The organism is Paraburkholderia sp. SIMBA_030 (assembly GCF_046535245.1).
In the GTDB taxonomy this organism is placed as follows: Bacteria; Pseudomonadota; Gammaproteobacteria; order Burkholderiales; family Burkholderiaceae; genus Paraburkholderia.
Window position 1 is genome coordinate 111,351 of the sequence record NZ_JAWRXB010000016.1, and the last position, 98,536, is coordinate 209,886.

Annotated in this window: 82 protein-coding genes, 3 tRNA genes and 2 pseudogenes; 54 read left to right on the forward strand and 33 right to left on the reverse strand. The window is 63.0% G+C overall.

The features are described from left to right. Positions 1-287: 287 nt before the first annotated feature. From SB772_RS26200 to SB772_RS26210, 3 genes are all read right to left on the reverse strand, one after another. Positions 288-614, reverse strand: a complete 327-nt coding sequence (locus tag SB772_RS26200) for a hypothetical protein (protein WP_410836087.1) — start codon at positions 612-614, stop codon at positions 288-290. Positions 615-800: 186 nt separating this feature from the next. Further along, positions 801-1,520, reverse strand: a complete 720-nt coding sequence (locus SB772_RS26205; RefSeq protein ID WP_410836088.1) for a peptidoglycan DD-metalloendopeptidase family protein — start codon at positions 1,518-1,520, stop codon at positions 801-803. A gap of 129 nt (positions 1,521-1,649) precedes the next feature. Then, positions 1,650-2,558 (reverse strand): aldose epimerase, encoded by a 909-nt coding sequence (locus SB772_RS26210; protein ID WP_410836089.1) that lies wholly within the window; start codon positions 2,556-2,558, stop codon positions 1,650-1,652. Between the two features lie 664 nt (positions 2,559-3,222). Here SB772_RS26210 and SB772_RS26215 point away from each other — a divergent pair. Both SB772_RS26215 and SB772_RS26220 read left to right on the forward strand, forming a co-directional pair. Further along, entirely contained in the window at positions 3,223-4,053 is an 831-nt protein-coding gene (locus SB772_RS26215) for an undecaprenyl-diphosphate phosphatase (RefSeq protein ID WP_410836090.1), read from the forward strand. Between the two features lie 304 nt (positions 4,054-4,357). Further along, positions 4,358-4,434, forward strand: a tRNA-Arg gene (locus tag SB772_RS26220). A gap of 72 nt (positions 4,435-4,506) precedes the next feature. Here SB772_RS26220 and SB772_RS26225 read toward each other — a convergent pair. Together SB772_RS26225 and SB772_RS26230 are read right to left on the reverse strand one after the other, a co-directional pair. Further along, positions 4,507-4,890: a DUF427 domain-containing protein gene (locus tag SB772_RS26225; protein WP_410836091.1), complete on the reverse strand. Its 384-nt coding sequence runs from the start codon at positions 4,888-4,890 to the stop codon at positions 4,507-4,509. Positions 4,891-5,155: 265 nt separating this feature from the next. Next, positions 5,156-6,733, reverse strand: a complete 1,578-nt coding sequence (locus SB772_RS26230) for an acid phosphatase (RefSeq protein ID WP_410836092.1) — start codon at positions 6,731-6,733, stop codon at positions 5,156-5,158. A 329-nt stretch (positions 6,734-7,062) separates the two neighbouring features. Here SB772_RS26230 and SB772_RS26235 point away from each other — a divergent pair, with 329 nt between their 5' ends. Both SB772_RS26235 and SB772_RS26240 read left to right on the forward strand, forming a co-directional pair. Continuing rightward, positions 7,063-8,376 carry a cytochrome-c peroxidase gene (locus tag SB772_RS26235; RefSeq protein WP_410836093.1) on the forward strand — a complete coding sequence of 438 codons (1,314 nt, stop codon included), beginning with the start codon at positions 7,063-7,065 and terminating at the stop codon, positions 8,374-8,376. 410 nt (positions 8,377-8,786) lie between these two features. After that, on the forward strand, positions 8,787-9,236 hold the full coding sequence (locus SB772_RS26240; RefSeq protein WP_410836094.1) for an NUDIX hydrolase: 450 nt from the start codon (positions 8,787-8,789) through the stop codon (positions 9,234-9,236). A gap of 53 nt (positions 9,237-9,289) precedes the next feature. Here SB772_RS26240 and SB772_RS26245 read toward each other — a convergent pair whose 3' ends face one another. Both SB772_RS26245 and SB772_RS26250 read right to left on the reverse strand, forming a co-directional pair. Then, positions 9,290-10,195 (reverse strand): transporter substrate-binding domain-containing protein, encoded by a 906-nt coding sequence (locus tag SB772_RS26245; RefSeq protein WP_410836169.1) that lies wholly within the window; start codon positions 10,193-10,195, stop codon positions 9,290-9,292. A 222-nt stretch (positions 10,196-10,417) separates the two neighbouring features. After that, on the reverse strand, positions 10,418-12,127 hold the full coding sequence (locus SB772_RS26250; RefSeq protein WP_410836095.1) for a glutamine--tRNA ligase/YqeY domain fusion protein: 1,710 nt from the start codon (positions 12,125-12,127) through the stop codon (positions 10,418-10,420). Positions 12,128-12,382: 255 nt separating this feature from the next. On the opposite strand from SB772_RS26250, the gene ggt reads away from it, so the two are divergent. Continuing rightward, positions 12,383-14,137, forward strand: a complete 1,755-nt coding sequence (ggt, locus tag SB772_RS26255) for a gamma-glutamyltransferase (RefSeq protein ID WP_410836096.1) — start codon at positions 12,383-12,385, stop codon at positions 14,135-14,137. 45 nt (positions 14,138-14,182) lie between these two features. Next, positions 14,183-14,755: an RBBP9/YdeN family alpha/beta hydrolase gene (locus SB772_RS26260; protein WP_410836097.1), complete on the forward strand. Its 573-nt coding sequence runs from the start codon at positions 14,183-14,185 to the stop codon at positions 14,753-14,755. Between the two features lie 120 nt (positions 14,756-14,875). On the opposite strand, the gene SB772_RS26265 is transcribed toward SB772_RS26260, so the two are convergent. After that, the gene (locus tag SB772_RS26265; protein WP_410836098.1) at positions 14,876-16,096 is read right to left on the reverse strand and encodes a CaiB/BaiF CoA transferase family protein; all 1,221 of its coding nucleotides are present in this window, start codon (positions 16,094-16,096) and stop codon (positions 14,876-14,878) included. 296 nt (positions 16,097-16,392) lie between these two features. Between SB772_RS26265 and alaS the strand changes: the two genes are divergently transcribed. Next, a complete protein-coding gene (gene alaS / locus SB772_RS26270) occupies positions 16,393-19,017 on the forward strand; it encodes an alanine--tRNA ligase (protein ID WP_410836099.1) in 2,625 nt (874 codons plus the stop codon). Here alaS and SB772_RS26275 read toward each other — a convergent pair. Continuing rightward, positions 19,014-19,970 (reverse strand): LysR family transcriptional regulator, encoded by a 957-nt coding sequence (locus tag SB772_RS26275; protein ID WP_410836100.1) that lies wholly within the window; start codon positions 19,968-19,970, stop codon positions 19,014-19,016. The genes alaS and SB772_RS26275 overlap by 4 nt on opposite strands. A gap of 116 nt (positions 19,971-20,086) precedes the next feature. On the opposite strand from SB772_RS26275, the gene SB772_RS26280 reads away from it, so the two are divergent. The 9 genes and pseudogenes from SB772_RS26280 to SB772_RS26320 all read left to right on the forward strand — a co-directional run bounded on the left by SB772_RS26280 (position 20,087) and on the right by SB772_RS26320 (position 27,994). Continuing rightward, on the forward strand, positions 20,087-21,361 hold the full coding sequence (locus SB772_RS26280; protein WP_410836101.1) for a YbfB/YjiJ family MFS transporter: 1,275 nt from the start codon (positions 20,087-20,089) through the stop codon (positions 21,359-21,361). 301 nt (positions 21,362-21,662) lie between these two features. Continuing rightward, positions 21,663-22,040, forward strand: a pseudogene (locus tag SB772_RS26285) (threonine aldolase); the annotation flags it as partial. A 72-nt stretch (positions 22,041-22,112) separates the two neighbouring features. Next, complete coding sequence (locus SB772_RS26290; RefSeq protein ID WP_410836102.1) at positions 22,113-22,643, forward strand: NUDIX domain-containing protein; 531 nt, start codon at positions 22,113-22,115, stop codon at positions 22,641-22,643. A gap of 23 nt (positions 22,644-22,666) precedes the next feature. Then, positions 22,667-23,815: an iron-containing alcohol dehydrogenase gene (locus SB772_RS26295; protein WP_410836103.1), complete on the forward strand. Its 1,149-nt coding sequence runs from the start codon at positions 22,667-22,669 to the stop codon at positions 23,813-23,815. A gap of 48 nt (positions 23,816-23,863) precedes the next feature. Continuing rightward, a complete protein-coding gene (locus SB772_RS26300; RefSeq protein WP_410836104.1) occupies positions 23,864-24,313 on the forward strand; it encodes an acyl-CoA thioesterase in 450 nt (149 codons plus the stop codon). A 4-nt stretch (positions 24,314-24,317) separates the two neighbouring features. After that, positions 24,318-25,256 (forward strand): branched-chain amino acid ABC transporter permease, encoded by a 939-nt coding sequence (locus SB772_RS26305; protein WP_410836105.1) that lies wholly within the window; start codon positions 24,318-24,320, stop codon positions 25,254-25,256. Then, the gene (locus SB772_RS26310) at positions 25,249-26,535 is read left to right on the forward strand and encodes a branched-chain amino acid ABC transporter permease (RefSeq protein WP_410836106.1); all 1,287 of its coding nucleotides are present in this window, start codon (positions 25,249-25,251) and stop codon (positions 26,533-26,535) included. The genes SB772_RS26305 and SB772_RS26310 overlap by 8 nt, the downstream gene beginning before the upstream one ends. Continuing rightward, complete coding sequence (locus tag SB772_RS26315) at positions 26,532-27,284, forward strand: ABC transporter ATP-binding protein (RefSeq protein WP_410836107.1); 753 nt, start codon at positions 26,532-26,534, stop codon at positions 27,282-27,284. Before SB772_RS26310 ends, SB772_RS26315 begins: the two co-directional genes overlap by 4 nt. Beyond that, on the forward strand, positions 27,281-27,994 hold the full coding sequence (locus SB772_RS26320) for an ABC transporter ATP-binding protein (RefSeq protein ID WP_410836108.1): 714 nt from the start codon (positions 27,281-27,283) through the stop codon (positions 27,992-27,994). The genes SB772_RS26315 and SB772_RS26320 overlap by 4 nt, the downstream gene beginning before the upstream one ends. Positions 27,995-29,005: 1,011 nt before the next feature. Here SB772_RS26320 and iolB read toward each other — a convergent pair. The 7 genes from iolB to SB772_RS26355 all read right to left on the reverse strand — a co-directional run bounded on the left by iolB (position 29,006) and on the right by SB772_RS26355 (position 38,041). After that, on the reverse strand, positions 29,006-29,806 hold the full coding sequence (iolB, locus tag SB772_RS26325) for a 5-deoxy-glucuronate isomerase (protein WP_410836109.1): 801 nt from the start codon (positions 29,804-29,806) through the stop codon (positions 29,006-29,008). Then, a complete protein-coding gene (iolE, locus tag SB772_RS26330) occupies positions 29,803-30,729 on the reverse strand; it encodes a myo-inosose-2 dehydratase (protein ID WP_410836110.1) in 927 nt (308 codons plus the stop codon). Before iolE ends, iolB begins: the two co-directional genes overlap by 4 nt. Positions 30,730-30,739: 10 nt before the next feature. Then, on the reverse strand, positions 30,740-32,713 hold the full coding sequence (gene iolD, locus SB772_RS26335) for a 3D-(3,5/4)-trihydroxycyclohexane-1,2-dione acylhydrolase (decyclizing) (protein WP_410836111.1): 1,974 nt from the start codon (positions 32,711-32,713) through the stop codon (positions 30,740-30,742). Then, on the reverse strand, positions 32,710-34,749 hold the full coding sequence (locus SB772_RS26340) for a bifunctional 5-dehydro-2-deoxygluconokinase/5-dehydro-2-deoxyphosphogluconate aldolase (protein ID WP_410836112.1): 2,040 nt from the start codon (positions 34,747-34,749) through the stop codon (positions 32,710-32,712). The genes iolD and SB772_RS26340 overlap by 4 nt, the downstream gene beginning before the upstream one ends. Before the next feature lie 65 nt (positions 34,750-34,814). Further along, positions 34,815-35,639: an ATP-binding cassette domain-containing protein gene (locus SB772_RS26345; RefSeq protein WP_410836113.1), complete on the reverse strand. Its 825-nt coding sequence runs from the start codon at positions 35,637-35,639 to the stop codon at positions 34,815-34,817. A 13-nt stretch (positions 35,640-35,652) separates the two neighbouring features. Beyond that, positions 35,653-36,807, reverse strand: a complete 1,155-nt coding sequence (locus SB772_RS26350; RefSeq protein WP_410836114.1) for an ABC transporter permease — start codon at positions 36,805-36,807, stop codon at positions 35,653-35,655. A gap of 187 nt (positions 36,808-36,994) precedes the next feature. After that, positions 36,995-38,041 carry a sugar ABC transporter substrate-binding protein gene (locus SB772_RS26355; RefSeq protein WP_410836115.1) on the reverse strand — a complete coding sequence of 349 codons (1,047 nt, stop codon included), beginning with the start codon at positions 38,039-38,041 and terminating at the stop codon, positions 36,995-36,997. 273 nt (positions 38,042-38,314) lie between these two features. Here SB772_RS26355 and SB772_RS26360 point away from each other — a divergent pair, with 273 nt between their 5' ends. From SB772_RS26360 to SB772_RS26375, 4 genes are all read left to right on the forward strand, one after another. Beyond that, on the forward strand, positions 38,315-39,196 hold the full coding sequence (locus SB772_RS26360; protein WP_410836116.1) for a MurR/RpiR family transcriptional regulator: 882 nt from the start codon (positions 38,315-38,317) through the stop codon (positions 39,194-39,196). Continuing rightward, positions 39,189-40,214 (forward strand): inositol 2-dehydrogenase, encoded by a 1,026-nt coding sequence (gene iolG / locus SB772_RS26365; protein WP_410836117.1) that lies wholly within the window; start codon positions 39,189-39,191, stop codon positions 40,212-40,214. Before SB772_RS26360 ends, iolG begins: the two co-directional genes overlap by 8 nt. Continuing rightward, complete coding sequence (locus SB772_RS26370; RefSeq protein WP_410836118.1) at positions 40,211-41,263, forward strand: Gfo/Idh/MocA family oxidoreductase; 1,053 nt, start codon at positions 40,211-40,213, stop codon at positions 41,261-41,263. The genes iolG and SB772_RS26370 overlap by 4 nt, the downstream gene beginning before the upstream one ends. A gap of 157 nt (positions 41,264-41,420) precedes the next feature. Further along, a complete protein-coding gene (locus tag SB772_RS26375) occupies positions 41,421-41,648 on the forward strand; it encodes a sulfurtransferase TusA family protein (protein ID WP_115102597.1) in 228 nt (75 codons plus the stop codon). Between the two features lie 142 nt (positions 41,649-41,790). On the opposite strand, the gene galU is transcribed toward SB772_RS26375, so the two are convergent. Beyond that, positions 41,791-42,672, reverse strand: a complete 882-nt coding sequence (gene galU, locus SB772_RS26380) for a UTP--glucose-1-phosphate uridylyltransferase GalU (RefSeq protein WP_410836119.1) — start codon at positions 42,670-42,672, stop codon at positions 41,791-41,793. A gap of 73 nt (positions 42,673-42,745) precedes the next feature. Continuing rightward, positions 42,746-45,625: a valine--tRNA ligase gene (locus SB772_RS26385; RefSeq protein ID WP_410836120.1), complete on the reverse strand. Its 2,880-nt coding sequence runs from the start codon at positions 45,623-45,625 to the stop codon at positions 42,746-42,748. A gap of 257 nt (positions 45,626-45,882) precedes the next feature. Between SB772_RS26385 and SB772_RS26390 the strand changes: the two genes are divergently transcribed. Both SB772_RS26390 and SB772_RS26395 read left to right on the forward strand, forming a co-directional pair. Then, positions 45,883-48,234, forward strand: coding sequence for a UvrD-helicase domain-containing protein (locus SB772_RS26390; RefSeq protein WP_410836121.1), 2,352 nt, complete (start codon positions 45,883-45,885; stop codon positions 48,232-48,234). After that, positions 48,231-49,037, forward strand: coding sequence for a 5'-methylthioadenosine/adenosylhomocysteine nucleosidase (locus SB772_RS26395; protein ID WP_410836122.1), 807 nt, complete (start codon positions 48,231-48,233; stop codon positions 49,035-49,037). Before SB772_RS26390 ends, SB772_RS26395 begins: the two co-directional genes overlap by 4 nt. Positions 49,038-49,075: 38 nt before the next feature. Here the strand turns inward: SB772_RS26395 and SB772_RS26400 are convergent, their stop codons facing one another. Together SB772_RS26400 and SB772_RS26405 are read right to left on the reverse strand one after the other, a co-directional pair. Further along, complete coding sequence (locus tag SB772_RS26400; protein ID WP_410836123.1) at positions 49,076-50,980, reverse strand: propionate--CoA ligase; 1,905 nt, start codon at positions 50,978-50,980, stop codon at positions 49,076-49,078. 228 nt (positions 50,981-51,208) lie between these two features. Next, entirely contained in the window at positions 51,209-52,477 is a 1,269-nt protein-coding gene (locus SB772_RS26405) for an MFS transporter (protein WP_410836124.1), read from the reverse strand. A 506-nt stretch (positions 52,478-52,983) separates the two neighbouring features. On the opposite strand from SB772_RS26405, the gene SB772_RS26410 reads away from it, so the two are divergent. Then, positions 52,984-54,660, forward strand: coding sequence for a methyl-accepting chemotaxis protein (locus SB772_RS26410; protein WP_410836125.1), 1,677 nt, complete (start codon positions 52,984-52,986; stop codon positions 54,658-54,660). A gap of 1,081 nt (positions 54,661-55,741) precedes the next feature. Here the strand turns inward: SB772_RS26410 and SB772_RS26415 are convergent. Genes SB772_RS26415 through SB772_RS26430 form a run of 4 tightly spaced genes read right to left on the reverse strand, consistent with a single transcriptional unit; the run spans position 55,742 to position 60,641 of the window. Further along, positions 55,742-56,602: an efflux RND transporter periplasmic adaptor subunit gene (locus SB772_RS26415; RefSeq protein WP_410836126.1), complete on the reverse strand. Its 861-nt coding sequence runs from the start codon at positions 56,600-56,602 to the stop codon at positions 55,742-55,744. A 13-nt stretch (positions 56,603-56,615) separates the two neighbouring features. Continuing rightward, a complete protein-coding gene (locus SB772_RS26420; protein WP_063496755.1) occupies positions 56,616-56,816 on the reverse strand; it encodes a DUF1656 domain-containing protein in 201 nt (66 codons plus the stop codon). Then, entirely contained in the window at positions 56,806-59,016 is a 2,211-nt protein-coding gene (locus SB772_RS26425; RefSeq protein WP_410836127.1) for an FUSC family protein, read from the reverse strand. The genes SB772_RS26420 and SB772_RS26425 overlap by 11 nt, the downstream gene beginning before the upstream one ends. Positions 59,017-59,027: 11 nt before the next feature. Then, positions 59,028-60,641, reverse strand: a complete 1,614-nt coding sequence (locus SB772_RS26430; protein ID WP_410836128.1) for an efflux transporter outer membrane subunit — start codon at positions 60,639-60,641, stop codon at positions 59,028-59,030. 155 nt (positions 60,642-60,796) lie between these two features. Between SB772_RS26430 and SB772_RS26435 the strand changes: the two genes are divergently transcribed. Together SB772_RS26435 and SB772_RS26440 are read left to right on the forward strand one after the other, a co-directional pair. Continuing rightward, positions 60,797-61,735 carry a LysR family transcriptional regulator gene (locus tag SB772_RS26435; RefSeq protein WP_410836129.1) on the forward strand — a complete coding sequence of 313 codons (939 nt, stop codon included), beginning with the start codon at positions 60,797-60,799 and terminating at the stop codon, positions 61,733-61,735. A 210-nt stretch (positions 61,736-61,945) separates the two neighbouring features. Further along, positions 61,946-62,107, forward strand: coding sequence for a hypothetical protein (locus SB772_RS26440; protein WP_410836130.1), 162 nt, complete (start codon positions 61,946-61,948; stop codon positions 62,105-62,107). Positions 62,108-62,166: 59 nt separating this feature from the next. Here SB772_RS26440 and SB772_RS26445 read toward each other — a convergent pair whose 3' ends face one another. Genes SB772_RS26445 through wrbA form a run of 4 tightly spaced genes read right to left on the reverse strand, consistent with a single transcriptional unit; the run spans position 62,167 to position 65,551 of the window. After that, positions 62,167-62,973: a metallophosphoesterase gene (locus SB772_RS26445; protein ID WP_410836131.1), complete on the reverse strand. Its 807-nt coding sequence runs from the start codon at positions 62,971-62,973 to the stop codon at positions 62,167-62,169. Between the two features lie 42 nt (positions 62,974-63,015). Next, the gene (locus SB772_RS26450; RefSeq protein ID WP_410836132.1) at positions 63,016-64,434 is read right to left on the reverse strand and encodes an FAD-binding oxidoreductase; all 1,419 of its coding nucleotides are present in this window, start codon (positions 64,432-64,434) and stop codon (positions 63,016-63,018) included. Between the two features lie 50 nt (positions 64,435-64,484). Further along, the gene (locus SB772_RS26455) at positions 64,485-64,952 is read right to left on the reverse strand and encodes a DUF2069 domain-containing protein (protein ID WP_410836133.1); all 468 of its coding nucleotides are present in this window, start codon (positions 64,950-64,952) and stop codon (positions 64,485-64,487) included. Continuing rightward, positions 64,949-65,551 carry an NAD(P)H:quinone oxidoreductase gene (gene wrbA, locus SB772_RS26460; protein WP_410836134.1) on the reverse strand — a complete coding sequence of 201 codons (603 nt, stop codon included), beginning with the start codon at positions 65,549-65,551 and terminating at the stop codon, positions 64,949-64,951. The genes SB772_RS26455 and wrbA overlap by 4 nt, the downstream gene beginning before the upstream one ends. Positions 65,552-65,672: 121 nt before the next feature. Between wrbA and SB772_RS26465 the strand changes: the two genes are divergently transcribed. Further along, positions 65,673-66,989: a YihY family inner membrane protein gene (locus SB772_RS26465; RefSeq protein WP_410836135.1), complete on the forward strand. Its 1,317-nt coding sequence runs from the start codon at positions 65,673-65,675 to the stop codon at positions 66,987-66,989. Between the two features lie 24 nt (positions 66,990-67,013). Here the strand turns inward: SB772_RS26465 and SB772_RS26470 are convergent, their stop codons facing one another. The 3 genes from SB772_RS26470 to SB772_RS26480 form a co-directional block, all read right to left on the reverse strand. Beyond that, positions 67,014-67,334, reverse strand: coding sequence for an Mpo1-like protein (locus SB772_RS26470; protein WP_410836136.1), 321 nt, complete (start codon positions 67,332-67,334; stop codon positions 67,014-67,016). Positions 67,335-67,543: 209 nt separating this feature from the next. Continuing rightward, complete coding sequence (locus SB772_RS26475) at positions 67,544-68,377, reverse strand: alpha/beta fold hydrolase (protein ID WP_410836137.1); 834 nt, start codon at positions 68,375-68,377, stop codon at positions 67,544-67,546. Then, positions 68,374-69,744, reverse strand: a complete 1,371-nt coding sequence (locus tag SB772_RS26480) for an O-acetylhomoserine aminocarboxypropyltransferase (protein WP_410836138.1) — start codon at positions 69,742-69,744, stop codon at positions 68,374-68,376. Before SB772_RS26480 ends, SB772_RS26475 begins: the two co-directional genes overlap by 4 nt. Positions 69,745-69,983: 239 nt before the next feature. On the opposite strand from SB772_RS26480, the gene SB772_RS26485 reads away from it, so the two are divergent. The 4 genes and pseudogenes from SB772_RS26485 to SB772_RS26500 form a co-directional block, all read left to right on the forward strand. Next, positions 69,984-70,445 (forward strand): CBS domain-containing protein, encoded by a 462-nt coding sequence (locus tag SB772_RS26485; RefSeq protein ID WP_410836139.1) that lies wholly within the window; start codon positions 69,984-69,986, stop codon positions 70,443-70,445. 182 nt (positions 70,446-70,627) lie between these two features. Beyond that, a complete protein-coding gene (locus SB772_RS26490; RefSeq protein WP_410836140.1) occupies positions 70,628-72,565 on the forward strand; it encodes an MFS transporter in 1,938 nt (645 codons plus the stop codon). A gap of 96 nt (positions 72,566-72,661) precedes the next feature. Then, positions 72,662-73,762 (forward strand): chorismate synthase, encoded by a 1,101-nt coding sequence (gene aroC, locus SB772_RS26495; protein WP_410836141.1) that lies wholly within the window; start codon positions 72,662-72,664, stop codon positions 73,760-73,762. Positions 73,763-73,809: 47 nt separating this feature from the next. After that, positions 73,810-74,176: pseudogene (locus SB772_RS26500) on the forward strand (ADP-heptose--LPS heptosyltransferase); the annotation flags it as partial. A gap of 37 nt (positions 74,177-74,213) precedes the next feature. Here SB772_RS26500 and SB772_RS26505 read toward each other — a convergent pair. Further along, positions 74,214-75,887: an electron transfer flavoprotein-ubiquinone oxidoreductase gene (locus tag SB772_RS26505; protein WP_410836142.1), complete on the reverse strand. Its 1,674-nt coding sequence runs from the start codon at positions 75,885-75,887 to the stop codon at positions 74,214-74,216. A gap of 188 nt (positions 75,888-76,075) precedes the next feature. Between SB772_RS26505 and SB772_RS26510 the strand changes: the two genes are divergently transcribed. Further along, entirely contained in the window at positions 76,076-76,852 is a 777-nt protein-coding gene (locus tag SB772_RS26510) for an SDR family oxidoreductase (protein WP_330872019.1), read from the forward strand. A 169-nt stretch (positions 76,853-77,021) separates the two neighbouring features. Then, a complete protein-coding gene (locus SB772_RS26515) occupies positions 77,022-77,453 on the forward strand; it encodes an acyl-CoA thioesterase (protein ID WP_410836143.1) in 432 nt (143 codons plus the stop codon). A gap of 79 nt (positions 77,454-77,532) precedes the next feature. Here the strand turns inward: SB772_RS26515 and SB772_RS26520 are convergent, their stop codons facing one another. Beyond that, the gene (locus SB772_RS26520) at positions 77,533-78,078 is read right to left on the reverse strand and encodes a LuxR C-terminal-related transcriptional regulator (RefSeq protein ID WP_410836144.1); all 546 of its coding nucleotides are present in this window, start codon (positions 78,076-78,078) and stop codon (positions 77,533-77,535) included. Positions 78,079-78,345: 267 nt separating this feature from the next. Between SB772_RS26520 and SB772_RS26525 the strand changes: the two genes are divergently transcribed. From SB772_RS26525 to SB772_RS26630, 22 genes are all read left to right on the forward strand, one after another. Next, the gene (locus tag SB772_RS26525; protein WP_410836145.1) at positions 78,346-79,050 is read left to right on the forward strand and encodes a CoA transferase subunit A; all 705 of its coding nucleotides are present in this window, start codon (positions 78,346-78,348) and stop codon (positions 79,048-79,050) included. Between the two features lie 2 nt (positions 79,051-79,052). Beyond that, the gene (locus SB772_RS26530; RefSeq protein WP_410836146.1) at positions 79,053-79,694 is read left to right on the forward strand and encodes a CoA transferase subunit B; all 642 of its coding nucleotides are present in this window, start codon (positions 79,053-79,055) and stop codon (positions 79,692-79,694) included. 252 nt (positions 79,695-79,946) lie between these two features. Further along, on the forward strand, positions 79,947-80,858 hold the full coding sequence (locus SB772_RS26535; RefSeq protein WP_410836147.1) for an alpha/beta fold hydrolase: 912 nt from the start codon (positions 79,947-79,949) through the stop codon (positions 80,856-80,858). A gap of 96 nt (positions 80,859-80,954) precedes the next feature. Then, complete coding sequence (locus tag SB772_RS26540; RefSeq protein ID WP_410836148.1) at positions 80,955-81,308, forward strand: RidA family protein; 354 nt, start codon at positions 80,955-80,957, stop codon at positions 81,306-81,308. A 62-nt stretch (positions 81,309-81,370) separates the two neighbouring features. Then, positions 81,371-83,617: a RelA/SpoT family protein gene (locus SB772_RS26545; RefSeq protein WP_410836149.1), complete on the forward strand. Its 2,247-nt coding sequence runs from the start codon at positions 81,371-81,373 to the stop codon at positions 83,615-83,617. A gap of 136 nt (positions 83,618-83,753) precedes the next feature. Then, positions 83,754-83,830: transfer RNA gene (locus SB772_RS26550), tRNA-Val, on the forward strand. A gap of 251 nt (positions 83,831-84,081) precedes the next feature. Then, positions 84,082-85,989 (forward strand): threonine--tRNA ligase, encoded by a 1,908-nt coding sequence (thrS, locus tag SB772_RS26555; protein WP_410836150.1) that lies wholly within the window; start codon positions 84,082-84,084, stop codon positions 85,987-85,989. Positions 85,990-86,038: 49 nt separating this feature from the next. Next, positions 86,039-86,563, forward strand: coding sequence for a translation initiation factor IF-3 (infC, locus tag SB772_RS26560; protein ID WP_075643546.1), 525 nt, complete (start codon positions 86,039-86,041; stop codon positions 86,561-86,563). Between the two features lie 237 nt (positions 86,564-86,800). Beyond that, a complete protein-coding gene (rpmI, locus tag SB772_RS26565) occupies positions 86,801-86,998 on the forward strand; it encodes a 50S ribosomal protein L35 (protein ID WP_012433738.1) in 198 nt (65 codons plus the stop codon). Between the two features lie 29 nt (positions 86,999-87,027). After that, entirely contained in the window at positions 87,028-87,387 is a 360-nt protein-coding gene (gene rplT / locus SB772_RS26570) for a 50S ribosomal protein L20 (RefSeq protein WP_006052502.1), read from the forward strand. A 158-nt stretch (positions 87,388-87,545) separates the two neighbouring features. Continuing rightward, the gene (gene pheS, locus SB772_RS26575; protein ID WP_410836151.1) at positions 87,546-88,559 is read left to right on the forward strand and encodes a phenylalanine--tRNA ligase subunit alpha; all 1,014 of its coding nucleotides are present in this window, start codon (positions 87,546-87,548) and stop codon (positions 88,557-88,559) included. A 152-nt stretch (positions 88,560-88,711) separates the two neighbouring features. Further along, positions 88,712-91,147 carry a phenylalanine--tRNA ligase subunit beta gene (pheT, locus tag SB772_RS26580; protein ID WP_410836152.1) on the forward strand — a complete coding sequence of 812 codons (2,436 nt, stop codon included), beginning with the start codon at positions 88,712-88,714 and terminating at the stop codon, positions 91,145-91,147. Between the two features lie 69 nt (positions 91,148-91,216). Further along, positions 91,217-91,627, forward strand: a complete 411-nt coding sequence (locus tag SB772_RS26585; protein ID WP_410836153.1) for an integration host factor subunit alpha — start codon at positions 91,217-91,219, stop codon at positions 91,625-91,627. 46 nt (positions 91,628-91,673) lie between these two features. After that, positions 91,674-92,081 carry a MerR family transcriptional regulator gene (locus SB772_RS26590; RefSeq protein ID WP_410836154.1) on the forward strand — a complete coding sequence of 136 codons (408 nt, stop codon included), beginning with the start codon at positions 91,674-91,676 and terminating at the stop codon, positions 92,079-92,081. 64 nt (positions 92,082-92,145) lie between these two features. Then, a tRNA-Pro gene (locus SB772_RS26595) sits at positions 92,146-92,222 on the forward strand. A gap of 653 nt (positions 92,223-92,875) precedes the next feature. Further along, on the forward strand, positions 92,876-93,220 hold the full coding sequence (locus SB772_RS26600; RefSeq protein ID WP_410836155.1) for a hypothetical protein: 345 nt from the start codon (positions 92,876-92,878) through the stop codon (positions 93,218-93,220). Further along, on the forward strand, positions 93,217-94,104 hold the full coding sequence (locus SB772_RS26605; RefSeq protein ID WP_410836156.1) for a hypothetical protein: 888 nt from the start codon (positions 93,217-93,219) through the stop codon (positions 94,102-94,104). Before SB772_RS26600 ends, SB772_RS26605 begins: the two co-directional genes overlap by 4 nt. A 175-nt stretch (positions 94,105-94,279) precedes the next feature. Further along, positions 94,280-94,984: a hypothetical protein gene (locus SB772_RS26610; RefSeq protein WP_410836157.1), complete on the forward strand. Its 705-nt coding sequence runs from the start codon at positions 94,280-94,282 to the stop codon at positions 94,982-94,984. A 710-nt stretch (positions 94,985-95,694) separates the two neighbouring features. Next, positions 95,695-96,696, forward strand: a complete 1,002-nt coding sequence (locus SB772_RS26615; RefSeq protein WP_410836158.1) for a hypothetical protein — start codon at positions 95,695-95,697, stop codon at positions 96,694-96,696. A gap of 8 nt (positions 96,697-96,704) precedes the next feature. After that, positions 96,705-97,214: a hypothetical protein gene (locus SB772_RS26620; protein ID WP_410836159.1), complete on the forward strand. Its 510-nt coding sequence runs from the start codon at positions 96,705-96,707 to the stop codon at positions 97,212-97,214. Between the two features lie 48 nt (positions 97,215-97,262). Continuing rightward, the gene (locus tag SB772_RS26625) at positions 97,263-97,454 is read left to right on the forward strand and encodes a helix-turn-helix transcriptional regulator (RefSeq protein ID WP_410836160.1); all 192 of its coding nucleotides are present in this window, start codon (positions 97,263-97,265) and stop codon (positions 97,452-97,454) included. Between the two features lie 201 nt (positions 97,455-97,655). Continuing rightward, entirely contained in the window at positions 97,656-98,513 is an 858-nt protein-coding gene (locus SB772_RS26630) for a hypothetical protein (RefSeq protein WP_410836161.1), read from the forward strand. Positions 98,514-98,536 lie beyond the last annotated feature (23 nt).

Below are 98,536 nucleotides of genomic sequence, written 5' to 3' on the forward strand. Positions count from 1 at the left end.
CTTGTCTGCTGATTTTATGGCGTTTTGTATAGCGACATTTGACACATTTATTCTTCTTATTTTATTGATTTCGGCATCGCATAATCCGGGCTCCGTGCGCCGCATCACATTGCATGCGAAATTAATAGATTGCACGAGTATAGGCGGATTGTTAGATTTCCTACTGGCGCATGGTGAACCGGTCCTTTGCCGATATGCGCCAAACCCCCGTTAGCCCGGCCTCGTGCCGGGCTTTTTTTGTCCGCGCGTCACGATCGATTCGCATGCGGTGCGCGGCCGGCTTGCTGTCACTGTTTGCAGCGCACCACCATCGACCGGTTCTTCACGTTCGCACCGAAGATCCCGCCGATCGAGCCGCCTGAGGTGGCACCGTTGTCGACGTCCTTCGAAACGACGTCGTAGCCATAGTTGCCGCAGACTTCGCCGGCGCGCTTGTAGCACTCGGCCCAGCTCGAGCTCGCGTCGCTGCCGCTGCAGTTGATCGCGAAGCCGGTGTCGCCGCTGGGCAGATAAGTCATCGTGGTGGTGCTGGAGCAGCCGCTGAGGTTGCCGAGCGTCAGCACGCCGAGGCCAACCGCTGCGGCCATGGTAATCGACGCAAATGCGCTCTTCATTGCAAATTCCTTACAAAAACAAGGACGACGTGGCGGTCGGCCACGTCGCGTATCAGATTGAGCGTTTTATAGCATGCCGGGTTCCCCGGGGCCTCGGTTGCAGTCCGCTGTCCCCGGCGCCGCTAACGCATGGATAAACGGGCCGCGAACGACCCGCTAATGCCGTTAATGGCCCGTTAAGGCCCGCTAGCGAGCAGGCAGCGCGCGCGACGGATCGATCGAGCGGCCCTGATAGCGCAATTCGAAGTGCAGCATCACGCGGTCGGTGTCGGTGTCGCCCATCTCGGCAATCTTCTCACCGCGCGCGACCGTCTGACCTTCCTTTACCAGCAGCACGCGGTTATGCGCATAGGCCGTCAGATAGTCGGCGTTGTGTTTGAGAATCAGCAGGTTGCCGTAGCCGCGCAGGCCGTTGCCGGCATAAACGACGGCGCCGGCCGCCGCGGCCATCACGGGGGTGCCCGACGCAGCCGAAATATCGATGCCCTTCGAATTGGCGCCGTCGAAGCGCCGTATCACCGTGCCGTCGGCCGGCCATATCAGCGAGATCGACGAAGCCGGCGCGGACGACGGCGAACTGTCGGCGGGCGCTGCGCGTGGCGTGGCCGAAGCGCTTGCGCTCCCGCCACCGCTGCTGCGTACCGCGCCGCTCGTCGATGCCGCGTTGCCCGGCGGCGCCACGCGCAACACCTGACCGACCTCGATGCTGTCCGGGTTCGTCAGATTGTTCCAGCGCACGATGCTTTGCACCGATTGCCGGTTGCCGCGTGCGATCTTCGAGAGCGTGTCGCCCCGTTCCACGCGGTAGAACCCCGGACCCACCGGTGCAGACCCGCAGGCGGCGAGCACTGCCGCCAGTAAGGACGCGCAGGCAAGCCGCTTCATCATTCTTGTTGTGTCAAACATTGGACCTCGCAAAGCGCTGCCACGCGCCGATCCCGATCACGTGGCAGGTAGACGAAAAAGCTTTCGATTCTAACGGTTTTGCGTTGCGGCATCCGAAAAACGGGTTGCAGCGCGTGGATGGGGCCGCAATCAGCGAAGCACGCTGACGCCGATGCGCAACGCAGCCGTCTCGCTTTGACCCGGTTCCAGCCAGCGCAAGCCCATGCCGTTGTGAATCGCATCCGGCAGCCCCAGCCATGGCTCGACGCAGTAGAAATCCGACCCGGGGGCTTCGGTCCATGTCGTTACGGCGTACCAGGGCGTCGAGTCCGGGCGTTGCAGGTCGATCGTGATGACCCATTTCAGGCCGGGCGCGACGAGGCGCACGGGCCGATCAGGCGCGCCGTCGAAACAATGGAAGCGGTCGAGAATGCGCGCCTCGTCGAGCGTATAGCGTGTCTTGCCCGCCTCGGCCGCGCTGATCGAGCCATCGTCCTGCTGATAGCACCGTTCGGTGCGCGGCAGTTCCAGTGAGGTCTCGCCGCGCTGGGTGTGCGGCAGCGTGAAGTAGAAATGGTGACCGGCGTAATAGGGCAGCGGCGCGTTGCCGGTATTGACTGTGGTCAGTGTGACTTCGAGCGTGCGCCTATCGACCAGGCTGTATGCGGCTTCAAAACGGAAGCTGAACGGATAGCCGCTGCGGGTCGCGTCGCTGTCGGTCAGGATCATGCGCAGGCCGGCACCGTGCACGTCCGCGTGAGCTTCGAATGGCAGATCGCGTGCAAAGCCGTGCATCGGCAACGCGCGCACCGTGCCTTCGGCGTCGCGCCAAGAGCCGATCTTGCCGTCGACGCGATGCCGTCCGAGAAACGGAAACAGCAACGGATTACCGCCGCGGATCCTGGCGGGCTGGCTCCAGTCGGCGTGCTCGGGCCAATGGATCACCGATTCGCCGTCAATGGTCCACGACAGCAGCCGGCCGCCGGCTTGTGGCGCGAAACGGAGCACAGAGGCGTCCTGGGCGATCTCGATAATGTCCTGTTGCGGGGAGAGGGGCATGGTCGATGGGGCCTGGTTGGTAACAGTTAATAAGCGGGTTGATAGCAGGTTAATTTCGGGCCGATACGCTGGAACGCGCGAACACAACGCGGGCGCGACGGCGAATCCAACGCGGCTGGACCCGGTGGCAAGCGCCACGCGAGACGAAGATTCTGCGCTGCTTTGCGCTACGGGGAAACCCTTCTCGGGAAATTGCGGGTGTCGCTGACGCGCCATCCTTGCCGATAATCCGTCTGACTGCCCGGGTGTCATCGACTGCCGGCCGAGACCGGCTCAGGAGGCGTTATGGATCTCGCAATGGCAATGGCTGTGACTTTGTTCGGCATGTTCGCAGCAAGCACGGTCTACTTTTTCTACCAGCTCGAACGCTGATCCAACTGTCCTGTTTCGCCGTCCCACCGGTCCGTTCACTGCGAGCCGGGCGCTTGAGCGCACCGGACTCCGCATGAATCACAGGACCGCCGCGACGACGGCCCTGTTTGTTTATCTGCCGCGTAACGACGGTTTCGAGTTGTGACGCAGCGCATCAAAATTTCCCCAAACGCGGTTCAAAAGCTTGGCGGTGTCATTGCAGCCAGGCATAATCGGTGCGCTTCGACGCGCCGGTTCTATGGTTTCGCGGCGCGCTGTTCCCCGACACTTTCCTTACAAAGAGGACCGCCGCGTGAACCTTTCGTTTCTGATTTTCCTAAGCGTATTGCAAGGCGTCACGGAGCTGTTTCCGGTTAGCAGCCTCGGCCATACCCTACTGGTGCCCGCACTGTTCGGCGTGCATATCGACAAGCACGCGCCGCAGTTGCTGCCGTTCCTCGTCGCGTTGCACCTTGGTACCGCGCTCGCGCTGCTGTGGTACTTCCGCAAGCGCTGGTACGCACTGGTGCGCGGTTTCTTCGCGTCATTCGGCGACCGTTCCAACGACGATGCGCACATGATGTGGGCGCTCATCATCGGCACGATTCCGGCCGGTCTGGTCGGGCTGCTGCTGGAAAAGCGGCTCGAGCGGCTCTTTCACGATCTGCGCATCGTCGCGATTGCACTGATCGTCAACGGCGTGCTGCTGTGGTTCGGCGATCGTCTGCAGCGCTCGCGTGCGCATAAGCCGCCGGAGAAGCTGACCTTCCGGCAGGCGTTTTTCGTGGGGCTGGCGCAAATCGGCGCGCTGATTCCGGGCTTTTCGCGTAGCGGTCTGACGATGATCGCCGGCAATGCGGCCGGCCTGACGGCGGAGAAGGCCGCTGAGTTTTCGTTTTTGCTTGGCACGCCGATCATCTTCGCGGCCGGCGTTCTCGAATTGCCGAAGCTGTTCCACGCGCCGGGCCAACTCGCCGATGCGCTGCTGGGCGGCGTGCTGACCGCGATCGCGGCTTATCTCAGCGTGCGTTTCCTGATGCGCTATTTCGAAGGCCGCGGACGTCTGGCCTCGTTCGGCGTGTACTGCGGAATGGCGGGGATCGTGTTCCTCGGCTGGTTCATGTTGCATCCGCAGCCGGTTTGATTGCGCTCGATTCGCCTGCTACGCGCTGGCGGGCGAGAGTCGATCGGTTATAATCCGGGCCCGGCTCAATCTGCCGGGCCCGTTTGTTTTTCGTGACGTGGCGTGGGTGGCTCGCCGATTACGGCTGAGCATGGTTGAGATTTCCAGTCCCGGCCCGGTCAGTTACAATTTCGGTATGCTGCGAACCCTGTGGTGCGCTCTATAGCGTTATACCGTGCAGGGCACAGGTTGCCAAAACCCGAGAGCGGGTGCTCATTGCGGGTGATGCACATCGTACGTCGATGTGGCATCGCCTCTGTTCATTACGGCAGTAGCTCAGCTGGATAGAGCATCGGCCTTCTAAGCCGAGGGTGGGGGGTTCGAGTCCCTCCTGCCGTACCAAACGCTCGTGCCGCGGTCTGCGGTGCTTCAGAGCCTTCTTCTCCCGAGCGTGTGTTCTTGCCGCAGGTGGCTTCACGTTGCCGGCTGCACGTCGATCGAATCGACGCGATCCGGATAGAACGCCAGATGCTGCGCAATTTCCTTTACCGCTGCGTATGGCGCCTCGTACGTCCACACTGCATTCACCGTGCGCTCGCCGCCCATGGGAATGCTGTAGTACGCGCAGTCGCCCTTATACGGGCAATAGGTCGCGTGGTCGGTGCTTTGCAGCAGCGCCATCTCGACGTCCTTGCGCGGAATGTAATACACGGGCGGATACGACGCTTCGCGCAGCGTCAGCGCATCGAGCGTGTCGGCGATCACGCGGCCGGCTACGGTCACGACCACGCGGGCTTTGCTCGGCTCGATCGTTATCGGATGATCGGGACCGGGGACCTTGATGGTTTTTTCATTCATGTTGTTGAACTCCTTGATGAGTGGGCCAAGCCTGTAACACGCTGCTTGAAGTTTCGCGCCGCATCGACGGGAACGATCGTGCCTTTGCTCGAAGCATACGCCGCGTAACGACGGCACGTTTGGGGCTCGGCTTGTGTCCCTGCTCGTGTCATGGCTTACGTCCGGCACAAGCGCGTCACCCCGCCCTCCGCGCGACGAAAACAAAAAAGGGCAGCCGAAGCTGCCCTGTCAACGCCACGCCGTCAGACGGACTGTTGCCCGGCGATTATTGCTTGATGTTCAACGCGGCCGTTAGATCGCCCATCGGCTTGCCGCCGTTGCTGACCAGCGCGGCGTCGCGAGCCGAGATGCCAGGCAGCGTCGGCAGCGAGAAGCGGTGCGTGATGAAGCGCAGGATCGACGTCGTATCGTACTGCGTGTGATCGACGAAACCCTTCTTCGCGTACGGCGAGACGATGAGCGCCGGAATCCGCGTGCTAGGGCCCCAGCGATCGCCCTTCGGCGGCGCCACGTGATCCCAGAATCCGCCGTTTTCGTCGTACGTGACGACCACCAGCATGTTGTTCCACTGTGGGCTCTTCTGCAGATGCGAGATCACATCGGCGATGTGCTGGTCGCCCGACGCCACGTCGGTGTAACCCGGGTGCTCGTTCAGGTTGCCCTGCGGCTTGTAGAACGACACTTGCGGCAGCGTGCCGGCGTCGATGGCCTTGATGAACTCGGAGCCGGCCATGCCGCCGTCGAGCAGGTGCTGCGCGCGGTTCGCGGTGCCCGGTGCGAGATCGGCGAAGTAGTTGAACGGCTGGTGATGCGGCTGGAAGTTCGGCGCCGTCAGATTCGGGCCGTAGATCACATTCGACGTGCCGGTTTGCGTCGCCGACAGCGCCGCGCCCCATGCGCCGCCGTACCACGCCCACGACACCTTCGCGTTGTTCAGCAGGTCGCCGATGTTCTGCTGCGTCTGCGGCGGCAGTGTAGTCGCCGCGGACGGATCGGCGAGCGTCGCGTCGCCGCCTGCGGCGGCCTTGTTGCCGCTCGGCTGATACGCCGGCTGCATCGTGTTGATCGCGTAGAAGTCAGGTGTCAGGTTGCCCGAGAGCACGTATTTCGGCGGGCCGCTCAACGCCGAAGCCGGCGAGTTGGCCGCGACCTTGAGCGTGACGCCGTCGCTTTCCACCGCCGAGATCGAGACCGCCGCCGGGCTCTTGTCCGCGTTCGGATAGGTCGGCGTGCACGCACAGACCAGCCATTGGTGATTCAGGAACGAGCCGCCGAACGCGCCCATGAAGAAGTTGTCGGCCAGCGTGTATTGCTGCGCGATCTTCCACAGTGGCAGCTTGTCGGCGTTGAGCGTGTAGTGCCCCATGACGAGGCCGCCGGAATCCGCCCACGCGGCGAACTTGTCGTTCTTGCCGCCGTTGATCTGCATCTGGTTCTCATAGAAGCGGTGATACAGGTCGCGCGTCGTGGCGGTGATCGGCGTGTTGAAACCGTTCGGGTCGTCGATGGCGAACGGGCTGTTCGGCAGGTTGGCGGTCATGGCTTGCGTCACCACCGGCGTCACGCCGGTTTGCGTCAGGCCGTTCCATACCTGCGGCAGCGTCGCGAGCGGTGTGCCGTTCCGGTCGACCTGGGTTGCGCTTGCCGCCGTCACGTTCTGCAAGCCGTTGGCGCCCGGGAAATTGCCGTACAGATTGTCGAAGCTGCGGTTTTCCGCATAGATCACCACGACCGTCTTGATCGCCGTGATGTCCGGCTGCGTGATTTCGCTGCCGCCGCATGCATACAGGCTCAGCGCTGCGGCGATCGCGACAGGCGTCGCGCAGATCAGTTTCTTGTTCATTTTGGTATGTTTTCTCTCTCGCGTTGGGGACCGGCTTGTCCAGTGCTTACACGGATGGCAGCCGACGAAAGTTTCGCAAGGGAATTTGACAGAGAGATGTAATTAATTACAAATGCATTCGTTCCAGGCTTTTCCGTCGGCTATATGTCATTTAAACGACATGTCGATGAAATACGCTCGCGCACTTCAACATCGAAAGCACTCACATCATTCTTATGCGGCTTGGTCTGACGGGGATTCGGGAAAGGGTGGTTCGGCTGGCGGCGGGGCGTCTTGTGCGGCCGGCTAGATTCGTTGTGCGGCCGGCTGGATTCGGCGCGGCGCTAGTGATGGCAATGACGTTGACGGCGTGCGACACACGGGCGCCGTCGGCCGGCGGGGCGGCTGCTGTGACGTCGGATGTGGCTGCAGGCGCGTTGCTCGCCTTGGCGCCCGTGGCCGCCGTCTCAGCTGCACCGGCGGCGGCTTCAGTGGTCCAGGCGGCCGCGCATGACGGCGGCCAGACCCGCGCGCAAGTGTACGAATCGGTGCGCCAGATGACGGCGCTCGGCAAGCAACTGTTCTTCGACGCGTCGCTGTCCGGCTCGGGCAAGCTGGCCTGCGCGTCGTGCCACAGTCCCGATCACGGGTTCGCGCCAGCCAATTCGCTGTCGGTACAACTCGGCGGCGGCGATATGCACCGCACCGGCATGCGCGCCGCGCCCACGCTCAAGTACCTGCAATCGGTGCCGGCATTCGCCGAGCATTATCACGAGTCGGATGACGAAGGCGACGAAAGCGTCGATGCGGGTCCGACCGGCGGCTTGACGTGGGACGGCCGGGTCGATCGCGGTGCGGACCAGGCGCGGATTCCGCTGTTGTCGTCGTTTGAAATGGGCAGCACGCCGCAGAAGGTCACGGCCGCCGTGAAGGCCGCGCCGTACGCCGACGCCTTCCGCGCGGCATTCGGCGAGCACATTTTCGACAACGACGACGCTACCTTCAAAGCCGTGCTGCAAGCGGTGGAAACCTTCGAGCAAACGCCGGAGATTTTCTATCCATACACGAGCAAATACGACGCGTATCTGGCCGGCAAAGCGCAGCTGACCAAAGCCGAACTGCATGGCCTGCAGCTCTTCAACGACGAAAAGAAGGGCAATTGCGCCAGTTGCCATATCAGCCAGCGCAGCAGGGACGGCGCACCGCCCCAGTTCAGCGATTTCGGTTTGATCGCGATCGGTGTGCCGCGCAACCGGGCGTTGCCGGTGAACCGGGATCCGCATTTCTACGACCTCGGCGCTTGCGGGCCGGAGCGCACCGATCTGAAGGGCCGCGCCGAGTTTTGCGGCATCTTCCGCACGCCGACGCTGCGTAACGTCGCGTTGAAGAAGAGCTTCTTCCACAACGGTATTTATCATTCGCTGGATGAGGCGGTGCGCTTTTATGCCGAGCGCGATACGAATCCGGAGAAGTTCTATCCGGTCTCGAAGGGGAAAGTGCAGAAGTTCGACGATTTGCCGCGGCGTTACTGGGCCAATCTGAATACCGAGCCGCCGTTCGATCGCAAGCCGGGCGACAAGCCGGCGCTCGATGAGGCTGAGATCAAGGACGTGGTGGCGTTCCTGAATACGTTGACCGATGGATACAAGCCGGCCGCGCAGTGAACGCAATCCGGGCGGCTTGGGCCGCCCAGGTCGCGTTCAACTGCCTGTGCCCGTGAGGATCAGATAGCAGCCGGCCAACAGCAGCGCAAACGATGCGAGCAGACAAGCGGTGCCGACCCGGGCCAGCAGATTTGGCCAGCGTGCGCGCGGCAACGGCGCGGGACACCATGCTATGCTTTTGGGGTCCGGATCACGAGTCGAGGCTTGCGCGCTTGTGACCGCCCGAATCACTCTTCGAGGAAAACCCTTCATGTCGATGCGGACCCGTGCTCTGTTTCATCTGACCGCCGGCGGCCTGCTGCTTGCCGGCGCGATCAGCGAGCAAGCATGCGGGCCGGTCTGACGAAGCGCGCGGCCTCGCGGCCGGCGCTGTTCGGAGCCATGTATCCGCCCGATGGCGCGGTGCGGCGATGAGCGCGCGGGTCGTGTCGTGCGGCATCGTGCTGCTCGATCCGGATGGACGGGTGCTGCTCGCGCACGCCACCGAAACGTCGCATTGGGACATTCCGAAAGGACACGAGGAAGAGGGCGAGGCGCCGCACGTCACCGCGCTGCGCGAGATGGTCGAGGAGACCGGCATCGCGATTGCGGCCGAGCGCCTGAAAGATCTCGGCCTGTTCGTCTATCGGCGTGACAAGGATCTGCATCTGTTCGCCGCGCGCGCCACCGTCGGCGAACTGGATCTGTCTTCGTGCATTTGCACGTCGTTGTTTCCGCGCCGCTCGGACGGCACGCTGATTCCTGAAATGGATGCGTACCGCTGGGCCGCGCCGGACGAAGTCGAACGGTATGCGAGCCGCAGCCTCACAAGGCTCTTTCAAACCACGCTTTCGCTCGCGGAGCTGCATCGCACCCTGTAACGGCAGCCGTGCGAGCGGTCCCATGCCTGGCTGCCCGGCGGCGTGCCGGCGCTTCAGTCGAGCGCGCGGTCGTTCGGATGAGCGAACAGCGCGCGGTTCTGTTCCGACAGCGGAAAATTCAGATTGATGCCGTGCGGCGGAATCGGCTGCGTGAACCACAGCTTGTACAGACGCTCCGCGTCGCCGGACATCTGGCCGCGCGCGATCACCCCATTCACCAGATTGCGGAACGGCTCGTCGCCCTTGCGGAACATGCATGCGTAGACTTCATAGCCGAGCGGTGTGCCGGTCACCACGAAGTCTTCGGGGTGCGGGTCGGTCGATTTGAAACCGTACACGATCGGCTCGTCCATCACGAAGGCCACCGCCCGGTCATCCTTGAGCGCGTCGAATGCTTCCTGATGATCGCGCGCGCTGGTGATGCGCATATTTAGATGTCTATCGGTGTTCAGGCGGCGCAGCAGGCGTTCGTCGGAGGTGCCCGCGGTCGTCACCACCGGCTTGCCGGCAAGATCCTGAAAGTCCGTGATGCCACTGCCCTTGCGCGCGATCATGCGCACCGCGTACTGGAAGAAGCTGTTCGAGAAAGCGGCCAGATTCTCGCGCTCGACCGTGTGCGTGGTCGAGCCGCACTCCAGATCGATCTGATTGTTCAGCAGCATCGGCGTGCGGTTCGACGAGGTGACGGTGATTTCTTGCACCTTCAGCTGCGGCATGCCGAGCGTCTTTCGGATTTCATCGACGATCTGCAGCGCGATAGTCTGCGAGTAGCCGACCGTGTGTTTGCCGTCGAAGTAGGAAAAGGGAATCGATGCTTCGCGCACGCCGAGCACGACCACACCGTCGTCGTGGATTTTCTTCAGCGTGCCGGTCAGTTCGTCGGCGTGTGCGATGCACGCAAGCGATGCACCGCCGCACATGAGCAGCGCCATGAGCGCACCACGTGCGCCAAGTGCCATGCGTGCGGAATGTACTGCGGAAACGATACGCGCGTGACGTGTGCCCCATGCACTCGCCCCGCAGCGGGCTGCAACTTTCATCGGATCTCCCGGACCGGCGTGCACGTATGCTGCGCTGTCACTGTCGAACGAACGTGATGCAACGAAACGGCGTGCACCTCGCTCACAAGATGCACGCCGTGATCAACTCCAGATCTTCTATCAGCGGAAAGCCGTTCCAGCTTACGCCGGCTTGCCCCAACTGTCGCGCAGACTGACGATGCGATTGAATACGGGTTTGCCCGGTTTCGAATCGACGCGGTCGGCGACAAAGTAGCCGTGGCGCTCGAACTGATAGCGCTGTTCCGGCAGCGCGTCGCGCGCGCCCGGTTCCAGGTAGGCATTGACCACGCGCTTCGAATCCGGATTCAGCGCTTCGAGGTAATCGCGGCCGCCCGCGTCCGGTTGCGGTTCCTTGAACAGACGGTCGTAGATGCGCACTTCGGCAGGACACGCGCCGGCGGCGCTGACCCAGTGAATGTTGCCCTTGACCTTGTAGTTGTTCGCGCCTTCGGTGCCCGATTTGCTGTCCGGGAAGTAGTTGCAGTGGACTGCAACGATGTTGCCGTTCTCGTCCTTTTCAGCGCCCGTGCATTCGATCACGTAGCCGTAGCGCAAGCGCACCTTGTTGCCCGGGAACAGGCGGAAATAGCCCTTCGGCGGCGCTTCGGTGAAGTCGTCGCGCTCGATCCACAGTTCGCGAGAGATCGGGAATTCGCGCACGCCGTGTTCCGGATGGTGCGGATGCACCGGCGCGTGGCAGGATTCGGTGACGCCTTCGGGGAAGTTGTCGATGATCAGTTTGAGCGGGTCGAGCACAGCCGCGATACGCGGTGCCTTCTCATCCAGATCGTCGCGCAGCGCGCCTTCGAGCACGCTCATGTCGATCCACGAATCGACCTTGGTGACGCCGATGCGCTCGCAGAACAACTGGATGCCATCCGGGGTGAAACCGCGCCGGCGCAGGCCGACGATGGTCGGCATGCGCGGGTCGTCCCAACCGTCGACGTGGCCTTCGGTCACCAGTTGCAGCAGCTTGCGCTTGCTGGTGATCGCGTAGGTCAGATTCAGGCGCGAAAACTCGATTTGTTGCGGCAGCGGGCGCGTGAAAATGCCGGCTTCGGCCAGTTCGTTCAGAATCCAGTCGTACAGCGGACGGTGGTCTTCGAATTCGAGCGTGCACAGCGAATGCGTGATGTTTTCCAACGCGTCCGAAATGCAGTGCGTGTAGTCGTACATCGGGTACACGCACCATTTGTCGCCAGTGCGGTAATGATGCGCGAAGCGGATCCGGTAGATGACCGGATCGCGCATATTGAAGTTCGGCGACGACATGTCGATCTTCGCGCGCAGCACATGCTCGCCTTCCTTGAACTCGCCGGCTTTCATGCGGCGGAACAGGTCGAGGTTTTCCTGCACGGAACGATCGCGGAACCGTGACGGCGTGCCGACTTCGCTTGCCGAGCCGCGGTTCGCGCGCATTTCTTCGGCCGACTGGCTATCCACATACGCCTTGCCGCGCTCGATCAGCAACTCGGCGAATTCGTACAGCTTGTCGTAGTAGTCGCTTGCGAAGTAGAGCTGTTCCTTGCCGTCTTTTTCCCACTCGAAGCCGAGCCAGCGCACGGAATCGATAATCGAGTCGACGTATTCGACGCTTTCCTTTTCCGGATTCGTGTCGTCGAAACGCAGATGGCACACGCCGCCGTAGCTGCGCGCCACGCCGAAATTCAGGCAGATGCTCTTTGCGTGACCGATATGCAGATAGCCGTTCGGCTCGGGCGGAAAGCGCGTTTCGACGCGTTGGCCCCACTTGCCGGTGCGGTTATCGTCGTCGATGATGTTGCGGATGAAATTGGATGCCGCTGGCGCGTCGTTGCGTTCGGTATTCATGCGAAAAGGTCGAAGTCTGTCGGGGGCGCGCAATGCGCCCGCTTATCCGTCGATTCTACCTGACGACTCTCCTTGCGGCAGGCGAATGCGGCGCGCAGCCAACGTTTGAGCGTTTTGGCGTAATTTTGACGTCGGACGGCGCGCGGCGAAATGCGGTAGAGGTGCTACAACGACAGGCCACGCCCCCCTTGGCCGCCTTGCACGAACGCCTGCCGTTCGTGCAACATGACGCCCTTGGTTCCCGGAGTTTCTCGGATGTCCGTCCCGACGCACCACGCGCCTCGCGCGCCTTTCGCTTCTCTTTCCCTTGCTCGAATCCTGACGGCCGCGGCCGTGTTCGCCGCATTCACCGGCAGTTTCGTCGCCCCGGCGCCCGCGCTGGCGAAAACCGCCACGCCGAAGGCCGTGCTGGACGCCTCGGCGGTGGCCGTGCCGGATCGCTACAGCGCCGACACGGCGCAGCAGATCTTCGCCGCCGGCGGCAACGCGGTGGACGCCGCGGTGGCGATCGCCTTCACGCTCGCCGTGACTTATCCGGACGCCGGCAACCTCGGCGGAGGCGGTTTCATGACGGTGTTCATGGACGGCAAACCGTACTTTCTCGACTACCGCGAACGCGCGCCGCAACTGGCGACCCGCGATATGTACCTCGACGACAAGGGGAGCCTCGTGCCGGGCATGAGCCTCGTCGGCCATCGCGCGGTAGGCGTGCCGGGCACGGTCGACGGCATGTGGGAAGCGCAGCAGCGCTTCGGCAAGCTGAAGTGGAAGCAGGTGCTGGCGCCGGCGATCCGATACGCTACCGACGGTTTCCAGGTCGAGCCGTGGTTGCAGAAGCGGCACGACGACGCGGCGAAGAGTTTTGCCGGGAAGACCAATTTCGATGCCTATTTCGCGAATCTGAAAGCGGGCGTCACGTTCCGTCAGCCCGAACTCGCGCAAACCTTGTCGCGTATTGCCAGCGACGGCGGGCGTGAATTCTACGAGGGCCGCACCGCCGATCTGATCGCCCGGCAGATGTACGGCCACGGCCTCGTGAGCAGACAGGACCTGATTCAATACAAGGCGGTCTGGCGCCAGCCGGTCACCGCGCAGTGGAACGGCTACAGGATCGTCTCGGCGCCGCCGCCGAGTTCGGGCGGCATCGGATTGATCCAGATGCTGAAAATGAAGGCGGATCTGAAGCCGGCCTTCGACGGCCTCGAACTGAACTCCGTGCCGTACATCCACTTGATCGCGCAAATCGAAGACCGCGTATTCGCCGATCGCCAGCAGTACCTGGGCGACCCGGATTCGTACAAGGTGCCGGTCGACAAGCTGATCGACGATGCCTACCTCGCGCAACGCGCCGACGAGGTCAAACCCGACGCGGTGCCGGGCGCGACGCCGGTCAAACCGGGCCTCGGCGACACGATGCCGGAAAAAGCGCAAACCACGCATTTCTCGGTGGTCGACAAATGGGGCAACGCCGTATCGAACACCTACACGCTGAATGGGCCGTTCGGCTCGGGCGTGGTGGTGGACGGCGGCGGTTTCCTGCTGAACGATGAAATGGACGATTTCGTCATCAAACCGGGCACCGGGAATCAGTTCGGTGTAAGCGGCAACGAAGTCAACACGGTGGCGCCGGGGCGCCGGCCGCTGTCGTCGATGGCGCCGACCATTCTGTTGAAGGACGATAAGGTATCGCTCGTCATCGGCACGCCGGGCGGTTCGCGCATATTCACCTCGATCTTCCAGGTGATGACGAACCTGTACGACTTCAATATGGCGCCTGCCGATGCGCTGGCTGCAATGCGTTTCCATCACCAGTTGCTGCCGCAGAAGACGATCTACTGGGAGCCATACCATCCGATTACCGGCGAGTTGGCCGAGCAGCTGCAAGCGAAGGGCTATACGTTGCAAGGACAGCCGTTCAACGGCGACGTGCAACTGATTCGCGTCGACGGCACGAACCCGGAGCCGGCGGCCGATCCGCGCGGCGTGGGCGTGGGACAGGTGATTCATTGAACTGCGGCGTCGGTCGACCAAAAAACAATCGTGACGGGGAAGGTGATGAGCGGACAAAAACCAGAAGTACTCGTGCTGCCGGGCTACCAGAATTCCGGCGAGGGCCACTGGCAAACGCGCTGGGAAGCGCTCGATCCCGCGTTCGCGCGTGTGCAGATGCCGGACTGGGATCATCCCGCGCGCCATGCGTGGTGCCGCACGCTCGACGCGGCGGTAGCCGCTGCCGATGCCCCGGTGGTGTTGGCCGCGCACAGCCTCGGCTGCCTGACCACGGCTTTCTGGGCGGCGCAGTACGCCAGCGCCGCGCAGCTTGCGAAGGTAGCGGGTGCGTTGCTGGTGGCCGTGCCCGATCCGTCAGGGGCGCAGTTCCCACAGGATGCCAGCGGGTTTGGGCCGGTGCCGCTTGCACGCTTGCCGTTTGCGAGCATAGTCGTCGCCAGCAGCGACGATCCGTACGGCACCGTGCCGTTCTCTCAGGCCTGCGCGACGGCGTGGGGCAGCCGCTGGATCGGCATTGGCCCGCGCGGTCATATCAACGCCGACAGCGGGCTCGGCGACTGGGACGAAGGGCGGCGCTGGCTGGCCTCGTTCAACAAGCCGGAGGGCGCGTCGAAGTGAGTCATCCGTGGCGGGCTGGGCGCGACGCGCGCCGGCCTTGAACGACTGTGGCGCGCTGCCACGGATGCCGCGTGGACTCAATGCTCCGGTTCGCACGCCGACACCGCTCCACTGCCACGCTTAAATCACCGACTGCCCCCGCAACGCCGCAATCCGCGCGTCGTCATAACCGAGCAAGTCGCGCAGGATGCTGTCGGTGTGCTCGCCGAGCGTGGGCGGATGGGCCAGCGCCTCGGGCGGCGTGCCGCTCATATTGATCGGATTGCGCACCAGCTTGACCGTGCCTCCGGACGGATGCGGCAGATCGACTCGCATGCCGCGCGCCACCACCTGCTCGTTTTCGAACACCTCGCCCAGATCGTTGATCGGTCCGCACGGCACGCCGGCGGCTTCCAGCGCGGCGAGCCATTGCTGCTTGCCCTGCAGGCGGACCATGTCCGCGAGGATCGGCACCAGAATGTCGCGGTGGCGCACGCGAGCCGGGTTGGTCGCGAAGCGTTCGTCGTCGGCCAACTCCGCACGGCTGCCGGCTTCGACAAACTTGCGGAACTGGCCGTCGTTGCCGACCGCGACGATGATCCAACCGTCGCTGGTCTGGAAAGTCTGGTAGGGCACGATGTTCGGATGCGCATTGCCCCAGCGCACCGGCGGCTGGCCGCTCGCGAGAAAATTCGAATTCATGTTGGCAAGCATCGCCACCTGCACGTCGAGCAGCGCCATATCGATGTACTGGCCTTCGCCCGTGCGGTCGCGATGCGTGAGCGCGGCCAGCACGGCGATGGTCGAATACATGCCGGTCATCAGGTCGGCGATCGCGACGCCGGCCTTCTGCGGTCCGCCGCCCGGCTGGCCATCGCGCTCGCCGGTAATGCTCATGAAGCCGCCGATGCCTTGCACGATGAAGTCATAGCCCGCCCGCTGCGCATACGGCCCGGTCTGCCCGAAGCCGGTCACCGAGCAGTAGATCAGATCGGGCTTCACTTCTTTCAGCGACGCGTAATCGAGACCGTACTTCTTCAATTGGCCGACCTTGTAGTTCTCCAGCACCACATCGCTTTGCGCGGCCAGTTCGCGGATGATCCGCTGGCCTTCGGGCGACGCGATATCCACGGTGACCGAGCGCTTGTTGCGGTTTGCCGAGAGGTAGTAGGCGGCCTCGCGCGTATCGTCGCCTTGCGGCGTTTTCAGATACGGCGGCCCCCAATGACGGGTGTCGTCACCGACCTCGGGGCGTTCGATCTTGATGACGTCGGCGCCGAAATCGGCGAGCGTCTGCGCGCACCAGGGCCCGGCGAGCACACGTGTGAGGTCCAGCACGCGGATATGACTGAGAGCGCCCATATTCTTCGATGTCTCCTGGATAGTCGAAGCGGCGCGTGAGGCGCCGTCGATGTGGGCAATCTTAAGCGATTCCCGCGCGGCGGCGCAGTCGGCCGAACGGCATAGGACGAATGATGCGCATCGCCATGTCCCGCGCTAGCCGGCCAAACCTGGCCGAACGGCTAACGGTGCACAGCGGGTGCGGGGCGCGCCGCCGCGCACGGGCGCCGATCCCGTATAATCAGTCGTTTAAGAAACAAACAGTTGGCGCATCCCCATGATGCCGCCGGAAACAGTCAGGACCGTCCCCGCACGCTATGAAAGCCGCCGAAATCCGCGAGAAATTCCTCAAGTTCTTCGAATCGAAGGGCCATACGATCGTCCGCTCGTCGAGCCTTGTGCCCGGCAACGACCCGACACTGCTCTTCACCAATTCGGGAATGGTGCAGTTCAAAGATGTGTTCCTCGGCGCGGAATCGCGTCCGTATTCGCGCGCCACGACCGCGCAGCGCAGCGTGCGCGCCGGCGGCAAGCACAACGATCTGGAAAACGTCGGCTACACCGCGCGCCACCACACATTCTTTGAAATGCTGGGCAATTTCTCGTTCGGCGACTACTTCAAGCGCGACGCGATCCACTACGCGTGGGAATTGCTGACCGGCGTGTACCAGCTGCCGAAAGACAAGCTGTGGGTCACCGTCTATCACGAAGACGACGAAGCACACGACATCTGGGCGAAGGAAGTCGGCGTGCCGGTCGAGCGGATCATCCGCATCGGCGACAACAAAGGCGCGCGCTACGCGTCGGACAACTTCTGGCAAATGGCCGACACCGGCCCCTGCGGCCCGTGCTCGGAAATTTTCTACGACCACGGCCCGGACGTGTGGGGCGGCCCGCCGGGGTCCCCTGAAGAAGACGGTGACCGCTACATCGAGATCTGGAATCTCGTGTTCATGCAGTTCAACCGCGATGCCCAGGGCAACATGACGCCGCTGCCCAAGCAGTGCGTCGACACCGGCATGGGTCTCGAGCGTATTGCTGCAGTGTTGCAGCACGTGCACAGCAACTACGAGATCGACCTGTTCCAGGCGCTCATCGAGGCGGCCGGCCGCGAAACCGGCGTGACCGATCTGACGAACAACTCGCTGAAGGTGATCGCCGATCACATCCGCGCGTGCTCGTTCCTGATCGTCGACGGCGTGATTCCGGGCAACGAAGGCCGCGGCTACGTGCTGCGCCGTATCGTGCGCCGCGCGATCCGCCACGGCTACAAACTGGGCAAGAAGGGTTCGTTCTTCCATCGCATGGTCGCGGACCTCGTTGCGCAGATGGGCGGCGCGTACCCGGAACTCAAGGAAGCGCAACAGCGCGTGACCGACGTGCTGCGTCAGGAAGAAGAGCGCTTCTTCGAGACCATCGAGCACGGCATGTCGATTCTCGAAGGCGCGCTGGCCGAGCTCGAAGCGAAGGGCGGCAAGACACTCGACGGCGAACTCGCGTTCAAGCTGCACGACACGTATGGTTTCCCGCTCGATCTGACGGCGGACGTGTGCCGCGAGCGCGAAGTGACGGTTGACGAAGCCGCCTTCGACGAAGCGATGGCGCGTCAGCGCGAACAGGCTCGCGCGGCCGGCAAGTTCAAGATGGCGCAGGGCCTCGAATACTCGGGCGCGAAGACCACGTTCCACGGTTACGAAGAAATCGTCTTCGACGACGCGAAAGTGATCGCGTTGTACGTAGACGGTGCGTCGGTGAAGGAAGTGACCCACGGCCAGCAAGCGGTTGTCGTGCTCGACCACACGCCGTTCTACGCGGAGTCGGGCGGCCAGGTCGGCGACCAGGGCGTGTTGGCTAACGCGAGCGTGCGCTTTGCGGTCACCGATACGCTGAAGGTGCAGGCCGACGTGGTCGGCCATCACGGCACGCTCGAGCAGGGCACGCTGAAAGTCGGCGACGTCGTGAAGGCCGAGATCGACGCAGTGCGCCGCGCGCGCACAGCCCGCAATCACTCGGCTACCCACTTGATGCACAAGGCGCTGCGCGAAGTGCTCGGTTCGCACGTGCAGCAGAAGGGCTCCCTGGTGGACCCGGAGAAGACCCGTTTCGACTTCGCGCACAACGTGCCCATGACCGACGAGCAGATCCGTCGTGTCGAAGAAATCGTCAACGCTGAAGTGCTGGCGAACGCGCCGGGCATCGTGCGGGTGATGCCGTTCGACGAAGCGGTGAAGGGCGGCGCGATGGCGCTGTTCGGCGAAAAGTACGGCGATGAAGTGCGCGTGCTCGACCTCGGTTTCTCGCGTGAGTTGTGCGGCGGCACACACGTGCATCGCACCGGCGATATCGGTTTCTTCAAGATTGTGATGGAAGGCGGCGTTGCTGCCGGCATTCGTCGCGTGGAAGCGATTACGGGCGATAACGCAGTGCGCTTCGTGCAGGACCTCGACGCGCGGATCAATGCGGCGGCTGCTGCATTGAAGGCGCAACCGTCGGAGCTGACGCAGCGGATCGTGCAGGTGCAGGATCAGGTGAAATCGCTGGAGAAGGAGCTTGGCGCGTTGAAGTCCAAATTGGCTTCGAGTCAGGGCGATGAGCTTGCCGGCCAGGCGATTGAAGTTGCCGGCGTGCATGTGTTGGCTGCCACGCTCGAGGGCGCGGATGTGAAGACGCTGCGGGAAACGGTCGATAAGCTGAAGGACAAGTTGAAGAGCGCGGCGATCGTGCTGGCCTCGGTTGAAGGCGGCAAGGTGAGTTTGATCGCCGGTGTGACGGCGGACGCCAGCAAGAAGGTCAAGGCCGGCGAACTGGTCAACTTTGTTGCGCAGCAAGTCGGGGGGAAGGGTGGTGGTCGCCCTGATATGGCGCAGGCTGGCGGGACTGAACCCGCTAATTTGCCTGCGGCGCTTGCCGGGGTTAAGGGGTGGGTTGAAGGGCAGCTTTAAAGCTGCTGGAATTTGCTGCGCGGGACCGGGGATGCTCGCGCGGCAGCGGTTTTTTTTGCCTCTGCCGCAGGCGGCTCAACTGCATCTTCAGCACCGGTTAGCGTGTTCTTCAACGCGTTCAGCGCAGAAGAAAAATGCCCCCGCCGCCAGACGAGAAGCGTGTCGATCACCCCAATATCGGCAAGCGCATGCACGGCGATATTGCTGGCATCGGCTTGCAAATCCAGCACCGACCGTGGCGCCACGGCCACCCCAGCCCCAGCGGCGACACAAGCCACAATCGCATGATAAGAACCCAGCTCCAGCACCCGGGCTGGCCTGACACCATGCTCCAGATACCACTTCTCGATATAAGCGCGATACGCACATCCACGTTCAAACGCAATCAAAGTCGATAAGGCAATATCCCGCACTTCGCGAATCGGCCGATGCCCGCGCGGCGTCAGCATCACCAGTTCCTCACGGAATACCGGCACCGTCTCGAACAACTCGCTGAGCACGGCAGGGTCGGGCGGCGTCGCTACCAGTGCGGCATCCACTTCGAATTCACGCACCCGCTCGATCAGCTTGCCTGTGGTGCCCGTTTCGAGTTCGAGCGCGACGTCGGGCCAGTTCTGGTGATAATGCGCGAGCAACCCAGGCAGGCGCGTCGCCGCGACGCTCTCCATCGTGCCCAGCCGCAATCGCCCACTCGGACGATCCTCGCGCACCGCATGGCGCGCTTCGTCGGCAAGCGCGAGCAGCCGCTCGGCGTAGGGCAGCAGCGTCTCGCCGGCCGGGGTCAGCACGAGGCGCCGGCCGTCGCGGATGAACAGGTCAGTGCCCAGTTGTTCTTCAAGCTGCTTGATACGCGTCGTCACATTCGATTGCACGCGATTGAGTTTGGCAGCGGCGCGCGTCACGCCGTTTTCCCGCACGACGGCGCGGAAAATGGTCAAGGCGGCCAGATCCATGATTCTCTCCAGGCGATAGGTCGTATCCAAATTATTCATTTTTCGTGATCGAAAGGTCAAGCTAATATGGATTCAATGCGCCGGCAGCCGCCGGCTCCGCTGGATTGCCACCGCCTATGAACGATCTCGCCTCGAAGGTGCACGACTTACGTGCCGAACGCCACGCCGCCCGCCGCGCGGCGCTTGCCTGCATGGTCACGCTGGCGGTGGCGCTCGGCATCGGACGCTTCGCGTTCACGCCGTTGTTGCCGCTGATGCTCCACGGCAGCGCTTTCGGGCAACCGTCAATCGATATCCAGCACGGTGGCTGGCTCGCGTCGTTCAACTACGCGGGCTATTTCGTCGGCGCCGTCACCTGCGCGGCGCTGCGGGTCGAGCCGGCACGGATGGTTCGCGCCGGCCTCGTCGTCACGGTCTTGCTGACACTGGCGATGGGCATCGCGAGTCAGTTCTGGATTTGGGCCGTGGTGCGTTTCGTCGCCGGCGCAATCAGCGCCTGGACCTTCGTCTTCGCGTCGCAGTGGGGCCTGCGGCGGCTGGCCGAATTCGGCGCGCACGGGTGGGGCGGCGTGATTTACACGGGGCCGGGCGTCGGCATCGTCGGCACGGGATTGCTGGTCAGCGTCGCCGGCGGTTATGGCGCGACGGCGGGTTGGATCGGCTTCGGGCTCATCGCGGCGGTGCTGTCGATCGTGGTTTGGCCGGTATTCGGCGCTGCGACTGGATCGACCGCGAGAAACGCCAGCCCGCGTACGGCCGGCTCAACCACCTCGGCCCCTGCGAGTCCGCATGACCCAAGCCGCACCACACACCGCGCCGACGCCTTCTGGCTGGTCCTGCTCTACGGCGTGCCCGGTTTCGGCTACATCATCACCGCGACCTTCCTGCCGGTGATCGCGCGCCATGCGCTGCCGGGCTCGGGCTGGCCCGATCTGTTCTGGCCGATGCTCGGTGCGGCGCTGATCGTCGGCGCGCTGCTGGCGGCGCGGCTGCCGGTGCATTGGGACAATCGCACGCTGCTTGCCGGCTGCTATGTGCTGCAGGCCTGCGGCATTGCGCTGGGCATCGTCTGGCCGACGGCGGGCGGCTTCTCGTTCGGCAGCGTTCTGATCGGACTGCCGTTCACCGCGATCACCCTGTTCGCGATGCGCGAGGCGCGCCGTTTGCGCGGCGACGATGCGGCCGGCCTGATGGGCTATGCGACCGCGGCGTATGGCGTCGGTCAGATCGTCGGCCCGCTGGTAGCCGCGCCGATCGCGGAACATACCGGATCGTTTTCGCCGGCGCTGTGGCTGGCGGCGGGCGCGTTGCTGCTGGGCGCAGCGGGCCTGATCGTCGTGGCGTGCATGCCGCGCGGTCGTGGCCGCATGCCCGATTGCGGCTGCTCCTGACGGCACACCACGGGGCGCCGCGTGGCACGTATTCGAGACACCGTCCACAGCCGCTCTGCAAAATGTTCTGCGTCGACCGGTTCCGCAAGTGCGCGCCCGTCAAGTCCATCGGTCCGCGCTTCGGCGGCAACATACGCTTGTCGCACCAACTGTCCCGCAAATCTCAGGCAACCGAAAAACAAATAACCCCTCGGCGCACTAAAATGACCGCTTTCCGGTCATCTCAGCGCGTCTGTCGCCGGGCGCGTCGCCAGCCATGCAACATTTTGCGTTCGATAACGATGCCGGCATCTGTCCCGAGGCGCTCGCCGCCGACTTCGCCTACCGTCTGAAGCAGGCCGGCCAGCCGGCCTCAAAGGTGCGCTTCATCTCGGCGCCTTGGCTCGGCCTGCTCGACGGCGACGTATGGCTGCGCAACGCGCGTCATGCGAACGCGATGGCGCAATTGCTGCAAAGGCGGTTGCAGGAAATTCCCGGCGTGAGCATCATGTTCCCGAGCGAATCGAACGCGGTGTTTGCGCAACTGCCGACGCAGGCTGCCAAGGCGATACGTGTGCGCGGCTTGAAGTTCTACGAATTCATCGGCACGCGCGGTTGCCGGTTGATGTGCGCATGGGACACGCAACCGGAAACCGTCGAGCGTTTTGCCGCAGAAGTGCGCGAACTGTGCACGGCCTGAAAGCGCGCGCCGGGTATAGCGCGGCACGCAAAACATAATCAGACGCAAGACATACAAGACGCCCCTCTCGCCATGACTCAATATCAATTTTGTCCACGCTGTGCCACGCCTCTGGTCGAGCGCGCCGACGCCGAGCACGAAGGCGGGCGCGTGCGCCAGACCTGTCCCAATGCGCAATGCGGCTACGTCCACTGGAACAATCCGTTGCCGGTGGTGGCCGCGATTGTCGAGTACGAGGGCAAGATTCTGCTCGCGCGCAACGCCGCGTGGCCGGAAGGCATGTTCGCGCTGATTACCGGTTTTCTGGAGAACGGCGAGACGCCGGAAGAGGGCATCGCCCGCGAAGTGCTCGAAGAAACCTCGCTGCACGCGGAGACGGTCGAACTGATCGGCGTATACGAATTCATCCGCAAGAACGAGTTGATCATTGCGTATCACGTGAAAGCATACGGGACGATCGCGTTGTCGCCGGAATTGCTCGAATACCGGCTGATCGAGCCGGCCAGGCTGCGTCCGTGGCGTGCGGGCACCGGTCAGGCGCTCGGCGAATGGATGCGCCGGCGCGGCTTGCCGTTCGAATTTGTCGAGAAGCCCGGACAATAGGCTTGAAAAAGGAGGGGGACGACATGGCCTACATCTACTATCTGACCCATATCCATCTTGGCTACGACGCGCTGTCGCAACTGCCGTCGGAATGCGCGCGAATCGGCATCAAGCGGCCGTTGCTGATTACCGACAAGGGCGTGGTCGCCGCCGGCATCGCGCAGCGCGCGCTCGATGCGTTGAAGTTCGGCGATGTGCCGGTGTTCGACGACACGCCGTCGAATCCGACCGAAGCGATGGTGCTGGCGGCCGCCGCGCGGTATCGCGACGAAGGCTGTGACGGGTTGATCGCGGTGGGCGGCGGATCGTCGATCGATCTGGCCAAAGGTGTGGCGATCGCGGCCACACACCCAGGCGCGCTGACCCAATACGCGACCATCGAAGGCGGCAGCCCGAAGATCACCGACGCCGCCGCGCCGCTGATCGCCGTGCCCACCACCGCCGGCACCGGCAGCGAAGTCGCGCGCGGCGCGATCGTGATTCTGAACGACGGCCGCAAGCTCGGCTTCCACTCGTGGCATCTGCTGCCGAAATCGGCGTTGTGCGATCCGGCGCTCACGCTCGGGCTGCCGCCCGGTTTGACCGCCGCGACCGGTATGGACGCGGTCGCGCACTGCATCGAAACCTTTCTCGCACCGGCCTTCAATCCGCCCGCGGACGGCATCGCGCTCGACGGCCTGGAGCGCGCGTGGGCCAACATCGAACGCGCGACGACGGACGGCAGCGATCGCGCAGCACGCCTGAACATGATGAGCGCGTCGATGCAAGGCGCGATGGCATTCCAGAAAGGCCTCGGCTGCGTGCATTCGCTGTCGCATCCGTTGGGCGGCCTGGTGGTGAACGGGCGCACGTCGTTGCATCACGGCACGCTGAACGCGGTCGTGTTGCCGGCCGTACTGCGCTTCAACGAAACCGCCGACACCGTGGTCGCCGAAAAGCGCTATGCACGGATGCGTCGCGTGATGAATTTGCCGGAGAACGCGGATCTTGCGCAGGCGCTGTTCGAGATGAGCGCGCGACTCGGTTTGCCGACGGGTCTGAAGCAGATGGGCGTCGACGAAAGCGTGTTCGACAAGGTTATCCAGGGCGCGCTGGCCGATCACTGCCATAGCACGAATCCGCGCGAAGCGACAGCCGACGACTACCGCCGCATGCTGACCGAATCGCTTTGAGGCAGCCAGGCAGAACAACGACCGAGACTACGACCAAGACCCGTCACGATGAATAAACCCGCACCGGCCGCGCGCGCGGCGTACCCGCACTTTCTGCCGATCACGACGCGCTGGATGGACAACGACGTCTATGGCCATGTGAACAATGTCGTCTATTACAGCTACTTCGATACGGTGGTGAACGAGTATCTGATTCGCGCCGGCGTGCTCGACTTCGAGCACGGCGCGACGATCGGCCTCGTGGTCGAGACGCATTGCAACTATTTCGCGCCGCTGGTGTTTCCCGACCGGGTCGACGCGGGCTTGCGGGTCGTGCGGCTCGGCACGTCGAGTGTGCGTTACGAAGTGGGGCTGTTCAAGGAAGGCGAAGATCAACCCGCCGCGCAAGGTCATTTCGTGCATGTCTATGTGGATCGCGCGACGCGTCGTCCGGTGACGCTGCCGGCGCCATTGCGTGCCGCGCTCGAACCGCTGGCCGTAGCAGCGGTGGCGGAATAGGCGCGTGCAGTCGTTCGTCATCAATCTGCTGAACGGGGTCAGCTACGGGCTGCTGCTGTTCATGCTGTCGGCGGGCCTGACGCTGATTTTCAGCATGCTGGGCGTGCTGAATTTCGCGCACGCGAGCTTCTATATGCTCGGGGCGTACGTCGGGTTTTCGGTGGCGGCGCATGCCGGGTTCTGGCCGGCGTTGGTGGTCGCACCGCTGATCGTCGGTGTGATCGGCGCGGCGATGGAACGTTGGCTGTTGCGCCGCGTGCGTGCGCACGGTCATCTTGCCGAGTTGCTGCTCACCTTCGGCGCGGCGTATCTGATCGGCGAAGCCGTCAAGCTCGGCTGGGGCTTGAGCGCACTGAGCGCGAGCGTGCCGGCCGCGCTAGGTGGCCCGTTGTTCACCGTCTACGGCGCGGCTTTTGCGCGCTATCGGGCGTTCATGATGGCCGTGTCGCTGACGATGCTCGCGGTGCTGTACGCGGTCTTGCGCGTGTCGAAAGCCGGCTTGATCGTGCGCGCCGCGCTTACGCACGCGAGCGCCGTCGAGGCGCTCGGTCACAACGTGCCGCGCGTGTTCACCGGCGTGTTCGCCGCGGGCACGGCACTCGCCGCGTTGGCCGGCGTGATCGGCGCGCCGCTCTTCGTGATCGAACCGGCGATGGCGGAGTCGGTCGGGTCGATCGTCTTCGTGGTGGTCGTGATCGGCGGGCTCGGCTCGTTGAGCGGGGCGCTCGCGGCTTCGCTGATCGTCGGCTGCGTGCAGACTTTTGCGGTGGCAAGCGGTGTCTCATTGGGCGACGTCATGTCGGCATTCGGAGCATCGCTGCCGTCCGCATGGGATGCGCTGACGCTCGCGCAACTCGCGCCGCTGATCCCTTATCTGCTGCTGATCGCAATGCTGGCGTTGCGGCCGCGCGGACTCTTCGGCCGGCGTGACGACCATGCGTGAATTGCTCGAATTACCCGAATCGACCATGACTCAGTTTCGCTCGAGGTCGCGCCTGATCGCGCCGTGGCTCGCGCTCGTTGCCTTCCTCACGGTGCCGCCGCTTGTCTGGCCGCAAAGCTGGCTGCTCGCCTATCTCGCGCAGACCGCGACGATGATCGTTTTTGCGCTGTCGTACAACTTGCTGCTCGGTGAAACGGGGTTGCTGTCGTTCGGCCACGCCGCCTATTCCGGGTTGGGCGCGCTCGTTGCGGCGCAACTGTTCAACCGGATCGGCGTGCCGCTGGTGTTGCTGCCGCTGGTGGGCGGCGTCGGCGGCGCGTTGTGCGGCGTGCTGTTCGGTTTCGTTTCGACGCGACGTGCCGGCACCGCGTTCGCGATGATCACGCTCGGCATCGGCGAACTCGTCGCGGCGGCCGCGTGGACATTGCCCGACTGGTTCGGCGGCGCGGCCGGCGTGCCGATCGATCGCGCGAGCGGGCCGATGCTGGGGCGCTGGAGTTTTGGCCCGGCGTCTCAGGCCTATGCATTGATCGCGCTGTGGTGCTTGCTGGCGACTGCCGCGATGTTCCGGCTATCGCGCACGCCGTTCATGCGGCTCGCCAACGCCGTGCGCGACAACCCGGCGCGCGCCGCGGCGATCGGCTGCTACCCGCGCCGCATCCGCTACGGCGCGGTGGTGTTGGCGGCTTTTTTTGCGGGCATCGCGGGGACCTTGGGGTTGATCAATGTCGAACTGGTGTCGACCGAAAGCGTCGGCATGATGCGTTCGGGCGCGGTGCTGATCGCGACGGTGATCGGTGGAACGGCGGCGTTTTTCGGACCGGTGGCAGGCGCCATCGTCCTGACGTTTTTCAGCGTTGCGGTGGCGAGCGTCACGCGGGCGTGGCTGTTCTATCTGGGGCTGTTTTTTATCGTGGTCGTCGTGGCCGCGCCCGATGGCCTCGCGGGCTTCGTGCAGCGGCACACGGCACGTTTTGCCGAATACGGCTGGCGCGTGTGCAGCAAGGCTTATCTATGGGGGACGGCCTCGGCGCTGCTGTGGATGCTTGCCGTCGTGCTTGCTGTGCAGTGGGCGTACGCCGCGCAATTCGGCGCGGACGACGGCGCGGCCTTCAACGTAATCGGCATGTCGATGGAAAATGCGCCGTCGCATCTATGGCTTGGCATAGCGGTTTGCCTACTCGCGTTACTCGGCGCACTCGCGGCGCATTGCGCGGCTCGCGCGCGAGCACGCCTTGTCGCATTGCGCCGCGCGCCGATAAGCGGAGACGCGCGATGATCCCGGCCCTCGCGCTTTACGGCATCGAGAAACGCTTCGGCGCGACGCAGATTCTGCGCGGCGTCGATCTCGCCATCGAGCCCGGCGAGCGTCACGCGCTGATCGGCCCGAACGGCGCCGGCAAGTCGACGCTCTTCAATCTGATCGCCGGCGGCGCGCGCCCGAGCGCCGGGCGCATCGACATGTTCGGTGCGGAGATCACGCGTCTGGCGCCGGCCGCGATCACGCGCCGTGGCCTCGCGCGCAGCTTCCAGACCACCAGCGTGTTCGCGCGACTGAGTGTGTTCGACAACTTGCGTTGTGCAGCGATGCTTGCCGAGCGTGACCGCATGCGCTGGTGGCAGCGCTTTAGCGGTTCACGCACCGTCGATGCGCGCGCCGAACAGGTGCTCGAAGCGGTGGGGCTGAGCGCGCGCCGACACATCCAGGCCGGCACACTCAGCTATGCGGAGCAGCGCGCGCTCGATCTCGGTCTTGCACTGGCAGGCGGCGCGCACACCTTGCTGCTCGACGAACCGACCGCCGGCATGAACCGCGCCGAAGCCGCGCGCGCGATCGAACTGATTCGCCAGACGACCGCCGGGCGCACATTGCTGATGATCGAGCACGACATGGACGCCGTGTTCGGTCTCGCCGACCGCATCTCCGTGTTGGTGCAGGGCCGCATCATCGCGACCGGCACGCCGTCGGCGATTCGCGCGGATGCGGCGGTGCGCGCGGCCTACCTCGGCGACGGTTTCGGCGCATGACGGCGCTGCTCGACATTCAAGGACTGAACGCCTGGTATGGCGCGAGCCAGGCGCTGCATGGCGTCACGCTGCGGCTCGACGCGGGCGAAGTGCTCGCGCTGGTCGGGCGCAACGGTTCCGGCCGCTCGACGCTGGCGCGCGCCATCATGGGCGTCGTGCGTAGCGAGGGCGAGTTGCGCTTTGCCGGCCATTCGCTCGGCGGGCTGCACACGTTCGAAATCGCCCGTCTGGGGCTCGGCTATGTGCCTGAGCATCGCGATGTGTTTCCGACGCTGAGCGTTCACGAGAATCTGCAACTCGGCGTCGCGCCGCGTGACCGGGGCCGCACGCCGCGTTTCGCCTTCGACGACGCCTACGAACTATTCCCCGTCTTGCGCGAGCGAAAACGCACGCGTGCCGGCGCGTTATCGGGTGGTGAGCAACAGATGCTGACGCTCGCCCGGGCGTTGCTCGGCGACCCTGATCTGCTGGTGATCGACGAGCCCGGCGAGGGCCTCGCGAGCCAGGTGATGGGGCAGGTCGCGCAGTGTCTGCGGATGCTGCGCGATCGCGGTGTGGCGATGCTGCTGATCGAACAGCGGCTTGTGATCGCCCAAGACATCGCCAGCCGTGTCGCGGTGATGGGGCATGGCGAGGTTGTCTTTGACGGCGCGCTCGCTTCGTTTCTCAGGCGGCCCGACGTGATGCAGGAATGGCTCGGCGTGGGTTAGCCGCCGAGTGGCGCGCCGTGGTTTTATTGCGCCGCGCCATTCGAAATTGCGATCGGTTTGCTGTCCTTTTGATGTGGATTTGAGTATTAGAAAGTAGTGGTTTTTTGCCTTTGGCGGCGGCGTTGTCTGTGTGCCTGCGGCGTTGGCCTTTCCTTGCTTTGTTATTGGTCTATTAGCGTTCCCCCTGTGCGGGGGGCACCTACTTTTCTTTGCCGGCCGCAAAGAAAAGTAGGCAAAAGAAAGCGGCTCACACCGCTAGCTCTTAAGCGGGTCCCCTGGCTCGGAGGAGGTAGTGGCGCATCTGGAATCGGTGTTCTCGCACACTCCGCGCTGGTGACAAGGCCGTCATACTTCCGGCGGCGCTGCGCGCGCCGTGGCGGTACTTCATCAGGCCCGCCTGACAATTTCGCGGCGACGTTTTGCGCGGCACGGTGGCTCACCCTTGCATCTCCCATGCCTTGCCGCGGCGCTCGCGTTTTGCCCGGCGCGGTGGCCCGCCGTTGCATCGCCAATCCTCACTGTCGTACCGGCTCTTCGCTCTGTGTGATGGCCAGCACTCGCACATTCGGGTACTTCGCCGAGGCGAAGCCGATGGCTCCCACCGCGCGCAAACGAAGCCAAGGGTTTCCCTGGCAGACCGCTCCGGCAAGCACGTAGTGCGAGGCGGGAAGGATGATGCCGGAAATGATGCCGGAAGCGCATGCGCTCAACCGGTGTTGAGAAGTACCGCCGCGGCGCGCGCAGCGCCGCCGGAAGTATGACGGCCTTGTCACCGGTGCGGAATGTGCGAGAACACGGATTCCAGATGCACCACTACCTCCTCCGAGCCAGGGGACCCGCTTAAGAACTGGCGGTGTGAGCCGCTTTCTTTTGCCTACTTTTCTTTGCGGCCGGCAAAGAAAAGTAGGTGCCCCCCCGCACAGGGGGAACGCTAATAAACCAATACGAAAACAAGGAAAGGCCAACACCGCAGGCACACAGACAATGCCGCCGCCAAAGGCAAGACCCCCATCAACGATCCTTATCAATAATCCACTCATGCGCCGGATCATTACGAAAATGCCAAACCCTCTGCCCACCAGCCATGACATTCAAGTAATAGGACTCGTACCCATAGGGAACAACAACCGGATGATACCCACGCGGCACCATCACGACGTCGTGATCTTCAACCGCCATGGACTCGTCGATGTCCCTCATATCGGTATACACGCGCTGAAAAGCAAACCCTTGCGGTGGATCGAGCCGATGATAATAAGTCTCCTCGAGCGAACTCTCATGAGGAACATTATCGGTATCGTGCTTATGCGGCGGATAGCTGGACGCATGTCCACCAGGGGTCCTAACCTCGACAACAAGCAAAGATTCGGCAAGCTCAGTCTGCGGAAGAATATCGCATACGTATCGCGTATTTAACCCCTTCCCACGTGTCGAGCGCGTCATGGAAGAAGGCTCGATCAACCTCGCCGGATACATACCTTTAGCAGGCGCGCTAGCCACGCCGATCTCCGCGTCGCGACAAGCCCGAACAGTCGCCCGCACGCCCGGCGGCAAATACAGGGCATAGGGCGCAGCATCTTCGAACACGCTGTCGCGCGACCCCAAAGAGCGCCATGTCGAGTCAGCGGTCTCGACATCCACCGTGCCCGTCAGCACCACAATACAAACTTCCCGCGACGGCTCGAACACATGCACGACCTCGTTCTCACCCAGCCGATAAGCGGCAAACCCCACATACCGCCAACACGCCGACTCCGGCGTGACCCGCGCGATCGTCTGGCCCTCGCGCTGTGCCTTCACCAATAAACTCATGCTGCCTCCTGCCCAGTCGTGCCACCGGCCTCAAGCGGGGCATCCACCAACGCTCGCAATGTCCGGTATGCCTTTTGCGCATAGTCGAACGACGGCGCGACCACCGGATCCTGTTCAGCTTCGACCACCAGCCAGCCGCGATAACCATGCCGCTTCAACCGATCGACGATGGCCGGGAAATTCACCGCGCCATCGCCCGGAACAGTGAACGCGCCGTTAATCACGGCATCGAGAAAGCTCCAGTTGCGATTGCGCGCAAGCTTCATCACCGCCGGCCGAACGTCCTTGCAGTGGACGTGGCACACGCGCGCAATATGCCTGTCGAGCACCGCCACCGGATCGCCTCCGGCAAACGTGATGTGCCCGGCGTCGAACAGCAGACCGACTGCGTCGCTCGTGCGCGACATCAGTTGATCGACGTCGGCCGGCGTTTCGACATACGCGCCCATGTGATGATGGTAGGCAAGCCGCACGCCGCGGCTGAGCGTGTAGCGCGCGAATTCATCGACACGAGACGCGTAGGCGTCCCACTGCGCCTCGCTGAAAAAACGCGGCCGTTGATACAGCGGTCGCGGCGCGCCCTGGATCGAATCGGCGACTTCGCCATACACCATCGCCGTCGCGCCATTCTGCGCGAGCAGGTCAAGATGCGGGCCGACTTCGGCGATTTCCGCTTCGACGCTGCGTCGCGCCAGCCGTCCTGAGTACCACCCGGAAACCAAGGCCAGATCGTATTGGGCAAGCAGCGTCTTCAGCGCTTGCGGCTCACGCGGAAACTTGTTGCCGAGTTCGAAGCCCTGATAGCCGATCGTGCGACCCTCGGTCAGTGCGACGTCGAGCGGCGTTTCGCCGCCGAGCGACGGCAGATCGTCGTTCATCCACGATAACGGGTTGATGCCGATACGTACGTCGAAAGCAGTCATGCGGGCGTCCTCATTCGTTGTCGGTGGAGCCGGCGGGGTCGGCAGGCTCGCCAGGTTCGGAGCGTGCAGCGAGTTGTGCGTCGTATCGCGCACGCGCGGCGCGCACGGTGTCGCGCGCCGACACTTCGGGCACGGCGACTTCCCACCACCAGCCGCCGTCGTCAGTGGTGCGAGCTGGGTCGGTGTCGATGCTGATCACGTACGTGCGATCGGCGGCGCGCGCGCGTTGCAGCGCGCTTTCGAGTTCGGCGACATTCGCGACATGCTCGGCCTGAGCGCCGAGCGAGCGAGCATGTGCCGCGAAGTCGATCTTGGGTGCGCCAAGCGGACCTTGCATGCAATCGTCGAGCAGGTTGTTGAACGGTGCGCCGCCGCACGCCTGCTGCAAGCGGTTGATGCAGCCGTAGCCGCGATTGTCGAGCACCACGATAATCAACTTCGTGCCCAGCATCACCGAGGTCGCGATTTCGCTGTTCATCATCAGATAGCTGCCGTCGCCGAGCATCACGATCACTTCGCGCGCGGGCCGCGCGAGCTTCACGCCGAGGCCGCCGGCGATCTCGTAGCCCATGCACGAGTAACCGTACTCGACGTGATACGCGCCGGGTTTGCCGGCACGCCACAGCTTGTGCAACTCGGCAGGCAAGGTTCCAGCGGCGCACACGACAATGTCGTCGAGCGCGGACCGCGTGCTCGAACGTTGCACCGCGCCGATCACGTCGCCTTCATACGGCAGCACGGTGTCGCGTTGCGGCGCATGCGTGAGTGTACTCACCGTGTCGCGCCAGCTCGCCGCGAGTTTGTGCGCGCGCGCGGTCCATGTGCGATCCGCGTGCCAGCCTTGCAGATGCGCGTCGAGCGCATCGAGCGCGAGACGCGCGTCGGCTTCGACCGCCAGCGCGCGATGCTTGATGCCGTCGAACGGATTGGCATTGATGCCGATCACGTCGGCCTGCGTGAACAAGGTGTTCGAGCCGGTCGTGAAATCCTGCAAGCGCGTGCCGATCGCAAGCACGCAATCGGCATCGTGCGCGAGTGCGTTCGCGGCGGGCGAACCGGTCACGCCCAACGCGCCGGCGTTCAACGGATCGTCCCACGCGAGCGAGCCTTTGCCGGCCTGCGTTTCCGCGACCGGAATGCCGTGCGCGGTGGCGAAGCGGTGCAGCGCATCGGTTGCGCGTCCATACAGAACGCCCCCGCCCGCGACGATCAACGGATGCCTGGCGCGCCGCAGGCGCATGAAGGCTGCCTCGATATCTTCGGCGCGCGGCGCGGGCGAATGAAATGTAACGACGCGCGGCGTAAAGAAGTCGGTTGGGAAGTCCCATGCTTGCGCTTGCACGTCCTGAGGCAACGCAAGCGTGACAGGTCCGCACAGCGCGGCATCAGTCAAGACGCGCACGGCGCGCGGCAACGCGTTGAGCAATTGCGCCGGATGCACGATGCGGTCGAAGTAGCGCGACACCGGCTTGAATGCATCGTTGGCGGAGATGCCGCCGTCATGGAAATCTTCGACTTGCTGCAACACCGGATCGGGCGCACGGGAGACGAATACATCGCCGGGCAATAGCAGCACCGGCAGACGATTCACATGCGCGAGCGCGGCGGCTGTCACCAGATTCGTCGCGCCCGGTCCAATCGATGTCGTGACCGCCATCATGCGGCGCCGGAAATGCGCCTTCGCGTATGCAATCGCGCTATGCGCCATCGCCTGTTCGTTATGGGCGCGCAGTGTGGGCAGTTCGTCGCGATGCTGATACAAGGCTTCGCCCATGCCGGCGACATTGCCGTGGCCGAAGATCGCAAATACGCCGCCAAAGAGCGGCTCGGTGGCGCTGCCGTCTTCAGTCGCGACGCGCAGCGCCGCGAGATAACGGACCAGCGCTTGCGCGGTCGTCAGGCGGACCGTGCCGCCCGACGGCGCGTGCGTCTGGGTGGCGTCGTTGGCGGACGCCGTATCGTGATGCAACACGCGTTGGTTCATGCCGCCTGCTCCTGATGAACGTGGCCCGCCGCGCTACGCTGCGTAGTCGCCGTGCCGCGGGTCGCGCGCCACGACGCGATCAGCGTTTCGAACGTGCGGCGCACGCGCGCGATCAATTCGTCGTCGCCGATCTCGCCGGCGAGCCACGCATGACTCGGCTCGTGAAAGATCGTGCGGCCAACCGTAAAGCCGCGGCACGTCGCCGATCGGGCTGCCGCGCGAAAGCCCTCGTTCAACTGCTCGACGGCCGCCGACAAACCGAGCAGCACCACGCCCCGGCAATACGGATCGCGTTCGGCGATCAGCGCATCGACGGCTTGCCATTGCGCGGCATCCATCGGTTCGAGCTTCCACCACTCGGGATAGATGCCGATGTTGTAGAGCCGCTTCAACGCGCGATAGACGACGTCCGGCGCCTGCGGCAGATGCGCATGCTTCGGCGGAATCACTTCGAGCAGCAATTCATGGCCGCTCGCTTGCGTGGCATCGTATAGCGCGCGCAGTTGCGCCTCCTGTTCGAGGCGCTGTTCGACGGCTTCGTCCGGATGGTATTGCACGAGGCACTTGGCGATGTGCTCCTGCGGCCAGGCGATCAAGGTTGTGCCGATCGAGCGGCCATGATCGAACACCAGCGGCACGGAGCCGGGCAGTTCGACCGGGCGGCCGATCCACCAGCCGCGGCCCGTCGCATCGTTTAACGCATCCTGACCGTAGCGGTCGTCGATCAGTACGCCGATGCGGCCTTGCAAACCTAGCGCGCTTTCCGTCTGCGCAACGGCTTCGACGAACAGGCCTTTCAGTTGCGCGATGCGCGCTTCGTCGGCGCCGGTTTGCTGCGCGAGTTCGAAGAACTGGTTGCGGTGATCGAACGCGAAGCCGAGTACTTCGTCCCATTGCTTGCGGGCAGGGGAGACGCGATGCAGACGCGCAAGCGTCGCGTCGCGATCCGGCCGGCGCATGCGTTGCGGATCGGCTTTGGCTTCGCGCAGGAAGTAGTCGAGTTCGGCGGGCGTCGGCATTGCCGGGGCGCAGCCGTGACGCGACACGACCAGCGCGCCGCTCGCATTCGCGGCACGCGCGCAGGCTTCAAGCGGTTGATCGCGCAGCCATCCGGAAAGGAAGCCGGACGCGAACGCATCGCCTGCGCCGAGCACGTTCAGCACTTCCACTTCCACGCCGCCATGAATCGGCGCATCGTCAAGCGTTGCGGGCACGTTGCCGTCGATGATCTGGCAGCCCAGCGGCCCGCGTTTGACAACCAGCGTGGCCGGCGTCACGGCGCGGACCATCGCGAGCGCGTCGATCAGTTCGGTCTTGCCGCCGGCGATGCGGAATTCCTCCTCGGTGCCGATCACCAGATCGAACAGCGGCAGGATGCGTTGCAAATGCGCGGTCACGCCTTCGTCGGCGACAAAGCGGGTTTCGCCGTCCGCTTTACCCGTGAGACCCCACAACACCGGACGATAGTCGATATCGAGCACGGTGCGCACCTGGTTGCGCCGCGCGTAGTCCAAGGCGCGGCGGCTCGCGCGGTTCACCTGTTCGGTGGAGAAATGCGTGCCGGTGATCAACAGCGCTTTCGACGACGCGATGAACGCCTCGTCGAAATCCGCTTCGTCGACGGCCATGTCCGCGCAGTTCTCGCGATAGAAGATCAGCGGGAACGTGTCGCGATCTTTCAGGCCGAGCAGAACCAAAGCGGTCAGGCGCGCCTGATCGACGCGCACGTGACTGACGTCGCAACCTTCTCTCGTAAGCGTCTCGGTGAGAAAGCGGCCCATATGATCGTTGCCGACGCGCGCGAGCATCGCCGACGCGAGCCCGAGCCGCGCGCAACCGAACGCGATATTCGCCGACGAACCGCCGAGGTACTTCGCGAAGCTCGACACGTCTTCGAGCCGCGCGCCCACTTGCTGCGCGTACAGATCGACGGCGAGGCGGCCGAGGCAGACGATGTCGCGGCTGCGGCCCGGCGCGAAGCGGCTGGCGCCGGCCGGGTCTACGCCGGACCCGCTGGAGGTGCTGGAATGAGCCATGAATGTTCCTGAATAGCTGGGCGCGGCAGCAGGCGCGGCAAGCGCCTGCAACACGCGCGAATGAATCAGATCGTCGCGCCGTCGAGTTCGCCGATCATCTTCTGCATTTCGGCGCCGCCGGCCATCATGTCGAGTACTTCGTCCTTGCTGATGGTGTCTTTCGTGAAGGTGCCGAGCGATTTGCCGCGATTGAGCAGCGTGAACGAATCGCCGATCGGATACGCGTGGTGCACGTTGTGCGTGATGAAAATCACCGAAATGCCTTTCGCACGCGCCGTATGGATCAGCTTCAGCACGTTGAAGCTCTGCTTGACGCCGAGCGCAGCCGTCGGCTCGTCGAGGATCAGCACGCGCGCGCCGAAGTGAATCGCCCGCGCGATCGCGAGGCATTGTTTCTCGCCACCGGACATCGTGCCGACCGGCTGATGCGGATCGCGAACGTTGATGCCCATTTCAGCGAGTTTGTTGCGCGCGGTGGTCGCGCTGGTATCGAGGTCCATCACGCTCAGGAAACCGAACATTTTCTTCTGCGGCTCGCGGCCCATGAAGAAATTGCGCGCCACGGACAGTAGGGGCACCAGTGCCAGATCCTGATAGACGGTGGCGATGCCGAGATCGAGCGCGTCTTTCGGCGATTCGAACTGCACCGGTTTGCCGTCCACCAGATACTGACCGGAGGAGGGCTGATGCACGCCGGCAAGCGTCTTGATCAGCGTCGATTTGCCGGCGCCGTTGTCGCCGAGCAGGCAATGCACTTCGCCGCGTTTCAGGCGCAGGGTCACGCCGCTCAGTGCGATCACCGTGCCGAAGTACTTGCTGACGTTTTCGAGTGAGAGGATCACGTCGTTCTGCGGCGCGCTAGCGGTGTTCACGGTATTCGTATCGGACATGTTCGTCTCCTCGTTACGATTGCGCGACGCGGCGGCGCACATAATGATTGAACAGCACGGCGATCAGCAGCATCACGCCGAGGAACACGCGGAACCAGTCGGAGTTCACGTTGGTGTATGTGATACCAATCTGCACGACGCCGAAGATAAGCGCGCCGAAACTCGCGCCCACTACCGAACCGTAGCCGCCCGTCAGCAAGGTGCCGCCGATCACCGCGGCGATGATCGCTTCGAATTCCTTCTGCAAGCCACGGTCGGCCGCGGCCGAGCCGATATCGCACACTTGCAGCACGGCGAACAGGCATGCGCAGAACGCGGTCAGCACGAACAGCGAGATCTTCACGCGCCGCACCGGCACGCCGACGTTCTTCGCCGCATTGGCGTCGCCGCCGACCGCGAAAATCCAGTTGCCGAAGCGGGTTTTGGCGAGCGTGAACGCGCAGACCGCGGCCAGCGCGAACCACCAGAGCAGGACTTTCGGAATGCCGGGCACGAGCGGGCTGCCGTCGTCGAGCAGCTTGACGATACCGATGTGGCCGAGCCAGACGAACAGGCCCTTGAACGCGACGCCCTGGAAGAAGGTATGGGCGAACCAGTCGTGAGCGGCAACGTCGCCCACGCCGGAGATGATCGTGCGGTCGGCGAACATCACCGAGAGCGCCAGCGTGAGCCCGCGCAAAATGAACAGAAACGCCAGCGTGACGATGAACGACGGCAGCCGCGTGCGCATCACGAGGTAGCCGTTGAGCGCGCCGAGCAGCATCGAACCGGCGAACGCGAACAGGATCGACAACGCAATCGGCCAATGGAAGTACATCGTGGGCAGCGCGACCATCATGCCCGCAAAACCGATCATCGAGCCGATCGACAGATCGAATTCGCCGGCGATCATCAGCAGGCACGCGCCGACCGCGATCAGCCCAAGATACGCGGCCACTTGCGACCAGTTCATCACGCCGTCGAGGTTGAACATGCCCGAATTGCCGGCCGCAAACCCAAACACGAGGAACACCATCACCGTGCCGGCGAGCGCCGCGAATTCCGGACGGTTCAGCAGATGCCTGAACCAGGATTCCTGGCGGACGCGCTCGTCGGACGTTGCAGTTGTCCCGGTTGCGGACGGGGTCTGCTTGCGCGAATGGAAGTGGAAGGGGTTGGCTACGCCCATTGAAGCTCTCCTTGATGCGCCGGTAGGTGGCAGTCAGTGACCGGCCGTGGCGCCTGATGCATGTAGAAGCATGTAAAACATCGCGAATGCTGGCGTGGGGCGGCCCGGCCGGTCGCGGCCGGCCGCATCCACGTTCTTCATACCTGGCGGAACGGTTCTCCCGTGTCCGTCCTCCCTGCGCAAACCGTCAGCGGTACTGCCCGGCGTATTTCACGACCTTGTCGATATTGGCCTTGGTGATGAAGCCCGGGCCGGAGCCGATATTGCGCGGCCCATAAGCGGGCGCCAGGCCGTAAGTGGCCAGACGCTGCTGGAACTTCGGATTCGCCTGCAGGATCTGGCGGATCTTCGCCGGATCGGTGGTGTGTTCCTTCTTCGCGACGGCGAGCACGGCGACCGGGATATAGCCTTGCAGGTACGGTTGCTGGTCGATCGCGAACTGAATCGTGCCGTCCTGGATGCCCTTGGCGATGTCATTGTCGAAGTCGAAGGTCGCGAACCAGACCTTGCCGGCGAGGCCCATCTGCTGCAGCGCCTTGATCGTCGGTGCCGCCGACAGCGGGCCGAGGGTCAGTACCGCCTGGGTGTTCGGGTGATTGCGCAGGTACGCGCTCACCTTGGATTGCACGCCGGTCGGGTCCTGGCCGACGTCGAGCGTGGAGGCCTTGAAGTCGACGCCGATCGCTTCGGCAAAGCCGCGGCAGCGTTCGAACGAAGCCGGGTTGGTCGCGTAGTGGTTGACGCACAGGAACGACTTGATGCCCGCGGCCTTCGCCTTTTCGCCGGCGGCTTTGCCCGCGGTGTATTCCGGCTGGCCGACGTGCATGATCGCGCCGAGCTGCGCGCTTTGCTCTTCGGTGCCGGAGTTGATCGTGACGAGCGGGATGTGTTTCTGAGTGACCTTGGCGATCGAACTCTTGAGCACGTCGAAGTCGGCGATCGAGACGATCACGCCGTCGTAGTTGCGTGCGGCGCTCTGTTCGACCAGGCGTGCCATGTCGGCGATGTCGCCGTTCGGCGGATTGCGGTAGTCGGTCTCGACGTTGAAGTCTTCGTCGGCCTGTTTGATGGCGTTCTTGATCGTGTTCCACCACGAATCCGAATCCGGCGCGTGGCTGATCAGCACGAAGTGAGCGTCAGCGGCGCGGGCGGCCGACGCCGCACCGAACCCCGTCGCCAACGTCAATGCCGTTACCAGAATCCTGAGCGTAGCCTTGCCATTGCAAAGTCTCATTGTCTCCACCTTTCTCGGTCTGTCGTTATTGAAGGAGCGTCTGGCGGGCCGTCCATCTGTACATGTATCTGCACATGTCGGCCGAAGCACCATCGCTCACGACCAAGATTAGGTCATCTTTCGAGGCGTTGCAATGAAAATTTCATGACAAATAAAAATGGAAAATACGTTCCATTTGACGTGGCACCTGCCTATAATCGGCAGCGTCGACATGCCTTGCAGCGGGCCTGCAGAGGCCCTGCCGCACTGCAATAGAGCCACGAAGAGAGAGCCATGGCGGAACAGAGCACAGAAGAGCTGCCGAGCGTCGAAGAATTGATGCAGCGCATCGCGGAAAACTACGAAGCGCTGCCGCGTCAGTTGAAGAGCGTCGCGACGTATCTCGAGCAGCATCGCGCGAGCGTCATGGTGGATCGCACCAGCGATATCGCGGCGAGTTGTGGTGTGCACCCGTCGGCGGTGGTGCGCTTTGCGCAACGCTTCGGCTTTTCCGGGTTCTCCGATTTGCAGGCGGTGTTTCGTCAGGCTTATACGGGGCAGGGCACGTCGTCGCCGAGCTATCAGCAGAGGATTCGCAAGCTGATCGACGAGAAGCCCGGCGCGTTGTCCGGCGGCGCGGTGGCGCGCGAATTCATCGCGGCCTCTCGCGGCGGTCTTGAAGAACTCGAAGCCGGTCTCGACGACACGCAATTCGATGCCGCGGTGAAGATGCTGCAACAGGCCGACAACATCTACGTGATCGGCGTGCGGCGCTCTTTTCCGGTGGCGAGCTACATCGTCTACGCGTTGCAGCACACGCCCAAGCGCGTGCATCTGGTGTCGGGTTTCGGCGGCATGTATCGCGAGCAGATCCGCAGCGTTAAAAAGGGCGACGTGGTGATTGCGATCAGCTTCGCGCCGTATGGCAAGGAAACGCAGTATTGCTTGCGCGTCGCGCATCATCATCAGGCGAAGACGCTGGTGATTACCGATAGCCAGTTGTCGCCGCTCGCGCGCTATGCGACCACGCAACTGTATGTGAAAGAGGGCAGCGCGTTTGCGTTCCGCTCGCTGACCAGCACGATCTGTTTGTGCCAGGCGTTGTTCATCGCGCTCGCGTACAAGCTCGAATTGAACGTGGAAGAAGCCAAAGACACTGGAGGATACGATGACTGAAACGGCAGGCGGCAAGACGATTGATGTAGCGGTGTTTGGCGCAGGGCGCATCGGCAGGATTCACGCGGCGAATCTTGCGCGGCAACCGGGTGTGCGGCTCAAGTATGTGGTCGACGTGAATCGCGAGGCGGCCGCGGCGCTCGCCGCCGAACACGGCGCCCAGGTCGCGGATATCGACGTCGCAATGGGCGACGCGTCGATCGGCGCGACGGTGATCTGTTCGAGTACGGACACGCATGCGGATCTGATCGTGAAATCCGCCGCGCAGAAGAAGCATGTGTTCTGCGAGAAGCCGGTGGACCTGACGTTGGAGCGGGCGCGCGCCTGCGCAGAAGCGGTCGAGCGTGCGGGCGTGGTGTGCATGATCGGTTTCCAGCGCCGCTTCGATCCGACGTTCTCCGCGTTGAAAGCGCGCGTCGAAGCAGGCGAAATCGGCACGCCGGAAATGCTGGTGGTGACGAGCCGCGATCCGGGCGCGCCGCCGGTCGAGTACATCCGCCACTCGGGTGGCATCTTCAAGGACATGCTGATTCACGACTTCGACATCTTCCGCTGGATTCTCGACGACGAAGCCGACACGCTGCATGCCACCGGCAGTTGTCTGTCCGACCCGGCGATTGCCGAGGCGGGCGACATCGATTCGACCGCGGTGACGATCCGCACGAAGCGCGGCCGCCTGTGTCAGATCAACACGGCGCGCCGCGCGGCGTATGGCTACGACCAGCGCTTCGAAGTGCTCGGCAGCGCCGGCATGTTGCAGGCAGGCAATGTGCGACCCACTGAAGTCACCGCGTACTCGAAAACCGAAGTATCGAGCGACGTGCCCGAAGCATTTTTCCTCGAACGCTATCGCGCCGCGTATGCACTGGAAATCGCGCATTTCTTCGACGCGATCACGCACGGCAAGCCGGTTCGCACAACCGTCGCCGACGGTCTGAAAGCGCTCGAACTCGCCGACGCCGCCACGCGTTCGTGGCGCGAAGGGCGTGCGATAAAACTGGGCGAGGCATCGCGATGAAGACGGGTACACAAGCAGTGCGTATCGGCGTGGTCGGCCTTGGGCGGTTGGGCAAGCGTCACGCGGAGAACCTGGCGTATCGCGTGCCGGGCGCTTCGTTGGTGGCCGCTTGCAGTCCGCTGGAAGAGGAGCGGGCATGGGCGCGCGAGGCGTTGCCCGAGTCGCTTCTTTACGACGACTACGCGGACTTGCTCGCCAATCGCGAGGTGGACGCGGTGTGGCTCGTCACGCCTTCGTCGTTGCACGCGCAACAGATCGTCGATGCGTTGCGCGCCGGCAAACATGTGTTCTGCGAGAAGCCGTTGTCGCTGGATATTGCCGAGTGCGAGCGCGTGCTGGCCGAAGCCGCGCGCTACCCGCAGCTGCAAGCGACCATCGGTTTCATGCGGCGTTTCGATCCGAGCTACAAGGACGCGTTCGACAAGATCGAGGCGGGCGTAATCGGCCGGCCTTTTCTGGTGCGCTCGCAAACCACGGACAAGAACGACAACGACGGCTTCTTCGTGCGTTTTGCCGCAACTTCCGGCGGGATTTTTCTGGATTGCACGGTGCACGACATCGACGTCGCGCGCTGGCTACTTGGCAAGCCGCGCGCCAAACGCGTGTTTGCGGCGGGCGCGGTCGCATTGCACGAGGGTCTGCGCGAATTTGGCGACGTCGATAACGGCGTGGCGATCTGCGAGTTCGAGGACGGCAAGCTCGCGATGTTTTATGCGTCGCGCACGCAGGCACACGGTAACGATACGCATAGCGAAGTGATCGGGACGGGCGGTGCGTTGGCGATCGGACACAACCCGCGGGCGAATCGCGTTGAGATTTATGATGCCACGGGCGTCCGCAACGAATGTACGCCGAGTTTTTTTGACCGATTCGAGGAGGCGTTTCTGCATGAGGCGCGGGCGTTCGTTGCCGCCGTGCAAGGTGGCGTGCACGCGGGCGCGGTAGCACATGCGCGCGCGGGCGCGACGCTCGCCGATGCGCTCGAGGCGACGCGGATCGCTACCGCGTTGCGGACTTCGCTTCAGAGCGGGGAGGCGGTGATGCTATAGCGCTGTGGCTGTTTGCTTTCGCGGCGCTTTATGTTCTCCGTGGGCCGCTGGGCTGCAACCACTCCGCCCGGCGGCCAAACACAGCCTGCGGTAGAATTTGACCCTCAAGTACGGCGTCGTCCGCGACGCCTCATCCCGAAGGTCATCGTCGATGCAAATTCAGATTCACAAGGAAGTCGATGCGCGCGGGCTGATGTGCCCGCTGCCCATTTTGCGCGCCAAGAAGGCGCTCGCCGACATGGAAAGCGGTCAGATCCTCAAGGTGCTGGCCACCGATCCAGGCTCGCAGCGCGATTTCGCCGCGTTCGCGAAGCAAACCGGCAATGAAATCGTCGAAAGCTCGGCGCAAGACAAGATCTTTACCTTCTTGATGCGCCGGCGCTGACACGGATTTCGGCTTAGCCGCGCAGAGTTGCGCAAAACGTCTCGCGCCCCAAAACAAAAAGGCGCTGTGCCCGCAAACACGGGGTACAGCGCCTTTTTTACTTCATGCCGGGGTCCGAACAAGCTTCCCGGCAAACCGCCGTTCAGCCTTCCAGCACCGGCGAACGCGTACGCAGGTACTCTTCGAAATCCGCCGCCACTTCCGGGTGACGCAGCGCGAACTCGACCGTCGCCTTCAGGTAACCGAGCTTGCTGCCGCAGTCGAAACGCGTGCCGTGGTACTTGTACGCCAGCACCTGTTCGTCGGCGAGCAGCGATTGAATTGCGTCCGTCAGCTGCAATTCGCCGCCTGCGCCCGGCTTCAACGCGCGCAGATGTTCGAAGATCCGCGGCTTCAGCACGTAGCGGCCCACCACGCCGAGATTCGACGGCGCAACGGCCGGCTCCGGCTTTTCGACGATGCCCGACATCTTGATAATCGAGTCTTCCCACTCCTTACCGTCAACGATGCCGTACGACTTCGTCTCCGCGGCCGGGATCTCATCGACGCCGATCACCGAGCTGTGATAGTGGTCGAACACCTCGATCATCTGCGTCATCACGGGCGGCGTGCCGTACAGCAAGTCGTCCGCGAGAATGACGGCGAACGGGTTGTCGCCTACCAGTTTTTCGGCGCACATCACCGCATGGCCGAGACCGAGCGCTTCCGGCTGACGCACGTAGAAGCAATCGACATGGCTCGGCTTGATGCTGCGCACCAGTTCCAGCAGCTTGTCCTTGCCGCGCGCTTCCAGTTCCGCTTCGATTTCGTATGACTTATCGAAGTGGTCCTCGATCGCGCGCTTGCTGCGGCCCGTGACGAAGATCATTTCGGTGATGCCGGCCGCCATTGCCTCTTCCACTGCGTATTGAATCAGCGGCTTGTCGACGATCGGCAGCATCTCCTTCGGGCTTGCCTTCGTGGCAGGGAGGAACCGGGTGCCGAGACCTGCTACCGGAAATACCGCCTTTGTAACTTTTAGCATGTGAATACCCTGAGTCCTCTGGTTTAGCTTCAGATCCGCGCCCGCCCTCGGGAGGCGGGCGCGGAGCCTTCGATCAGGCCGGCAAGCGCGCCAGCTGGGCTTTCAGCTTGCCGATGGTGGTTTCAAATTCTGCCAGCCTTTTCTGCTCCTGCTCAACGACCGCGGGCGGCGCCTTTGCAACAAAACTTTCATTCTGCAATTTAGCATTGCATTTGGTGACTTCCGTGCTCAGCCGCGCAATTTCCTTCGACAGACGTTCGCGCTCGACCGCCACGTCGATTTCCACCTTCAGCACCAGCTTGTCGTTCCCCACGAAAGCAATCGGCGCGCCATCCGCCTGCGCGTCCAGGCTCGCCTCGTCGGTAATGATCTGCACTTCCGACAAACGGGCCAACGCCTGAGCGTACGGTGCGAAGGTGCGCAGGCGCCCGGCGTTGCCAGTCGCGAGCAACGGCACCCTGGTCGCCGGCGACAGATTCATTTCGCCGCGCAGATTCCGGCACGCGTCGATCACTGCTTTCAGGTCCGCCGCCCATTGCTCCGCCTCTTCGTCGAGCTTCGACAGGTCGGCGACGGGGTAGGGCTGCACCATAATGGACGCTTCGCCCTCTGTTTTGCCTTGCGGATAACGATCGGCCAGCGGCGCTACTTTTTGCCACAACGCTTCGGTAATGAACGGAATTACCGGATGCGCGAGGCGCAATACGGTTTCGAGTACGCGCAACAGCGTGCGGCGCGTGGCCCGTTGCTGGTTCGGCTGACCCGTCTGGATCTGAACCTTGGCGAGTTCGAGATACCAGTCACAGTATTCGTCCCACACGAACTTGTATAGGGCGTTGGCCACATTGTCGAAGCGATAGTCGGCAAAACCCTTGGCGACTTCCGCTTCGACGCGTTGCAGGTGCGAGACGATCCAGCGATCGGCCGACGAGAAATTCAGGTGGCCGTCCGGGCCGCATTCGCCGCATTGTTCCGGCTTGCCGAAACCGCAGTCGTGGCCTTCGCAGTTCATCAGCACGAAACGCGTGGCGTTCCACAGCTTGTTGCAGAAGTTGCGATAGCCTTCGCAGCGCGCCAGATCGAAGTTGACGTTGCGCCCGAGCGTGGCCATCGACGCCATCGTGAAACGCAGCGCGTCCGTGCCGAAGGCCGGGATGCCGTCCGGGAATTCCTTGCGGGTTTTCTTTTCGATCGACGCGGCCTGCTTCGGATTCATCAGACCGGTGGTGCGCTTGGCGACCAGCGTATCGAGATCGATGCCGTCGACGATATCGATCGGGTCGAGCGTGTTGCCTTTGCTCTTCGACATCTTCTGGCCTTCGTGGTCGCGCACCAGGCCGTGCACGTAGACCGTGTCGAACGGCACCTTGCCGGTGAAGTGCGTGGTCATCATGACCATGCGCGCGACCCAGAAGAAGATGATGTCGAAACCGGTGACCAGCACCGACGACGGCAGGAAGTGCTTGAGCTCGGTCGTTTCGTTCGGCCAGCCGAGCGACGAGAACGGCACCAGCGCCGACGAGAACCAGGTGTCGAGTACGTCTTCGTCGCGCTTCAGGGCGCCCGTGTAGCCGGCCGCGGCGGCCTTGGCGCGAACTTCCTGTTCCGTTTTGGCGACGAAGATTTCACCGTTTTCGCCGTACCACGCCGGGATCTGATGGCCCCACCAGAGTTGCCGCGAGATGCACCAGTCCTGGATGTTTTCGAGCCATTGATAGTAGGTCGTGGTCCAGTTTTCCGGCACGAACCTGATTTCGCCGCCGCGCACCACGTCGAGCGCCGTTTGCGCGATCGACTTGCCCGGATTGAAGGTGCCTTCAGGGGCCGGCTTGCTCATTGCGACGAACCATTGGTCCGTCAGCATCGGCTCGATGACGACACCGGTGCGGTCGCCGCGCGGCACCATCAGTTTGTGCGGCTTGACGGATTCGAGCAGGCCGAGCGCTTCGAGGTCGGCGACGACCAGCTTGCGCGCTTCGAAACGGTCCAGGCCGCGATATTTTTCCGGCGCGTTGTCGTTGATCTTCGCGTCGAGCGTGAGGATTTCGATTTGCGGCAGTTTGTGGCGCAGGCCGACCTGATAGTCGTTGAAATCGTGCGCGGGCGTGACTTTGACCACGCCGGTGCCGAATTCGCGATCGACGTAGTCGTCGGCGATGATCGGGACTTCGCGGCCGGAGAGCGGTAGCGTGACTGTTTTGCCGATCAGGCGCGCGTAGCGCTCGTCTTCCGGATGGACCATCGCGGCGGTGTCGCCGAGCATGGTTTCCGGACGCGTGGTGGCGACTGTCAGATGGCCTGAGCCGTCTGTGAGCGGGTACTGGATGTGCCAGAGGTGGCCGTTTTCTTCCTCGCTGACCACTTCGAGGTCGGACACGGCGGTGAGCAGCACCGGGTCCCAGTTCACCAGGCGCTTGCCGCGATAGATCAGGCCCTGTTCATACAGGCGTACGAACACATCGCGCACGGCGGCCGACATTTTGTCGTCCATCGTGAAGTATTCGCGCGACCAGTCGATCGATGCGCCGAGACGGCGCACCTGATTCGTGATGGTCGAGCCGGATTGCTGCTTCCACTCCCAGACGCGTTCGGTGAATTTTTCGCGGCCGAGGTCGTGGCGCGAGATGCCTTGGGCGTCCAGTTGACGTTCGACGACGATTTGTGTGGCGATGCCCGCATGGTCCGTGCCCGGCACCCAGAGGGTGTTTTCACCGAGCATGCGGTGATAGCGGGTGAGGCCGTCCATGATCGTTTGATTGAACGCATGGCCCATGTGGAGGGTGCCCGTGACGTTCGGGGGCGGCAGTTGAATCGAGAAGTCTTTCTTGTTCCCGTCGAAGGATGGCGCCGCGTAGGCACGCTTTTCCCATTCGGGGCCCCAATGGGCTTCGATGGTGTGGGGCTCGAAGCTCTTTGCAAGGGTGGAGGTGGTATCGCTCGGGGTCTCGCTCATGTGTCGGTCTGCTGGAAGATGCAAAGAATGTTCGATTATAAGCGGCGCTGCGCGTGGGAACCCTGGATCGGGTTTTTGTTTGTCTGTGCGGCGCCTGGGTGGCTGCCTTGCGGCGCGGGCCTTTGCCGGTTTTCTCCTGCTCTCGCGGCACACAGACACCACGCGCCGGGAGGGCAGGAAACCCCCAAAAAACCCAGGAAACCCGCAGCGCCGGAGGGGCATATAATGTCGGACGCACTTGCCGTCCCTCCCACAAAATGCCCGATCTGCTAGCCAATCTAAACCCCGAACAACACGCCGCGGTAACGCTGCCAAACGAGCCGGCGCTGATCCTGGCCGGCGCGGGCAGCGGCAAAACCCGCGTCCTGATCACGCGCATCGCGTGGCTCATCCAGCACGGGCTGACATCGCCCGCGACCATTCTGGCGGTGACCTTCACCAATAAAGCCGCCCGCGAAATGATGTCGCGTCTCTCGGCGCTTTTGCCGATCGACACAAGAGGCATGTGGATCGGCACCTTCCACGGTCTCTGCAACCGCATGCTGCGGGCTCATCATCGTGACGCCGGATTGCCGGCCACCTTCCAGATCCTTGATACCGCGGACCAACTCTCCGCTATCAAGCGTCTGATGAAGGGCCTCAACATCGACGACGAAAAGTACCCGGCGAAAAATCTCCAGTACTTCATTAACAACGCCAAAGAACAAGGCCTGCGCCCGAAAGACGTCGACGCCACCGACAACTTCAACCGCAAATTCGTCGAACTCTACGAAGCCTACGATCAGCAATGCCAGCGCGAAGGCGTCGTCGATTTTCCGGAACTGCTGCTGCGCTGCTACGAACTGCTCGCGCATAACCCGCCGCTGCGCGCCCACTATCAGGCGCGCTTCCGCCACATTCTGGTCGACGAGTTCCAGGACACCAACAAGCTGCAATACGCTTGGCTCAAGCTGCTCGCGGGCCAGGCCAACTCGATCTTCGCCGTCGGTGACGACGATCAGTCGATCTACGCGTTCCGCGGCGCGAACGTCGGCAACATGCGCGACTTCGAACACGAGTTCAACGTCCGTCATCTGATCAAGCTCGAGCAGAACTATCGCTCGCACGGCCATATTCTCGATGCGGCCAATCAACTGATCGCCAATAACTCGCGCCGTCTGGGCAAGAATCTGCGCACCGACGCGGGGCACGGCGAACCGGTGCGCGTGTATGAGTCCGCGACCGATACGCAGGAAGCCGGCTGGATCGTCGAGGAAATCAAGGCGCTCATCGGCACGGGCACGTCGCGCAGCGAAATCGCGATCCTGTACCGCAGCAACGCCCAGTCGCGCACGATCGAACACACGCTGGTGAATGCGGGCATCGCATATCGCGTGTACGGCGGTCTGCGCTTTTTCGAGCGTCAGGAAGTCAAGCACGCGCTCGCGTATCTGCGCCTGATCGACAATCCGAACGACGACACCGCGTTCGCGCGCGTCGTCAATTTCCCGACGCGCGGCATCGGCGCGCGTTCGATCGAGCAACTCGCGGACGCGGCGCGCCTCTACAACTGTTCGATGGCCGCGGCGATTCCGTATGTCGCGGGCAAGGCGGGTTCGAGTCTCGCCGGCTTCGCGAATCTGATCGGCAGGATGCGCGCGGAAACGCAGCAGATGAGCCTGCCGGAAACGGTCGAATACGTGGTCCGCACGAGCGGTCTCGCGGAGTTCTATCAGAACGAACGCGAAGGCCAGGACCGGCTGGAAAACTTGCAGGAACTGGTCAACGCCGCCGCCGCCTTCGTCAGCGAGGAAGGCTACGGCATGGATACGCCGGCGCGCTCGATTCCGCTGCGTCCCGGCGCCACCGCGGCACCCGAACTCGCCGTTGCCACCGACGATCCGAACACGGTCGTGCTGGATGCGCCGGACCTCGCCGATCCGGCGCAAAACCCGGACACGATGACGCCGCTCGCCGGCTTCCTGTCGCACGCGTCGCTCGAAGCGGGCGACAATCAGGCGCAAGCAGGCCAGGAAGCCGTGCAGTTGATGACGGTGCACGCGGCCAAGGGCCTGGAATTCACCGCGGTATTCATCACCGGTCTCGAAGAGGGGCTGTTCCCGCACGAGAACAGCGCGATGGAATCGGACGGTCTGGAGGAAGAGCGCCGTCTGATGTACGTGGCGATCACGCGGGCGAAGGAGCGTTTGTATCTGTCGTTCGCGCAGAGCCGGATGCTGCATGGCCAGACGCGCTACAACATCCGTTCGCGTTTCTTCGACGAACTGCCGCAGGAAACGCTCAAGTGGCTCACGCCGAAGGTCGAGGCGGGCGCGCGCTGGGGCGGCCGCTCGGACAACGCCGGTTATGGGCGCGACTGGTTCGCGCGGCCGGGGTATACGGGCGCAGCGTCGTCGACGCCCGCGCCGTTGCCGGCCTTTGCCAACGAACAGCGCGCGGCGGAAACCGGTTTCCGCGTCGGCCAGCAAGTGTTCCACACCAAGTTCGGCGAAGGCACGATCACCGCGCTCGAAGGCGGCGGCACCGACGCGAAAGCGCAAGTCAAATTCAAGCGGCATGGCGAGAAGTGGCTGGCGCTCGCGGTCGCGAAACTGCAGGCGGTCGAATGAGTACAGCCCGTATCGATGCCGCCCAAAGCGGCGCGCCTGTCACCCATCGTCCGCTCGGCATTCTGGCGGCGTTGCCCCAGGAACTCGGCGATCTGATCGACGCGATGCGCGGCGAGTCCGGTGTGCGCACCGTCGCGCACGGTCAGCGCGACTATCACCTCGGCACTGTGCACGGCGCGCCGTGCGTGGTGACGTTGGCGCGGGTCGGCAAGGTCGCGGCGGCGGCAACCGTCAGCGCGCTGATTCATGCGTTCGATGTCGAGGCGGTTGTGTTCACGGGTGTCGCGGGCGGCGTGGGGCGGGAAGTGCGGGTTGGCGATATCGTCGTCGCGAACGCGCTGCTGCAACACGATCTCGATGCAACACCGCTGTTTCCGCGCTTTGAAGTGCCGCTGCTCGGCATGTCCCGGTTTACCGCCGACGCGGCGCTTGCCGGGCAACTCGCTGCCGCGTGCGAACGGTTTGTCGTCGACGAGGGCATGGCTTCGGCGGCGCGCTTCGGCACGCACACGCCGCAAGTGCATCGCGGGTTGATCATCAGCGGCGATCAGTTCGTCGCCAGCGCGGCCGGGGTACAGGCCTTGCGCGATGCGTTGCCGGATGCACTGGCTGTCGAGATGGAAGGCGCGGCGATCGCGCAGGTCTGTCACGAGTACGGCGTGCCGTGCGCGGTCGTGCGAACCATCTCGGATACCGCGGACGATCACGCGCCGGCGTCGTTCGCGTCGTTTCTCACGGAGATCGCCGGGACCTATTCGAACGCGATTCTGAAGCGGTTTCTGGAGGCGCGTAGCGCGGTCTGACCCTTCGCGCCGGATCTGCAGCGGATCGGCAAGGCGAGCTAACTTTGTCCCGCTCCACCCAGCGCTTCGCGCACCTGCTGCAACGCCGCCGGATCTTCGATCGTCGGCAAATCCCCCGGCTCGCGTCCTTCCGCCAACGCCGCAATCGCGCGGCGCAGCAGCTTGCCGGAGCGCGTCTTCGGCAGCATCGACACCACATGCACGCGCGCCGGCCGCGCAATCGCACCGAGCTGCCGGTCGACCGTCGCGGCCAGATTCGCTTCCAGCTTCGCCCGCGCATTGTCGTCGTCATAGGCCTGCGCGTCGCGCAGCACCACGAACGCCATTGCCACCTGGCCCTTCAGCGCATCCGTCACGCCGACCACCGCGACTTCCGCGACCGCCGCGTGGCTCGACAACGCTTCCTCGATTTCGCGCGTGCCCAGCCGATGACCGGCGACGTTGATCACGTCGTCGGTGCGGCCGAGGATCGTCACATAACCGTCTTGGTCCTGAATGCCCCAGTCGAACGTCGAGTAGACCTGCTGGTTCGGGATGCTCGACCAGTATGTGCTGACAAAGCGCTGATCGTCGCCCCACACGGTCGACATGCATCCCGGCGGTAGCGGATAACCGAGCGTGAGCACGCCTTTTTCGCCGGGCGCGCAGGGCTCGCCGGTCAGTTCGTTGCGCAAGGTCAGGTTGAAGCCGGCAGACGGCACGCCCGGCGAACCGAGCTTGGTCGGCAGTGCCTGAACGCCGCGCGGAATCGCCAGAATCGGCCAGCCGGTCTCGGTCTGCCAGTAGTTGTCGATCACCGGCTTGCCGAGCGCGTCGGCGATCCATGCGGCGGTCGGTTCGTCGAGCGGTTCGCCGGCCAGGAACAGCGCGCGCAGGCTCGACAGGTCGGCGTTCTTCAGCAGCGCCGGATCCTGCTTTTTCAGCACGCGCAGTGCGGTCGGCGCGGTGAACATCAGGTTGATCCTGTGCTGCGCGACGAGGCGCCACCAGATGCCGCCGTCGGGGCGAATCGGCGTGCCTTCGTACATCACGGTGGTCAGGCCTGCAATCAGCGGTGCGTAGACGATGTAGCTATGGCCGACCACCCACCCCACGTCCGACGCCGTGAACATCGTGTCGCCGGGCCGGCCCTGAAAGATGTGTTCCATCGATGCCGCCAGCGCCACCGCATAGCCGCCCACATCCCGCTGCACGCCCTTCGGCTTGCCGGTCGTGCCCGATGTGTACAACACATACGAAGGCTCGTTCGATTCGAGCCATTCGCACGGCACATGGGCGTCGAAAAACTGCTCGTGCAGCGGCTCGTAGTCGACCAGATAGCTTGCGTTCAGACGCTCGGGGGCGAGCTGCCGGTCGATCAGCAACACGTGCGGGGTCTTGTGCGCCGCCCGCGCGAGCGCCTCGTCGACCAGCGGCGTGTAGTCGATCACTTTGCCGCCGCGCGCGCCGGCGTCGGCGGTGACGATCAGCACGGGTTTCGCGTCGTCGATGCGAGCGGCGAGATTCGGCGCGGCGAAGCCGCCGAACACCACCGAGTGAATCGCGCCGAGCCGCGCGCAGGCGAGCATCGCGAACAGCGCTTCAGGGATCATCGGCAGATAGAGCAGCACGACGTCGCCGCGCTTGACGCCTAGCGAGCGCATCGCCGCGGCCATGCGGTTGATTTCCGCGTACAGATCGGCGTATGTGTAGCGCCGCTCGATGCCGGTTTCCGTCGACACATACACTAGCGCGTTCTGCTGCGCGCGCTCGACCAGATGCCGGTCCACCGCGTTATGGCACAGATTCGTGCGCCCGCCGATAAACCAGCGCGCGAAGGGCGGATTCGAGCGGTCGAGCACGCTGTCGAACGGCGTCTCCCAATGAATCCGCCGCGCTTCATCGCGCCAGAATGCCTCGGGGTTCTCGATCGAACGGCGGTGGAAGTCGCGATAGCTTGTCATCGGCGGCGATCCTTCTGCGGCGTGAGTGAACGAGTCTCGAGTCACACGCGCGGTGTGTACGGCGCGAGAGCGGGGCGTGTATCCGCACAAGCATAGAGCACACGCGGCCGTGCGGACAACGCGGGTTCACCATGAGCGGGGGCGGCGCGATCCAGATGGCAAACCCGTGGCCCAAAGAAAAAAGGCGCCGCGGCGCCTTCTCCCTCATGCAACGGCCGGGCGAACCCATCAAGCTTTCGCGCGCTTGCCTTCGACATCCGGCAGGAACACCGTCAGCACGCCGATCAGCGGCAGGAACGAGCAGACCTTGTACACATACGCTATGCTGGTGGCGTCGGCCAACTGGCCGAGCACGGCCGCGCCGATCCCGCCCATGCCGAACGCGAAACCGAAGAACAGCCCAGCGACCATCCCCACTTTTCCGGGGATCAGCTCCTGCGCATAGACGAGGATCGCCGAGAACGCCGAAGCCAGCACCACGCCGATGATCACGGTCAGCACGCCGGTCCAGAACAGGTTGGCGTACGGCAGCAGCAGCGTGAACGGTGCGACGCCGAGGATCGACACCCAGATCACATACTTGCGGCCGATCCTGTCGCCGACCGGACCGCCGATCACCGTGCCCGCCGCAACCGCCGCGAGGAACACGAACAGATGGACCTGCGCGGCCTGCACCGGCAGATGGAATTTGTCGATCAGATAGAAGGTGAAGTAGCTGTTGAGGCTGGCGAGGTAGAAGTACTTCGAGAACACCAGCAGGATCAGCACGCCCATCGCGAACATGACCTTGTTGCGCGACAGCGTTGCGTGCCCGGCGACATTGCGCGCCTTCTTCACCGGCGGATGTTGCTTGTACCAGCGGCCGATCTGCGTGAGCACGACGATCGCGACGAGCGCCGCCACCGAAAACCACGCGATGCTGCGCTGGCCGTGCGGAATCACGATCAACGCGGCGAGCAGCGGGCCGAGCGACGAACCCGCATTGCCGCCCACCTGGAACAGCGACTGCGCGAGACCGTGACGACCACCCGAGGCCATCCGCGCAACCCGCGACGACTCCGGATGAAACACCGACGAGCCGCAGCCGACCAGCGCCGCTGCCACCAGCAGCACGCCGAAATTCGACGCGACCGACATCAGCAGCAGGCCGGCGAGCGTGAAGCCCATGCCGACCGGCAGCGAATACGGCTTCGGATGCTTGTCCGTATAGATGCCGACGAGCGGTTGCAGCAGCGACGCGGTGATCTGGTAGGTCAGCGTAATCAGGCCGATCTGGCCGAAGGACAACGAAAAGTTGTCTTTCAGCATCGGGTAGATGGCCAGAATCAGCGACTGGATCATGTCGTTGAGCAGATGCGAAAAGCTGATCGCACCGAGCACGGAATAGACAGTCCGCTGGACTTTGGCCGCCGGCTGCGTGGCGGCGGCAGGCTGGGCGGGATTGGCGGTACCGGCTGACGCGCCGGCAAGGGCGCTTTTTTCGAGGCTCGTTTCCATACGCTAGATGAGAGAGAAGGTGAGAGAGAGATGGAAAAAGGATGACGGGTCATGAATCGAGGCTGCCGGCTCAGGTTCATTGCTGGTTTCGATACCGCGGCATTTCGACGCGGCGCCCGGCGTTGTCGGCTAATTGTCTAAGTTTAATGTGGCTTGCATGAATTGTAAGGACAAGTTTTGTCGTGAATCGGACGCTTTGGGTGTCGCAGATGCAGGAGGATCCGGCGTTCCCGGCACCATGACGGTGCCTGGCGGCGGATGCACTGCCACGGATCGGCGCGGCTGGCAAGCCGTTCCGGAAATACGGTTCGGGTATTTTGGCCATGTATAAAACGGTCGCGGGCGCGCGGCTTACGAGGCGGCGAGGTCTGGGACCGGGCGACATGCGGTCGGCATGAATGCGGGCGGCGCTAAAGATCGCAGACGTTTATGCCGTAGACCCGGAGAGATCAGAAGCAATGCCGGAACCGACCTTTTCGGCAGTTCGACACGTGGGGACTAGAACGATGAAAGCAGTTTCGCTGGGTGGCCAGACGGGCGCGGGGTTCGTACCGGAAGGAGAAGCGGCAGGCAAGGCGCAATCGCATGGGCAGGGCGGCCAGGGACAGGCTGTGCGGCTCAAGGGTTTATCGGTGAAGGCGATGTTGCGGCTGGCGTTTGCGGTGCTGCTGATCGGCACGCTTGCGATCGGCGTGTTTTCGCTGACCCAGATCAGCCGCCTGAACGGTTCCGCGCAGTCCATCTACGACCAGGGGCACATCGCCAGCCGCGCCGCCGAAGAGGCGCGCGGCCACATGCTGCGCGCGAGCCGCGCGCAAAAGATGCTGCTGACCGCAACCACCGCGAAGGAGCGCGACGAGCTCGGCGCCGACATCGATAAGGGTTTGAGCGGCCTTGCCGCGCAACTCGGCACGCTGCAACAGTACGTCGACGCATCGGACGCCAAGGCCGTCGATCAGCAGAAGAAATTCGCCGCTGCCGTTGCTACATGGAGTGGTCACTTGCGCGATTTCGTGACGCTGGTGAAAGCGCAGCCGCTCGATCTGTCGCAGATGAACTGGCAGGTCGGCACGCAGGACGTGTCGCTGCTGGTCGAAACCGGCAAGCTCGAAAAACTCGTCGACGAACTGGTCGCGCAACGCGGCACGGCTGCGAAGGCGACCATCGAGGCGTCGGGCTTTATCTACCACTCGTCGTTCGTGATGATCGCGGTGATGACGGTCGCGCTGATCGTGCTGGCGTTCGGCATCAGCGAATGGGTGGTGCGACGTCTGGGCGCGCAACTCGGCGGCGAGCCGGGATACGCGAAGGAGATTGCCAGCCGGATCGCGGCGGGCGATCTGTCGAATCAGATCGTGCTGGGTCGCAAGGACAAGTCGAGCATGTTGTACGCGCTGCACGACATGCAGAGCGGCCTCTCGACCACGGTCTCCGACATTGCCGCGAGCGCCGATGCGATTGCGACTGCATCGGGTGAGATTTCGATGGGCAACCAGGACTTGTCGCAGCGCACCGAGCAACAGGCGATGGCGCTCGAGCGGACGGCGAGCAGCATGGAGCAGTTGACGTCGACGGTACGGCAGAACGCGGATAACGCCAAGCAGGCGAGCACGCTGGCCAATAACGCCTCGGAGATCGCGGAGAAGGGTGGCGCGGTGGTGGGTCGCGTGGTCGCGACGATGAACGAGATCAACGATAGCGCGCGGAGTATTGGCGACATCATCGGCGTGATCGAGGGGATTGCTTTTCAGACCAATATTCTGGCTTTGAATGCGGCTGTCGAGGCGGCGCGGGCGGGTGAAGAAGGGCGCGGGTTTTCTGTCGTTGCTGCCGAAGTGCGGAATCTGGCTCAGCGCAGCGCGGCTGCTGCGAAGGAGATCAAGGGGTTGATCAGTACTTCTGTCGAGCGGGTGAGCAACGGGTCGACTTTAGCCCAGGATGCCGGGCAGACGATGGATGAAGTCGTTAAAGCCGTGAAGCGCGTGACTGACATCATGGGCGAGATTTCGGCTGCTTCTTCCGAGCAGAGTGCCGGGATTGAAGAGATCAACCTTGCGGTGACGCAGATGGATTCGGGTACTCAACAGAATGCCGCGCTTGTTGAGCAGGCTACCGCGGCTGCTCGGTCTTTGGATGACCAGGCGCGGGGGTTGAAGTCGATGGTGGGGAAGTTCAGGTTATAAATTTGCGGTTTTTTCCTGCGCGGGGCTTATTGGCGTTGTGCTTGCGGTGTGGCCTTTCCTTGTTTTGTTATTGGTTTATTAGCGTTCCCCCTGTGCGGGGGGGCACCTACTTTTCTTTGCCGGCCGCAAAGAAAAGTAGGCAAAAGAAAGCGGCTCACACCGCTAACTTTTAAGCGGGTCCCCTGGCTTGGAGGAGGCAGTGGAGCATCTGGAATCGGTGCTCTCGCACACTTCGCGCTGGTGACAAGGCAGTCATACTTCCGGCGGCGCTGCGCGCTCCGTAGCGGTACTTCACAAAGCCGACCTCCATTTTCGCGCTAACGCTTCGCTTGACGCATCCAGCAACGCTACGCGCGCCGAAGCATACCTCATAAAACCCTCGGGCCCTTCCGGCGCTTTCTGCGCCTGCGGTTGTTCAAGCGTGACGGCTGGTCTTCATTGCGCTAGCGTAACTCGCGCTGCATTTCGTTCGGCGCAGTGGCCCGCGCGTCCACAATTCAGTGCCTCGCCGAGGCAAAGCCGATGGCTCCCACCGCGCGCAAACAAAGCCACTGGTTTCCCTTGCAGACCGATGCGACAAGTACACAATGCGAGGCGGGAAGGATAATGCCGGAGGCCCTTATCTGCGATCGGTGTTGAGAAGTACCGCTGCGGCGTGCGCAGTGCCGCCAGCCAGGCACGGCCACGCAAACCTCCAGGCGGTTTGATGAAGTACCGCTACGGCGCGCGCAGCGCCGCCGGAAGTATGACGGCCTTGTCACCAGCGCGGAGTGTGCGAGAACACCGATTCCAGATGCTCCACTACCTCCTCCAAGCCAGGGGACCCGCTTAAAAGTTAGCGGTTTGAGCCGCTTTCTTTTGCCTACTTTTCTTTGCGGCCGGCAAAGAAAAGTAGGTGCTCCCCCGCACAGGGGGAACGCTAATAGACCACTAACAAATCAAGGAAAGGCCAACGCCGCAGGCGTACAACCAGAAGCGCCGAGCAGGCAAACAGCACAGGGGCAACGTCAACAAACCACTAAGAAAAGAAAAATCCACCGCCATAGGTACACAGGGATAAAGCCCCGCGAAGGCAACCTCATCAGCTTGGCTTAACGACAACAGTACAAGTAATGCCTGCTGCAAGCACGACATCATCAGGCACAGAATCGATCCTCACCCGAACGGGCACTCTCTGTGCCAACCTCACCCAGTTGAAAGTCGGATTCACATCCGCCAGCAACTCGCGACTTTCGGGATTATCCCGATCATAAATCCCTCGAGAGATGCTCTCGACATGTCCCTGGAGGGTGCCGCCACTCATCAGCCGAACTTCGGCCTTATCGCCGACGCGCACATGAGGCAGCTTCGTCTCCTCGAAGTACCCATAAACCCAGAAGGAATGGCTATCGACAATAGCCAGCTTGGCAGAGCCAGCAGTCGCATAATCGCCGCGAAAAACATTGAGATTGGTGACATACCCGTCTACAGGCGAAACCACCCGCGTGCGCGCAAGATTCAGCCTGGCAGCATCAAGCGCGGCCAAAGCTTGCTGATAAGCAGCGTCGGCAGCGGAAGCCGTGTGAGTCGCATTCTCACGGCTCTCTTTGGACACGACCAAAGCATCCATATCCGCGCGCCGCTGCGCATCGTCCCGCTTCATCTGCAACTCGGCCTTGCGCGCGGCAACCGCCGCTTGCGCTTGCTCGATAGCAATCTCATAGTGCGACGGATCGATCTGCATCAACAGATCGCCCTTTTTCACCAACTGGTTGTCCTTCACCGGCAGGTCGACAACCGCGCCGGACACGTCGGGCGCCACATTCACGATCTCGGCGCGCACGCGCCCGTCGCGCGTCCATGGTTCATCCATGTAATGAACCCACAACGCGCGTCCAATCAAAATCGCGACGACAAAAATAATGGCTGTCGCGACGAAGCCCACGATATTTCGGATGGTCATGTTTCGACTCTGATCAACGATAAACGGCGAGACCCAGCACGCCGCACACACACACGAGCAAGCTGGCCCGGAACAGGGACGGATGCCACACCACGCGATACAAGCCCGTATAGGCAATCACGCGGTCCAACACCCAGGTAAGCGCGGCGCCCGCGATAAACAGCAGCACGATGGCCGGCACGTAGGCGTCGAAAACGGCAATATCACGTGGCATGACGAACTCCTTCAGACGCGCCGGCGTGTCCGCTCACCAGCGTTTCCAGCGGCGATTGCGGATCGAGCAGCGCGGTACGAATGAAATGCAGTTGACTCAGGACGCGTTGCAGTCGATGGCGCTCCTCACGCGGCGGCGTGAAAGTCGCCAGCATCTGCTGAACCGCGGCGATCGCATCGACGGTCGCCGCCAACGCGCGGTCGAAGCGGTCCGCGCGCGGGTGCTCGAACAGCGCGGTCACCGCGTTGCGCATTGCCCGCAGCGACACGCGCCACGGCATCGTCTTCGCATAGCGCGCGTCGGCGGGCAGCGCCGCCACTTCGCGGCGCAGATCGATCATCGCGTTGCCCACTTCGAGCACCGAGAACAGCCAGCGCAAGGTGTCGCGCCTGAGTTCGGGTTCGTTCGGCGCGAGCGCGTTGATCTGGAACATCAGATCGCGCGCGCCGCTCTCGAAGCGCGAACGCACCCGGTTCATGCCCGCACGGCTCGCCAGCGCCACCTGGCGGCGCAGGTCCACCAGCAGGCGGTTGCGCAGCCACGGCGTCGACGGTGGCAGCAGCACCGCAAAGGCAATCGACGACACCAGCATCGACAGCACCAGCGCTATCGCATCGTTGATGAAGCCGCTCGGATCGTAGTGAATCACGTTGTCCGGGCCGGCCAGGAAGCAGAAGAAGATGCAGTAGCCGACGCCGTAGCCGGCCAGCGACGGGCGCGTCGTCATGAATACGCCGAGCAGCAGGAACGGCGTGAGCGCGGCGCACAGCAACGGAAACCCGTCGATGTGCGGATACACGCCGAACACCGCGATCATCCCCATCACCGAGGCGACCAGCGTGCCGCCGCCCATCTGGATCGTCGTGCGCATCGGATTCGGCGACGACGACGCCAGCGCGCAGGTCGCGGCCGCGGTCAGCACGAGCGTCGTGCCGCTCGGCCACGCGGTCGCGATCCAGAACGCGCCGAGCACCGTCATGACGATGGCCGCGCGCAAGCCGGCTACGCCCGCTGCGATTGCATTGGTCTTCGGCTCGTAACGCTCGATCCAGCGTTCGCGCTCGTGCATATCGACCGCGAGCGACGCGTAAGTCGCCGCATACGCATGCAGATCGTCGACGAAGCGGTACAGCAATTCCGCGCCGGTGTCGAAATCGAGCAGCGGCGCATCCGCATGCGTTTCCAGTGCGTCGCGCGTCGCGCGCACGCGCCTGGGCAATGCGGCCTTGTAGGCCTCGAGTTGCGCGGCGGCGTGCGCGGCGTCGGCGGCGCTCAGTACGGGCTCGCCGGACTTCGCGAGCAGCGGGGCGATGTCCTTGAAGTACGGTTCGAGCGCATCGATCGCGACGGCCGCGCCGCTCGTGTTTGCATCGCGCAGCCGGTTCATCAGCTGATGCAGCGCATGAAAGCGCGTCGATGCCGTCATGAACTCGCTGTTCAGACGCGCCAGGCGCCCGCCGCGCATCCGCGAGTCGGGGCCTTCGAACACGGCCACGCTGCGCGCCGCTTCGAAACCGACGATGTCGGCGACAAAGCGCGCGTTGGTGGTCTCGATCTGCGCGCGGTCGTTGCGGCCCGCCAGCGACGCGGACACGTACTCGACGAACGCCGAGAAGCGCGCACGCACGGTGCTGCGCATCTGCAAGCCGGCGTACTGCGGCAATACGAGGCCACTAACCGCGCCCGCGCAGATGATGCCGACCACCACTTCGGCGACCCGCGTGAGGGCGCTCAGAAACGCGCCGTCCGGATGCTGCGAAGCGGGAATGCCGATCAGCGCGGCGGTATAGCCTGCCAGCACGAAACCGTAGGACCTGAAGTTGCGGTTGCGCGCGGCGCCCGCGGTGCAGATGCCGACCCAGATGGCGGTCGCCACGATGAACATTTCCGGCTGCTGCGCAAACAGGCCGATCAACGCGAGCATCACGACGAGGCCGACCAGCGTGCCGCAGATCCGGTAGAAGCTTTTGGCGAACACCATCCCGCTTTGCGGCTGCATCACGATGAACACGGTGGTCATCGCGGTGCGCGGTTGCGGCAGATCGAGCTTCATCGCGATGCCGAGCGCGAGAAAACAGGCCGCGAGCGCCTTGAACAGATAGACCCACGTGCGGCCGTCGGTGCGAGCCCAGTCGGCGACGGTCGTGTAGAGCGCGGCGAACGAGCCCGGCTGCGAGGCGGGAGAAGGGGCGGCGGACATGGTCGGCTTCCTTATTCTGCCGCGCTCGCGTCTGAGGACGCGCGGCGGGTGTTCGTCGCAGTGCTCAGACGGGCGTTGCCGTCGGCACGCTTTGCCGCAACGGTCGAATCGGCGGCTGCTTTGGCGGTGCCCTTGGCCTTGCCGTGCCCCGGCAGCGTCTCGTTGTCCTGCGGACCGTTGGCCGGTTCGTCGAGGCCGCCGCCCAGGGCGGTGACCAGCGACGCATGCGCGCCGAGGCGCTCGGCCTGAATCTTCGCGACGCCTTCTTGCGCGCGCAGCAACTGGCTTTGCGCGACCAGCACGTTCAGATAGTCGGTCAGGCCGCGCCGGTAGCCTTCGCGGGCCAGATCGTAGTTCTTGCGAGCCGCCGCGACCGAGCGGTCGGCGTCGTCTGCCTGGGTCGCGAGCGAGCGGATTCGCACCACCTGATCGGCGATGTCCTTGAGCGCGCTGACGATCGACTGGTTATAGCGATCGACGGCTTCGTCGTAGCCCGCCGACGCCGCGCCAAGTTGCGAGCGCAGTCGCCCGCCGTCGAAGATCGGCAGCGACAGCGCCGGACCGGCGCTCCAGCTATGCGACGGGTTCTTCAGAAACTGGAATAGCGGCCCCATCGCCGCGTAACCGCCGAACGACGCCAGCAGATTGATGTCCGGATAGAAATCGGCCTTGGCGACGTCGATGCCGCGCGCCTGCGCCGCCACCGTCCAGCGCGCCGCGACCACATCGGGCCGGTGGCCGATCAGATCCGCAGGCAGCGTACTCGGCAGGCCGGCCGGCGCGTCGAGCGCGAGCGTCGGACGCCGGATCGCATCGCCCGCGCCCGGACCTTTGCCGGCTAGCGCAGCCAGTTGATTGCGGCCGAGCGCGATCTGCTCTTCGATTGCATCGATCTGACGCTCGTATTCCGGCAGCGGCGTTTCGGCCTGGCTCACTTCGAGTTGTGTGCCGATGCCGCCCTTCAGACGGCGTGTGGCCAGATCGGCGATCTGCTGCTGTTGCTGCAACGTGGCTTTGGCGATGTCGAGCAGCGCGTAGTTCATCGACATCTCGATGTACGTGCGCACCACATTGCCTTCCAGTTCGAGCTGGGCGGCGCGGGCATCCGCGGCACTCGCGTGAGCGGCGTCGAGCGCACGTTCGGCGGCGTTCCTGTCCTTGCCCCAGATATCCAGGTGATACGAGAGCCCGAGCGTGCCGGTGTTGTTCCACGACTGCTCGCCCGCAAGCGGGCCCGGGCCGTAGTACAGGTTGTCGGCCCATTTCTGACGCTGGATCGACAGACTGCCGTTGACCTGCGGCGCCAGCGCCGAACGGGCCACGCCCGCCATCGACACGGCTTCGCGCACACGCGCCTGGGCGACGGCCAGCGTCGGATTACCGGCCTGTGCCGCTTCGATCCATTGGTTGAGTTGCGGGTCGTTATAAGCGCGCCACCAGCCGGCGGCGGGCCATTGCGCGTCGGCATTGGCTGCCCGGATGGCGTTGCCCGCGTCGAGCGAGGCGGGCTCGATTCCGCCGCTGGCTTGCGGCGCGATGCCTCCGGTACTGGCACAGCCGGCGATTGTTAATAGGATCGTAAGAACCGCGGCGGCGACGATCCCTTTCGGTACCGGAGACTGCACGATTTCCTCCATAAATAGCTATAGAACCTTGTGCCTCATTATATTTTTTGATTGATTGGGGAATAACCGGTAAAGGTGCAAGGCATTTTTACGGAATGTGAGACAATCGCCTTTGCGAATTGTGCAACAATCGCTTCGAGTCATCGAGGAATAGTATGGATACGCTCCAAAACATGCGCGTATTTGTCCGTGTCGTCGAAGCGGGCAGCTTTACGGGTGCTGCGCAGCACCTGAACACGACCACGGCGTACGCGTCGCGCGCGGTTTCGGATCTGGAAGCGCACCTACGCACGCGGCTGCTGAACCGCACCACGCGCCGCATCGCGTTGACCGAGGCAGGCGAGCGCTATCTGCAACGCTGCGAACAGATCCTCGCGTACGTCGATCAGGCCGAAGCGGAAGCGAGCGACGCCCACGCGCGCCCGTCCGGCAAACTCAAAGTCCACGCGATGACCAGCTTCGGCCAGCACTATGTGGTGCCGGCCGTCGGCCGCTATCAGCAGCGCTATCCGGACGTGCACATCGAACTCACGCTTGCGCAACGCCTGCCCGATCTGCTCGACGAAGGCTTCGACGTGTCGCTGACGCTCGCGACCGGTCTGCCGGATTCGGGGCTGGTGTCGCAGCGCCTGGGCAGCGCGTTCAGCATTGCGTGCGCGTCGCCGGCTTATCTGGAGCGGCACGGCGTGCCGCAAACGCCTGCGGACCTCGTGCGCCACACCTGCCTGCAAATGGTCACGCCGGTGTTTCCCGCCGATAAATGGACCTTCGACGGCCCGAACGGCGAAGAAACGGTCGTGCTCGGCCCGGCCACGTTCCAGGTGAATGTCGCCGAAGCGATGGCAGCGGCGGTGTCGAGCGGCATGGGCGTCGGGCTGATTCCGATCTACTCGGCGATCAGCGGCTTGCGTAGCGGCAAGCTCGTATGGCTGCTGCCGGCGTACACGTCGCAGGAAATGAATCTGTATGCGCTGTATCCGTCGCGGCAATATCTGGACGCAAAAATCCGCACCTGGGTCGAATTTCTGCGCGACGAACTGCCCGCGACGCTGGCGGTCGACCAGACCGAGTTGCGCCAGTTCGCGCGCACCTGAAGCCGCGCCGGGCGGGCGGTCGACCATCGTCGACAGTCGCCGGCGCGTTGGCGTGACAGCCTGTTGCACAAGTGCCGCGTCGCAACATTTCCTTACTTCTGCGCCGCGACCGATTTGCTAACGTGTCATTCATGCGCTGCCGGTTTCAGCCGGACGTGTTCAATCAGCCGCCGTTCGGCATATCGCAACAATTGGAAGGACGAGGGATTCATGGATACGCATCTGATGATCGGCGTGGCCGTCATGTTGGGACTGATCGGAATCGCCGCATCGCGCGATTTGCTGCGCCGTTTGCGTGAACAGCAGCCGAAGCTGGTGCCGATCAAGGCCGAGCGCCCGGCGGATTTGTCTGCCCAAAGGCGCGACTGCTGAGTTTGGCGGCAGCGCGCGTCTGCCGCATTCAGCCTACCCGGATCGGCCTCAAGCCAACGCTAGATTTCCACCACCTTGTCCCATTCGAACTGCGGATTTTCCGGCTCGCGGGTACGCCGGTCGAGATAGCCGCGCGGATTGCAGACCACGCGCGTGCCGTTCACCGTGTAATCGAACGACGTATGCGTATGTCCGTGAATCCACAACGCGACGGGCGCACGCACCAGTTCCGGCAGATGACTGACGAAGCCGGCCGAGACACGGTCTTGCGCGTAGCGCTCGGCCAGACTCAGCCGATGCGGCGCGTGGTGCGTGACGACGATCGTCTTGCCCCCGAACGGTTTGGCCAACTCGCGTTCGAGCCATGCGCGCGCCTGCCTGTGCAGCGCGAGGGAGTCGGCGGGTGTGAAATCGCGCGGAGAATCCAGCGTGTCGTGCGGCCAGTTCGTCTGGATCAGGCCGCGGAAGTCGAGCATCACCCGGCGCGATGCATCGATGGATTGGGCGAGCGCGGCTTCGTCGGCGCCGTATAACGCGAAGTCGGTCCACAAGGTCGTGCCGAGCACGCGCCAGCGGCCCTGCGGGTCGACCAGCGCGGCGTTGTTCAGCACGTGCACGTTGTCGACCGAGGCCGCTGCGTCGTAGAGCGCCGTTTCGAGTGCGCCGAATTCGCCGTCGTAGTACTCGTGATTGCCGGGCACGTAGATCACCGGCACGGCGCCGTCGAAAGTTTGTGCGGCCCAGCGCGGCCCGGCCGCGTGATTGTGGATGTCGCCGGCAAGCACGATCAGATCCGCCTGCGCATGCGGGACCAGCTCGGGCTCGTCATTCTCCAGATGCAGATCGGACAGCACTCGAATCTTCACGAACGACTCCTGCGATGGGCCTCGAACCGGAGGCTTCAGACCTTAGCGTAGCACCTTGCCCGGGTTCATCAGATTGAGCGGATCGAGCGCGCGTTTGACGGCGCGCATCAATTGCACCTCGACGTTCTGCTTGTAGTGCATCGCTTCGTCGATCTTCAATTGGCCGAGCCCGTGTTCGGCGCTGATGCTGCCGCGGTGACGATGCACGTTGTCGTACACGATCTGATTGATCGAGCTTTGAAACGCCTCGAGGAACGCTTTCGCGTCGACGCCCTCGGGCGCCTGCACGTTATAGTGCAGGTTGCCGTCGCCCAGATGGCCGAACGTGACCATCCGCGCGCCCGGCACAGCCTGCGCGATCGCCGCGTCGGTTTCCTCGATGAAGTGAGCGATGCGCGAAATCGGCACGGCGATATCGTGCTTGATGTTCAGACCTTCTTCCGCCTGCGCGAGCGGAATATGTTCGCGCAGATTCCAGAACGCCCGCGATTGCGTGAGGTTTTCCGCGACCACCGCGTCTTCGACGAGGCCTTCTTCGAGCGCGATTTCCATCAGGCGCTCGAACAGGCCGCGCGCATGTTCTTCGCTTTCGCTGTCCGACAGTTCGAGCAGCACGACTTGCGCGTGCGGCTCGGCGAACGGATAGCGCATCTGTGCAAAATGCCGGCCGACCAGCCGCAGACAGAAATCCGACATCAGTTCGAAACCGGTCAGGAGCGGCCCGGTGACGCGTTGCGTCAACGACAGGAAATCGAGCGCCGCATGCGGCGACGCGAGTGCGGCGAGCGCCGTGACGCGCGCGGCCGGCTGCGGATGCAGCTTGAGCACGGCAGCGGTGATGATGCCTAGCGTGCCTTCCGCGCCGATGAACAGGTCGCGCAGATCGTAGCCGGTGTTGTCCTTGCGCAGTCCGCGCAGGCCGTCCCACAGTTCGCCTTGCGGTGTCACCACTTCGAGGCCCAAGCACAACTCGCGCGTGTTGCCATAGCGCAGCACGCCGGTGCCGCCCGCGTTGGTGGCGAGATTGCCGCCGATCGTGCAGCTGCCTTCGGCGGCGAGGCTCAATGGGAACAGCCGGCCCGCTTCCTCAGCGTGCTTCTGCACCTCGGCGAGGATGACGCCGGCTTCGACAGTGATCGTGTTGTTGTGCGGGTCGATGTCGCGCACGCGGTTCAGCCGCCGCAGACTGACGACGGCTTGCGCGCCGCTCGCATCCGGCGTTGCACCGCCGGCGAGCCCGGTGTTGCCGCCCTGCGGCACCAGTGCGACGCGATGTTCGACGGCGAGCCGGACGAGCGCCGCGACTTCTTCAGGCGTGGCCGGACAGAGTACCGTGCAGGCCGCGCCGGTGTAACGGCGGCGCCAGTCGGTGAGGTAGGGCGCGGTGTCGTGCGGGTCGGTCAGGACATGGGCGGCGCCGATGGCGTTGCGGCAGGCGGTGACAAAAACGGCTTGGGTCATGATGGTCGGTCAAGGTGTTCGGCGGATAGGTTGCGTGGGAAGCGCGCTCCTCATTGGGCGCTTCCCCTGGCCTGCTTTGCGTTCTGTTTTGCTGCCTGTTTTGCCGCGCGCTTGAACGGCGCGACGTACGCGAGCGTGCAGACGAAAAAGATCACTGCGAGTGCGGTTTCCAGCCAGCCGAGGCGCGCACTCAAACCGTGGTCGCTCCAGCCGCGTACGATGCCCTCGGCAAAATACAGCAAGATCAGCATCGACGCCCATTGCAGCGTGTAAAGCCGGCGCCGCCAGACGCCCGGTAGCGCGATCAGCAGCGGCACCGCTTTGAGCACCAGCGCCGAGCCGCCTGGCCGCAGCGGCGCGAGCCACCATTCCCAGCCAACCGACAACACGATCAAAGCAAGCAGGGCGGCTGTCGCGCCGAACCCGGCTAGGTGATTTTGCGGCCCGAGTGGGGGAATGACGGTTGCGGTTGTCGCGCTGGCTGCCGCGCGGTTTGCCACGTCCGGCCCGCCGCTCACGGACGTTCGCTCATCGACGCCGCCGTGCGCGCGACGCGTGCACCCAAGGCGATCGCGAGCGTTTTTTCGTCGGCGGAGATGCCGTGGTCGGCGCTGCCCGCACGGGCGAAATGCGACGCGCCGTACGGCGTGCCGCCGGTTTGCGTGGTGCTCAGCGCGCTTTCGGTGTATGGAATGCCGATGATCAGCATGCCGTGATGCAGCAGCGGCAGCATCATCGACAGCAGCGTGGATTCCTGGCCGCCGTGCAAACTGCCGGTCGACGTGAACACGCACGCCGGTTTGCCCGCCAGCGCGCCGGACAGCCATTGCGGTGTGGTGCCGTCGAGAAAGTACTTGAGCGACGCAGCCATATTGCCGAAGCGGGTGGGCGAGCCGAGCGCCAGACCGGCACATTCTTCGAGGTCGCGCAGTTCGACGTAGGGCGGACCTTCAGCGGGAATGTCCGGCTGGGCCGCTTCGCAGACGGTGGAAACCGCCGGCACGGTACGTACGCGTGCCTGCATGCCGGGGACGCTGTCGACGCCGTGCGCGATCGCCAGGGCGAGCTCGCGCGTGGCGCCGTGACGGCTGTAATAGAGCACGAGAATGTCTTTCATAGGCCTCATCGGTGAACGGGTATTATAGGGGTTGGGTCCGCTGCAGAGGCCATCCATAGCCGTTCGGCCAGGCTTCGCGCACTGTCCTGAAACACCGGTTCACGAAGCAAGGAGGTGGGGTTTGTTGTCCAGGGTGCGTTTCGATCTCGACACGCTCAAACGGCTCGCGCAGTTTGCCGCGAAGCGTAGCGGCGAAGACCGCATTCCGCAGGTGGCCGGCAGTCTCACGTTCACCACCATGCTCGCGCTCGTGCCGCTCGCCACGGTCGCGTTCGCGTTGTTCACCGCGTTTCCGATTTTCAGCTCGTTTCAGGAATCGCTGCAGTTTTTTCTTGCCGAGCATCTGATGCCCGCGCAACTCAACAGTCAGATTTTCAACTATCTGAACCAGTTCGCGTCAAAGGCCAAGGGGCTGACCACGATCGGCATGATCCTGCTGTTCCTCACCGCGGTGATGACGATGATGACGATCGAATCCGCCTTCAACGTGATCTGGCGGGTGCGCAAGGCGCGGCCGTTTGCGCAGCGCGTGCTGGTCTATTGGGCGATCATTACGCTCGGACCGATTCTGATCGGCGTGAGCCTGTCGATTTCGTCCTATCTGTTCACGCAATCGATGGCGTTCACGGCGACCCAGCATATCCCGGCGATGATCGAATGGGCACTCGCCGGCGCGGCTCTACCGTTGACGGCGCTCGCCTTCACGATTCTTTACGTCTATCTGCCGAACTGCCGGGTGGAATGGCGCGATGCGGTGATCGGCGGCGTCACTGCCGCGATCGCGTTCGAACTCGGCAAGCGCGGCTTCGGTTACTACGTGCGCCGCATTCCTACCTATACCGCGGTGTACGGTGCATTTGCCGCCGTGCCGCTGTTCCTGCTGTGGATGTACCTTTGCTGGTTCATCACGCTGGCGGGCGCGATGATCGCGTCCGCCTTGCCGGCTATCCGCATCGGCCAGTTTCATCGCCCGACTTTCGAGGGCAGCAATCTGTTCGACTCGCTCGAATTGCTCGCGCGGCTTTCAGAAGCGCGCGATGCGGGCAAGCGCGGCTACACGGTGCAGGAGCTCTCGCGCATGCTTCGCCGCGACATGGACACGACGCTCAATTTGCTGCAAAGGCTCGAGGAGATCGAATGGATTGCGAGCTTGCAGGAAGATGGCACGCACCCGCATTTCCTGCTGCTGGCGAATCCGGCGCAGATCACGGTCGAGCGCCTGTTCGGCCTGTTCGTGATCGATCGCGCGGAGCTCGAATATCAGCTTGGTCTCAACTCGACGCGCGTGGATGGCGCCACGCTTCTGGCGGCGCTCGAGAACGACAGGCTGAAAGTGACGCTCGCCACGCTGCTGGCGGCGCGCGCCGCCGCGCGTGGGGTGGCTCGTCCAGAGGAAAATGAGCAGGGGACTCCTTCAATGCCGCATCAGGCCGCCTGAAGTGACAGTGGAACTGCGGCGAAACTACAGCGAAATCTTCCCGACGCAGATGTCCTTGAACATGACCCAGTCACCCATCAGGCTATAGAGCGGGTGCCGGAAAGTCGCCGGCCGGTTCTTCTCGAAGAAGAAATGCCCGACCCAGGCAAAGCCGTATCCGCAGACAACGGCCGCCGGCAACCATAGCCAGTCGCCGGTGGCGAGCGCCATGGCCAGACAGCCGATCACGCCGAGCGAACCGACGAAATGCAGCCGCCGCGAGACCGTGTTGCGATGCTCGCTCAGGTAAAACGGATAGAACTCCGCGAAACTCGCGAAGTGATCGGTGTGCGCGGTTTGAGCCATCACAGCCTCCGAATTTCGATTCTTCTCGACTCCGTGCCCGCCGTTTCCGAGGTTTCGGACGCGTGTGGAGTTTTAAGGCGCGCTCAAAACCGGGCAGGCTTGAGTCATTGTGCGGCTATCGGCTCATGCGCGCAACCTGGCCATTCGGCCGATGGTGTGCGCGCATCGGCGCGGTTATCGTGACGATTCGTGGCGGCTATTCGTGGAAACTACCGAGCGACGGTTGCCGCCTTCGAAGCGAAGCTGAACAGGGCGTCGAGCGTGGCATCGGGCTGCTCGGTCATCAGCGCGTGACCGGCGTCGAGCGTGATGGTGTCGACCGGTACGCCGGCTTGCACGAAAGCGTCGGCGAGCGCTTTGGCCGCGCGCGGCGGCGTCATCGCATCGCGCCTGCCGACGATCAGCCGAGTCGGGCAACGTACCTGCGTGGCGCGCGCGAGGCCGTCCGCGTAGCTGTTGCAAGCGGTGAAGTCAGTGTGGAACAGATGCGGTTCGCCGTTCGCCGAAACGCGCTCCATCAGCCGCTGATTCATGCCGCGCAGCCAGAAGCCGGGGCTGGGGCACGAAGGCTTGGCGGCGAGCGTCGAATGCGACCATTGATTGACCATGTCGATTGCCTCGGACTCGCGATGCAACGCGGCGTCGAGCAAGGCGTCGGAGACGGTCATCGGCACCGCGGTGGCGAGGAGAGCAAGGTGTGTCGCACGTGCCGGATAGCGGCCGGCGAAGTCGAGTGCGACCAGCGAGCCCATGCTGTGACCGGCCACGAACGCGCGTTGCACGCCGGCGGCGTCGAGCAGGGCGGCCAGCCAGTCGGCCATGGCCGCCACGGTGGCAAGCGCCGGGCCGTCGCTGCGGCAGTGTCCGGGCAGATCCACGGCCAGCACGCCGAAGCCGTGGTGCGCGAAGTAGCGCGTTTGCAACGCCCATACGCTATGGTCGTGCTCGGCGCCGTGAATGAACACGGCGGTCGGCAGGCTGGCGTCGAACGGTTTGCCGCCGGTATAGGCATAGGCCGGTTTGGCCTGAACAGTGAGGATCATGCGGACTCCGGGCGCGGTGCGCCGCCGGTAGCGGATGCGGCGGATGAACTGGACAGGCCGGCTTTGGGCGTAGTCGCCCCGCCTGCTTTCTGGGCCGCTTTCAGCGCGCGCTTGAGGTCGTCGATCAGATCGTCGGGATCTTCCAGGCCGATCGAAAGGCGGATCGTGCCTTCGGCGATGCCGGCTGCGGCGAGCGCGGCGGCGTCCATACGGAAGTGCGTCGTCGATGCCGGATGGATCACCAGCGAGCGCGCGTCGCCGACGTTCGCCAGATGCGAGAACAGCGACAGCGTTTCGATGAAGCTGCGGCCGGCCGTGCGGTCGCCGCGCAGATTGAAGCTGAATACCGCGCCCGCGCCGCGCGGCAGCAGACGCTTCGCGAGCGCATGGTCAGGATGCGTCGGCAGTTCCGGATAGGCGACGGTTTCGACCGCAGCATGGGCGGCGAGGAATTCGACCACTTTGCGCGTATTCGCGATGTGCCGTTCCATTCGCAGCGGCAGCGTCTCGATGCCTTGCAGCAGCTGCCAGGCGGCCTGCGGATGCAGGCAGGCGCCGAAGTCGCGCAGGCCCTCGCGGCGCGCGCGCAGCAGGAACGGCGCGACGCTGCTTTCTTCGGCGAACACCATGCCGTGAAAGCCTTCGTACGGCTCGGTGAATTCGGGGAAGCGGCCCGACGCCTCGAAGTCGAACGTACCGCCGTCCACCAGCACGCCGCCGATCGTCGTGCCGTGGCCACCGAGGAATTTGGTCGCCGAGTGGTAGACAAAGTCGGCGCCGTGCTCGAACGGTTTGAGCAGATAGGGGGTGGTAAAGGTCGAGTCGACCAGCAGCGGCACGCGGTGCTCATGCGCAATCTGCGCGACTGCGGCGATATCGAGCACGTCGAGGCCCGGATTGCCGAGCGTTTCGCCGAACAGCAGGCGCGTGTTCGGACGCAGCGCCGCGCGCCATGCGTCGAGATCGCCCGGTTTGACGAAGGTCGTCTCGATGCCGAAGCGCCGCAGCGTGTAGTGCAGCAGGTTGTGCGAGCCGCCGTACAGCGCGCTGGAGGCGACGATATGGGAGCCGGCGCCCATCAGCGTGGCGATCGCCAGATGCAGCGCCGCCTGGCCGCTGGCCGTGCCGATCGCGCCCGCGCCGTTTTCCAGCGCGGCGACGCGCTCTTCGAACACGGCCACGGTCGGGTTCGAGATTCGCGAGTAGACGTGGCCGGCGCGCTCCATATTGAACAGCGCCGCGGCGTGGTCGGAATCGCGGAACGAAAACGAGGTAGTCTGGTAGATAGGCGTGGCGCGCGCGCCGGTGGTGGGGTCGGGGGCTGCGCCGGCGTGCAGCGCAAGCGTATCGAAACGGTTGGCGGACATCCTTGGCGGCGAAGCCACGGGCGGCTTCGCGAAAGGTGAAAGTGGCGGCAATCCTATCACCGGCACGAATCGCTTCAAGCGCGGTTTTCCCGATGGCCGCCGCCCGGGTTTGGCCCGGTGCGGCGCGCGAATGCCCGCTGCGCCTTGGCGGGCGGGCCGCTTTCCTTTTATGGGTCTTTCCGCTAGGATCGAAAATCATCCATGTTTTTCAAGCTTAGCGGGCGTTACGGAGACAAATCATGCGAGTCAGCGACATCCTTAAAGTCAAGGGCAACACCCTTTTCACGGTCACGCCGGATACGCCGCTGCACGACGCAGTCAATGCGATGGCTGAGCACGATATCGGCTCGCTGGTCGTGATGGAATACGGCGACCTCGTCGGCATGCTGACGTTTCGCGAGATTATCCTGATCTTGAGCAAGAATGGCGGCAGCGTCGGCACCTCGACGATCCGCAAGGTGATGGACGATCATCCGCTTACCTGCACCCCGGAAACCGACGTCAATGAAGTGCGGCGCATGATGCTCGAACATCATGTGCGCTATTTGCCGGTGCTGGAAAGCCGCACGCTGATGGGCGTGATCTCGTTCTACGACGTCGCGAAAGCGGTGGTCGAGGAGCAGGGCTTCGAGAACCGCATGCTCAAGGCATATATCCGCGATTGGCCGGAAGAACAGCAGGAACAGCACCCGGCGCGTTGATTCATGGGGTTCGCGCGGCGCTCGAGCCGTTGTGGCGAGCGTGAAGGTGCACGCAAGGCGCGCGCGAAAGCGTGCGTTTTTTTTGTGTCCGGCTCAGCGTCGATGTCCGTGGGCGGCCTGATGTCGGGTCTGCGCACGTCCGTTTGTCCTTCGTTGCTCTTTTAGTCCGTTCTCCGATCTTCATGAGCGATCGTCCGTTACCCGCCGCCCGCCGCGCCGCCCGTACTCACGAGGCGCACGAGTCCCAGTTCCGCCTGCTCGGCCAGCGCCGTTTCGCGCCGTTTTTCTGGACCCAGTTCCTCGGCGCGATGAACGACAACGTTTTCAAGATCGGTTTTACCTCGCTCGTCACGTATCAGGCCGCGCGCTTTTCCGGCGTCGATCCGAAGATCGCAGCGTTCCTGATTTCGGCGATTTTCATTCTGCCGTTCGTGCTGCTGTCCGCTACCTCCGGCCAGATCGCCGACAAGTACGACAAGGCGATGCTGACACGCTTCGTCAAGAGCTTCGAAATCGTCGTGATGCTGATCGGCGGCGCGGGTTTCTGGCTGCATAGCGCGCCGTTGCTGTATCTGTGCACCTTTTTGATGGGTGTCCATTCGACGGTGTTCGGGCCGGTCAAGTATTCGTACCTGCCGCAGCATCTGTCGAAGGCGGAACTGGTCGGCGGCAACGGCCTGGTCGAGATGGGCACCTTCGTCGCGATCCTGGTCGGGACGATCGTCGGCGGCGCGGGGGCGGCTTTCGCCGAGCACGGCGCGGTGCTGCTGGCGTGCGCTTGCGTCGCGATTGCGCTGGTCGGACGGGCCGTATCGAGCTTCGTGCCGGCCACGGCGGCGCCGCAGCCCGATTTGCGCATCAACTGGAATCCGGTCACCGAGACGTGGCGCAACCTGAAGCTGGCGCGCGAAAACCGTACGGTGTTTCTGAGCCTGCTGGGTATCTCGTGGCTGTGGTTCGTCGGCGCGACCTTTCTGTCTTCGTTTTTCCGTTTCGCGAAAGACGTGCTGTCCGCCAATCCGGATGTCGTGACCGTGCTGCTCGGCACGTTCTCGATCGGCATCGGAATGGGGTCGCTGCTGTGCGAAAAGCTCTCGAAGCGGCGTATCGAAATCGGCCTCGTGCCGCTCGGCTCGATCGGGATGAGCGTGTTCGCGATCGATCTGTTTTTCGCTAGCCACGCGCTGCCGGCGGTGGGTCACCTGTTGAGCGTCGGCGAGTTCCTCGCGCGGCCCGCCCATTGGCGCGTGCTGGCCGATCTGTTCCTGCTGGCGATGTTCGGCGGCTTCTACAGCGTGCCGCTCTATGCGCTGATCCAGAGCCGCAGCCAGCCGAGCCACCGGGCGCGCATCATCGCCGCGAACAACATTCTGAACTCGCTGTTCATGATCGTCTCGGCGCTGATGGCGATGGGCCTGACCGCGGCGGGCTTCAGCATTCCGGCGATTTTCCTCGTCACGGCCTTGCTCAACATCGTGGTGGCGACCTACATCTATTCGCTGGTGCCCGAGTTTCTGCTGCGCTTCGTCGCCTGGGTGCTGGTGCATACGTTCTACCGGATTCGTCTGGTGCATGCCGAACGCATTCCGGAAGAGGGCGCGGCCGTGCTGGTGTGCAACCACGTGAGCTTTGTCGACGCGATCGTCGTCATGGCCGAGAGCCCGCGGCCGATTCGTTTCGTGATGGACAATCAGATATTCAAGAAGCCGTTCGCCGGCTGGCTGTTCCGCCAGGCGAAGGCGATTCCGATTGCGCCCGCGCATCAGGATCCGGAGTTGCTCAAGCGCGCCTATGAGCGCTGTGCGCAGGCGCTCGCCGACGGCGATCTGGTTTGCATCTTTCCAGAGGGCAAGCTGACCAGGACCGGCGAGATGAATCCGTTCCGCCACGGCGTGACCGAGATCATTCGCCGCACGCCGGCACCGGTCGTGCCGATGGCGCTGCGCGGCTTGTGGGGCAGCGTGTTTTCACGCGCCAACGATGCGCGCTGGCCGCGGCCGATCCAGAAAGGCGTGATGAGCCGGCTGACGCTGGCCGTCGGCGAGCCGCTCGATCCGGCGGCTGCGACGCCGGAGGTGTTGCAGCAGGTCGTCACCGAACTGCGCGGCGCGCGGAAGTAGTGGGGACGTAGCGCGAGGGACCAGTGCGCGGAGCAGCCTTGGCCCCTTTGGGCTGGCATAATAGTGACTTCCCCCGCCTTTCTTTGGACGACGCCCATGTCCGGCAACACTCTCGGTACGCTTTTCACTGTCACGTCCTTTGGCGAATCGCATGGTCCCGCAATCGGCTGCGTGATCGATGGCTGCCCGCCGGGCGTGGCGCTGAGCGAAGCCGACATCCAGCTCGAACTCGACCGACGCAAACCCGGCACGTCGCGCCATGTCACGCAGCGTCAGGAAGAAGACAAGGTGGAAATCCTGTCCGGCGTGTTCGAAGGGCAGACCACCGGCGCGCCGATCGCGCTGCTGATCCGCAACACGGACCAGCGCAGCAAAGACTACGGCAACATCGCCGAAACCTTCCGTCCGGGTCACGCCGACTACACCTACTGGCAGAAATACGGCATCCGCGACTATCGCGGCGGCGGCCGTTCGTCGGCCCGTCTGACGGCGCCGACGGTGGCGGCCGGCGCGGTCGCGAAGAAATGGCTGCGCGAGCATTTCGGTACGGAGATTCGCGGCTATATGGCCGCGCTTGGCGAGATCGACGTGCCGTTCGTCGACTGGGCGCACGTGCGCGAGAATCCGTTTTTCGTGCCGAATGCGGAAATTGTGCCGCAACTCGAAGACTACATGGACGCACTGCGCAAGGACGGCGATTCGATCGGCGCGCGTATTAACGTCGTGGCTTCCGGGGTGCCGGTCGGACTCGGCGAGCCGCTGTTCGACCGCCTCGACGCGGACATCGCGCACGCGATGATGGGCATCAATGCAGTGAAGGGCGTCGAGATCGGTGCGGGTTTTGCCAGCGTTGCGCAACGCGGCTCGGTGCACGGCGACGAATTGACGCCGGAGGGGTTCGTCGGCAATCACGCGGGCGGCGTGCTCGGCGGCATTTCGACCGGACAGGACATCACGGTGTCGATCGCGATCAAGCCGACCTCGAGCATCCGCACGCCGCGCCGTTCGATCGACAAGGCGGGGCAGCCGGCAATCGTCGAAACGTTCGGGCGTCATGATCCGTGCGTCGGTATCCGCGCAACGCCGATCGCCGAATCGATGCTCGCCCTGGTGCTGATCGACCACGCGTTGCGGCACCGCGCGCAATGCGGCGACGTTTCCGTGGCCACGCCGAAGATCGCGGCGAGCGCACCTTGATGTGCGTTCTTTGAACGCCTTCGTTCGACTCGCGCAGCACTGTTTCGATGACCGATCCGAGCACCGGGCCGGCAGATAGCCAACTCGCGCGCCTGCATGCGCGCGCCGCCGCACCGCAAGCAGGCGTGGCCGACTGCCTCGCGCACGGACAAACGCTGCTGCAACGGGCCGGCCGCGACAAGGCCCGTCAACGCGAGGCGCTCGCCGCTCTGCTGCGCGCCTACCAACTCGATCCTTCCTGCGATCCCACGCTGCTCCATACGATTGCGCAGACGGCGTTCATCGTGCGCGACTGGGCGCTGGTCGACTCGCCCACCGCGCTGCTTCTCGCGCAGAACGCCGCCGACGGCCAACGCGCTGATCTGGCGGGCGGCCGCCGTGCAGCACTGCGACGACTTCGACATGGCCGAGCGGCATTCAACCAATGTTGCCGCCAAAGGCAAAAAACCCCTCACATATTCGGATAATTCGGCCCACCGCCGCCTTCAGGCGTGACCCAAACGATGTTCTGGGTCGGGTCCTTGATATCGCAGGTCTTGCAGTGCACGCAGTTCTGCGCGTTGATCACGAGCCGCTCGCTGCCGTCGTCGTTCTTCACGAACTCGTACACCGCCGCGGGGCAATATCGCGCTTCCGGACCAGCATAGGTCTGCCAGTTCACGTTCACCGGCACTGAAGGATCCTTCAGCGTCAGGTGAGCCGGCTGATTCTCTTCGTGGTTAGTGTTCGAGATGAACACTGAAGACAAACGGTCAAAGGTTAGCTTGCCATCCGGCTTCGGATACGTGATCTGCTTGCACTGCGAGGCAGGTTTCAGCATCTCGTGATCGGAATGCTGGTGATGCAGCGTCCAGGGCACGTTGCCGCCTAACAGCTTCTGCTCGATGCCCACCATCAACGTACCGAGGTACAGACCCTTGCTCATCCACTGCTTGAAATTGCGTGCCCGATGCAGTTCGGTATGCAGCCACGAAGTCTTGAAACTCTCCGGATAAGCCGTGAGTTCGTCAGCCTGACGCCCAGCCTGCACGGCATCGAAAGCGGCCTCAGCGGCCAGCATGCCGGTCTTGATCGCCGCATGGCTACCCTTGATCCGCGATGCGTTCAGGAAGCCCGCATCGTCGCCGACCAGTGCGCCGCCCGGGAACACCAGCTTCGGCAGCGACATCAGGCCACCGGCGGTAATCGCCCGCGCGCCGTACGACACACGCTTGCCGCCGTCCAGAATCGCGCGGATCGCCGGATGCGTCTTGTAGCGCTGGAATTCCTCGAACGGCGACAGATACGGGTTCGTATAACCCAGGCCGACCACGAAGCCCACCACCACCTGGTTGTTGTCCATGTGATAGAGGAACGAGCCGCCGTACGTGTCGTTCTCCAGCGGCCAGCCGGCGGTGTGCATTACCAGACCCGGCTTGTGCCTGGAAGGATCGATTTCCCACAGTTCCTTGATGCCGATGCCATACACCTGCGGATCGACGCCTTCGCGGAGCTTGAACCTGTCGTTGAGCTGGCGGCCGAGGTGTCCACGCGCGCCTTCGCAGAACAGCGTGTACTTCGCGTGCAACGCCATGCCGAGCTGGAAATTCTCGGTCGGCTGGCCATCCTTGCCGATGCCCAGATTGCCGGTCGCGACGCCTTTGACCGAGCCGTCGTCGTTGTAGAGGATTTCCGCAGCCGGAAAGCCCGGGAAGATTTCGACGCCCAGCGCCTCGGCCTGCTGACCCAGCCAGCGCGTCACGTTCGCGAGGCTGATCACATAGTTGCCGTGGTTCTTGAAGTTGTCCGGCAACGCCCAGGTCGGCACGCTTTTCGAGCCGGTTTCCGTGAGGAACAGGAAGCGGTCTTCGGTCACGTCCACCGTGAGCGGCGCACCTTTTTCCTTCCAGTCGGGGATCAGTTCGTTCAGCGCGCGGGGATCCATCACCGCGCCCGAGAGGATATGCGCCCCGATCTCCGAGCCTTTTTCCAGCACGCAGACGCCAATTTCAACGCCTTTTTCAGCCGCCAGCTGCTTCAGGCGGATCGCTGCGGACAGGCCAGCCGGGCCGCCGCCGACGATCACGACGTCGTATTCCATCGACTCGCGCGGGCCGTACTGCTCAATGAGACTTGCGGGGGTCATTGATGCTCCTCTTACCGTTAGAATGCTTTTTCGGGATCGTATTGTGGGCGATCGATTCCTGCACTGCAACCAAATGAACAGAGATTAGCACGATCGTTCTATTTATGTGATACGGTATTGACCCGTACCGACGGTCTTACCACACCTGTCAACCGCATCTGCAGTTTCAACCGAACAAGGGAACGACAATGGGCCGTTCGATCAATCTGGAAGGCAAGGTCGCGCTGATCACCGGCGCCTCGAGCGGGTTGGGAAAGCGCTTTGCTCAGGTATTGTCGCAGGCAGGCGCCAAGGTCGTGCTGGCAAGCCGCCGCACCGAGCGTCTGAAGGAATTGCGCGCCGAGATCGAGGCGTCCGGCGGCGCGGCGCATGTGGTCTCGCTGGACGTGACGGATTATCAGAGCATCAAGGCGGCGGTGGCCCACGCGGAGACCGAAGCGGGCACGATCGACATTCTGGTGAACAATTCGGGTGTATCGACCACGCAGAAGCTCTCGGAGGTCACGCCGGCAGATTTCGAATACGTGTTCGATACCAACACGCGCGGCGCGTTCTTCGTCGCCCAGGAAGTCGCCAAGCGCATGATCATGCGCGGCAACAATGCGCAGAAGCCGTCGTACCGGATCATCAATATCGCGTCGATGGCGGGCTTGCGCGTGCTGCCGCAGATCGGTTTGTACTCGATGAGCAAGGCGGCCGTGGTCCATATGACGAAGGCGATGGCGCTGGAGTGGGGCAAGCACGGCATCAACGTGAACGCGATCTGCCCGGGCTATATCGATACCGAGATCAATCACCACCACTGGTCGACCGAGCAGGGGCAGAAGCTGGTGTCGATGATGCCGCGTCACCGCGTCGGCAAGCCGGACGATCTGGACGGCCTGTTGCTGCTGCTGGCGGCGGACGAATCGCAGTTCATTAACGGCTCGGTGATCGCCGCCGACGATGGTTTCGGGCTGGCCTGAACGCGGCTTTGCGCGCCTTTGTGCGGCTCAGCGCGCTTCGGATGAGCGCGCGAGCGACGATGGTGTATTACGCACAGTGGTCTTCTTCAGACGGAAGGCCCGGGCTATCTTGATTCAACGCCGGTCTGCGCGCCGGTTTCAACCTGGTTTCAACCGTAAAAGAAGTGTAATGAGCAATTTCCACGCAGTTTTCGAGATGTCGATGCCGATCCGCTGGGGCGACATGGACGCATTCGGCCACGTGAACAACACGGTCTATTTCCGTTACATGGAGCAGGTGCGGATTTCCTGGTTCGAGCAACTGGGTCTCGCCGGCAGCAACGCCGACGGGCAGGGGCCGGTGATCGTCAATGCGTCGATGGAGTTTCTCAAGCAGTTGCACTATCCCGGCGACGTGATCGGCCGGATGACGGTGGCCACACCCGGGCGCAGCAGCTTCGACACCGGTTTCGAACTGGTCCGCGCCGACGACCCCGCCACCGTCTATGCGCGTGGCGCCGCGCGCTGCGTGTGGATCGACTACGCGGCAGGCAAGTCGGTGCCGGTTCCCGATCTGTTGCGGGCGACCATCGAGCGCGCCGCGCCGGTCAAGGCGGCTTAAGAGCGAGCTGCGAGCGACCTGCGAGCGACCTGCGAGCAACCCTGCGGCAACCGCCGCGCGGCGTTTCAGGGCGAAGTCGTCAATGCCCGAGCAGGCGCTGCAGCAGCTCGGTGGCGTTGCCCGTATCGTATTTGCGCATCAGCCGCGCGCGGTAGACATCGACCGTGCGCGGGCTGATCTCCAGCGCCCGTCCGATCTGCTTACTGGTTTTTCCGGTCACCAGTTGCGCGGCGATTTCCCGCTCCCGCGGCGTCAACTCGACCGCGACGCGCCGCGTCGCGCTCAAATCCTCGAACGTCCAGATGCCGGCCGCGTGCGCCTCGGCGCGTTGCCGCGAGCGGCCCGTCACGTGGCACCAGAACAATTCCCCGTTGGCGCGCTTCATGATGCGGTCGTCCGCGTAGCTGCCTTGCGCGGTCATGATCGGCGGAATCCGCGCGCCGATCCGCTCGAACTCATCCGTGGACGGATACAGCACCTGGAACGACTGGCCGAGCAGCGCCTCGCGCGGGCAGCCGAATATCGACGCCAGCTCGTCGTTGCAGTCTTCAATGATCCGTTCGCGCGACAGCACGAGCCCGATCGGCGCGAGTTGAAAAGCGGTTTGATAATCCAGTGCGGGCATGGGCAGGCGGCAAGTACTTATGTATTTTTGCGTATTGTGCCGTACGGCGTGCCCAGCGTACTCTTTCGGGCACATCACAACGCGGCGAAGCCGTCCGCGGCGGGCATCGGCGCAGATAATCAGGCAACCGTGACAGTCTGAGCGCACAGCCGGTCACGGATGACTAGAATGACGTGTCGGGCTCGCGCCCGCCGAACGTCATACCAGCCGTAACGATCCGGCGGCCGGCGTACCGGTTTCGGGTTTCCATAAAGGAAGGGACAAACGATGAACAAGGTCTATCCCGGCGCGGCTGAAGCGCTGCAAGACATAGTCAAGGACGGGCAGACGTTTGCCGTCGGCGGCTTCGGGCTGTGCGGCATTCCGGAGGCGCTGATCGGCGCGCTGCGCGATTCGAAGGTGCAGGGCATCACCTGCATCAGCAACAATGCGGGCGTCGACGGCTTCGGCCTCGGCTTGCTGCTCGAAACGCGCCAGATCAAGAAGATGATCTCGTCGTATGTCGGCGAAAACAAGGAGTTCGAACGTCAGTATCTGGCCGGCGAACTCGAACTCGAATTCACCCCGCAAGGCACGCTCGCCGAGAAGCTGCGCGCCGGCGGCTCGGGCATTCCGGCGTTTTTCACGAATACCGGCTACGGCACGCTGATCGCCGAAGGCAAGGAAACCCGCCAGTTCGGCGACAACCACTATGTGCTCGAACATTCGCTGACGGCCGATGTCGCGCTCGTCAAGGCGTGGAAGGCCGACAAATCGGGCAACCTGATCTATCGCCGCACCGCGCGCAACTTCAACCCGATGTGCGCGATGGCCGGCAGGATCACGGTCGCGGAAGTCGAGGAAATCGTTGAAGTCGGCGAACTCGATCCGGACGCGATCCACACGCCGGGCATCTTCGTGCAGCGCATCGTGCTCAATGCGCATCCGGAAAAACGCATCGAACAACGCGTCGTCCGCGCGAAAGGAGACTGATCATGGCATGGACTCGTGACGAAATGGCCGCGCGCGCGGCGAAGGAATTGCAGGACGGCTTTTACGTGAACCTCGGCATCGGCTTGCCGACGCTGGTGGCGAACCACGTGCCGCCGGGCGTCGAAGTGTGGCTGCAGTCGGAAAACGGCCTGCTCGGCATCGGCCCGTCGCCGACCGAAGACGAAGTGGATGCCGACCTGATCAACGCCGGCAAGCAGACGGTGACCACGCTGCCGGGTTCGTCGATTTTCTCGTCGGCGGATTCGTTCGCGATGATTCGCGGCGGCCACATCAATCTGGCGATTCTGGGCGCGATGCAGATCAGCAAGACGGGCGATCTGGCCAACTGGATGATCCCGGGCAAGATGATCAAGGGCATGGGCGGCGCGATGGACCTGGTGGCGGGCGTCAAGCGCGTGGTCGTGCTGATGGAGCACGTCGCGAAGGGCGATCAGCACAAGATTCTCGAAGCGTGCACATTGCCGCTGACGGGCGTGGGCGTGGTCGATCAGATCATCACCGACCTCGGCGTGATCGAAGTGACGGAAGACGGTCTGAAGGTGACCGAACTGGCACCGGGCGTCAGCGTCGAGGAAATCAAAACGAAGACCGATGCGCCGCTCGATGTGAGCGCGGTGAGCTGAGTTGCGTCGTCGGCCGGTCGCGGTTTAGGTAACCTGAACTGACTGGCGCGGCGGCAGGGCATGATCCGAAGCGGGCGAGGCGTGAGTCTCGCCCGCTTTGTTTTGGGCGGCGCGTGTTTGTGCCGATTCGCTCGTCTTAGACCGTTCGGCCGATGCTTGCCGTGCGGCAAAGCGGTTTACAATCGATCGCAGGTTGGACGCTCAATTCTGCTCGGCCTTTGGACCGCGCAGCGCTTTCGCAAGGAACATCCGATGACCGCAACGTTCGCTTCCACCGCCGAGCGGCTCGTGCCGCGCCAACGTTATGTGCAGTGCGCGAGCGCCGCTGGCTTGCACCGCATTGCCTACACCGAGTGGGGCGATCCGGCCAATCCGCGCGTGCTGGTTTGCGTGCACGGCTTGACGCGCTCAGGGCGCGATTTCGATCGCCTCGCGGCGGAATTCGCCGCCACTTATCGCGTGGTGTGTCCGGATGTGGTGGGCCGGGGCTTGTCATCGTGGCTCGCTAACCCCAACTTCTATGGCGTGCCGCAATACGTCGCCGACATGGTCACGTTGATCGCGCGGCTCGATGTCGAAACGGTCGACTGGTTCGGCACGTCGATGGGTGGCCTGATCGGACTCGCGCTTGCCGGGTTGCCGGACACGCCAGTGCGCAAGATGCTGCTGAACGACGTCGGTCCGCATCTGGAGCCAGTCGCCGTGGAGCGCATCGGCGATTATCTCGGCAAGCCTGTGCGTTTCGAAACGCTGCAACAAGGTATCGATTACGCTGCGTTGCTGGCCCAGACTTTCGGCCCGCTCACGCCGGACGAATGGCGTGAGATCAATACGCCGCTTTTGCACGAGCAGGACGGCGGCTGGCAACTCCGCTATGACCCGCGCATCGCGCAGCCGTTTGCTGCGACCACCGAAGAGGCGACCAAGCTCGGCGAGGCCGCGCTATGGCATTCGCTGGCCGCATTCCAGGGGCCGGTTCTGGTGGTGCGCGGTGAGCAGTCGGATCTGCTGTCGCGTGAAACCGTGGCGAAGATGGTCGAGACCGGGCGCACGGTATCGAGCGTGGAAATCGCGGGCGTCGGGCATGCTCCGGCGTTTCTATCGGCCGATCAGATCGATATCGCAAGGCAGTTCTTTATCGGCCCGGCCGCCGAGGCGTCATAATATATAGTTCCGCGCGGCGTTCTTGAAGGGATGTAACGCGGGGACGCAATGCGGAACGCATTTTCGCTCAACTCTCAACCAACCTCAGGATTCTTCATGGCAGTCATTCGTCACCACGTCGGCAAGCGCCTCTCGGAAATCGCCGTGCACAACGGCACCGTGTACCTCGCGGGCCAGATCGCCGAAGACGCGGATCAGGACATCACGGGTCAGACGCGCGAAGTGCTCGGCCACATCGACCGTCTGCTGGCTGAAGTGAACAGCGACAAAGCGCATTTGCTGTCGGTGCAGATCTTCATCGCCGACATGGCGCATTTCGCCGGTATGAACGCTGTGTGGGACGAGTGGGTCGCACAGGGTGCCACGCCGCCGCGCGCTACCGTCGAAGCCACGCTCGCGAACCCGAAGTGCCTCGTCGAAGTGGTCGTGGTCGCTGCGCAGCGCAGCTAAACCATTGTTGTTTTTGCTGTTGAAATTCCGTTGATCCGTCCCGCCTGGCGGCACGCCGCACCATGACTACCGAAACAACTGTTCCACACACGCCAACGCCTCTTCCTTCCTTCGACGAAGCGATGGCGTTCGTGCGCGAACACGCGGGCGATGTGCGGCTGTCGTCGGGCGAGTTGCTGGCGGAGCATGCGGCGGGGACGGCGTCGATCATGCGCACGCTCAACGTCGATCCGCCGGCGGTGCTGGCGGCGGCGCTGTTCGCGCTGACGCCGCATCTGCGAGACCCGGAGCGCGTGATCGCCGACAACTTCGGCGAAGAGGTCGCGCAACTGGTCGGCGACGTGCGCAAGCTGCTGCGCCTGGGCACAGTGAGCTTGCGCGCTGCGCAGAATGCGATTCCCGAAGCCGGGCGTGACGCGCAGGCCGCGCGCCGCGCACAGGTCGAGGCGCTGCGCAAGATGCTGCTCGCGTTCGCGCAAGACATTCGTGTGGTGTTGATCCGGCTCGCGTCGCGGCTGCAATCGCTGCGCTATTACGCGGCGGCGAAAGTGACGCCGTCGCCCGATGTCGCGCGCGAGACGCTCGATATTTACGCGCCGCTCGCCAATCGTCTGGGCATCTGGCAATTGAAGTGGGAGCTCGAAGACCTCGCGCTCCGTTTCGAAGAGCCGGTCACCTACAAGCGCATCGCCAGGCTGCTCGATGAAAAGCGGGTCGAGCGCGAGAGCTATGTCGAGCAGGCGATCGCGCGCTTGCAGCAGGAACTGGCTGCAGCGCATATTCGCGCTGAAGTCAGCGGCCGGCCGAAACACATCTACAGCATCTGGCGCAAGATGCGCGGCAAGGAACTGGACTTCGCCGAACTGTACGACGTACGCGCGTTTCGCGTGATCGTGCCGGATATCAAGGATTGCTATACCGTGCTCGGCATCGTGCACAACCTGTGGCAACCGGTGCCGAAAGAGTTCGACGACTACATCTCGCGGCCCAAGCCGAACGGCTATAAATCTTTGCACACGGTCGTGATCGGCGACGACGGCCGCGCGTTCGAAGTGCAGATCCGCACGCAGGAAATGCATCAGTTCGCCGAGTACGGCGTAGCGGCGCATTGGCGTTATAAGGAAGCGGGCACGCGTGGTTACGGCGGCCAGTTCAGCGCGGACGAGAAGTACGACGAGAAGATAGCGTGGCTGCGTCAGTTGCTCGCGTGGAAAGACGAAGTATCCGAAGGCGAGCACGGCGAGAAGCGCGCCGCGCAGCCGTGGGAACAACTGCGCCAGGCCACGCTCGACGACGACCACATTTACGTGCTCACGCCGCAAGCTCGGGTGATCCCGTTGCCGCACGGCGCCACGCCGGTGGACTTCGCGTATCACCTGCATAGCGAGTTGGGGCATCGCTGCCGTGGCGCGCGCGTCGACGGCGCGATGGTGCCGCTCAACACGCCGTTGCAAAACGGCCAGACGGTCGAGATCGTCACGGTGAAAGAGGGCGGTCCTTCGCGCGACTGGCTCAACCCGCAGCTGGGGTATCTGCAGAGTTCGCGAGGACGGCAGAAAGTGCGAGCGTGGTTCAATGCCGTCGAGGTGCAGGAGCACATCGCGAGCGGCCGGACAATGGTCGAAAAGACCTTGCAGCGCGAGGGCAAGACATCGGTCAATCTCGATCAGCTTGCCGCGAAACTGGGCTTCAAGACCACCGACGATCTGTTTTCCGTGGTCGGCAAGGAAGAGTTCAGTCTGCGGCTGGTCGAGCAGGCACTGCACGACGCGCCGCCGCCCGAGCCTGTGGTCGAAGCGCCGGAGCAGTTCGAGAAGCGCAGCAGCGGCGCGAGCGTTGCGCGCGGTGCGTCGACCGGCGTGCTGGTGGTCGGCGTCGACGCATTGCTCACCCAATTGGCGCGCTGCTGCCGGCCCGCACCGCCCGATGAAATCAGCGGCTTTGTCACGCGCGGCAAGGGCATGTCGATTCATCGCAGCGATTGCCCGACGTTCATGCGCATGGCTGAACGTGCGCCCGAGCGCGTACTGGAAACCGCATGGTCCGCGGATGTGATGAGCGGCCGCGGCCAGTCCGTCTATCCGGTCGACCTCACAATCGACGCAACGGATCGGCAAGGCCTGCTGCGCGATATCTCAGAAGTGTTCGCGCGCGAAAAGATGAACGTGATCGGCGTGAAGACGCAGACGCGTCGCAATGCCGCGTTCATGCAGTTCACTGTCGAGGTGTCGAGTGCCGCGCAGATTCAGCGCGCGTGTACGCTGCTTGGCGAAGTCACGGGCGTGGTGCGCGCTTCGCGCAAGGGGTGACGCGCGTGCCCGGCCGCGGGTATCGGCGCGCATCCGCTGAGACCGTCGATACATTGGCGTGTGAGTTAGAAATTTAAAGTCGGCGCATAAAAGTACTTGCCAAGCGATGTGGGGCTCCATATAATCTCGTTTCTTCAGGCTCGTAGCTCAGCTGGTTAGAGCACCACCTTGACATGGTGGGGGTCGTTGGTTCGAGTCCAATCGAGCCTACCAACGAAAGAGAAATTCCGGTTGTGCCGGGGTTTCGCAAGCTGCAGGAAGCGCCTCGGCGCAAAAGGCGAATACGGTTATGACACCGCGAACGTTGACCGAAACTACTTCGGAGCGACGCTAGTCGAGGACCACTTTCGCCAATGTAGTTTGCAGGAAATGTGAATGCGGCCCCTCGAAAGCGGGGCCGCATTTTTTTTTGGCTTGTTTGATGGTTGAATGTGCCGCCGCCGGTCGGCACCACGGAGAACGCAATGGTTTCGATACGTCTGCCTGACGGTTCTGTTCGACAGTACGAGCATCCGGTGACCGTCGCTGAAGTGGCCGCGTCGATCGGCCCCGGCCTCGCGAAGGCCGCGCTCGGCGGCAAGATCGACGGCGAACTGGTGGACACGTCCACATTGATCGATCACGACGTGGCGCTTGCCATCGTCACCGAAAAAGATCCTGACGGTCTCGACATCATTCGTCACTCCACGGCGCACTTGCTCGCGTACGCGGTGAAGGATCTGTACCCGGAGGCGCAAGTCACGATCGGTCCGGTGATCGACAATGGCTTTTACTACGACTTCGCGTACAGCCGTCCCTTCACGCCTGAAGATCTCGAGAAGATCGAAAAGCGCATGCAGGAACTCGCGAAGAAAGACGAGCCGGTCTCGCGCCGCGTGGTGACGCGCGGCGAAGCGGTGGACTATTTCAAGAGCATCGGCGAAAAGTACAAGGCCGAGATCATCGAGTCGATCCCTGTTGCCGATGAAATCAAGCTGTACTCGCATGGCGGTTTCACCGACCTGTGCCGCGGCCCGCACGTGCCGTCCACCGGCAAGCTGAAGGTCTTCAAGCTGATGAAGGTGGCAGGCGCCTACTGGCGCGGCGATTCGAAGAACGAACAGTTGCAGCGCATTTACGGCACCGCCTGGACGAAGAAGGAAGACCAGGAAGCGTACCTGCACATGCTCGAAGAGGCGGAGAAGCGCGATCACCGCAAGCTCGGCAAGCAACTCGATCTGTTCCACATGCAGGACGAGTCGCCGGGCATGGTGTTCTGGCATCCGCGCGGCTGGACGTTGTGGCAGCAGGTCGAGCAGTACATGCGCCGCCGCGTGAACGACGCCGGCTACCTCGAAATCAAGACGCCGATGATCATGGACCGCTCGCTGTGGGAAGCGTCGGGCCACTGGCAGAACTATCGTGAAAACATGTTCACGACGGAATCGGAAAAGCGCGACTACGCGATCAAACCGATGAACTGTCCGGGTCACGTGCAGGTGTTCAACCACGGTCTGCGCTCGTATCGCGATCTGCCGCTGCGTTACGCGGAATTCGGCTCGTGCCATCGCAATGAATCGTCGGGCGCGCTGCACGGTCTGATGCGCGTGCGCGGCTTCGTGCAGGACGACGCACACATTTTCTGTACCGAAGATCAGTTCATCAGCGAATCGATCGCGTTCAATACGCTGGCGATGAGCGTGTACAAGGACTTCGGCTTCGATCACATCGACATCAAGCTGTCGCTGCGCCCGGATGCGCGCGCCGGCACGGATGAAACGTGGGATCGCGCGGAGCAGGGGCTGCGCGAGGCGCTGACCGCCTGCGGCGTGAGCTGGGAAGAGTTGTCGGGCGAGGGCGCGTTCTACGGCCCGAAGGTCGAGTACCACATCAAGGACGCGCTCGGGCGCTCGTGGCAATGCGGCACGTTGCAACTCGATATGGTGCTGCCGGAGCGTCTGGGTGCCGAATACGTGGCAGAAGACAACAGCCGCCGCCGGCCGATCATGCTGCACCGGGCAATCGTCGGATCAATGGAGCGCTTTCTCGGCATTCTGATCGAGCACCATGCTGGTGCAATGCCGTCTTGGCTCGCGCCGATGCAGGTTGTGGTGATGAATATCGCCGAAAGTCAGGCCGAATATGCACAGTCTCTAGCCCAATCGTTGCAAAAACAAGGGGTTAGAGTGGAGGCTGATTTGCGCAACGAGAAGATTAGCTATAAAATACGCGAGCACACGCTGGAAAAGGTGCCATATCTCCTTGTGGTCGGCGACAAAGAGCGTGATGCCCAAACGGTAGCCGTGCGTGCCCGTGGTGGTGTCGATCTGGGTGTGATGCCCCTTGATGCCTTCATTGATCGTCTGCGCCAGGACGTGCAGTCGTTCAACTGAGCCACCTGGCAGCGCGGCTCGTTTTTTTAATTTTTAGAGGAAACGTAACATCGCTACTGATAAGTCTGCGCACCGCATCAACGGTGAAATTACGGCACCCGAGGTGCGTCTGGTCGGAGTCGAGAACGAACCGCTCGGCATCGTGAAACTCGCTGATGCGTTCCGAATGTCGGAACAGCAAGACGTGGATCTGGTCGAAATCGCGCCACAAGCGGTTCCGCCGGTTTGCCGCTTGATGGACTACGGCAAGTTCAAGTACTCGGAAGCGAAGAAGCAACACGAGGCCAAGCTCAAGCAGAAGGTCGTCCAGGTCAAGGAAGTCAAATTCCGCCCGGGTACGGATGACGGTGACTACAACGTCAAGCTGCGCAACCTCATTCGCTTCCTCGACGACGGTGACAAGACCAAAATCACGTTGCGTTTCCGTGGCCGTGAAATGGCCCACCAGGAAATCGGTATGCGCATGCTCGAGCGCCTGCGCACGGACCTCGACGAAGTCGGTCAGGTCGAGCAAATGCCGAAAATGGAAGGGCGCCAGATGATCATGGTGCTTGCTCCGAAGAAAAAGAAGTAAGTGGCTGCGCGTCATGCGGCGCGCGCTAGTTGTACGAGATTCAAACGATGCTGCGGCGGGTGTCCGGCGCAGCATCGGCAGGTTTCGGAACGGCGTCCAGGCAAATGGGCGCCGGTTCCTGAAAAGCGGCCGCCTGCAGCATCGGTGGTCTGCATACCAAGTGGAGTGGGTTTCGAAGGGCGGGTTGTGGCTATCTGGCCGACCGCACACCCATATCCATCTAATAATGGAGTTGTCATGCCGAAGATGAAGACCAAGAAGAGTGCTGCAAAGCGCTTCGTGGTGCGTCCGGGCGGTACCGTCAAGCGCGGTCAAGCCTTCAAGCGCCACATTCTTACCAAGAAAACCACCAAGAACAAACGCCATTTGCGCGGTTCGACGGCAGTTCATGATGCAGATATGAACTCCGTGCGCGCAATGCTGCCGTTCGCTTAACCCTTAACCGAAACTCATAGGAGCGAAACATGCCTCGAGTAAAACGTGGGGTTACCGCACGGGCCCGTCACAAGAAGATCATCAAGCTGGCCAAGGGTTACCGCGGCCGCCGCAATAACGTCTATCGCATCGCCAAGCAGGCGGTCATGCGCGCAGGCCAATACGCCTACCGCGATCGCCGCAACAAGAAGCGTGTGTTCCGTGCATTGTGGATCACGCGTATCAACGCGGCGGTGCGTCAGCACGACATGACGTACAGCGTGTTCATCAACGGCCTGAAGAAGGCTTCGATCGAACTCGACCGCAAGGTGCTGGCCGACATGGCTGTGTTCGACAAGGCTGCTTTTGCTGCGATCGTTCAGCAGGTGAAAGCCGCCGTTGCAGCCTGATTGCGCTTTTGGCAATTAAAACTGCGTGGTTCGTTGCAGCGAACATCCGGTAGTCTCGGTGATGCTGCAGCAAAAACGGGGCTCCTCACCGAGCCCCGTTTTTGTTGGTAGAACCAGTTTTGTTTCGATTGAACACTGACGTTGAAATGATGGGATCAATGGATCTGGACCAGATTGTCGCCGACGCGCAAAAAGCCTTCGCAGAAGCCGCTGACGTCACCACCCTCGAGAACGAGAAAGCCCGCTTTCTCGGCAAATCGGGTGCGCTGACCGAACTGTTGAAGGGCCTTGGCAAACTCGATCCCGAAACGCGCAAGACCGAAGGCGCACGGATCAACCTCGTCAAGCAACAAGTGGAAGCCGCGTTGACGGCCCGCCGTCAGGCGCTGGCCGACGCGTTGCTGAACCAGCGCCTCGCCGCTGAAGCCATCGACGTCACGCTGCCCGGCCGCGGCACCGGTGCAGGCAGTCTGCACCCGGTGATGCGCACATGGGAGCGCGTCGAACAGATTTTCCGTACGATCGGATTCGACGTGGCCGACGGCCCCGAAATCGAGACCGACTGGTACAACTTCACCTCGCTGAACAGCCCGGAAAACCATCCGGCGCGTTCGATGCAGGACACCTTCTATGTCGACGGCAAAGATGCCGACGGTCGCCAGCTGCTGCTGCGCACGCATACCAGCCCGATGCAGGTGCGCTACGCGCGCACCAACACGCCGCCGATCAAGGTGATCGTGCCGGGCCGCACCTATCGTGTGGACAGCGACGCGACCCACTCGCCGATGTTCAATCAGGTTGAAGGCCTGTGGATCGACGAGAACATCAGCTTCGCGGACCTGAAGGGCGTCTATACCGACTTCCTCAAGAAATTCTTCGAACGCGACGACATTCTCGTGCGCTTCCGTCCGTCGTATTTTCCGTTTACCGAACCGTCGGCCGAGATCGACATGCAGTTCGAATCGGGCAAGAACGCCGGCAAGTGGCTCGAAATTTCGGGTTCCGGCCAGGTTCATCCCACGGTGATCCGCAACATGGGCCTCGACCCCGAGCGCTACATCGGCTTTGCTTTCGGCAGCGGCCTCGAACGGCTCACGATGTTGCGATACGGCGTGCAAGACCTGCGTCTGTTCTTCGAAAACGACCTGCGTTTCCTGCGTCAATTCGCGTGAACCGACGCGTACGAACGCGACAAGCATAGAGCGCGGCACTGCACGCAGTGCCGCCAGCAGCGTCCCCGGCAGTGCCTGGTGAATCACTAGTCTTGCAACACGTAAAGCACCGCCGGACACGGACCTAACCTGATCAGAACGTACACAGAACCATGCAATTCCCGGAATCCTGGCTGAGAACTTTTGTCGATCCGCAACTGACGACCGCTGAACTGTCGCACGCGTTGACGATGGCGGGTCTCGAAGTCGAAGACCTGCGGCCGGCTGCGCCGCCGACCTCGAAGATCGTCGTGGGCCAGGTGCTGGAAGTCGTCAAGCACCCGGACGCGGACAAGCTCAACGTGTGTCAGGTCGACGCCGGCACGGGCACCACGTTGAACATCGTGTGCGGTGCGCCGAATGTCGCGCCGGGCATCAAGGTGCCGGTCGCGCTGGTCGGCGCGCAACTGCCGCCGGCCGAAGAGGGCGGCGCGCCGTTCGCGATCAGGCTCTCGAAGCTGCGCGGCGTGGAAAGCCAGGGGATGCTGTGCTCGGCACGTGAACTGAAGCTTTCCGACGATCATAGCGGCCTGATGATCCTGCCGGAAGATACGCCGATCGGCCAGGACATCCGCGCGACGCTGAACCTCGACGACACCATCTTCGAAATCAAGCTGACGCCGAACAAGGCCGACTGTCTGTCGGTGTTCGGCGTGGCACGCGAAACCTCGGCGATTACCGGTGCGCCGTTGCGTCCGCTCGAAATCAAGCCGGTCGAAGTCAAGCTCAACGAAACGTTGCCCGTCAAAATCTCGGCCCCCGATCTGTGCGGCCGTTTTTCGGGCCGCGTGATTCGCGGCGTGAACGCGCGCGCGAAGTCGCCGCAATGGATGGTTCAGCGTCTCGAGCGTTCAGGTCAACGCAGCATTTCGGCGCTTGTCGATATCTCGAACTATGTGATGCTCGAACTCGGCCGCCCGTCGCACGTGTTCGATCTCGACAAGATCCACGGCGGCATGGACGTGCGTTGGGGCCGCAAGGGCGAAACGCTCAAACTGCTGAACGGCAACACCGTCGAGCTCGATGAAAGTGTCGGCGTCATTGCCGATGACCGGCACATCGAGAGCCTCGCCGGCATCATGGGCGGAGACAGCACCGCCGTCACGCTGGATACCACCAACATCTATCTCGAAGCCGCGTTCTGGTGGCCGGATAGCATTCGCGGCCGCTCGCGCAAGTACAACTTCTCGACCGATGCCGGCCATCGTTTCGAGCGCGGCGTCGACTATGCAACCACCGTTGAACATATCGAGCGCATTACGCAGTTGATCCTCGATATCTGCGGCGGCGAAGCCGGCCCGGTCGACGATCAGGCCGTCAACGTGCCGCAACGCGCGCCGGTGAAAATGCGTGTCGCGCGTGCGAACCGCATTATCGGTATCAAGATCGATGCGGACGAAATCGCACAGATCTTCACGCGCCTGGGCCTCACGTTCGAACGCGACGGCGATACCTTCTCGGTGATGCCGCCGTCTTACCGCTTCGACATCGAAATCGAAGAAGACCTGATCGAAGAAGTCGCGCGAATCTACGGCTTCGAAAAGATCCCGGCACGTCCGCCGGTCGCGACCAGCGAAATGCGCGCGACTAACGAAACGAAGCGCTCGATCCACGTGATTCGCCACGCGCTTGCCGCGCGCGATTATGCGGAAACGGTCAATTTCAGTTTCGTCGATGCGCAGTGGGAGCAGGACTTCGCGGGCAACGACAAACCGGTACGTCTGTTGAATCCGATCGCCAGCCAGTATTCGGTGATGCGCACTACGCTGTTCGGCAGTCTGCTCGACGTGCTGCGCACGAACCTGAACCGTCGTGCGGCGGATCGCGTGCGCGTGTTCGAAGCCGGCCGTGTCTTCCTGCACGATCCGTCGATCAAGGCAGGTGAGTTGACGGTCGAAGGTTTCGCGCAGCCGAAGATGATCGGAGCGCTCGCCTACGGTCCCGCGCTCGAAGAGCAGTGGGGCGTGCAAACCCGTACGGTCGACTACTTCGATGTGAAGGGCGATCTGGAGGCGGTGCTCGCACCGGCGGTGGCGCGTTTCGTGAAAGCGGCGCATCCGGCACTGCATCCGGGCCGCAGTGCACGGATTGAACTGGACGGGCGCACAGTCGGCTGGATTGGCGAATTGCATCCGCGCTGGATGCAGAAATATGATTTGCCGCATGCGCCGATTCTTTTTGAAGTTGAAGCGGAAGCATTAATGCAGCGCGTATTGCCGACTCCGGCGGAAGTGTCCAGATTCCCGCCGGTGCGTCGCGATATTGCTGTGGTCGTCGATCAAAAAATCGAGGTTCAGGCACTGCTGGACGAGCTGCAAAAGGCCCAGTCGGAAGAGGCTTGCAAGACTGTTCAGAGGGTTGCGCTTTTTGACGAATTCCGTCCAAAATCAAACACTTCCGGTGGTCTGGCTGCTCACGAGAAAAGCCTTGCGTTCCGTGTGACCTTGCAAGATACTGGCGGAACCCTTCAGGATGAAACGGTCGATCTGGCTATTCAAACTCTGGTGGAACGTCTGGCTCGAGTATATGGCGCACGGTTGCGTGGATAACCCGCATTTAACATTTGCACGGCAATTTTTCGCAACCTCCGTTTCTGCTTGGCGCGCTATTTGATAGATATGAATGAAATGAACTCGAGTGATTTCGAAGCCCTTCTTACGGCGCAACGCAGCGCCATGATTCGCGATATTCCGACATCACCCGCCGCCGTTTCCACCGAAACGCCGACGCTCACCAAGGCTGAACTTGCCGAGTTGCTGTTCGACAATGTCGGGCTCAACAAGCGGGAAGCCAAAGACATGGTCGAAGCGTTCTTCGAGGTGATCCGCGATGCGCTGGAGAGTGGCGATAGCGTGAAGCTGTCGGGGTTCGGCAACTTCCAGTTGCGCGACAAACCCCAGCGTCCCGGTAGAAATCCGAAGACGGGCGAGGCGATTCCAATCGCCGCGCGCCGCGTTGTGACGTTCCATGCAAGTCAAAAGCTGAAGGCACTGGTCGAGAACGGCGCCGAAGAGAGCTTCGCGCGCTGATCGACTGGCGCGTTCCTGCGCAACCCACCACGACGGCTAACTGACGATGACAGCGACGATCGAAAAAGTCGTCTTGCCTCCGATTCCGGCGAAACGCTACTTCACGATCGGTGAGGTCAGCGAACTGTGCGGCGTGAAGCCGCATGTGCTGCGCTATTGGGAACAGGAGTTCACGCAGTTGAGGCCGGTCAAGCGGCGCGGCAATCGCAGGTACTACCAGCACCATGAGGTGCTGCTGATCCGGCGGATTCGTGAGTTGTTGTATGAACAGGGCTTCACGATCAACGGAGCGCGCAATCGGCTTGATTCGCATGGCGGCGGTGCGCACGGCGCGCCGGCTGATATGGTCGAAGAAGGCGAGGGCGTGACCGCGCCGGCTGCGTCGACGGCCGTTGTCGATGTCGACCAGTTACGTAAAGAGTTGCTGCATGTGATCGATTTGTTGGGCCACTAAGTTTGCTTTGTTGGCGTGCGGCGGTTCTAATCGAATGAAGTGTCTGTTATAATTTTGTGCTGTTCGGGGCGTAGCGCAGCCTGGTAGCGTACCTGCATGGGGTGCAGGTGGTCGGAGGTTCAAATCCTCTCGCCCCGACCAGGAAATTCAATGGGTTACAGATTCGCGTCTGTAGCCCGTTTTCTATTTCTGGCTCACCTACCCGAAATCTACCCGACATTGCGCGGGCTGCAACCGCATGGCATGAGCGTGTGGCAAGTGTCTTGAACGCGGGGCACCAACTGTTCTTGTCGCAGCAGACGGCGTCGGTGTCTCGCAGCGCATTGTTCTCGAGTCATGTACCGTTGACGGCGGCATGCCCGGGATGGCACACTTTGGCCAGCCGTTCACTCGGCATTCACTCTTAGACGCCCAGGCCGCGATGCAGGGCTCCTCCACGGGGGCGCGTCATGCTCCGGCACTCCCGGCGATCCTGCACGTGTCAGGCAGGCTTCTGGCGAGCGCCGCGGCTTGGTAGCCGTTGCGCCGTGCTCGCTATGGGCGGCGATTCCCTTCCGAAATTCCCGTCAAACAAAAACGCTGGGTCGACCATCCGTTCGCCGCGAGACTAGGGCTCGCATTGGCGCCATGATGGCTGCGCCAGCGTTCGCCATTGCTCTGCGTGACCTCGACGTCACAGCCTAGAAAACCCTCCTGATTGTTCGCATCACCGCGTGTGGCTACTTGGCCAACCGCGTGCTTGGCCTGTCGTTCCCGTATCCATGTTTCAACTCGCTTACCTACACGGGGTGCTTATGTCGAGTTCGATCATTTCCGCGCTGACCCTTCAGTTGGAGAGGCGTTATGTGGTACTGCCGACGGTGGATGCCCCACCAGCCGATCCGACGGCACCAGTGCGTGATACGCGCCCGCTGGTACGGCGACGGCGCCGACGCGGCTCGGCGCTCGATGCCTGTCGCAGCATTGTGGAAAGTTATATCCGCCGGCGCGCGCGTGCCCGGAATCGTTCGGCCTACACGTACGCGCGCTTGGCGCGTCTGATCGAGCGCAGGTCTGGACGTCACTTCTCTATCTCAACCATTCAGCGTCGGATGGTGGTCTGGGGCATCGTTGATGGCATGGAGCGATACAAAAAATGAGCAAATCGAAAACAATCAGTGAGATTCGCAAGTCCATTGCCTTGCATGGGGTGCCGAAATCCGAGTTGGGCGAGAATCGGCGCGTCATCATCACGTCGATCGGCACCGAACGCGTGACCGTGCAGGCCGAGCGGCGTTTTCTGGAATGGCGCGAAGAAAACGGTCTTGACCTTGATGGTCCCTATCTCGAGCGCGAGGTCATGGAGTTTATGCAGGAGTACGCAGAAATTCATGTCCAGTCCGATGTAGATACAACCCGTATTGCTCTGAGTCGGGTGCTCTCGCTTTGGCTGCCACCCGTGGAGAGCCTGATCGAGACCGTGCGGCAGGGGCGCGCTACGCAGTGGGATGAAGTGACTGCAATCGCATCCCATCAACACGAGAAGAACGCGCTCGCTACACTAATCGCATACGATGCCGGTCTGCGGGCCTCGGAGCTGACTATGTTGCGCCGCTGGGACGAGATTGAACCCTCGGGCCATCGCACCTGGTGCGAATCAATGTTTCTTGGCCGCGAGGATGTCGTGCTGATGGTTTCGCCTGGTAAGGGCGGACTGCGTCGGCCCGCTGCACTGTCTCGCTGTCTGGCTGACGCACTGGAAAAACGCCGACGTTCGACACCTGGGATTATTATCGACAGGGGGGTGCGTCGTGAGTCCGTTTACGACATTGGTGGCGGTCAGGCATTCAGCCAGAGCTACAGCTCCGCTAGCTTGAGAGCCTTGGGGCACTCTACTGGCGCACATGGTTTGCGGCATGCCTATGCGCAGCGGCGTGTCCGCGAACTGATGGCCCTTGGCTACGAATTCATGCAGGCAGTCCAACTGGTCAGCGTTGAACTCGGCCATTTTCGGCCAATTTTCGAGTACTTCCAACCACGTTAGAACTCCTATGGACCAGTATTTAATTCACCCGCCGGGCCTGATCATACGGAGTGGCCCGGCCGGGAAAGCTCGCTTTGCCATCCGGAATCCGGCGAGTGGCTCTGAGGTCTCGCTTGGCTCCGACTGGCAAACGGCGTATGCACATTGGCTGGAGGTGAGGCGCGCCTCGACAGTCGTGCCCGATCCGATCCGGGTCTCGTGGCTGATAATCGAATTCGGAGAACGCCACCGGCCTGGAGCGATCAAGGTGCGCCGGGTCTTCAATAAGGAAATAGGCTTGCTCGTTCAATCCATGCAGGAAATCGGCGATCCCCTTGTTGCTGATCTGGGTGCGGCTGCCGCTCAGACGTTTCGCACGATGTCGGGCGTCGGTCGGGTCCGGACTGAGAGCCTTATTCGACGGCTGCGTCAGATCTGGCGCTGGGCCGTCGAGGAAGGGCTGACGGCGCGGGCGTGTCCGTGGGTGGCATTCACTCAGGACCGTGCCATTCGGGCGGAGATGGTCACGCTCGTGGTGCGCTATCTTCCCGACGGCGTTCTGCAAACGATGCGTGCGATGACCTTGGGAGGCTGTGTGGACCACGGCGAAGTCGCCGAGGAGGAAATCGTGTCAGTGGCCGCAGCGGTCCGACAGGCGGCCCGGCACGCCGGCATGGAAGCGCGGCGCGATGGCCGTCCGGATCTGGTTCCCACCTTAAGGCGTTGCGACCTCCAGTGGTTTCTTGAGGCGGAGACTTTCAATGCCCCGCACAGCCCACCGGGGGCCGGGTTAATACTGGGTCATGCGCGAACCGAGGTTGTGCTTAAACTGAGGAAGAAGGTTGCCAGCAGGCGGAAGATCAATTCGGAATCCAATCATTCCGAGCGGGATATTCGCTGACGTTCGGTGATGTTCGTTTCGATCCGCTTGCGTTCCGCCTAGATGAGGGAATGGCACGTGGTGCGACGGATAGAAACAATAGTAGTGAAGGAAGTTAGAAGAGTGGCCTGTTCTTCTTGCGCGAAGTGGCGTAAACTTGACCCCGAGCCGTTCACTCGGCAGCTTTTTCCCTCCGCCCGCATCAACGGGCACCAAGTGTAGATCAATCAAAGGAAAGTCGCGTCAGCCGGACAACCATGTTCGGAGGCGTGCGTAGGCAGCCTATCTTGACGCGACCGCGTCGAGTGCCGCCCCAGAAAGCCCGGACCGCGATAGCGGTCGCGGGCTTTTTCGTCTTCGCAACTTCTCCTTCGCAACGGGCTTAGCGCCACCTCAACGACCACAACGTGTCTTGACCGGGCACGCCATCAATTCTGCGCCTCCGTACGGTGCGCGTTCGAAATCGATCCCTTGCGCCGTGTCTTCGCGCCGGACCAGAAATCCAGAAGGTTTTCACGCGCAGCCATGCGCGTTTCAGGTTGCCTGCGGGCATCCGCCACCCAATCGGGTGTGATCTCTCTCGTTGTACTGAGCGGTTCGTGGTTCCTGTGGTTGTTGTTCGTTATTGGACTGCCTTGACGCCCGATGCCGGGTGCGGGCGAAGGTCCTGGTGCCGGTTGCCGGGTGGTGCAATTTTGCCAACCGTGACTCGGCGGTGGTTGACATACAGGTTGGAGGACACGGTGCATTTTTCTAATTTAGGGTTGGACCCGGGGCATGGGTTCACGAAGTGGGCGTTCCGCGATGGAACCGGCCGCATTCGTACGGGCTCATTTCGCTCAGTCGCATTGCCCCATATCGACTCAGCGCTTGCAAGTTCCCTGCGTCGTGCGCAGGCGAGTAGTTCCATTAAGACGGTTGCCGTCGATGGGCAACTGTTTGACGTCGACGTCGACGCGAATTCGCAAGTCGGGAAAGCGATTGGCGAGCGCAACGAGGCGAATGATTTTGCCGGTCGTCCCGAATACTGTGCGCTGGTCGGCGCGACGCTTGCCCACCTCGACGCGACCCATGTCTCGACGTTAGTTCTGGGGCTGCCCGTGCACACGTTCGCGCGATATGCGGAGACGCTTCAGAAGACGTTCCGAGGCATGCTTTCATTCGGAGGCCACTCGGTGTTTGTGGAGCGGGTTGTCGTTGTACCTCAGCCAGTGGGGTCGTTGCTCACGGTGGTCGCGCAGGGCGATGCGTCGCTCGTGGACACAACCATCTGTCTGGTCGACATCGGCCACTACACTGCCGACTGGATCGTTTCATCTCAAGGGTTCAATATCCAGTACGACCGCAGCGGCGGCCGGCCAGGCGGGGCAAGCCACATCTACCGTGCGATGGCCGAGGCCCTGTCGGCGGACCCGGATGAGCCGTTTGAGGGCGTCGACGCGATCGAGGTGGCGTTGCGCAACGGGACTTCGCTGCTGGCGTTCGGTCAGGCGGTCGACATCACGCGCTACCTCGAGCGCGGGAAAGCGCACGCGGTCGAGACAGCGCGCGCACTGCGTGCCAAGGTGCGCAGTGCGGAGGATTTGACACTGGTCCTGACCGGAGGCGGCGGCCCGCTGTACCGCGAAGCGCTGGCGATGGCGTTTCCAAGGAATCGTCTCATCGAGTTGCCGCAGGGACGGTTGACCAACGCGATCGGGTTCGTGCTCTTCGGCGAACAACGCATATTGTGAGTCACGCGATGAAGACGCCGCTCACATTGACAGTGGTGATTCGTGGTCCCGTATACGCGAGGCTGGTCGCCGAACTTTCCGCCTTTGCCGATCCTCGAGCACGCGCTGGATGGCTTAAGCGCCTGGCAGAGGACGGCGCTCGCGCAGCGTCCATCGAAGCGCCTGGCCTCGGACTGGACCGGTCGCCGATGGCGACGGTTCCTCAGGCCGGACATGAATGCCGCAGCTTCGATATACGAGTGGCGATTCGGCAGGAAGAATTTCCCAGTCTTTATGCCACCCTTGAGATGGAACGCGATCCTCGCGCTCGGGCGACGCTTCTGAAGCGATTTGCGGAGGAAGCGTTACGCCGGCATCACAACCAGTCTGCGGGATTAGACGTGCGGGAACGCTTGGAGCACATGCCCGCGCCGCAAACAACTACGACGGAATCGCCTTTGGAGTCGCTTTCGCTTTCGGTGGGGATGGTTCCGTCCGATTTACTTGCGGCATTTGGCGTGAACACATTTATCGAGTAGAGGCCTTCCTGGGTCTCGAGCGTTAAAGCTAACGATGAGGAGAACAGAATGAATGACAAGATTTTGCGTCTGCCTGGGGTGCTCGAGATGGTCGGCGTGAAAAAGACGACGATCTACGAGTGGGTCAAGCTGGATCTGTTTCCCCGCCCGGTGCGACTTGGAGCGCGGGCCGTCGGGTGGCTTGAATCCGACGTTAGTGCCTGGCTGGCCACGCGCAAGCCGATTGGGGCCGATTTCTAATCGGTGCGCGTTGAGCATGCAAGCGCGAGGGAAACGCCGGCAGTTCGGGGGCGGGTGGTTAAGCGGTGACATTCGGAACCCAGGTTCAAGTAACGAGGGCGCTTCGTTTGAGAGTGCGATCCAGGTCATTGGCCGCGGCCATGTAGTGGTCGGTGTCTGTCCGCCCGCAATCGCTGGGCGGGGTTTTCAAGGAGGAGAGGGATGACGAAGCACAGCATGGAGGTGGGGCTCGACGCGGCAACGAGCACGTTGGCCGACGAGTGCGCGCAAGATCTGGCCGCAGGAACGCGGCTGGATGATGCAGTCGAGGATGCGTTGTCGTTGCCGTTCTCAGTAATAGAGGGGGCGAGGGCTCCATTCGCCGCGGTGGGCGATCCGAATGGACAGTGGGAGTGGGCGGTCTTCTCGAATTGCGCACCGGGCAAGACGGAGCGCGCGACGATGCGAGCACTTTCCAAGAAGCTCCACGCTGCACGTGAGCTTGACGAGTCGTCCTGCTTCGAAGGGAGGTTTCTGACGCCTTTTGACCTGAGCAAGAGGTCCGGCATGTGGCCGGACGCGAGCGTCGACGGTGTGGTGGCTGAGGACGGATACGCGTCAGCAACTGTTCGGTATCGTTTCGTGTTGTGCTCAGGAAACGATGCGGTCGGATTCTGCACACTAACGTCAAACTTGGGTTACTACGGCGGCGGAAGTGCACCCGAAGCTGAGATCGAAGTTGGGTCAGTTTTTGTCGAGCCTAAATGCCGTGGCATTGGCCTGAGCGATCTGCTTGCTGAAGCGGGGGCCTATGTGGTGGTGAATATGTTGCGCGAGTTTCACGAGCGCCTGATTGAGCTGGGGACGACGGAATTGTGCGAACTCCAGGTCTGCTTCACGGGCGATCCAATTTCTTTTGGAGGAGAGCGGTTTCTGGAGGCGGTTGCCGCCAACTTTGAGCAACAGTGGTATGCCTTTTTAGACAACGCGTCAGAGAGAGTAAGCGTCGAAATTACGGAAATCTCGGTAAGCGCCCGGCAATGGCACCCTGGGGAGTGCCTACCAGCGATCAGGCGGTGATCGGCGCCCAGCGATGAGGCAGT

Excerpts from the sequence above, each read along its gene's own strand:
- SB772_RS26340 (WP_410836112.1), bottom strand. The coding sequence starts at position 34,749 with ATGGCTCATTCCAGCACCTCCAGCGGGTCCGGCGTAGACCCGGCCGGC.
- SB772_RS26515 (WP_410836143.1), top strand. The coding sequence starts at position 77,022 with ATGAGCAATTTCCACGCAGTTTTCGAGATGTCGATGCCGATCCGCTGG.
- SB772_RS26360 (WP_410836116.1), top strand. The coding sequence starts at position 38,315 with ATGGCGGAACAGAGCACAGAAGAGCTGCCGAGCGTCGAAGAATTGATG.
- SB772_RS26440 (WP_410836130.1), top strand. The coding sequence starts at position 61,946 with ATGGATACGCATCTGATGATCGGCGTGGCCGTCATGTTGGGACTGATC.
- SB772_RS26205 (WP_410836088.1), bottom strand. The coding sequence starts at position 1,520 with ATGTTTGACACAACAAGAATGATGAAGCGGCTTGCCTGCGCGTCCTTA.
- SB772_RS26245 (WP_410836169.1), bottom strand. The coding sequence starts at position 10,195 with ATGGCACTTGGCGCACGTGGTGCGCTCATGGCGCTGCTCATGTGCGGC.
- SB772_RS26200 (WP_410836087.1), bottom strand. The coding sequence starts at position 614 with ATGAAGAGCGCATTTGCGTCGATTACCATGGCCGCAGCGGTTGGCCTC.
- SB772_RS26385 (WP_410836120.1), bottom strand. The coding sequence starts at position 45,625 with ATGAGCGAGACCCCGAGCGATACCACCTCCACCCTTGCAAAGAGCTTC.
- SB772_RS26260 (WP_410836097.1), top strand. The coding sequence starts at position 14,183 with ATGAGCGGACAAAAACCAGAAGTACTCGTGCTGCCGGGCTACCAGAAT.
- SB772_RS26485 (WP_410836139.1), top strand. The coding sequence starts at position 69,984 with ATGCGAGTCAGCGACATCCTTAAAGTCAAGGGCAACACCCTTTTCACG.
- SB772_RS26545 (WP_410836149.1), top strand. The coding sequence starts at position 81,371 with ATGACTACCGAAACAACTGTTCCACACACGCCAACGCCTCTTCCTTCC.
- SB772_RS26250 (WP_410836095.1), bottom strand. The coding sequence starts at position 12,127 with ATGAATACCGAACGCAACGACGCGCCAGCGGCATCCAATTTCATCCGC.
- SB772_RS26625 (WP_410836160.1), top strand. The coding sequence starts at position 97,263 with ATGAATGACAAGATTTTGCGTCTGCCTGGGGTGCTCGAGATGGTCGGC.
- SB772_RS26505 (WP_410836142.1), bottom strand. The coding sequence starts at position 75,887 with ATGACCCCCGCAAGTCTCATTGAGCAGTACGGCCCGCGCGAGTCGATG.
- thrS (WP_410836150.1), top strand. The coding sequence starts at position 84,082 with ATGGTTTCGATACGTCTGCCTGACGGTTCTGTTCGACAGTACGAGCAT.
- SB772_RS26490 (WP_410836140.1), top strand. The coding sequence starts at position 70,628 with ATGAGCGATCGTCCGTTACCCGCCGCCCGCCGCGCCGCCCGTACTCAC.
- SB772_RS26530 (WP_410836146.1), top strand. The coding sequence starts at position 79,053 with ATGGCATGGACTCGTGACGAAATGGCCGCGCGCGCGGCGAAGGAATTG.
- SB772_RS26630 (WP_410836161.1), top strand. The coding sequence starts at position 97,656 with ATGACGAAGCACAGCATGGAGGTGGGGCTCGACGCGGCAACGAGCACG.
- SB772_RS26290 (WP_410836102.1), top strand. The coding sequence starts at position 22,113 with ATGACTCAATATCAATTTTGTCCACGCTGTGCCACGCCTCTGGTCGAG.
- iolG (WP_410836117.1), top strand. The coding sequence starts at position 39,189 with ATGACTGAAACGGCAGGCGGCAAGACGATTGATGTAGCGGTGTTTGGC.
- SB772_RS26435 (WP_410836129.1), top strand. The coding sequence starts at position 60,797 with ATGGATACGCTCCAAAACATGCGCGTATTTGTCCGTGTCGTCGAAGCG.
- SB772_RS26590 (WP_410836154.1), top strand. The coding sequence starts at position 91,674 with ATGACAGCGACGATCGAAAAAGTCGTCTTGCCTCCGATTCCGGCGAAA.
- SB772_RS26620 (WP_410836159.1), top strand. The coding sequence starts at position 96,705 with ATGAAGACGCCGCTCACATTGACAGTGGTGATTCGTGGTCCCGTATAC.
- SB772_RS26310 (WP_410836106.1), top strand. The coding sequence starts at position 25,249 with ATGCGTGAATTGCTCGAATTACCCGAATCGACCATGACTCAGTTTCGC.
- SB772_RS26315 (WP_410836107.1), top strand. The coding sequence starts at position 26,532 with ATGATCCCGGCCCTCGCGCTTTACGGCATCGAGAAACGCTTCGGCGCG.
- SB772_RS26420 (WP_063496755.1), bottom strand. The coding sequence starts at position 56,816 with ATGCCACGTGATATTGCCGTTTTCGACGCCTACGTGCCGGCCATCGTG.
- SB772_RS26390 (WP_410836121.1), top strand. The coding sequence starts at position 45,883 with ATGCCCGATCTGCTAGCCAATCTAAACCCCGAACAACACGCCGCGGTA.
- pheT (WP_410836152.1), top strand. The coding sequence starts at position 88,712 with ATGCAATTCCCGGAATCCTGGCTGAGAACTTTTGTCGATCCGCAACTG.
- SB772_RS26230 (WP_410836092.1), bottom strand. The coding sequence starts at position 6,733 with ATGAACAAGAAACTGATCTGCGCGACGCCTGTCGCGATCGCCGCAGCG.
- SB772_RS26470 (WP_410836136.1), bottom strand. The coding sequence starts at position 67,334 with ATGGCTCAAACCGCGCACACCGATCACTTCGCGAGTTTCGCGGAGTTC.
- SB772_RS26540 (WP_410836148.1), top strand. The coding sequence starts at position 80,955 with ATGGCAGTCATTCGTCACCACGTCGGCAAGCGCCTCTCGGAAATCGCC.
- alaS (WP_410836099.1), top strand. The coding sequence starts at position 16,393 with ATGAAAGCCGCCGAAATCCGCGAGAAATTCCTCAAGTTCTTCGAATCG.
- SB772_RS26415 (WP_410836126.1), bottom strand. The coding sequence starts at position 56,602 with ATGACCATCCGAAATATCGTGGGCTTCGTCGCGACAGCCATTATTTTT.
- rpmI (WP_012433738.1), top strand. The coding sequence starts at position 86,801 with ATGCCGAAGATGAAGACCAAGAAGAGTGCTGCAAAGCGCTTCGTGGTG.
- SB772_RS26235 (WP_410836093.1), top strand. The coding sequence starts at position 7,063 with ATGGCAATGACGTTGACGGCGTGCGACACACGGGCGCCGTCGGCCGGC.
- SB772_RS26300 (WP_410836104.1), top strand. The coding sequence starts at position 23,864 with ATGAATAAACCCGCACCGGCCGCGCGCGCGGCGTACCCGCACTTTCTG.
- ggt (WP_410836096.1), top strand. The coding sequence starts at position 12,383 with ATGTCCGTCCCGACGCACCACGCGCCTCGCGCGCCTTTCGCTTCTCTT.
- aroC (WP_410836141.1), top strand. The coding sequence starts at position 72,662 with ATGTCCGGCAACACTCTCGGTACGCTTTTCACTGTCACGTCCTTTGGC.
- SB772_RS26265 (WP_410836098.1), bottom strand. The coding sequence starts at position 16,096 with ATGGGCGCTCTCAGTCATATCCGCGTGCTGGACCTCACACGTGTGCTC.
- SB772_RS26355 (WP_410836115.1), bottom strand. The coding sequence starts at position 38,041 with ATGAGACTTTGCAATGGCAAGGCTACGCTCAGGATTCTGGTAACGGCA.
- SB772_RS26370 (WP_410836118.1), top strand. The coding sequence starts at position 40,211 with ATGAAGACGGGTACACAAGCAGTGCGTATCGGCGTGGTCGGCCTTGGG.
- SB772_RS26525 (WP_410836145.1), top strand. The coding sequence starts at position 78,346 with ATGAACAAGGTCTATCCCGGCGCGGCTGAAGCGCTGCAAGACATAGTC.
- SB772_RS26345 (WP_410836113.1), bottom strand. The coding sequence starts at position 35,639 with ATGTCCGATACGAATACCGTGAACACCGCTAGCGCGCCGCAGAACGAC.
- SB772_RS26535 (WP_410836147.1), top strand. The coding sequence starts at position 79,947 with ATGACCGCAACGTTCGCTTCCACCGCCGAGCGGCTCGTGCCGCGCCAA.
- SB772_RS26280 (WP_410836101.1), top strand. The coding sequence starts at position 20,087 with ATGAACGATCTCGCCTCGAAGGTGCACGACTTACGTGCCGAACGCCAC.
- iolB (WP_410836109.1), bottom strand. The coding sequence starts at position 29,806 with ATGAGTTTATTGGTGAAGGCACAGCGCGAGGGCCAGACGATCGCGCGG.
- SB772_RS26405 (WP_410836124.1), bottom strand. The coding sequence starts at position 52,477 with ATGGAAACGAGCCTCGAAAAAAGCGCCCTTGCCGGCGCGTCAGCCGGT.
- SB772_RS26350 (WP_410836114.1), bottom strand. The coding sequence starts at position 36,807 with ATGGGCGTAGCCAACCCCTTCCACTTCCATTCGCGCAAGCAGACCCCG.
- SB772_RS26395 (WP_410836122.1), top strand. The coding sequence starts at position 48,231 with ATGAGTACAGCCCGTATCGATGCCGCCCAAAGCGGCGCGCCTGTCACC.
- SB772_RS26410 (WP_410836125.1), top strand. The coding sequence starts at position 52,984 with ATGAAAGCAGTTTCGCTGGGTGGCCAGACGGGCGCGGGGTTCGTACCG.
- SB772_RS26425 (WP_410836127.1), bottom strand. The coding sequence starts at position 59,016 with ATGTCCGCCGCCCCTTCTCCCGCCTCGCAGCCGGGCTCGTTCGCCGCG.
- SB772_RS26275 (WP_410836100.1), bottom strand. The coding sequence starts at position 19,970 with ATGGATCTGGCCGCCTTGACCATTTTCCGCGCCGTCGTGCGGGAAAAC.
- SB772_RS26400 (WP_410836123.1), bottom strand. The coding sequence starts at position 50,980 with ATGACAAGCTATCGCGACTTCCACCGCCGTTCGATCGAGAACCCCGAG.
- SB772_RS26585 (WP_410836153.1), top strand. The coding sequence starts at position 91,217 with ATGAATGAAATGAACTCGAGTGATTTCGAAGCCCTTCTTACGGCGCAA.
- SB772_RS26295 (WP_410836103.1), top strand. The coding sequence starts at position 22,667 with ATGGCCTACATCTACTATCTGACCCATATCCATCTTGGCTACGACGCG.
- SB772_RS26225 (WP_410836091.1), bottom strand. The coding sequence starts at position 4,890 with ATGAATGAAAAAACCATCAAGGTCCCCGGTCCCGATCATCCGATAACG.
- SB772_RS26520 (WP_410836144.1), bottom strand. The coding sequence starts at position 78,078 with ATGCCCGCACTGGATTATCAAACCGCTTTTCAACTCGCGCCGATCGGG.
- SB772_RS26240 (WP_410836094.1), top strand. The coding sequence starts at position 8,787 with ATGAGCGCGCGGGTCGTGTCGTGCGGCATCGTGCTGCTCGATCCGGAT.
- galU (WP_410836119.1), bottom strand. The coding sequence starts at position 42,672 with ATGCTAAAAGTTACAAAGGCGGTATTTCCGGTAGCAGGTCTCGGCACC.
- SB772_RS26605 (WP_410836156.1), top strand. The coding sequence starts at position 93,217 with ATGAGCAAATCGAAAACAATCAGTGAGATTCGCAAGTCCATTGCCTTG.
- rplT (WP_006052502.1), top strand. The coding sequence starts at position 87,028 with ATGCCTCGAGTAAAACGTGGGGTTACCGCACGGGCCCGTCACAAGAAG.
- wrbA (WP_410836134.1), bottom strand. The coding sequence starts at position 65,551 with ATGAAAGACATTCTCGTGCTCTATTACAGCCGTCACGGCGCCACGCGC.
- SB772_RS26510 (WP_330872019.1), top strand. The coding sequence starts at position 76,076 with ATGGGCCGTTCGATCAATCTGGAAGGCAAGGTCGCGCTGATCACCGGC.
- SB772_RS26600 (WP_410836155.1), top strand. The coding sequence starts at position 92,876 with ATGTCGAGTTCGATCATTTCCGCGCTGACCCTTCAGTTGGAGAGGCGT.
- SB772_RS26480 (WP_410836138.1), bottom strand. The coding sequence starts at position 69,744 with ATGTCCGCCAACCGTTTCGATACGCTTGCGCTGCACGCCGGCGCAGCC.
- SB772_RS26210 (WP_410836089.1), bottom strand. The coding sequence starts at position 2,558 with ATGCCCCTCTCCCCGCAACAGGACATTATCGAGATCGCCCAGGACGCC.
- SB772_RS26475 (WP_410836137.1), bottom strand. The coding sequence starts at position 68,377 with ATGATCCTCACTGTTCAGGCCAAACCGGCCTATGCCTATACCGGCGGC.
- iolD (WP_410836111.1), bottom strand. The coding sequence starts at position 32,713 with ATGAACCAACGCGTGTTGCATCACGATACGGCGTCCGCCAACGACGCC.
- SB772_RS26450 (WP_410836132.1), bottom strand. The coding sequence starts at position 64,434 with ATGACCCAAGCCGTTTTTGTCACCGCCTGCCGCAACGCCATCGGCGCC.
- iolE (WP_410836110.1), bottom strand. The coding sequence starts at position 30,729 with ATGACTGCTTTCGACGTACGTATCGGCATCAACCCGTTATCGTGGATG.
- SB772_RS26320 (WP_410836108.1), top strand. The coding sequence starts at position 27,281 with ATGACGGCGCTGCTCGACATTCAAGGACTGAACGCCTGGTATGGCGCG.
- pheS (WP_410836151.1), top strand. The coding sequence starts at position 87,546 with ATGGATCTGGACCAGATTGTCGCCGACGCGCAAAAAGCCTTCGCAGAA.